108 protein-coding genes and 2 pseudogenes (1 of these 110 cut by a window edge) are annotated in these 115,343 nt (G+C 57.8%); 29 read left to right on the top strand and 81 right to left on the bottom strand.

Going from position 1 to position 115,343, the window contains the following annotated elements; all coding sequences use genetic code 11:
- Positions 1–499 carry the 5' portion of a Crp/Fnr family transcriptional regulator gene (locus tag DARO_RS06705; RefSeq protein WP_011287055.1) on the bottom strand. 164 nt of this gene lie to the left of the window's left edge, so only the first 499 of its 663 coding nucleotides appear in the window; the start codon lies at positions 497–499; its stop codon lies off the left edge, out of view.
- A 129-nt stretch (positions 500–628) separates the two neighbouring features.
- Between DARO_RS06705 and trxB the strand changes: the two genes are divergently transcribed.
- Complete coding sequence (gene trxB, locus DARO_RS06700) at positions 629–1,591, top strand: thioredoxin-disulfide reductase (RefSeq protein ID WP_011287054.1); 963 nt, start codon at positions 629–631, stop codon at positions 1,589–1,591.
- 6 nt (positions 1,592–1,597) lie between these two features.
- A complete protein-coding gene (locus tag DARO_RS06695) occupies positions 1,598–2,368 on the top strand; it encodes a Smr/MutS family protein (RefSeq protein ID WP_011287053.1) in 771 nt (256 codons plus the stop codon).
- 52 nt (positions 2,369–2,420) lie between these two features.
- Here the strand turns inward: DARO_RS06695 and DARO_RS06690 are convergent, their stop codons facing one another.
- The 23 genes from DARO_RS06690 to DARO_RS06580 form a co-directional block, all read right to left on the bottom strand.
- A complete protein-coding gene (locus tag DARO_RS06690) occupies positions 2,421–2,759 on the bottom strand; it encodes a P-II family nitrogen regulator (protein WP_011287052.1) in 339 nt (112 codons plus the stop codon).
- A gap of 24 nt (positions 2,760–2,783) precedes the next feature.
- The gene (locus DARO_RS06685; RefSeq protein ID WP_011287051.1) at positions 2,784–4,400 is read right to left on the bottom strand and encodes an NAD+ synthase; all 1,617 of its coding nucleotides are present in this window, start codon (positions 4,398–4,400) and stop codon (positions 2,784–2,786) included.
- 6 nt (positions 4,401–4,406) lie between these two features.
- On the bottom strand, positions 4,407–4,955 hold the full coding sequence (gene ppa / locus DARO_RS06680) for an inorganic diphosphatase (RefSeq protein WP_011287050.1): 549 nt from the start codon (positions 4,953–4,955) through the stop codon (positions 4,407–4,409).
- A gap of 60 nt (positions 4,956–5,015) precedes the next feature.
- The gene (locus DARO_RS06675; protein WP_011287049.1) at positions 5,016–5,801 is read right to left on the bottom strand and encodes a 3'-5' exonuclease; all 786 of its coding nucleotides are present in this window, start codon (positions 5,799–5,801) and stop codon (positions 5,016–5,018) included.
- A complete protein-coding gene (gene cysM / locus DARO_RS06670) occupies positions 5,798–6,697 on the bottom strand; it encodes a cysteine synthase CysM (protein WP_011287048.1) in 900 nt (299 codons plus the stop codon). Before cysM ends, DARO_RS06675 begins: the two co-directional genes overlap by 4 nt.
- Complete coding sequence (rfaD, locus tag DARO_RS06665; protein WP_011287047.1) at positions 6,690–7,688, bottom strand: ADP-glyceromanno-heptose 6-epimerase; 999 nt, start codon at positions 7,686–7,688, stop codon at positions 6,690–6,692. The genes cysM and rfaD overlap by 8 nt, the downstream gene beginning before the upstream one ends.
- A gap of 12 nt (positions 7,689–7,700) precedes the next feature.
- On the bottom strand, positions 7,701–8,639 hold the full coding sequence (gene rfaE1, locus DARO_RS06660; protein WP_011287046.1) for a D-glycero-beta-D-manno-heptose-7-phosphate kinase: 939 nt from the start codon (positions 8,637–8,639) through the stop codon (positions 7,701–7,703).
- Between the two features lie 3 nt (positions 8,640–8,642).
- On the bottom strand, positions 8,643–9,962 hold the full coding sequence (locus DARO_RS06655) for a UDP-glucose dehydrogenase family protein (protein ID WP_011287045.1): 1,320 nt from the start codon (positions 9,960–9,962) through the stop codon (positions 8,643–8,645).
- Positions 9,963–9,971: 9 nt separating this feature from the next.
- On the bottom strand, positions 9,972–11,144 hold the full coding sequence (lapB, locus tag DARO_RS06650) for a lipopolysaccharide assembly protein LapB (RefSeq protein WP_011287044.1): 1,173 nt from the start codon (positions 11,142–11,144) through the stop codon (positions 9,972–9,974).
- A complete protein-coding gene (locus DARO_RS06645; RefSeq protein ID WP_041224251.1) occupies positions 11,141–11,422 on the bottom strand; it encodes a LapA family protein in 282 nt (93 codons plus the stop codon). Before DARO_RS06645 ends, lapB begins: the two co-directional genes overlap by 4 nt.
- Before the next feature lie 70 nt (positions 11,423–11,492).
- The gene (locus tag DARO_RS06640) at positions 11,493–11,777 is read right to left on the bottom strand and encodes an integration host factor subunit beta (RefSeq protein WP_011287042.1); all 285 of its coding nucleotides are present in this window, start codon (positions 11,775–11,777) and stop codon (positions 11,493–11,495) included.
- 12 nt (positions 11,778–11,789) lie between these two features.
- Positions 11,790–13,469 (bottom strand): 30S ribosomal protein S1, encoded by a 1,680-nt coding sequence (gene rpsA, locus DARO_RS06635; protein ID WP_011287041.1) that lies wholly within the window; start codon positions 13,467–13,469, stop codon positions 11,790–11,792.
- A gap of 92 nt (positions 13,470–13,561) precedes the next feature.
- The gene (locus DARO_RS06630) at positions 13,562–15,493 is read right to left on the bottom strand and encodes a bifunctional 3-phosphoshikimate 1-carboxyvinyltransferase/cytidylate kinase (protein WP_011287040.1); all 1,932 of its coding nucleotides are present in this window, start codon (positions 15,491–15,493) and stop codon (positions 13,562–13,564) included.
- A 72-nt stretch (positions 15,494–15,565) separates the two neighbouring features.
- Positions 15,566–17,323, bottom strand: coding sequence for a nucleoside-diphosphate sugar epimerase/dehydratase (locus DARO_RS06625; RefSeq protein WP_198134111.1), 1,758 nt, complete (start codon positions 17,321–17,323; stop codon positions 15,566–15,568).
- Positions 17,324–17,425: 102 nt separating this feature from the next.
- Complete coding sequence (locus DARO_RS06620) at positions 17,426–17,986, bottom strand: sugar transferase (protein WP_011287038.1); 561 nt, start codon at positions 17,984–17,986, stop codon at positions 17,426–17,428.
- Positions 17,983–19,146, bottom strand: coding sequence for a glycosyltransferase family 4 protein (locus tag DARO_RS06615; protein ID WP_011287037.1), 1,164 nt, complete (start codon positions 19,144–19,146; stop codon positions 17,983–17,985). Before DARO_RS06615 ends, DARO_RS06620 begins: the two co-directional genes overlap by 4 nt.
- Complete coding sequence (gene asnB / locus DARO_RS06610) at positions 19,137–21,089, bottom strand: asparagine synthase (glutamine-hydrolyzing) (protein WP_011287036.1); 1,953 nt, start codon at positions 21,087–21,089, stop codon at positions 19,137–19,139. The genes DARO_RS06615 and asnB overlap by 10 nt, the downstream gene beginning before the upstream one ends.
- Positions 21,077–22,057, bottom strand: coding sequence for a glycosyltransferase family 4 protein (locus DARO_RS06605; RefSeq protein WP_198134110.1), 981 nt, complete (start codon positions 22,055–22,057; stop codon positions 21,077–21,079). Before DARO_RS06605 ends, asnB begins: the two co-directional genes overlap by 13 nt.
- A gap of 95 nt (positions 22,058–22,152) precedes the next feature.
- Positions 22,153–23,076: a glycosyltransferase family 2 protein gene (locus DARO_RS06600; RefSeq protein ID WP_011287034.1), complete on the bottom strand. Its 924-nt coding sequence runs from the start codon at positions 23,074–23,076 to the stop codon at positions 22,153–22,155.
- Positions 23,077–23,080: 4 nt separating this feature from the next.
- Complete coding sequence (locus DARO_RS06595; RefSeq protein WP_011287033.1) at positions 23,081–24,283, bottom strand: O-antigen polymerase; 1,203 nt, start codon at positions 24,281–24,283, stop codon at positions 23,081–23,083.
- Positions 24,284–24,285: 2 nt separating this feature from the next.
- Positions 24,286–25,575 (bottom strand): flippase, encoded by a 1,290-nt coding sequence (locus tag DARO_RS06590; protein ID WP_011287032.1) that lies wholly within the window; start codon positions 25,573–25,575, stop codon positions 24,286–24,288.
- 3 nt (positions 25,576–25,578) lie between these two features.
- Positions 25,579–26,673, bottom strand: a complete 1,095-nt coding sequence (locus DARO_RS06585; protein WP_041224789.1) for an MraY family glycosyltransferase — start codon at positions 26,671–26,673, stop codon at positions 25,579–25,581.
- Between the two features lie 98 nt (positions 26,674–26,771).
- The gene (locus DARO_RS06580) at positions 26,772–27,962 is read right to left on the bottom strand and encodes a glycosyltransferase family 4 protein (protein ID WP_011287030.1); all 1,191 of its coding nucleotides are present in this window, start codon (positions 27,960–27,962) and stop codon (positions 26,772–26,774) included.
- A 297-nt stretch (positions 27,963–28,259) separates the two neighbouring features.
- Here DARO_RS06580 and DARO_RS06575 point away from each other — a divergent pair.
- Positions 28,260–29,484, top strand: a pseudogene (locus DARO_RS06575) (IS256 family transposase).
- Positions 29,485–29,533: 49 nt separating this feature from the next.
- Positions 29,534–30,369: pseudogene (locus DARO_RS23275) on the top strand (IS1595 family transposase); the annotation flags it as partial.
- Positions 30,370–30,716: 347 nt separating this feature from the next.
- Here DARO_RS23275 and wecB read toward each other — a convergent pair.
- The 34 genes from wecB to gyrA form a co-directional block, all read right to left on the bottom strand.
- Complete coding sequence (gene wecB / locus DARO_RS06565; protein WP_011287029.1) at positions 30,717–31,835, bottom strand: non-hydrolyzing UDP-N-acetylglucosamine 2-epimerase; 1,119 nt, start codon at positions 31,833–31,835, stop codon at positions 30,717–30,719.
- Positions 31,828–32,838 carry a polysaccharide biosynthesis protein gene (locus DARO_RS06560; protein ID WP_011287028.1) on the bottom strand — a complete coding sequence of 337 codons (1,011 nt, stop codon included), beginning with the start codon at positions 32,836–32,838 and terminating at the stop codon, positions 31,828–31,830. Before DARO_RS06560 ends, wecB begins: the two co-directional genes overlap by 8 nt.
- Positions 32,839–32,848: 10 nt before the next feature.
- Entirely contained in the window at positions 32,849–33,703 is an 855-nt protein-coding gene (locus DARO_RS06555) for a dTDP-4-dehydrorhamnose reductase family protein (protein ID WP_011287027.1), read from the bottom strand.
- The gene (locus tag DARO_RS06550; RefSeq protein ID WP_011287026.1) at positions 33,700–34,917 is read right to left on the bottom strand and encodes a glycosyltransferase family 4 protein; all 1,218 of its coding nucleotides are present in this window, start codon (positions 34,915–34,917) and stop codon (positions 33,700–33,702) included. Before DARO_RS06550 ends, DARO_RS06555 begins: the two co-directional genes overlap by 4 nt.
- Positions 34,914–36,122: a glycosyltransferase family 4 protein gene (locus DARO_RS06545; protein ID WP_011287025.1), complete on the bottom strand. Its 1,209-nt coding sequence runs from the start codon at positions 36,120–36,122 to the stop codon at positions 34,914–34,916. The genes DARO_RS06550 and DARO_RS06545 overlap by 4 nt, the downstream gene beginning before the upstream one ends.
- Positions 36,119–37,048 carry a glycosyltransferase gene (locus DARO_RS06540; protein WP_011287024.1) on the bottom strand — a complete coding sequence of 310 codons (930 nt, stop codon included), beginning with the start codon at positions 37,046–37,048 and terminating at the stop codon, positions 36,119–36,121. Before DARO_RS06540 ends, DARO_RS06545 begins: the two co-directional genes overlap by 4 nt.
- Positions 37,045–37,977 carry an SDR family oxidoreductase gene (locus tag DARO_RS06535; RefSeq protein ID WP_011287023.1) on the bottom strand — a complete coding sequence of 311 codons (933 nt, stop codon included), beginning with the start codon at positions 37,975–37,977 and terminating at the stop codon, positions 37,045–37,047. Before DARO_RS06535 ends, DARO_RS06540 begins: the two co-directional genes overlap by 4 nt.
- The gene (locus tag DARO_RS06530; RefSeq protein ID WP_011287022.1) at positions 37,974–38,450 is read right to left on the bottom strand and encodes a dTDP-4-dehydrorhamnose 3,5-epimerase family protein; all 477 of its coding nucleotides are present in this window, start codon (positions 38,448–38,450) and stop codon (positions 37,974–37,976) included. The genes DARO_RS06535 and DARO_RS06530 overlap by 4 nt, the downstream gene beginning before the upstream one ends.
- Entirely contained in the window at positions 38,438–39,535 is a 1,098-nt protein-coding gene (gene rfbG, locus DARO_RS06525) for a CDP-glucose 4,6-dehydratase (RefSeq protein ID WP_011287021.1), read from the bottom strand. The genes DARO_RS06530 and rfbG overlap by 13 nt, the downstream gene beginning before the upstream one ends.
- Positions 39,532–40,305, bottom strand: coding sequence for a glucose-1-phosphate cytidylyltransferase (rfbF, locus tag DARO_RS06520; RefSeq protein ID WP_011287020.1), 774 nt, complete (start codon positions 40,303–40,305; stop codon positions 39,532–39,534). Before rfbF ends, rfbG begins: the two co-directional genes overlap by 4 nt.
- A gap of 39 nt (positions 40,306–40,344) precedes the next feature.
- Positions 40,345–41,322: an NAD-dependent epimerase/dehydratase family protein gene (locus DARO_RS06515; protein ID WP_011287019.1), complete on the bottom strand. Its 978-nt coding sequence runs from the start codon at positions 41,320–41,322 to the stop codon at positions 40,345–40,347.
- Entirely contained in the window at positions 41,312–42,508 is a 1,197-nt protein-coding gene (locus DARO_RS21600; protein WP_011287018.1) for a glycosyltransferase, read from the bottom strand. Before DARO_RS21600 ends, DARO_RS06515 begins: the two co-directional genes overlap by 11 nt.
- Complete coding sequence (locus DARO_RS06505) at positions 42,505–43,314, bottom strand: class I SAM-dependent methyltransferase (protein WP_198134109.1); 810 nt, start codon at positions 43,312–43,314, stop codon at positions 42,505–42,507. Before DARO_RS06505 ends, DARO_RS21600 begins: the two co-directional genes overlap by 4 nt.
- A 52-nt stretch (positions 43,315–43,366) precedes the next feature.
- Positions 43,367–44,551: a hypothetical protein gene (locus DARO_RS06500; RefSeq protein ID WP_011287016.1), complete on the bottom strand. Its 1,185-nt coding sequence runs from the start codon at positions 44,549–44,551 to the stop codon at positions 43,367–43,369.
- 336 nt (positions 44,552–44,887) lie between these two features.
- On the bottom strand, positions 44,888–46,426 hold the full coding sequence (locus DARO_RS06490; protein ID WP_011287015.1) for a lipopolysaccharide biosynthesis protein: 1,539 nt from the start codon (positions 46,424–46,426) through the stop codon (positions 44,888–44,890).
- The gene (locus tag DARO_RS06485) at positions 46,423–48,159 is read right to left on the bottom strand and encodes an LIC12162 family transferase (RefSeq protein WP_041224248.1); all 1,737 of its coding nucleotides are present in this window, start codon (positions 48,157–48,159) and stop codon (positions 46,423–46,425) included. The genes DARO_RS06490 and DARO_RS06485 overlap by 4 nt, the downstream gene beginning before the upstream one ends.
- Before the next feature lie 23 nt (positions 48,160–48,182).
- Entirely contained in the window at positions 48,183–48,854 is a 672-nt protein-coding gene (locus DARO_RS06480; RefSeq protein WP_011287013.1) for a PIG-L deacetylase family protein, read from the bottom strand.
- Positions 48,847–49,920 (bottom strand): pseudaminic acid synthase, encoded by a 1,074-nt coding sequence (gene pseI, locus DARO_RS06475; protein WP_497463034.1) that lies wholly within the window; start codon positions 49,918–49,920, stop codon positions 48,847–48,849. Before pseI ends, DARO_RS06480 begins: the two co-directional genes overlap by 8 nt.
- Positions 49,890–51,146, bottom strand: coding sequence for a UDP-4-amino-4,6-dideoxy-N-acetyl-beta-L-altrosamine N-acetyltransferase (pseH, locus tag DARO_RS22180; protein ID WP_011287011.1), 1,257 nt, complete (start codon positions 51,144–51,146; stop codon positions 49,890–49,892). The genes pseI and pseH overlap by 31 nt, the downstream gene beginning before the upstream one ends.
- A 2-nt stretch (positions 51,147–51,148) precedes the next feature.
- Positions 51,149–52,228 carry a UDP-2,4-diacetamido-2,4,6-trideoxy-beta-L-altropyranose hydrolase gene (pseG, locus tag DARO_RS06465; RefSeq protein ID WP_011287010.1) on the bottom strand — a complete coding sequence of 360 codons (1,080 nt, stop codon included), beginning with the start codon at positions 52,226–52,228 and terminating at the stop codon, positions 51,149–51,151.
- Positions 52,229–52,236: 8 nt separating this feature from the next.
- A complete protein-coding gene (locus tag DARO_RS06460; RefSeq protein WP_011287009.1) occupies positions 52,237–54,264 on the bottom strand; it encodes an aminotransferase class III-fold pyridoxal phosphate-dependent enzyme in 2,028 nt (675 codons plus the stop codon).
- Positions 54,261–55,193: an aldo/keto reductase gene (locus DARO_RS06455; protein ID WP_198134107.1), complete on the bottom strand. Its 933-nt coding sequence runs from the start codon at positions 55,191–55,193 to the stop codon at positions 54,261–54,263. Before DARO_RS06455 ends, DARO_RS06460 begins: the two co-directional genes overlap by 4 nt.
- A gap of 2 nt (positions 55,194–55,195) precedes the next feature.
- Positions 55,196–55,762, bottom strand: coding sequence for a hypothetical protein (locus tag DARO_RS06450; RefSeq protein ID WP_011287007.1), 567 nt, complete (start codon positions 55,760–55,762; stop codon positions 55,196–55,198).
- Positions 55,763–55,776: 14 nt separating this feature from the next.
- A complete protein-coding gene (gene pseC, locus DARO_RS06445) occupies positions 55,777–57,051 on the bottom strand; it encodes a UDP-4-amino-4,6-dideoxy-N-acetyl-beta-L-altrosamine transaminase (RefSeq protein WP_497463033.1) in 1,275 nt (424 codons plus the stop codon).
- A 1,320-nt stretch (positions 57,052–58,371) separates the two neighbouring features.
- Positions 58,372–58,905, bottom strand: coding sequence for a dTDP-4-dehydrorhamnose 3,5-epimerase (gene rfbC / locus DARO_RS06440; protein ID WP_011287004.1), 534 nt, complete (start codon positions 58,903–58,905; stop codon positions 58,372–58,374).
- A complete protein-coding gene (gene rfbA / locus DARO_RS06435) occupies positions 58,902–59,792 on the bottom strand; it encodes a glucose-1-phosphate thymidylyltransferase RfbA (protein ID WP_011287003.1) in 891 nt (296 codons plus the stop codon). Before rfbA ends, rfbC begins: the two co-directional genes overlap by 4 nt.
- On the bottom strand, positions 59,792–60,856 hold the full coding sequence (gene rfbB, locus DARO_RS06430) for a dTDP-glucose 4,6-dehydratase (RefSeq protein WP_011287002.1): 1,065 nt from the start codon (positions 60,854–60,856) through the stop codon (positions 59,792–59,794). The genes rfbA and rfbB overlap by 1 nt, the downstream gene beginning before the upstream one ends.
- A gap of 24 nt (positions 60,857–60,880) precedes the next feature.
- Complete coding sequence (gene galE / locus DARO_RS06425) at positions 60,881–61,885, bottom strand: UDP-glucose 4-epimerase GalE (protein ID WP_011287001.1); 1,005 nt, start codon at positions 61,883–61,885, stop codon at positions 60,881–60,883.
- Between the two features lie 93 nt (positions 61,886–61,978).
- The gene (locus tag DARO_RS06420; RefSeq protein ID WP_011287000.1) at positions 61,979–62,818 is read right to left on the bottom strand and encodes a DNA ligase; all 840 of its coding nucleotides are present in this window, start codon (positions 62,816–62,818) and stop codon (positions 61,979–61,981) included.
- Positions 62,818–63,687 carry a prephenate dehydrogenase/arogenate dehydrogenase family protein gene (locus tag DARO_RS06415; RefSeq protein WP_011286999.1) on the bottom strand — a complete coding sequence of 290 codons (870 nt, stop codon included), beginning with the start codon at positions 63,685–63,687 and terminating at the stop codon, positions 62,818–62,820. The genes DARO_RS06420 and DARO_RS06415 overlap by 1 nt, the downstream gene beginning before the upstream one ends.
- 4 nt (positions 63,688–63,691) lie before the next feature.
- Complete coding sequence (gene hisC / locus DARO_RS06410) at positions 63,692–64,780, bottom strand: histidinol-phosphate transaminase (RefSeq protein WP_011286998.1); 1,089 nt, start codon at positions 64,778–64,780, stop codon at positions 63,692–63,694.
- Positions 64,781–64,790: 10 nt separating this feature from the next.
- On the bottom strand, positions 64,791–65,882 hold the full coding sequence (gene pheA / locus DARO_RS06405) for a prephenate dehydratase (protein WP_011286997.1): 1,092 nt from the start codon (positions 65,880–65,882) through the stop codon (positions 64,791–64,793).
- 4 nt (positions 65,883–65,886) lie between these two features.
- Positions 65,887–66,972, bottom strand: coding sequence for a 3-phosphoserine/phosphohydroxythreonine transaminase (serC, locus tag DARO_RS06400; RefSeq protein ID WP_011286996.1), 1,086 nt, complete (start codon positions 66,970–66,972; stop codon positions 65,887–65,889).
- Positions 66,972–69,611, bottom strand: coding sequence for a DNA gyrase subunit A (gyrA, locus tag DARO_RS06395; RefSeq protein ID WP_011286995.1), 2,640 nt, complete (start codon positions 69,609–69,611; stop codon positions 66,972–66,974). The genes serC and gyrA overlap by 1 nt, the downstream gene beginning before the upstream one ends.
- A 98-nt stretch (positions 69,612–69,709) precedes the next feature.
- Here gyrA and DARO_RS06390 point away from each other — a divergent pair, with 98 nt between their 5' ends.
- The 4 genes from DARO_RS06390 to DARO_RS06375 all read left to right on the top strand — a co-directional run bounded on the left by DARO_RS06390 (position 69,710) and on the right by DARO_RS06375 (position 73,194).
- Complete coding sequence (locus tag DARO_RS06390; RefSeq protein ID WP_011286994.1) at positions 69,710–71,044, top strand: TRZ/ATZ family hydrolase; 1,335 nt, start codon at positions 69,710–69,712, stop codon at positions 71,042–71,044.
- A gap of 56 nt (positions 71,045–71,100) precedes the next feature.
- Positions 71,101–71,760 (top strand): OmpA family protein, encoded by a 660-nt coding sequence (locus DARO_RS06385; protein ID WP_011286993.1) that lies wholly within the window; start codon positions 71,101–71,103, stop codon positions 71,758–71,760.
- Positions 71,761–71,834: 74 nt separating this feature from the next.
- Positions 71,835–72,533, top strand: a complete 699-nt coding sequence (gene ubiG / locus DARO_RS06380) for a bifunctional 2-polyprenyl-6-hydroxyphenol methylase/3-demethylubiquinol 3-O-methyltransferase UbiG (protein ID WP_011286992.1) — start codon at positions 71,835–71,837, stop codon at positions 72,531–72,533.
- The gene (locus tag DARO_RS06375; protein WP_011286991.1) at positions 72,526–73,194 is read left to right on the top strand and encodes an HAD-IA family hydrolase; all 669 of its coding nucleotides are present in this window, start codon (positions 72,526–72,528) and stop codon (positions 73,192–73,194) included. The genes ubiG and DARO_RS06375 overlap by 8 nt, the downstream gene beginning before the upstream one ends.
- Here DARO_RS06375 and DARO_RS06370 read toward each other — a convergent pair.
- Positions 73,172–74,344, bottom strand: a complete 1,173-nt coding sequence (locus tag DARO_RS06370) for a methyltransferase (RefSeq protein ID WP_011286990.1) — start codon at positions 74,342–74,344, stop codon at positions 73,172–73,174. The genes DARO_RS06375 and DARO_RS06370 overlap by 23 nt on opposite strands.
- Entirely contained in the window at positions 74,341–76,485 is a 2,145-nt protein-coding gene (locus DARO_RS06365; RefSeq protein ID WP_085961222.1) for an ABC transporter substrate-binding protein, read from the bottom strand. The genes DARO_RS06370 and DARO_RS06365 overlap by 4 nt, the downstream gene beginning before the upstream one ends.
- Positions 76,486–76,579: 94 nt before the next feature.
- On the opposite strand from DARO_RS06365, the gene DARO_RS06360 reads away from it, so the two are divergent.
- The 3 genes from DARO_RS06360 to DARO_RS06350 all read left to right on the top strand — a co-directional run bounded on the left by DARO_RS06360 (position 76,580) and on the right by DARO_RS06350 (position 79,875).
- Positions 76,580–77,035, top strand: a complete 456-nt coding sequence (locus tag DARO_RS06360; protein WP_041224246.1) for a peroxiredoxin — start codon at positions 76,580–76,582, stop codon at positions 77,033–77,035.
- Positions 77,036–77,068: 33 nt separating this feature from the next.
- The gene (locus DARO_RS06355) at positions 77,069–78,496 is read left to right on the top strand and encodes a PhoH family protein (protein ID WP_011286987.1); all 1,428 of its coding nucleotides are present in this window, start codon (positions 77,069–77,071) and stop codon (positions 78,494–78,496) included.
- Positions 78,497–78,576: 80 nt separating this feature from the next.
- On the top strand, positions 78,577–79,875 hold the full coding sequence (locus DARO_RS06350; RefSeq protein WP_011286986.1) for a transglutaminase-like domain-containing protein: 1,299 nt from the start codon (positions 78,577–78,579) through the stop codon (positions 79,873–79,875).
- 5 nt (positions 79,876–79,880) lie between these two features.
- Here the strand turns inward: DARO_RS06350 and dnaB are convergent, their stop codons facing one another.
- The 10 genes from dnaB to DARO_RS06300 form a co-directional block, all read right to left on the bottom strand.
- Complete coding sequence (gene dnaB / locus DARO_RS06345) at positions 79,881–81,290, bottom strand: replicative DNA helicase (RefSeq protein WP_011286985.1); 1,410 nt, start codon at positions 81,288–81,290, stop codon at positions 79,881–79,883.
- Positions 81,291–81,356: 66 nt separating this feature from the next.
- Positions 81,357–81,803 (bottom strand): 50S ribosomal protein L9, encoded by a 447-nt coding sequence (gene rplI / locus DARO_RS06340; protein WP_011286984.1) that lies wholly within the window; start codon positions 81,801–81,803, stop codon positions 81,357–81,359.
- Between the two features lie 18 nt (positions 81,804–81,821).
- A complete protein-coding gene (rpsR, locus tag DARO_RS06335) occupies positions 81,822–82,097 on the bottom strand; it encodes a 30S ribosomal protein S18 (protein ID WP_011286983.1) in 276 nt (91 codons plus the stop codon).
- Positions 82,069–82,398 carry a primosomal replication protein N gene (gene priB, locus DARO_RS06330; RefSeq protein ID WP_041224245.1) on the bottom strand — a complete coding sequence of 110 codons (330 nt, stop codon included), beginning with the start codon at positions 82,396–82,398 and terminating at the stop codon, positions 82,069–82,071. The genes rpsR and priB overlap by 29 nt, the downstream gene beginning before the upstream one ends.
- Before the next feature lie 24 nt (positions 82,399–82,422).
- On the bottom strand, positions 82,423–82,806 hold the full coding sequence (gene rpsF, locus DARO_RS06325; protein ID WP_011286981.1) for a 30S ribosomal protein S6: 384 nt from the start codon (positions 82,804–82,806) through the stop codon (positions 82,423–82,425).
- A 113-nt stretch (positions 82,807–82,919) separates the two neighbouring features.
- A complete protein-coding gene (locus DARO_RS06320) occupies positions 82,920–84,701 on the bottom strand; it encodes an acyl-CoA dehydrogenase (protein WP_011286980.1) in 1,782 nt (593 codons plus the stop codon).
- A 5-nt stretch (positions 84,702–84,706) separates the two neighbouring features.
- On the bottom strand, positions 84,707–86,539 hold the full coding sequence (locus DARO_RS06315) for a hypothetical protein (RefSeq protein WP_011286979.1): 1,833 nt from the start codon (positions 86,537–86,539) through the stop codon (positions 84,707–84,709).
- Positions 86,511–87,176, bottom strand: coding sequence for an energy-coupling factor ABC transporter permease (locus DARO_RS06310; RefSeq protein WP_011286978.1), 666 nt, complete (start codon positions 87,174–87,176; stop codon positions 86,511–86,513). Before DARO_RS06310 ends, DARO_RS06315 begins: the two co-directional genes overlap by 29 nt.
- Before the next feature lie 9 nt (positions 87,177–87,185).
- Positions 87,186–88,118: an FAD-binding protein gene (locus tag DARO_RS06305; protein WP_011286977.1), complete on the bottom strand. Its 933-nt coding sequence runs from the start codon at positions 88,116–88,118 to the stop codon at positions 87,186–87,188.
- A 12-nt stretch (positions 88,119–88,130) separates the two neighbouring features.
- Positions 88,131–88,880, bottom strand: a complete 750-nt coding sequence (locus DARO_RS06300) for an electron transfer flavoprotein subunit beta/FixA family protein (protein WP_011286976.1) — start codon at positions 88,878–88,880, stop codon at positions 88,131–88,133.
- 115 nt (positions 88,881–88,995) lie between these two features.
- Here DARO_RS06300 and DARO_RS06295 point away from each other — a divergent pair, with 115 nt between their 5' ends.
- The gene (locus tag DARO_RS06295; protein WP_011286975.1) at positions 88,996–89,619 is read left to right on the top strand and encodes a TetR/AcrR family transcriptional regulator; all 624 of its coding nucleotides are present in this window, start codon (positions 88,996–88,998) and stop codon (positions 89,617–89,619) included.
- On the opposite strand, the gene DARO_RS06290 is transcribed toward DARO_RS06295, so the two are convergent.
- From DARO_RS06290 to DARO_RS06255, 8 genes are all read right to left on the bottom strand, one after another.
- Complete coding sequence (locus DARO_RS06290; protein ID WP_011286974.1) at positions 89,616–90,221, bottom strand: ABC-type transport auxiliary lipoprotein family protein; 606 nt, start codon at positions 90,219–90,221, stop codon at positions 89,616–89,618. The two genes, DARO_RS06295 and DARO_RS06290, sit on opposite strands and share 4 nt — an antisense overlap.
- A gap of 1 nt (position 90,222) precedes the next feature.
- Positions 90,223–91,149: an MlaD family protein gene (locus DARO_RS06285; RefSeq protein WP_011286973.1), complete on the bottom strand. Its 927-nt coding sequence runs from the start codon at positions 91,147–91,149 to the stop codon at positions 90,223–90,225.
- A gap of 9 nt (positions 91,150–91,158) precedes the next feature.
- Positions 91,159–91,914 carry an ATP-binding cassette domain-containing protein gene (locus DARO_RS06280; RefSeq protein ID WP_011286972.1) on the bottom strand — a complete coding sequence of 252 codons (756 nt, stop codon included), beginning with the start codon at positions 91,912–91,914 and terminating at the stop codon, positions 91,159–91,161.
- On the bottom strand, positions 91,911–93,017 hold the full coding sequence (locus tag DARO_RS06275; protein WP_011286971.1) for an ABC transporter permease: 1,107 nt from the start codon (positions 93,015–93,017) through the stop codon (positions 91,911–91,913). Before DARO_RS06275 ends, DARO_RS06280 begins: the two co-directional genes overlap by 4 nt.
- Positions 93,014–94,516 (bottom strand): exopolyphosphatase, encoded by a 1,503-nt coding sequence (gene ppx, locus DARO_RS06270; RefSeq protein WP_041224243.1) that lies wholly within the window; start codon positions 94,514–94,516, stop codon positions 93,014–93,016. Before ppx ends, DARO_RS06275 begins: the two co-directional genes overlap by 4 nt.
- A 131-nt stretch (positions 94,517–94,647) precedes the next feature.
- Positions 94,648–96,540 carry a propionate--CoA ligase gene (locus DARO_RS06265; protein ID WP_011286969.1) on the bottom strand — a complete coding sequence of 631 codons (1,893 nt, stop codon included), beginning with the start codon at positions 96,538–96,540 and terminating at the stop codon, positions 94,648–94,650.
- 49 nt (positions 96,541–96,589) lie between these two features.
- On the bottom strand, positions 96,590–97,741 hold the full coding sequence (locus tag DARO_RS06260; protein ID WP_198134106.1) for a diguanylate cyclase domain-containing protein: 1,152 nt from the start codon (positions 97,739–97,741) through the stop codon (positions 96,590–96,592).
- The gene (locus DARO_RS06255) at positions 97,713–98,708 is read right to left on the bottom strand and encodes an oxidoreductase (protein WP_011286967.1); all 996 of its coding nucleotides are present in this window, start codon (positions 98,706–98,708) and stop codon (positions 97,713–97,715) included. Before DARO_RS06255 ends, DARO_RS06260 begins: the two co-directional genes overlap by 29 nt.
- Before the next feature lie 121 nt (positions 98,709–98,829).
- On the opposite strand from DARO_RS06255, the gene DARO_RS06250 reads away from it, so the two are divergent.
- The 3 genes from DARO_RS06250 (at position 98,830) to DARO_RS21595 (ending at position 101,105) form a co-directional block, all read left to right on the top strand.
- Positions 98,830–99,339, top strand: a complete 510-nt coding sequence (locus DARO_RS06250; RefSeq protein ID WP_011286966.1) for a C40 family peptidase — start codon at positions 98,830–98,832, stop codon at positions 99,337–99,339.
- Between the two features lie 116 nt (positions 99,340–99,455).
- The gene (locus tag DARO_RS06245) at positions 99,456–100,469 is read left to right on the top strand and encodes a Fe(3+) ABC transporter substrate-binding protein (protein WP_011286965.1); all 1,014 of its coding nucleotides are present in this window, start codon (positions 99,456–99,458) and stop codon (positions 100,467–100,469) included.
- A gap of 63 nt (positions 100,470–100,532) precedes the next feature.
- Entirely contained in the window at positions 100,533–101,105 is a 573-nt protein-coding gene (locus DARO_RS21595) for an ankyrin repeat domain-containing protein (protein ID WP_011286964.1), read from the top strand.
- Between the two features lie 24 nt (positions 101,106–101,129).
- Here the strand turns inward: DARO_RS21595 and DARO_RS06235 are convergent, their stop codons facing one another.
- A complete protein-coding gene (locus DARO_RS06235; protein WP_011286963.1) occupies positions 101,130–102,767 on the bottom strand; it encodes an ABC transporter permease in 1,638 nt (545 codons plus the stop codon).
- Positions 102,768–102,797: 30 nt separating this feature from the next.
- Here DARO_RS06235 and DARO_RS06230 point away from each other — a divergent pair, with 30 nt between their 5' ends.
- The 11 genes from DARO_RS06230 to DARO_RS06180 all read left to right on the top strand — a co-directional run bounded on the left by DARO_RS06230 (position 102,798) and on the right by DARO_RS06180 (position 110,694).
- Complete coding sequence (locus tag DARO_RS06230) at positions 102,798–103,877, top strand: ABC transporter ATP-binding protein (RefSeq protein ID WP_011286962.1); 1,080 nt, start codon at positions 102,798–102,800, stop codon at positions 103,875–103,877.
- Positions 103,874–104,578 carry a leucyl/phenylalanyl-tRNA--protein transferase gene (aat, locus tag DARO_RS06225; RefSeq protein ID WP_011286961.1) on the top strand — a complete coding sequence of 235 codons (705 nt, stop codon included), beginning with the start codon at positions 103,874–103,876 and terminating at the stop codon, positions 104,576–104,578. The genes DARO_RS06230 and aat overlap by 4 nt, the downstream gene beginning before the upstream one ends.
- A gap of 2 nt (positions 104,579–104,580) precedes the next feature.
- Positions 104,581–105,324, top strand: a complete 744-nt coding sequence (locus DARO_RS06220; protein WP_011286960.1) for an arginyltransferase — start codon at positions 104,581–104,583, stop codon at positions 105,322–105,324.
- Positions 105,321–106,007 (top strand): YbaY family lipoprotein, encoded by a 687-nt coding sequence (locus DARO_RS21590; RefSeq protein ID WP_011286959.1) that lies wholly within the window; start codon positions 105,321–105,323, stop codon positions 106,005–106,007. Before DARO_RS06220 ends, DARO_RS21590 begins: the two co-directional genes overlap by 4 nt.
- A gap of 97 nt (positions 106,008–106,104) precedes the next feature.
- Complete coding sequence (locus tag DARO_RS06210) at positions 106,105–106,497, top strand: hypothetical protein (protein ID WP_011286958.1); 393 nt, start codon at positions 106,105–106,107, stop codon at positions 106,495–106,497.
- 59 nt (positions 106,498–106,556) lie between these two features.
- A complete protein-coding gene (locus DARO_RS06205; RefSeq protein ID WP_011286957.1) occupies positions 106,557–107,501 on the top strand; it encodes a CapA family protein in 945 nt (314 codons plus the stop codon).
- Positions 107,502–107,550: 49 nt separating this feature from the next.
- On the top strand, positions 107,551–108,000 hold the full coding sequence (locus DARO_RS06200) for a MaoC family dehydratase (protein ID WP_011286956.1): 450 nt from the start codon (positions 107,551–107,553) through the stop codon (positions 107,998–108,000).
- A gap of 138 nt (positions 108,001–108,138) precedes the next feature.
- The gene (locus DARO_RS06195; RefSeq protein ID WP_011286955.1) at positions 108,139–108,744 is read left to right on the top strand and encodes a LemA family protein; all 606 of its coding nucleotides are present in this window, start codon (positions 108,139–108,141) and stop codon (positions 108,742–108,744) included.
- A gap of 6 nt (positions 108,745–108,750) precedes the next feature.
- Positions 108,751–109,596: a TPM domain-containing protein gene (locus DARO_RS06190; protein WP_011286954.1), complete on the top strand. Its 846-nt coding sequence runs from the start codon at positions 108,751–108,753 to the stop codon at positions 109,594–109,596.
- Between the two features lie 4 nt (positions 109,597–109,600).
- A complete protein-coding gene (locus DARO_RS06185) occupies positions 109,601–110,095 on the top strand; it encodes a TPM domain-containing protein (protein ID WP_011286953.1) in 495 nt (164 codons plus the stop codon).
- Positions 110,096–110,151: 56 nt separating this feature from the next.
- Positions 110,152–110,694: a flavin reductase family protein gene (locus DARO_RS06180; protein ID WP_011286952.1), complete on the top strand. Its 543-nt coding sequence runs from the start codon at positions 110,152–110,154 to the stop codon at positions 110,692–110,694.
- Here the strand turns inward: DARO_RS06180 and DARO_RS06175 are convergent.
- Both DARO_RS06175 and DARO_RS06170 read right to left on the bottom strand, forming a co-directional pair.
- On the bottom strand, positions 110,691–111,491 hold the full coding sequence (locus DARO_RS06175; RefSeq protein WP_011286951.1) for a phytochelatin synthase family protein: 801 nt from the start codon (positions 111,489–111,491) through the stop codon (positions 110,691–110,693). The two genes, DARO_RS06180 and DARO_RS06175, sit on opposite strands and share 4 nt — an antisense overlap.
- Before the next feature lie 411 nt (positions 111,492–111,902).
- Positions 111,903–112,181, bottom strand: coding sequence for an acylphosphatase (locus tag DARO_RS06170; protein ID WP_011286950.1), 279 nt, complete (start codon positions 112,179–112,181; stop codon positions 111,903–111,905).
- 161 nt (positions 112,182–112,342) lie between these two features.
- On the opposite strand from DARO_RS06170, the gene DARO_RS06165 reads away from it, so the two are divergent.
- The 3 genes from DARO_RS06165 (at position 112,343) to DARO_RS06155 (ending at position 115,338) form a co-directional block, all read left to right on the top strand.
- Positions 112,343–114,208, top strand: coding sequence for a potassium transporter Kup (locus DARO_RS06165; protein ID WP_011286949.1), 1,866 nt, complete (start codon positions 112,343–112,345; stop codon positions 114,206–114,208).
- Positions 114,209–114,367: 159 nt separating this feature from the next.
- On the top strand, positions 114,368–114,841 hold the full coding sequence (locus tag DARO_RS06160) for an ankyrin repeat domain-containing protein (RefSeq protein WP_011286948.1): 474 nt from the start codon (positions 114,368–114,370) through the stop codon (positions 114,839–114,841).
- Positions 114,835–115,338, top strand: a complete 504-nt coding sequence (locus DARO_RS06155) for a DUF411 domain-containing protein (protein ID WP_011286947.1) — start codon at positions 114,835–114,837, stop codon at positions 115,336–115,338. The genes DARO_RS06160 and DARO_RS06155 overlap by 7 nt, the downstream gene beginning before the upstream one ends.
- Positions 115,339–115,343 lie beyond the last annotated feature (5 nt).

Raw genomic sequence — 115,343 nt, 5'->3', positions numbered from 1 at the left:
CCGACATATCTAGCAGAAGACGGGCAACCCGGCCATAAACATCCAGCAACGCCAGGCTCTCGATCTTGCGATCCGCCTCGCGCAAACGCAGCACCAGCGTCTTCATCAACTTCTGCGTCACCTGAAAATTGTCCTGCAGGCAGCGCTGCAAGGATTCCTTGCTAAGAAACAGCAACTCGCATGGCTCGGCCGCAACCACGTTGGCTGAGCGCGGACTGCCGTCAATCAGGCCCATCTCGCCAAAAAACTCGCTCGGGCCAAGCCAGGCGAGAATGATTTCGCGACCATCTTCATCGGTATTGGTGACCTTCGCCCGCCCGCTGAGCAGGATGTACAGGGAATCCGTGCTGTCGCCGGCCCTGACCACGGATGCGCCACGTTCGACACGCTTTCGTCCGGAGACCTTGGAGAGTTTCTCCAGTTCGACGTCGTCCAGCCCGGAAAACAACGGTACGTTGCGCAAAACCACCAGACTTAAACCGCAAGGGGTAGTTGCCATAAATCAGTTTCCGTTCATAGAGTTACGAAACAATTATAAACCGCTTTCCCAAATTACATAGGAACTTCGGAAAAATTGGAAGCTCAGACAACGCTATAATTTTCCGATCAGTCACCCAAGAGGATCGTCATGCCCCAGAATGTCCGCCACAATCCCCTCATCATCCTCGGTTCTGGCCCGGCCGGCTATACCGCTGCCGTCTATGCTGCCCGCGCCAACCTCAAGCCGGTGCTGATCACCGGCATGGCTCAGGGCGGCCAGTTGATGACCACGACCGAAGTCGATAACTGGCCAGCTGCCGCCGATGGCATTCAGGGTCCGGAATTGATGGCCAATTTCGAAGCCCATGCCCGTCGCTTCGAAACTGAAATCGTGTTCGACCATATCCACACCACCCAGCTGACCGAAAAGCCCTTCACGTTGATCGGCGATGCCGGCACCTACACCTGCGACGCGCTGATCATCGCGACCGGCGCTTCTGCCATGTACCTTGGCCTGCCTTCCGAAGAAACCTTCGCCGGCAAGGGCGTTTCGGCCTGTGCCACCTGCGACGGTTTCTTCTACCGCAACAAGCCGGTCGCCGTGGTCGGCGGTGGCAACACCGCTGTCGAGGAAGCACTATACCTCGCCAATATTGCCAGCCATGTGACAGTGATTCACCGCCGCGAGAAGTTCAAGGCCGAGAAAATCATGCAGGACAAGCTCTTCCAGCGCGAAAAGGAAGGCAAGGTCACCATCCTCTGGAACAGCACACTGGACGAAGTACTCGGCGACGACTCCGGCGTTACCGGCCTGTCGATCAAGAACGTGAAGAGCGGGGAAACCCAGAAGGTCGATGTGCACGGCGTCTTCATCGCCATCGGCCACAAGCCGAATACCGACATTTTTGCTGGCCAACTGGAAATGGACAACGGCTACCTGGTCACTCAGGCTGGCCGCAATGGCAACGCCACGCAAACCAGCATTCCCGGCATCTTCGCCGCTGGCGACGTGCAGGACCAGATCTACAAGCAGGCCTGCACCTCGGCCGGCTCGGGCTGCATGGCAGCGCTCGATGCTGAGCGTTACCTGGACAACCTCGGTCACGCCTGAACCAACTTGATCGATCCGGAAGACCTCGCTGCCTTCCAGGCGGCAGTGGCCGACATCAAGCCACTGCCGCCGGTTAACCGTGTTCATCTGACCAAACCGCCACGACCAGTCTCGGCCCGACCGTTGGCCAGCGAAAAAAGTCCGCCGGCGCAGAAAAAACGCCGTAATGAGACCTTGCCGGCGCACTGGAATTCCGCTGCCGAATCTCCTACCACCAACCCGGACAGCAAGCTGGAACCGGACCTGGCTGCATTTCGCGCTGCGATGGCTGGCGTCCAGCCACTGCCCTCACCCAATCTTGTCCAGCACGGCACCTGCCCGCCGCCGCCTCGCCCGCTGCAACATATCGCCGACGAACAGGCGGCGCTGCATGAAAGCTTGCATGGCCACATCGGCCTGCAAGACCGCCTGGAAGGTGGTGATGAACCGCACCACCTGCGCACAGGCTTGGCCCAGAATGTTCTCCGTGACCTGCGACGCGGGCGCTGGGTCGTTCAGAATGAAATCGACCTGCACGGCCTGAATCGTGACGAAGCCCGCCAATTGCTCGCCACTTTCCTGGCGATATGCCTGCATCGCGAACAGCGCTGCGTGCGGGTCGTGCACGGCAAGGGCCTGGGCTCACCACAGAAGCTCTCCATCCTGCGCCAACTGGTCCGCGGCTGGCTTGCCCAGCGCGAAGAAGTCCTGGCCTACTGCCAGGCCAAGCCACACGATGGCGGCGAAGGCGCCCTGCTCGTCCTGCTGCGCGCCCCGAAAAAACAAAGGGCGACCTGAGTCACCCTTTTCTGGCACTACCCTGCGGTCGATAGCGACCGCGGAGACGTCATCAGACAGCCGCTTCGTCGGTTTCGCCCGTACGGATGCGCACCACCTGCTCAACCGGCATCACGAAAATCTTGCCGTCGCCAATCTTGCCAGTGCGGGCCGCCTTGATGATGGCGTCGATCGCCGGCTCGACATTGTTCGAGTTCACAACAATCTCGATCTTGATCTTGGGCAGAAAATCGACGACATATTCCGCACCACGGTACAGTTCGGTATGACCTTTCTGACGGCCAAAGCCTTTGACTTCGGTCACCGTCAAGCCGCTGATGCCGATTTCCGACAAGGCTTCACGCACTTCGTCGAGCTTGAAAGGCTTGATGATGGCTTCGATTTTCTTCATGGGCTGATTCCTCTCTACAGTTTCTTAAAATTCGTCCGCATACCGATTGGTAATAGGATAACGCCAATCCTTGCCAAAGCCACGTGGTGTGATACGAATGCCGATTGGCGCCTGCCGGCGCTTGTATTCGGCAATGCGCAGCAGACGCACGACACGCCGCACATCGGCTTCCTGCAGACCAGCCGCAATAATCTCGCGCGGGCTGCGGTCCTCTTCCATGTAGGCACGAACGATCGCATCGAGTATTTCGTAGGGCGGCAGCGAGTCCTGATCGGTCTGATCGGGTTTCAGTTCGGCCGACGGTGGCCGGACGATGATGTTTTCCGGAATGACCGGATCACCTTGGCACAGGGTATTGCGGTAAACAGAGAGACGATAGACCAGGGTCTTGTAGACGTCCTTGATCACGGCAAAGCCACCGGCCATGTCGCCGTATAGCGTGCAGTACCCGACTGCCATTTCTGACTTGTTGCCTGTCGTCAGCACGAGCGCACCGGTCTTGTTCGACAACGCCATCAGGATATTGCCACGGATACGGGCCTGGATATTCTCTTCGGTCGTATCAGCCGGCAAGCCGGCGAACAATGGATCGAGCATGGCGCCATAGACTTCCATCGCTGGTGCGATGGCGATTTCGTCATATTGGACGCCGAGAACGCGGATCATCTCGCGCGAATCATCGAGGCTCATCTGCGCAGTATAGGGCGATGGCATCATCACGGCGCGGACCTTGTCAGCCCCCAGCGCGTCGACCGCCACACACAGCGTCAAAGCCGAATCGATACCGCCAGACAAGCCGATGATCGCGCCCTTGAAACCCGTCTTGCCAATATAGTCGCGCACACCGACAACCAGTGCCTTGTAGGCCTCGGCTTCGAGCGAAAGTTCGTCAGCCATGTCGTCCGAGTGCAAGCGACCGGCATCAAAATCGACGATCCCCAGCGCCTCTTCAAACTGTGGCAGGCGCATGCAGCAGTTCTTCCTGGCATCCAGCGCAAAAGAAGCGCCATCGAAGACCAGTTCATCCTGACCACCGACCAGGTTGCAGTAAACAGCGGGAATCCCCGTCGCATCGATGCGGTCACCAAGCACCTGAATACGCTGCTGGTGCTTTTCGAGATGGCATGGGGAAGCATTGAGAACGAGCAACAACTCGGCGCCAGCCTCGTGCGCCAGCTCGGCCGCGCCAGCTTCCCAGATGTCGGCACAGATGTTGATGCCGCAACGCACACCGGCCAGCGTTACAACGCAAGCTTCAGTCCCCGGCTCGAAATAACGCTTCTCGTCGAAAACTTCGTAATTGGGCAGGCGCATCTTGCGATAGACCGCCTTGCTCCGGCCATTTTCAATGACCGTGGCCGCGTTGTAGCAGCGACCTTCGTGCTCTTCCGGATGTCCGACAACGACCGCGATACCTTCAACACGGGAGACCAGATTGTCGAGGGCCCGCTGGCAGGCCCGGTAGAAATCCGGGCGTAGCAGCAGGTCTTCCGGCGGGTAGCCACACAACGCCAGTTCCGGTGTCAGCAGCACCTGCGCGCCGCGGACTTTAGCTTCGCTAGCGCATTTGATGATGCGTTCGACGTTGCCCGTCAAGTCACCGACGGTAGCGTTGAACTGGGCAACGGCGATACGCAACATGATGGCTTAGTAGTTCGGCTTGTCCTTGGCGTCGTTGTAACGCTGGACGCCTTCCATCACTTCCTTGCGGGCGGCATCGATATCTTCCCAGCCGTTGACCTTGACCCACTTGCCCGGCTCCAGATCCTTATAGTGCTCGAAGAAATGGGAAATCTGCTTGCGCAGCAGTTCCGGCATGTCTTCGATGGACTTGGCGTCCTTGTACAGAGGGGTCAGCTTGTCGACAGGCACAGCCAGCAACTTGGCATCGTTGCCACCTTCGTCGGTCATCGACAGTTGGCCCAGCGGGCGGCAGCGGACGACAACGCCCGGCGGCAGGGAGAACGGTGCAACAACCAACACGTCGACCGGATCACCGTCACCAGCGATGGTGTGCGGGATGTAGCCGTAGTTGCAGGGATAGTGCATGGACGTGGACATGAAGCGATCGACGAAGATCGCGCCGCTTTCCTTGTCAACTTCGTACTTGACCGGCTCGGAGTGAGCGGAAATCTCGATGATGACGTTGAAATCGTCGGGGAGGGACTTGCCGGAAGGAACGTTGTTAAGAGCCATGTTGTATCTCTCTGCGTTTAGGTTTGAGAACTTGTGATTATAACGCCGGACTGGCCTTTCTCATTGCCAGGCAGCAAGGAACTCCTGCCATTGCGGCGTGCCGATCTTGGCCAGTTGCGCCTTGACGAATTCGCCCTCGGCGACCTCTTCTTCGGCCGTCAGCTCACCGCGCAGGCGACGGAAGCGGTTATAGACGAGGTAGGTATTGATGACGTCGGTCTCGCAATAATCGCGAATCTCGGCAATCTTGCCGGCCTGCCAGGCTTCCCAGACCTTGCCACCATCCATGCCAAGCTTGCCGGGAAAGCCGAACAGCTTGGCCAGATCGTCGAGCGGCGCATTGGCCCGGCCGTTATAAAGCGCCAGCAGGTCCATCAGGTCGAGATGACGTGTGTGGTAGCGGCTGATGTAGTTGTTCCACTTGAAATCGCGACTGTCAGCGTAGTCACCATCGCCCATGTCCCAGTAACGCGGCGCAGCAACGCCGTGCAGCATGCCGCGATAGTGCAGTACCGGCAGGTCGAAACCACCGCCGTTCCAGGAGACGATCTGCGGCGTGAATTTCTCGATGCCATCGAAGAAGCGCTGAATGATTGCACCTTCATTCAGATCCGGCTCGGACAGCGACCAGACCTTCAGTCCCTCACTCGTCCGCAGCACGCAGGAGATGGTCACCACACGTTGCAGATGCAGTTGAAGGAAGTCGTTACCGGTCTTGGCCCGACGCTGCTGGAAGGCGAGCTCCGCGACTTCATCGTCGGAAAGCTCACCCGGCAGATCATTCAGGCGGCGCAGGCCGGCGACATCGGGAATCGTTTCGATGTCAAAAATCAGAACAGGCTTCATGCCGGGAAAACACCGGTCGAGAGATAACGGTCACCACGGTCGCAGATGATCGAGACGATCACCGCATTCTCCAGTTGCTGCGACAGGCGCAGGGCCACGGCGAGCGCACCACCCGAGGAAATGCCGGCAAAAATTCCCTCTTCCATCGCCAGGCGCCGGGTCATCGCCTCAGCATCAGCCTGACTGACGTATTCGACGCGATCGACATTGGTCTTGTCGAAAATTTTCGGCAGATAGGCTTCCGGCCACTTGCGGATGCCGGGGATCTGGCTGCCGTCTTCCGGCTGGCAGCCAACGATCTCGATGGCCGGGTTCGCCTCCTTCAAGAAACGACTGGTTCCCATGATGGTCCCGGTCGTTCCCATGCTGGATACGAAATGGGTAATTTTGCCATCAGTATCGCGCCAGATTTCCGGGCCGGTACCTTCGTAATGGGCCAGCGGATTATCAGGGTTGGCGAACTGGTCAAGGATGATGCCCTTGCCTTCGTCGCGCATCTTGTCGGCCACGTCGCGTGCCAGTTCCATACCGCCATCCTTGGGCGTCAGAACCAGTTCCGCGCCGTAGGCACGCATGCTCTGCCGACGCTCGACACTCTGGTTTTCCGGCATGACAAGGATCATCCGGTACCCCTTGATCGCCGCTGCCATGGCCAGCGCGATGCCGGTATTACCTGAGGTCGCCTCGATCAGCGTATCGCCTGGCTTGATGTCGCCACGCGCCTCGGCATGGACGATCATCGACAGCGCAGGTCTGTCCTTGACTGAACCAGCCGGATTATTCCCCTCCAGCTTGGCCAGGATGACATTGCCTCGCTTGTCGTTGTCAGCACCGGGAATACGCACCAGACGTACCAGTGGCGTGTTTCCGACAAAATCCTGCAGGGTTTTATACATTGCGCTGGAGCCACTCGATATATTGGGAAACGCCCTCCTCAACCGTGGCCATAGGGGCGTCGTAACCGGCTGCACGCAGTTTGCCCAGATCGGCCTGCGTGAATGCCTGATACTTGCCCTTCAGCGCCTCGGGGAAGGCGACATACTCCAGCAAGCCTTGTGCCCGCAACTCTTCCAGCGACAACGCACTTTCACTCCTGGCCTTGCGGCAGCCGTTGACCGCCGCCACGGCGACATCATTGAAGCTCTGCGCCCGGCCGGACCCCAGATTGAAAATGCCGGATTTTTCCGGATGATCCAAGAAGAACAGATTGACCTTGGCCACATCGCCAACGAAGACGAAATCTCGCTGCTGGTCACCATCCGGGTAACCGTGCGAGCCTTCGAACAGCTTCACCTTGCCGTCAGCGCGGAACTGGTTGAAGTTGTGGAAGGCCACCGAAGCCATCCTTCCCTTGTGCGTTTCACGCGGGCCGTAGACGTTGAAATAGCGGAAGCCAACGATTTGCGATGACGGATTCTGGGCCAGACGCTGGCGAACAATCTGGTCAAACAGAAATTTGGAATAGCCATAGACGTTGAGCGGGCCTTCGTACTGGCGCTCTTCCTTGAAGGTGCCACTGGAACCATAGGTCGCCGCGCTCGATGCATACAGGAACTGGACATCCTGATCCAGACACCAATCGAGCAGAATCATCGAGTAACGGTAGTTGTTCTCCATCATGTAACGGCCATCCGTCTCCATGGTATCGGAACAAGCCCCTTCATGCAGGATGGCGTCGATCTCGCCGTCGAAATGACCGGCCTGGATGCGCTCGATGAAATCGTTCTTGTCGAGATAGTCGACGATGTCGCAATCGATCAGATTCTTGAACTTGTCGGCCTTGGTCAGATTATCGACGGCAATGATGTTCGTGATACCACGCTCATTAAGTGCCTTGACGATGTTGGAACCGATAAAGCCGGCGGCGCCGGTGACGACGATGTACATGAATTTTTTCCCTTACAGTGCAGCGATGAGTTCTTCGCGGCTAACCACGGCAGTTCCGAGCTTGCCGACAACGATGCCAGCGGCGATATTGGCCACACGAATGGCTTCGTCCCAATCGGCGCCGGCGGCAATCATCACCGCCAACGTGGCAATGACGGTATCTCCGGCACCGGACACATCAAAAACCTCACGCGCCAGTGCTGGCTGATGATGTACAGCGTCGTCGGCGAACAGGGTCATCCCTTCTTCGCTACGGGTAACCAGCAAGGCCTCCAGACCAAGCTCGCCGCGCAACTTGCGCGCCTTGGCAGCCAACTCCTCCTCGGAAGACCAGCGACCGACCACTTCCCGCAACTCCGAGCGATTCGGGGTAATCACCGTCGCACCGGCATATTTCCCCCACTCATCACCCTTCGGATCGACCAATACAGGTTTGTCATGGGAACGGGCAATGCGGATCATCTCGGCAATATGCGTCAGCCCCCCCTTGCCATAATCCGAGAGAATGACGACATCGGCCTGGACAACGCGTTGCTCGAAATCGGCCAGCTTGGCCTGCAGAATTTCGTGCGACGGTGTCGTTTCAAAATCGATACGCAGTAGCTGCTGCTGTCGCCCAATGACGCGCAACTTGACCGTGGTATCGATCTGGCGATCCATATGCAAAGCCGCATCGATCTGCCCTTCGTCGAGCAGGCGACCAAGAGTACGCCCGGCTTCGTCATCACCGACGACCGACAACAAGGCAGAAACCGCACCCAGCGACGCCGCGTTACGCGCCACATTGGCAGCGCCACCAAGACGCTCTTCCATCCGCTCGACCTTGACCACCGGCACCGGCGCTTCCGGCGAGATCCGGTTCACCTCGCCAAACCAGTAGCGGTCCAGCATCACGTCGCCAACGACCAGCAGGCGAACCTGCGACAGCTTTTCCAGCAAGTTGCCACTCATCGCTTAACGCCCGATCGCGAAATACTCGATGCCCGAAGCTCGTACGAATTTCGGGTCATACAGGTTACGACCATCAAAGATTACCGGATTCTTCAGGGCCTTCTTGATCTCTTCGAAGTCCGGGCTGCGGAATTCTTTCCACTCGGTCACGATGACCAATGCATCGGCATCGGTAAGCGCACCCATCGGATTTTCGGCGTATTTCAGACGCGATTCGTCGCCGTAGATACGCTGCGTTTCGTGCATGGCGACCGGGTCGTAGGCGGTGACCGTGGCTCCAGCCTCAAACAGGTCGGCAATCAATTCACGGCTAGCTGCTTCGCGCATGTCGTCGGTGTTGGGCTTGAAGGCGAGCCCCCAGAGGGCGAAGTGCTTGCCTTTGAGATCGCCGAACCTGGCTTTGAGTTTCTTGGTCAGGATGTGCTTCTGGGCATCGTTGGCTTCTTCAACCGCGGTGAGCACCTTGAGGGTGATATCGGCGTCGTCCTGGGCGGTCTTGATCAGCGCCTTGACGTCCTTGGGGAAGCAGGAGCCGCCGTAGCCGCAACCGGGATAGAGGAAGTGATAGCCGATACGCGGGTCGGAGCCGATACCCTGGCGAACCATTTCGATGTCGGCACCCAGCACTTCGGCCAGGTTGGCCAGTTCGTTCATGAAGCTGATGCGGGTGGCGAGCATGGCATTGGCGGCGTACTTGGTGAGCTCGGCACTCTTGATATCAGTGACGATCAGACGCTCGTGGTTGCGCTGGAACGGGGCGTACAGAGCACGCATCAAATGGATGGCCTGTTCGTCTTCGGCCCCGACGACAATACGGTCGGGACGCATGAAGTCCTCGACCGCAGCACCCTCCTTCAGGAATTCCGGATTCGATACGACGCTGTAAGGCGTCTTGACTCCGCGCTTCTGCAACTCGTCAGCAATGGCAGCATGGACCTTGGCCCCGGTACCGACTGGCACGGTACTCTTGTCGACGACGACCTTGTAGTCGGTCATCAGGCGGCCGATGTTACGGGCGGCGCCGAGGACGTACTGAAGGTCGGCCGAGCCGTCTTCATCGGGCGGGGTACCGACCGCAATGAACTGGACCGTGCCGTGCTGTACAGCCTTTTCAACGTCGGTGGTGAAGTGCAGGCGGCCGGCCGCAACGTTGCGGCGGACCATGTCTTGCAGACCGGGTTCGAAGATGGGAATGCCACCTTCTTCGAGGATGCGAATCTTTTCCGGATCAACGTCCAGACAAAGAACATCGTTGCCTACTTCGGCCAGACAGGTGCCACTGACCAGTCCCACATAGCCGGTACCGACGACGGTAATTTTCATGAGAATTTCCTACAAGGATTGATCGAATTCTTCGCCACGGCGCGGCGGATAAGTCTCCCAACCGCCACAGGCCGGACAGCGCCAGTAGAACTGGCGGGCCTTGAAACCGCAATTATCGCACCGATAGCGGGACAGGCGCTTGGTGTAGCCTTGAATGATAGTCTTGGCCAGTTCCACATCCGGACGAACCTCCGGCGCAACCAAGGGCAGGCGCGCACTCATCAGTTTTTCCAGTCCGAGTAGCGTCGGATTGCGTTGCAACTCAGCTCGCACTAGGCGATAGGCCGCTTCCGTCCCCTCGTTCTCCAGCACAAGTTGATAGACCACCTCCAGCAGATCAAGCGAGGGATAACGTTCAAGATAACCACTGAGCAAGGCGATACCTTCGGCCGGCCGCTCCAGCTTGCGATAAGCCTCAAGCAGCCGCTGGGCAACCAGGGCCAGATACGCAGGATCCTGCTGCTCGATACGCTGCCAAGCCTCGATGGCTTCGGTCGTCGCCCCTTCCTGCAGCAATAAATCCCCCTGCAGCAGGCTGGCGCGGACACACTTCCGATTCTCCTGCATGGCCACGTCAAGATACTCGCGCGCCGTATCCGGACGGGATCTCATAATCTCATTAGCCGCCAGTTCGCAGTAATACTCAGCGATCTCGCGATGCGAGGCGACATCCGGCAACTCCCGGGCAATCCCGACCGCCTTCAACCACTCCTTCTCGACCTGGTAGATTTCCAGCAGGTTGCGCTTGGCCTCCTCCTCGAAGGAGCTCCCAAGAAGTTTGTTGAAAATCTCTTCGGCGCGATCCAGCAATCCAGCCTTCAGATAATCTTGGCCCAGCTCCGACAAAGCTTGCAGGCGGACACGCTCTTCAAGATCGGGCAAATCAATCAGGTTCTGGTGCATGCGAATGGCCCGTTCGGTTTCCCCCCTACGCCGGAAGAGATTTCCCAGCGCGAAATGGAGTTCGACGGTCTGTGAATCGACCTTCGCCACTTCGAGAAACGAATCGATGGCCTTATCCGGCTGCTCGTTGAGCAGGAAGTTCAAGCCTTGAAAATACGAACGCGGCAATGAGCGTGATTCATGCACCACCTGGCGCATATCAACACGAGCCGCTGCCCAACCTAAACCGAAGAAAACCGGAATGAGCAACAACTGCCAGTAATCGAAAAACTCATTCATACGGTGGGAGGCTCTTCCGCCTTGACCACTACAGGCGCTTGATTGGCGGCTCGTTTCAGACGAGAGATTTCACGCCGCTGGCGGAAAATCACGCCAAGCAGGGAAAGAGCGCCGAGAATCACGCCACCGACAAAAAAAGCCAGCAAGGCAATCACCAGTGGCGCTTGCCATGCCTGCCCAGGCAGGAGGCGAAGGCTGACCGGGTCGGTATTCTGGGCGGCAAAAACAACCAGAAAGGCGAAGATAACGAGCCGGATGGACCAGGTTAATACTGTCATGACATTCAATAAAAAAGGGCAGTGAAATCATTCACTGCCCTGAATCTACCACATTAGGCCAAGTCCGGCGTTAGATCGCCTGATCGACCCTTTCTCGCAATTCTTTTCCGGCCTTGAAGTGGGGAACCCACTTCGCCGGCACGCTGACCTTTTCCCCCGATTTGGGATTGCGTCCAACACGCGGGGGACGGTAGTTGAGCGCAAAGCTGCCGAATCCACGGATCTCGATACGATCTCCTCGCACAAGTGCTTCGGACATCGCATCGAGAATCATCTTGACCGCAAAATCAGCATCCTTCGCCACCAACTGCGGAAAACGCTCCGCCAGCTGGGCGATGAGCTCGGATTTGGTCATGCTTTTGCCTTATCAGCCTTGCTGGTTGAGCTTGGCCTTCAGCAGGGCACCCAGGTTGGTCGTACCAGAAGCAGCGGCGGAAGACTCTGCAGACAACTTCTGCATGGCTTCGTGCTGTTCGGCATTGTCCTTAGCCTTGATGGAAAGATTGATACCACGGGTCTTGCGATCCACATTGATGATCATGGCTTCAACGGTATCGCCCACCTTCAGGTGCTGCGACAGGTCGTCGATACGATCACGCGAGAATTCGGAAGCGCGCAGGTAACCTTCGTTCTCGCCGTCCAGGGTCAGCACGGCACCGCGAGCGTCAACCGACTTGACGGTGCAGTTCACAATGCTGTTCTTTTCATGGGTAGCGATGAAGTTGGTGTACGGATCGCCTTCGAGCTGCTTGATGCCAAGGGAGATACGCTCCTTCTCGACGTCGATACCGAGTACGACTGCCTCGACTTCGTCGCCCTTCTTGAAGTTGCGGATGGCTTCTTCGCCGGTCGCAGACCAGGACAGGTCGGACAGGTGAACCAGGCCATCGATGCCACCAGGCAGACCGATGAAGATGCCAAAGTCGGTGATCGACTTGATGGCGCCCTTAACCTTGTCACCCTTCTTGTGGTTCATCGCAAAGTCGTCCCAAGGATTGGCTTGGCACTGCTTCATACCCAGGGAAATACGACGACGCTCTTCGTCAATCTCAAGGATCATGACTTCGACTTCGTCGCCGAGCTGGACAACCTTGGACGGATGAACGTTCTTGTTCGTCCAGTCCATTTCGGAGACGTGAACCAGGCCTTCGATGCCTTGTTCGATTTCAACGAATGAACCGTAGTCGGTCAGGTTGGTGACCTTGCCGAACAGGCGGGTACCGGCCGGGTAACGGCGGGCAATACCAACCCACGGATCGTCGCCCAGTTGCTTCATCCCCAGGGAGACGCGGTTCTTCTCGGCGTCGAACTTGAGGATCTTGGCGGTAACTTCGTCACCAACATTGAGCACTTCGCTCGGGTGACGGACACGGCGCCAGGCCAGGTCGGTAATGTGCAGCAGGCCATCGATACCGCCGAGGTCGACGAATGCGCCGTAATCGGTGATGTTCTTGACGATACCCTTGACGGTGGTGCCTTCCTTGAGGTTCTCAAGCAGCTTTTCGCGATCTTTGTCGGCGGTAGCTTCGAGCACGGCACGGCGGGACATCACGACGTTGTTGCGCTTGCGATCCAGCTTGATGACCTTGAATTCAAGGGTCTTGCCTTCGTACGGGGTGGTGTCCTTGACCGGACGCATGTCGACCAGGGAACCCGGCAGGAATGCACGGACGCCGTTGGACATGACGGTCAGGCCGCCCTTGACCTTACCGGTGATGGTGCCGGTAACGAGGGAGTTGTTGTTGAGGGCTTCTTCCAGGAAGTTCCAGGCTGCGATGCGCTTGGCGCGATCGCGCGACAGGCGGGTAGCGCCGTAGCCGTCTTCCAGCATTTCGATAGCCACTTGGACGAAATCGCCCACCTTGACTTCGAGTTCGCCCTGATCATTCAGGAATTCTTCGAGCGGAACATAGGATTCCGATTTCAGGCCGGCATTGACCACAACGAAGTTGTGATCGATGAGCACCACTTCTGCAGTGATGACTTCGCCTTGACGCATTTCCTGGCGAGCCAGGGATTCTTCAAATAGTTGAGCAAAAGATTCCATTGACGGAGAGAACTTTCATGCTGCTGCGAACTGTGAAATCCACAGCGGGTTAGGGTTTGAAACAAATCACCGGCCACCTGGCCGGTAACACCTTACTGCAATGCTTCCCTGCTCCAGACCAGCACCTGATTCACCGCCTGTTCGATGGTGAGATGCGTGGTGTCGAGCAGCTTGGCATCTGCCTCTTGCCGGAGTGGAGCAACGCTGCGCTGCGAATCGCGCTCGTCACGCTGCCTGAGGTCCAACAGAAGGTCCGCGAGATTAGCAGATAATCCTTTTTCGATCAACTGCTTATACCGACGCTCAGCCCGCGCCTCGGCCGTCGCCGTGAGGAAGACCTTGAGCACCGCCAGCGGGAAGATTACGGAGCCCATGTCACGCCCGTCGCCAACCAGGCCGGGGGCCTTGTTAAAGGCCCGCTGCCGGAACAACAGAGCCTCGCGCACAGCAGGCAGGGCGGCAACTCTGGAAGCGCCGGCCGACATCTCTTCGGTACGGATGGCATCACCAACCAGCGCGCCGTTCAGACGAATATCGCTCTCGGAAAATTCAACATCCAGCCCGGCTGCAATTGCCGCCACACCAGCTTCGTCAGCCCAATCCACCCCAGCCTGCTTGGCAGCCAGTGCGGTCAGCCGGTACAGCGCCCCCGAATCCAGATAGTCGTAACCCAAGGCCAATGCGATACGCGCAGCCACTGTGCCCTTCCCGGAAGCCGAAGGACCATCGATGGCAATCACTGGCGCAGCCTTGGTCACCCCGGCGAAACGCTCGAAGTAATCAGGAAAGGTCTTCGCCACGCATTTCGGATCGTTGATACGCAAGGGCGTACCAAAAGCCGCCAGCGAAAAACACATCGCCATCCGATGGTCATCATAGGTATCGATCGCCGCAGGCTTCAAATCGGCTGGTGTGACGCGAATGTAGTCGTCCCCCTCATCAACTACCGCCCCCAGCTTGCGCAACTCCGTGGCCATCGCTGCAATACGATCGGTTTCCTTGACACGCCAACTAGCGATATTGCGCAGCGTGGTTGTTCCTTTGGCGAAGAGCGCGGTCGTCGCCAAGGTCATCGCCGCATCCGGAATATGGTTGCAATCGAGATCGACCGCTACCAAGCCAGCTTGAGGAGCCCGCGCCTCCATCCAGTTCGGCCCCATCTCAATTTGAGCACCCATTTTGACCAGTGCCTCGGCGAACTTGACGTCCCCCTGAATCGAGTCGCGCCCCACCCCCTCCACACGCACAGGACCACCACCAATCGCGCCCAGCGCCAGAAAATAAGAGGCCGACGAAGCATCGCCTTCGACAAAAATCGTCCCCGGCGAAACATAGCGGCTACCGGCGAGAACGGTAAACCGCTGCCAACCTTCACGTTCGACGATAACGCCAAAACGCGCCATCGTCGCCAGGGTGATTTCAATATAAGGCTTGGAAATCAGCTCACCAAGCACTTCAACGACAACCGTTTCTCCGGTCAGCGGCAGAGCCATCAGCAAGCCAGTCAGGAACTGACTGGAAACATCACCGCGCACAGTGACCACGCCGTTCGGCAGAATACTCGCCGGTTTCAGATGCAAGGGAGGAAAACCTTCGTTACCAAGATAGGTGATATCGGCACCTAGTTGACGCAGCCCATCGACCAGATCGCCAATTGGCCGCTCGTGCATCCGCGCAACGCCCTTGAGGACATAGTCGCCCCCAGCCAGGGCCAAAGCCGCCGTCAATGGACGAAAGGCGGTGCCGGCGTTACCAAGGAATAGCTCGATTTGCTTGACGGGAAAGTGACCGCCACACCCTTTAATTGACCAATTTTCGCCACCAAGGTGCTGAACGCCAACACCTAACGCCTTCAAGGCTTCCAGCATGCGTTCCGTATCGTCGGAGCCCAGAAGATCGCGGACCTCCGTTTCGCCACCCGACAGCGCCGCCAACAGGAGAACACGATTGGATATGCTTTTTGAGCCAGGCAGACGAACCGTGCCACTGGCGGAAAGCAATTGAGGGAGGTCGAGAAATTCCATGGGCGGGCCGCTACCGAAAAAAGACGTAGTCTACTCGCCTCAGGAAAAGACCGAAACCGCTGCTGTTATTCCCTAGGCAGCCAAATCGGCAACGTACTCAGGAACAAATCGCCGCAATCCGGCTTTTACGTCAGAGGTCGGACGAACAGGAAGCTGCAACCAGTTCAGCAATTCCTCGCACTCCGCGGCAGACAAATCATCCGAAAAACGAGCAATTCGCAACTTTGGATGCGGCGTCGTAAGCGTCGTTTCATCATCAGCAAGTAGTTCTTCATACAGCTTTTCACCGGGCCGCAAACCGGTGAATTCAATCCGAACATCATCATCGGAAAGGCCTGATAGTCGGATCATGTCCTTGGCGAGATCAATGATCCTGACTGGCTCCCCCATGTCGAGAACGAAGATTTCGCCCCCCTTCCCCATCAAACCAGCCTGCAAAACCAACTGCGCAGCCTCGGGTATCGTCATGAAATAGCGAACAATGTCCGGATGAGTTACGGTGATTGGTCCACCTTGAGCTATCTGCTCCCGGAACTTCGGTATGACACTTCCGTTGCTGCCTAGGACGTTCCCAAACCTGACTGTCACGAATTTTGTACTTTGGCCGGCATTGACAGCCAGACAAAGCAGCTCGGCAAGCCGCTTGGTCGCCCCCATCACGTTTGTCGGATTCACTGCCTTGTCAGTCGAAATCAGGACAAATTTCCTGACCTCAAAATCCTGCGCAATCCTCGCTACCGTGTGAGTTCCCAAGGCATTGGTCCGGACCGCCTGCCAGGCATTGACGCTTTCCATCAAAGGCACATGCTTGTAAGCAGCAGCATGGAACACGACAACCGGCCGCTCTTGAGCAAATATCTCCGTGACGCGATCCTTGTCACGAACATCAGCAGCCCATGACTGGCACTGCAACAACGGATGGCTGACACTCAACTCTTCGCCAATGCTGTAGAGCGCGAATTCGGAAGCGTCAACCAACACCAGTCGCGAAGGCTTGAAACGGGCAATCTGACGACAGAGTTCGGACCCGATGGAACCGCCGGCGCCAGTGACCAGTACAACATTTCCGCCCAGCAAATCGTGCACGCCGTTATCGTCCAGCGACACGGCTTCGCGGCCCAGCAAGTCCTCCAGTTCGACCTTCCGAATGCTGGACACCGAAAGCCGCCCTGACAGCAGATCGTCATACGAAGGCACGGTCAGGACGGTCAACCCAGCCGCCGAAGCCAGTTCCGTGACGCGTCGCCGCTGGGCGGGCCTATCATTCGGCATGGCGATGATGGCATGCTTTGCACCAAGGTTTTCCGCGATCGGACCAATGTTTTCGATCGGCGACATGATGGGCAAACCTCTCAGACGCCGCCCCGTTCTGCCTGGATTGTCATCGACAATCGCGACCGCGTACCACTGACCGCTACGATGAATTTCCCGCAGCAGGGAATCGGCCGCCTCGCCCGCACCGATGATCAGGACCGGCTGTCCGCGCAGCTTGGCCGGACCATAGACGCGGTGCTCCTTCCAGCTTCGATAGGCAAACCGCGTTCCGCCCATGATGATGGACAGAAGCAGCGGATGCAGGACGAGCACCGAGCGTGGAATCAGCGGCACCTTGAAAATCGCGACCACTGTCGAGGTCAGCAAGGCACCGACGAAGACTGCACTGAGCAAATGCTGCAGGTCGGTGATACTGGCAAAACGCCAAAGCCCTTGGTACAGCCCGAAAAAATAAAACAGGGCCGCGAACAACGGCAAGACCCAGAGCAGCGACCCGACGGCAACTCCCTGGAACTCAGCTGGCGTGTCAAAGTTGAAACGCAGCCAGAACGCCAACAACCAGGCGGCCCCGGCGGCACAGACGTCAAAGGCAAAGGCGGCCAGCGTCCGCGGGTTCAGGCTGAAGAGTGTCGGTTTTATTGTCTTATTCATAATGTGCTAATGTGAAACGCCGTCGCTTCTCACGACCTTGAGGGCGGTCAGCCAAATGATCCGGAGATCGAACCAGAAGCTCTGCCGGCGAAGATATTCGACATCGAGAGCGACCTTCTGTGGAATTGGCAACTCATCCCGGCCGTTGACCTGCGCCCACCCGGTCAGACCCGGTTGCAACTCGTGAACACCCGCCTCGGTGCGAAGGGCGACCAAGTCGTCCTGGTTGAACAAGGCCGGACGCGGGCCGACAAAGCTCATATCGCCGACCAATATACTCCAAACCTGCGGCAGTTCATCGAGGCTGGAACGGCGCAGGAACGAACCGATCGGCGTCAGGTGAGTGGCGGGGTTGTTCAGCAGATGGGTGGCGACGGCCGGCGTGCCGACCCGCATGCTGCGGAACTTCGGCATGCGGAATATCCGGTTGTGCCGCCCGACACGATCGGACCAATACAGGATCGGCCCCGGCGAAGTGGCCTTGACCAGCAAGGCAACCACCGCCAGTGGAATGGCAAATATGCAAACGGCGGCCAGCGCCAGAACCAGATCAAAAAGACGCTTCATGCCGTTACGTGTTCTTTATTCAGTAATTGCTCGATTCGCCGAATCTGCAAGGCAACCACCTGCGCCTCGTCGTATAGCGCCAAGGCGCGCTCGCGCCCCTTGAGCCCCATCGACACAACCTTTTGGCGATCACCCGCCAAGGCCAGAAACGCTTCGGCCAGGGCTTCCGGAGATCGAGTAGGAACCAGCAGCCCCGTTTCCCCAGGCACGACTTCCTCCCGGGAACCCCGGATATCGGTGGCAATGACGGCCTTGCCCATCATCATGGCCTCGATGATGGTGCGCGGCATTCCCTCCCGCCATGACGGCAGACAGAAGACGTCCATGGCCGCCAGCAGTTCCGGGATATCCTTGCGCGCACCGGTTGCTACCAGACGCTTGCCGAGCGCTGCACCAGCCCGCTCTAGTTCTGCCTCCACATCACCGGCGTGATCGCTTGCCAAGCGCTCACCAACCATCAGGATGTGAATCTCCTGGTTTTTCCCGGCCGCGGCAATGGCCGCCTCGAGAAATTCCATGATCCCTTTTTCAATCACCTGACGAGCGATGATGCCGATAACAAAAGCCTCTTCAGGGATGCCCAAGGCACGGCGCATCTCGCCCCCAGCGCCGATCACAGATGGATCGAAGCGCCCGGCATCGACGCCGTTGCCGATGGCCAGCGTATCCCCCGCCGGGGAAATGCCTTCCTGCACCGCCGTCTCCGCATCCTCGGCACTTTGGGTGAACAGCAGATTGGTGAAGCGACCGGCAAAACGCTCCAGTGAGACGAACAGGCGACGCTTCCAGGACGGCATTTCGTCGTGGAAGTAAAAGCCGTGCGCTGTATAGACAACGACCGGCACCCGCGCCAGAAATGCCGCCATCCGGGCGACCAGAGCGGCCACCGGCGTATGTACATGCAGGATGTCGAACCGCTGTTGTCGGAAATAGGCGGCCAACCGCACTACGGAAACAGCATGCCTGAAAACGTTGAGGCTGCGGGAAATCGGAATGGTATCTACCGTGTAACCCCTGGCGCGCAGCCCGGGAATCTCCGGCCCGTCAGAACAGACGGCCGTCACCTCCCAACCGTGGTTCTGCATGCCGTCGATCAGCGGCAACAGGAAATGCTTGAGTGTGAAATCGACCGCACAGAGTTGGCAAACCCTCAAGCCCATCGTCTTCTCCAAGCCTGGTACATCAGCACATTCCACAACGCATATTGCACATTTCGTCCCGACAGGTGTTTTTCCCACATCGCCCGAATCGGTGTCGGGTCGAGCAAACCATCCGAGGCCAACTGATCCGGCGACAACAGGTCTTCTGCCCAATCGCGCAGCGGCCCGCGCAGCCAATGCTCGATGGGAACGCCGAAGCCCTGCTTCGGACGATCGACCATGGCTTGCGGTACATAGCGGTACAGCAACTGCCTGAGCAACCACTTGCCTTGGCCATTGCGGACTTTCTGCTCGAAAGGCAGGCCCCACGCAAAGGAAATCACCCGTTCGTCCAGAAAGGGAACGCGGGTTTCAAGGCTGGCCGCCATCGCCGCCCGATCAACCTTGACCAGGATGTCGTCCGGCAAATAGGTCAGTGTATCGACCGCCATCATCCGCTCGGCATACGACGGCATACGAGGCCAGCGCGCCGGATCGGGCACCAAGGTTCTCGGCTCGTTTGGCGAGCGCATCGGCAGGGGACCCCGCCACTGGCTGACCAGTTCGCGATAGAGAGCCTCCTCCGACTCCGCGGCCATGACTTCAGCCAGCTTGTGCAGCTTGTCTCCGGGGTTGCTGACCCGGAGCCGCCCGGGCATCGCCCACGACAATGCGCCAAAGGCGCTGTTCCATGTCCCGGCAGAAACGGAGGAGAAAATCCCGGCCGCCCCTTTCCGCAGTCCGAGCGGCATTTTTCCGAAACGCCGCCACAGGGAAGTCGCCCAGAAATAGCGGTTGTAACCGCCAAACAACTCGTCGCCGGCATCGCCGGAGAGGCAAACCGTGACGTGCTGGCGGGTCAGCGCACAAACGAGGGCCGTCGGGATCTGCGACGAATCCGCAAACGGCTCGTCGTACATGTCAGGCAAACTCGGGATGATGGCGCGTGCCTGATCCGGCGACACGTAAAGCTCAGTGTGCTCCGTGCCCAGATGGGCGGCAACGACCTTGGCATGTGCCGCCTCGTCGTACGCGCCCTCGGCGAAACCGATCGTGAAAGTGCGAACCGGCTTGGTGCTTCTCGCCTGCATCAAGGCAACAACCATCGAGGAGTCGAGCCCGCCGGAGAGCAACGCCCCCAAAGGCACATCGGCCACCATCTGCTCGCCAATGGCTGCACCCAGCACCTCGTCGAGGGCATCCAGGGCCGCTGCGTCGGACATCGGCGAACGACCGGCGACACGCTGCTGTGCGGTCTCGGCGAAAGACCACCAGGCCTCGGGCTCGCCGAACTCACCCCGGGCATTGACGCGCAGCAGGGTGCCCGGTGGCAACTTGAAAATATTCCGGTAAATGCACAACGGCGCCGGCACGTAGCCATAGCGCAACATCAGGGCCAGCGAACCCGGGTCGGTCTGAAAATCCGCCCCCGGAATCGCCCTTAGCGATTTCAATTCCGAGGCAAAGACAAAAGTATCGCCGACCCGGCCGTAATACAAAGGCTTCTCGCCGATACGGTCGCGAGCGAGCGAAAGCACCCGCTGCTGACGATCCCAAACGGCGATGGCGAACATCCCGCGTGCACGTTTCAAGGTCGCTTCCAGCCCCCAGGCCACGAGTCCAGCCAACAGAACCTCGGTATCGGAATGGCCACGCCACACTGGGGCACGTCCAGACTGCTCCAGTTCCGTACGGATGCTCGCCCAGTTGTAAACCTCGCCGTTGAAAACGACGATATAGCGACCACAGGCAGAAGACATCGGCTGATGACCAGCAGGGGACAAATCAAGGATCGAAAGCCGCCGATGCCCCAACCATATGCCGTGGCTCTCATCCCCCCAATATCCGGCATCGTCGGGGCCACGGTGAACAACTGCATCAGCCATGAGTTCAAGCTGGCGCCTTGAATCCGCGGCGTAAGTCCTGGAAAAATCAGTGCGGATAAAACCGATCACGCCGCACATGCAGAGTCCTCTTGGTAAATAGCTCGGGAAAACACCTCCGCCAACTTAGGTGCGACGACTTGGACGCAATACTCTTTTTCCACAAGCCCCCGCCCAACTGCCCCCATATACCCGCGCTGGGTGCTATTAGCGATCAACTCGGATAACGCCTCAATCCACTCATCCGGCGTGCTGGCCAAATACCCATTTTCACCATGGCGCACGATTTCCCGATTAACCCCGATCGGCGAACCGACAACGGGGATACCACACGCCATATACTGAATGAGTTTGTAACCGCACTTTCCACGCTCCCAAGGGGAGTCCTCAAGGGGCATTATACCGATGTCAAAGGATTGAATATCCCTAACCTCAGAAAGCTCCGACCACTGCCTGGAAACAACCTCAACGCCTTCCATCTCAGGATTGGCGCCTACCACGCAGAGTTTCAACGGAAATTTCTCAGCCAGCAGCCTCAATGATGGCGCAACCAGGGGGAGATATTTCGCAGTCGCGGGTGATCCGATCCAGCCTATGGTGACAAAAACGGATGGCTCGATCGGCCGAACGGAATACCGATCCAGATCGACCACAGTTGGCAGTATTTCGACCGCTTTCGATCCCGCACGCAGCGCCCTCTCCGCGAGATAGTGGTTCCCGCAGACCACGACCGAGGCTGAACGCATGACCGAATCGATCTTTTCCGCGAGACAGCGACGAAGCGGATTACGGCTCAAATCATAATTGTGAAAAATCGCGTCATCGTAATCGACAACATAACGAATGCCGAGACGATTGAGCCATGTTTCCACCCACGATGGCAGATCGGGAAACAGCTCTTTTTCGATCCACAGCAGATCGTACTGCTTGATCTTGAAGAGTTGCGAAATGCGTCGAAGATAATCAATTGCAATCTCCATCATTGCGCGCCCACCACCCGCATACAGGCGTGTCAGGTAGGCATCGCGCAACAATGGGGCGATATCCATGAAAACTCCGTGCTGCTCCAGATGCGGCAGAAACTGCAGGAATCGGATTCGGCTACTGGCGCCCGCCCGACCATAACGAGTCAAGGCTAATACCTTCAACGGGTAACTCCGCGAAACCACCACTGCGGCAACCACCGAAGCAACATTCCCCACGCCGACCAGGTTTCCCTTAGCGCAGATCCCGATCCGCGCGCAGCAGCATGCACAGTCCTGACCGGCAATTCGAGCAGCAACGTGGCCAACAAGACCATCAATGCACCAATCAACGAGAAGTGCTTGAAGGCATATTGAAGTTTGCTACGGGTCGCATAGAACAATCGCCTAGCCTTTATCTGGCACGAGGTACCGCCGCCAGCATGAAACGCCTGAATGTTTGCAAGGAAAACAGTATCCCATCCTGCCTTCTTGGCTCGCAACGACAAATCTAGATCTTCAAGATATAGAAAGAAGCGCTCGTCAAAGCCGCCCAGCGCATTGAACACATCACGACGCACAAGGTAAAACGCTCCGATAACATGATCAACGATGCGTGACTCATCGTGTGGCCACTCCGACATGAAATGACCAAGTTTTGGAAATATTCGGTCGGCCCCCAGGGCTCCGGCAATAAAAGCCGCAGGCCCAGGAAAACGGGTACAGGATCGCGCGATGCGCCCTGTTTCATCCAGCAATTGGATACCGACGATACCGACTGATTGCGGCATACCCGACGACAGATACCTCCCCAGATCGTCAAAGGTACTTTCATAAACCTCGGCGTCCGGGTTCAAGAGCAAAATATATTCGCTGCTACAACGCGAAGCACCGAGATTGCAGGCACGACCAAACCCGAGGTTCTCTTCGGCCTTGATGATCTCGACGTTCTCGATTTGGCCAATCCCCGCCAAAGAGTCATCGGTCGACCCGTTATCCACAACCACAATTTTCTGAACGAAACCATTCGACGAATTGACCACCGACTGTATACAAGTCGCCAATTGTCGTCCCGCATTCCAATTCACAATAATGACTGAAATCATCGCATCAGCCCTTCTGGAAAGAAGCGCAGCGAATCGGCCTTATCCACAACAGGAGGGACATCCAGAAGATCATTTGCACCCATTGTGACAACAAGCTGAAATACTGATCCTGGAAAAATTGCATAACAAGCGCATAGAAAAAAATGGCATTTAAAAAAACTGCCAAGGGATTATCTAATGATGCTTGCCTAGAAATCCATGTATGCAACGCTCCGAAGAAAAACAAAAATAGGGCTACACCTGCCAAGCCGAAATCACGATAGTAGGGCATGAAGACAGTGTAAACATTTCCCGAAAGCTTCGTCCCTGCCCATGGCTGAATCAACTCCACAACCGGAACGTTGAAACCCAGCTTCGCAAGCACCGCAAAAATGGTTCGGAACGTCGTTTCGCCATGGGTACAACATGCGAAAACCCCATGCATACCCCAATCAAAATTAGCCAGCGGTGCGACAAAATACATCATGAAATAATTGAAACCACCACCAGAAACGCGACCAGCAATAATTGGTGAAACCCAAAACACAATTAAAAACAAGGGAACAAGGAGCGCTATCGATCGAGTCTTATTTAGCCAGCCCCTGTAAGCCACCACAACAAATAAAATAGTCACAAAAAGGAGAATAAACGTTCTTCCCGTCGCCAGAAAAACATAACCGAATGTAACCAATGAAGTGATGATCGCGTAATGCCTTGCCGACTTTTCTTTATCACATAACAGATACGCCACTGCTGCATAAGACAATGGAAGGAAATAGCTCCAAATGCCAAATGAGCCATGATGATCGGCTATCAATGTATTCCTCAACGATCCATACCAGGAATTCTGTCCGCCAAACAAGCTCATTCCATCAACAAAATGAACGTATTCCAGCGACCGCCCCAAATTCCCTGCTAGGCCAATCGTCAGCACACCAAGCAAGGCCGGAAGAAAGAAGCTCGGAGCCCCCCCGGAGCGGGAAGGCTGTGGCAAGGCAAAATGAATTCTTTCCGAACAAACTGCCCCAAAGCCAAAAGTGGCAATCCCCACAAGCACGACAGCTATCGCATCCCAACGCAACACGTCGAGGCTGTCTCCTTGAATTTGGTAAGTAAGGGATACAGCAAGCCAGATCACTGCATTTATCGAAGCAGGCGCCATGAGCTTCTTGGCGCGATACTGCAACAGTACGATTGCTACACACAGAAAGGAGACCACGATCATCATGGCTAACCGTTAATCTTCGAAAACCCGGAGCCACTTGAAACACGCCTGGCAACGAAGGTCAAAACCGAGAAATCGACAAAAACTCGGATTAACCAAGCCCATGCGGCACCGTCGATACCATAGTTCCGGAGCAGGGCCGAAAGCAGCACAAAATACAATGGCAATTCGAGACAGTGGATGCAGGCAATCAATTTGACGCGTCCCACAGCCTGAATCAATGAGAACGGAAATTGCGCCAAGCTATTAAACAGAACGCCAACACACATGATCTGCATTGGCACTGTCGCCATATCGGCAAATTGGGCGCCGAGCCACCAAGTCAGAATTGCATTAGCTCCAAAAACACCAATCGCCATACATGGAAACATAATGAGTGCCATGACCAGCATGCCACGCCGGTTGAGGGAGGCCAGACGTTCGAATTGGCGTTCACCTTGCAACTTGGCCATTTCAGGGAAAAGCACGGTCGTAATCGCGGCGGGAACGACGAGCAAGCGCGTAACAACCTCGAAGGGCGTCGTGTAGTAAGCCAAATTAGACGCAGATGGGCTCGCTGAAATTACAAATCGATCTGCAAAAACCATGAGCGGACTGACTAGATTAGACACCATCATCCAGCCCCCAAAGGTCAGCAGCCTCTTGAACTCTGAAGGTGATAATTTGCTATGTCGCGCAAGGCGAAGCAAAGGCACGCACGCCCAGGCTTGGGTCACCACGGTAACGATTCGACCGATCACCAGCCCAATCACCAGAACATCCAGAGAGGGCCAGAATGCCAGAAGCGGCAGTGGCAATCCGAATGTTGAAATACCCAATAGTATTCGCGCAATAGCGGGAGACCCGAAGATACCCAACCCTTCGAGGATTCCGCGCAACCCGTTTGATACAAGCAAAAACGGCATTCCCACAACCAACCAATTGATGCAACTCTCAATTTCAGGAGTGTCTTTGAAAACCCCCGCCCCGGTTGCCAGTGGAAAACTTGCATACAACATTACGCTGAGCAATATGCCAAAACCGAGCAGGAACGTTAGCCCTGCTCGTACGACGGCACCAGAACGTTCAGAATCATCTCTTGCCTCAGCCACCTGCTTGGTCAGGGCTTTACTGATACCAAAATCAAACAGACTGAAATAGCCGAAAACGGCCCAAATCAGCGTGAGAACGCCAAAACGACCAGTGCCAAGCTTTTCGATAATGTAAGGAATCGAAAAGGCGCCCATCAGCAAGGGTAACGCCAATCCCGCAAGCGTCAATACGACGTTCCGTCCCAATCGAAAATGCCCGACCACAAACTACCTTCGCTCTCTGTTTATCAACATCCTGGGGCTTTTGAAACGGACGATGCGTTGATATATCCAGATATAAAGAGTGGCAAATCCGATGACACAGACAACGAGCGCCATCGTGTTCCGCCAAAAAAACAGCGCGGGAAAAACTGACATCGAGCAGAGTATCCACAGGTAAGGTGATGTTGCTGCATTCTGTTTGAGCTGAGCTGTAGATCCCACGCCTACTGCCCAGCGCACCAGACGCCTGAATACCAAGGTATGCAAATGGAGAGCATCGGGCATTCCAGGCGATACTCCCTTGATAAATTTCCTGCGGTAGATGGAGAAAAGTGTTTCGAATACAGGGTAGATCACCAAAAGCAAGGGAAACCATGGGGAAACTTCCGGATGCCGCGATACCAACAAAACCGAAATCTCACCAATCAGGAACCCGATCAGGTAGGCACCACCATCACCAAGAAAGATCATGCCGCGCGGGTAATTCCAGACAAAGAAACCGAGGATGCTCCCCACGGCAGCCAAACTCAGCATCCACAACAAGCTATCCCCAAGGATAAATGCGACGTATCCGAGAGCGGCCAAAATCATCATAGCCACCATCCCGGCAAGACCGTTAAAACCATCAATGATGTTGATGGCGTTGGCTATTCCTCCAACAGCCACCGCAGTGAAAAGCAGGGCCACCACACCATACCTCAGGAGATCATCCAGCAAGGGGACATCAATACGTGTAAGCGTAGCGTTTAATAGCCAAAATCCTAGCAATGCGGCACACATCGTCAACGCCAGGCGAGCAAGTACACCGACTCTCTTAGTTAAATCCTCAACCAAACCACCGACAAACGCAGGCAACGATGCAAATAGCATAATCATGAATGGAACACCCAAATCACTTTGCCTGAAAAGCAACCATATCCCTTGAGCAAGCAACGCAATCATGATTCCCACACCGCCAATTCGCGGCACCGACTGGGCGTGGAATTTCTGGACCCCCCCTGTGTCATGATCACCTGAGACATGAGCATGCAGATGGTCGAAACGGATGATGAGCAAGGTCGCAACGAGCGAGACAAGAAAGGAAATGAGAACTGTATTCAAAGCTAGCCTAGTGAAAAAACGGTGCATTTTAAACTATCACGGTCTGCACTCGACCGTATGCGATTCGCAATCGGAAAATTACAATATCAATTCAGCAATTACCGCATTAGCGCAGTCACAATTTGCCGAACTGCTGCTTGCGGCGAAAACAGCTTTTCCGCCAGCCTCCTGCAGCGCTCACCTTTTTCACGATCATTTGAAACGTTGTCCACCAGGTCTCGCGCCAGTTGCGCTAGGGAAGCGACTGACGAATCTGTGCAAACCCCCCCCACCTTTTCCTGCAGAATCAGATCGACCAGATCATTGCCGGGATTTATCGAGGCCAGGACAGGCAAGCCGGAGAGCATGTATGAGAGGAATTTACCGGGGATGTTATGCGTTTTATGACGAGGATCCAGCGCAACCAGACCGATATGACATTGAGCATAAAGCCCAGGAATCTCGTCTGGATCGATTTCATCAAAGAAAACAACGTTATCAAGTCCGCGGTGTTCAGCACTGGCAATGAGGCACGGTACCTCACTACCTCGCCCGACAAACAAAAAGCCGATATCCGATCGATCTTTCAAATTTTCGGCGAGATCAAGCAAGATTCTCACGCCTTGGGCAACCCCCATGTTTCCGGCATATACAAAGACTGTTCGTCCGGCCAACCTGGTATTGGCGACTGAAATGCTGCACCCAGTGTCTGTGGTACGCGCTAACCAATTGTGCAGTACCTCGAGACGACCGCCGGATTTGACTAGCCAGTCGTCAAAATAAGTCAAATTCCCCGGAGTCTGAACGCCGATCACATCCGCTACAGAATATTGATAGCTCGCAATCGCTTTGAAAAACCGATAAGGCAAGCCTCTTCCCATCAAACCCATATCGGCAGCCCATTCGGGAAAGATATCCCGAATGATAAGGTAGCCGCGACAATCGCCCTCCCGTTTCAGGGCATTGACGATCGGCCCGAGAAATATCGTCGGGGAGTACCAGACAACACCATCCCATCGTTGTGAAGCCAATGGACTCTGCCGCAGATTCCGCAACATGACAAAAGGCATCAGGAATTCGCCAAGCGCGCGCCTCACATAGCCGATATCTTTGGTTCTTGGCGACTTGAGCCTGACAACCTGAACTTCCTCCCAGTCTTCAATGAGCCACGGCGAGCTTATTTCCGGAGAGGCAACCAGCATCGTGAGTTGGTGCCCCTGACGAACGAACTCGCGAGCAAGATCTCTTAGCTGAACGGCACCTGACGAACGGAGAGGAGGAAATACATCCGCAACTAATACGATGTGCATGGTGAGACTCTAACAAGCAACCCAAAGGTCCGACGGCCAAGCTCAGAAAGCATGATTTTCGATTTAATTCAGCGATAATTGTTGATTGGCGGCACAACTAAAATTCCTGCAACGTCTATGTGAGCGCACCAGGCAGGAAAAGACCGTTGGCTGGCAAGAGGGATTCCTGCCATTGATCTCTCAATCATATGGAAAACCTGTGCCCCTAATCAAGGATGGATAGGGTAGCATGGGCGTGTAAGAATTTTTGTGTAAGCGGTCATTTGGCAGGAAACTGCCGCGCCCCAAGGAGCGATGATGGCCGTAGCAAAGAAAGCGGTACCCAAGGAGTTGCTGGATAGCCTGTTGGCTGACTATCGGAAGCCGGAAGACCTGATTGGCGAGAACGGGTTGCTCAAGCAGCTCACCAAGTTGCTGGTCGATAAAGCGTCGGAAGCGGAGATGGCCGACCATCTCGGCCACGGCAAGAATGAGCCAGTGGAGAATCCGGCTGGCAATACGCGTAACGGAAAGAGCCGGAAGACGCTCAAAGGAGAGTTCGGCGAACTGCCGATAGAGATTCCCCGTGACCGCCACGGCACTTTCGAACCGCAGTTGATTCCCAAGCACCAGACCCGCTGGACGGGCTTCGATGACAAGATTCTGTCGCTGCACGCCCGAGGGATGACGGTCCGAGAAATCCAGTCACATCTTGAAGAGATGCACGGTACCGAGGTGTCGCCAACGCTGATTTCATCAGTCACCGATGCCGTGATTGATGAGGCCAAAGCCTGGCAGGCGGCCACTGGACAGCATCTACCCCATAGTCTATCTGGACTGCATTCACGTTAAAGTCAGGGATGGCAGCGTGCGCATCAAAGCCGTCTATCTGGCGATTGGACTCGACTTGGCCGGTGAGAAGGAAGTGCTGGGCCTGTGGATTGCCCAGACGGAAGGTGCCAAGTTCTGGTAGCAAGTCGTCACGGAACTTAAAAACCGGGGTGTGCAGGACATCTTCATTGCCTGCGTCGATGGCCTGAAGGGCTTTCCTGAGGCCATTGAAGCCGTCTATCCCCACGCCGCCGTTCAACTGTGAGTCGTTCATATGGTTCGGCACAGCCTGAACTACGTCTCATGGAAAATGCGCAAGGCGGTGACCTCTGACCTCCGGCGGATTTACACCTGCGCCACCACCGACGAAGCAGAGCAGATGCTCGGCGAGTTCGAAGACAAATGGAACGATGCCTACCTGCCCACCAGCCAGTCCTGGCGCCGGAATTGGTCGCGAATCACGCCGTTCTTTGACTACCCGCCAGAGATACGGAAGGTCATCTATACGACCAATGCGATTGAATCGGTGAACATGAGCTTGCGCAAAATCACCAAGAACCGTGGCTCGTTTCCGAGCGACGAGGCACTGCTGAAACTGTTCTACTTGGCGCTGCGCAACATCAGCCAGAAATGGACCATGCCTATTCGGGATTGGAAGGCAGCACTGACCCGATTTACTATCCAGTTCGAAGACCGGATGAACAACGTTTAACTCAAACCCCGTTTACACAAAATTCCGGACACGCCCCACTACGGCGCCGCTACAGGCGCCAACGGGTTACCCGCACTGCAGCGCTGCTGTTGATCGCCAGGGATCATGGGGTCATGAGTCACGGACTCAAGCGCTACCGTTGCAGGGACTGCGGTCGAACCTTCAACGCCCTGACGGGCACCGCATTAGCCCATTTGCGCAAGTGCGAACAATGGACACCCTACGTGGAACTCTTGATTGAGGGCGTCAGTCTGCTGCGAGGCAGCCCGGCATTGCCAGATCGACAAGAATACAGCGTTTCGGTGGCGGCATCGCTTCCTGCACGATGCGGCCTAGCATCGGGCTGAACATGAGGCCGGGATCCTCGAGGCGGACGAAACTTTCTTTCTCGAATCCTTCAAAGGCCAGCGAAACTTATCCCGGCCAGCCCGTCACCGGGGTGGCGTAACCGGCAAGCATGGCCTCAGCGCCGAACAGATTCCAGTGCTCGTGGTGCGCGACCGCAGCGGGCAAACCGCTGACTTCAAACTGGAGAAACTGGATGCGGCACACGTGATCGCAGCACTCCGACCGCTGCTTGATCCGGAAGCGATTCTTTGCTCAGACAGCGCCGGTGTTTATGCTGCCTTTGCCCGCGCCACCGAAATTGCCCGCCGACCTCTCAATATCCAGCATGGTCCACGCGTGATCGACGGCGTCTTCCACATACAGAACGTCAACGCTTGCGACAGCCGACTCAAAGGCTGGATGCGCCGCTTTCACGGCGTAGCCACCCAATACCTGGAGAACTATCTGGGCTGGCGGCGCATGCTCGAACGCTACAACACAGCAATCACGCCCAAGCTCTGCTTGGCCGAGGCCGTGGGACGTTGCATCGACAGCTAATCCCTACAGAGCCCAAAAATTTGCCAGAAATCTCTACTTCTCATCGCTACAGTTTTATGGGAAGATGACGCCCCTATTACGCTGGCGCCTCGTCCTCGGGCGGCTCTTCGAATTCGCCATCGGCTTCCACATCACATCCTGCATTACATGCACGCACGCGGCGGCATGCGCGATTACATCCACGCCCACCAGTGCTTGCGACCAGTCCGACGGCTGGTCAAGATTGATACACACGCGGCCGATGCTTGGCTGGCGTGTAGCGCGTACTACTTACAGACCATCGGCCTCGAGCTTGGCTGCCAACCGGGTTCCGACGAGGCCATCCGTTCCTGCGACCATGATGCGCATCAGGCGGGCTTACTCCATACGCGCTGGTTCACGTAATCCACATAGCTCATTACGATGCGCAGCACCTGTTGCGACACGGCTGGATTCTCGTAATCGCCGACCGGTGTATGGCTGGCGCCTTCATCGATTGCCATGCGCACCGCGTCCAGTACGCGCTCGCTTTTCAGGCCAGTCATGATGAGCGTGCCGGCATCCATGCCTTCCGGGCGCTCGTGGGCGGTGCGCAGCATCACCGCGCGCAGCTTGAGCAAGGATGTCTCTTCTGTAATGGTGCCGCTGTCGGACAGCACGCACAGGGCTTGCATCTGCAGGCGCACGTAATCTGTGAAACCGAAAGGCTTGAGGAAACGGATCTGCGGTTCCAGCACCTGTACGCCGTGTGCATCCAGCCGCTTGCGCGTGCGCGGATGGGTTGAGACGATGATGGGCAGGCGGTACTCCTTCGCCAGCGCGTTAAGCGTCTCAAGCAGGGATGACAGGGCGGCCGGGGAGTCGACGTTTTCTTCGCGGTGGAGGCTGACAATGAAGAATTTCTTTTCAGCAAGCTGCAAGCGGCCAAGGATGTCGGATTGTAATATGCGCGGCATGTAGTAATCCAGCACCTCGCGCATGTGCGAGCCGGTCTTGAAGATGGTCTCGGAGCGGATGCCTTCATCCAGCAGGTAGCGCCGCGCATGCTCGGTGAGCACGAGGTTGATGTCGCTCAGGTGGTCCAGTACCTTGCGGTTCAATTCCTCCGGCACGTTCTGATCGAAGCAGCGATTGCCTGCTTCCATGTGGAACACGGGAATCTTGCGCCGCTTGGCCGCAATCACCGCCAGGCAGGAGTTGGTATCGCCGTACAGCATCACCGCATCGGGCTTTTCCAGTTCCAGCACGGCGTCGGCCTTCTCGATAACGCGCGCAATCGTTTGCGCGGCGTTCTCTCCCACTGCTTCCAGGAAATGGTCGGGCTCGCGGATTCCGAGGTCTTCGAAGAAAACCTTGTTGAGCTCGTAATCGTAGTTCTGCCCAGTATGCACCAGCACATGGCAGGTATGGTGATCGAACTCCGCGATCACCCGCGACATCTTGATCAGCTCGGGGCGCGTGCCCACGATGGTCATGACCTTAAGCATGGAGTTCTTCCTGTATGTAGTCGAGCGTCAGGAGCAGCTTCTTCACTTGCTCCACATCCAGGCGCTCGGTGTTGTGCGAGGTGTAGTCATCAAAATGCGAAATCGTTGTCTCGCCTTCGCTGAAATACTTGGCGTAGTTGAGGTCGCGGTTGTCGGCGGGAATGCGGTAGTAACCGCCCATGTCCACCGCATGCGCCATCTCTTCGCGCGAAATCAGCGATTCATACAGCTTTTCGCCATGGCGCGTGCCGATGGTGCGGACCTCGCCGCGCTTGCCAAACAATTCATTGACGGCCTGCGCCAGTACGCCAACGGTAGAAGCCGGCGCCTTCTGTACGAAGATGTCTCCTTGCTGCCCGTGCGTAAACGCGTACAGCACAAGGTCCACCGAGTCTTCCAGCGACATCAGGAAGCGCGTCATGTTGGGATCGGTAACGGTGATCGGCCGGCCGCCCTTGAGCTGGGAAACGAACAGCGGAATCACCGAGCCGCGCGACGCCATCACATTCCCGTAGCGGGTGGCGCAGAACACAGTCTCGCCGGCCTGCTGCAGCCGTGCCTTGGCCACCATTAGCTTTTCCGCCATCGCCTTGGATATGCCCATAGCATTAATAGGGTAAACCGCTTTGTCGGTGGACAGCACCACCATCCGCGACACACCGGCCGCAGTGGCGGCGTTTAGCACGTTCTCCGTGCCCATCACATTGGTGCGCACCGCTTCCATCGGATAGAACTCGCAGGACGGCACTTGCTTCAGGGCGGCGGCGTGGAAGACGTAGTCGACGCCCTTCATCGCCTGCAGCACGCTGTCGTACTTGCGCACATCCCCGATATAAAAGCGCAGCTTGGGATTGTTCATCGCGATGCGCATGTCTTCCTGCTTCTTTTCATCGCGGCTGAAAATCCGAATCTCGCGCACTCCGGTATCGAGGAAGCGCTTCAGGACTGTGTTGCCGAAGGAGCCGGTGCCACCGGTGATCATCAGGGTTTTGTTGTCAAACATGTTCTTGGTCCTATCTGTATGCGTGCATCGTCTTTACCAGCTCGGGCCATTCAGGGGCGACATAGCCGGTCGCGGCCCGGAAGCGGCTTCCGTCCAGCGAGCGGTCGATCTGCACCTGATCATCCGGGATGATGTCGATCTGTTTTCCGTAAACTTGGGCTACTAGACGCAGCAAGTCGTACTTGGCAATTGGTTTGGCCGCCAGATGGTAGACCCCGTGCAGGTCTGGGCGCTGCGCTATCACATCGCGGACTACGGCCGCCAGCACGACAGTTGGCAGGCCGGAAAAAATTGCACGGGTGTAGCCCTGGCAACTGCCATACTGCGCGAGAAACCATTCGATCAGGCCATGCGAGGATTGGAGCTCATGGCCGATGATGGAGGTCCGCAGTGTCAACGCGTGAGGATAGTCCACTTCACCGAGCAGCTTGGTCCGTCCGTACAAATCCAATGCATCTGGAAAATCGCTCTCACGATAAGCTCCGCGACTGCCGGTGAATACGCAATCGGTGCTGATATGTACCAACCTGGACTGCGTCAGTCCGCAAAGCCGGGCCAGGCGATGCGGCAACAAGGCATTGATCGGTATGGCATGTAGCGGCTGGTCTGCCGTTTCCACTTGCTTGACGTGGCCGACGCAGTTCAACACCAGCTGCGGGCGAACCTTGTCAAAGATTTCCACCAGCGCGTCTTCGTGGTCGACATCGATGCCATCGTGCAGCCTGGCCGCAATTTGCGGCGCAAAAAAGCGCTTGGCCGAAGGCGAGCGCAAGGTGCCATGCACTTCCCACTCCTTTGCTTCAGCCAGCACGCGGACCATGGCATTGCCAAGCATCCCGCTTACACCGATAACGAGGGCTTTCATTCGCACTCCTCTTTATATTGGGCAGCACCGTTCAGGTAGCCCAGCAGGTTTTCCACCAGCATGTCCTCTCGATAGTGCGCCTGATACCAGGCGTGGCCCGCGTCGCCCATGGCCTGCCTTTCCACGGGATCCATGTCGCGAAGGCGCAATATCGCCGCAGCCAGGGCGTCGGTGTCTTCGGCCGGCACCGCCAGGCCGCAGCCCGATTCGCGCACAATACGCGCGCCTTCGCCATTGAGTGCCGCGATAACGGGGGGGCCGGCTGCTATGTAAGCCTGCACCTTGCTCGGCACCGTGTATTCAAAAATTTCCTGCGCCGCAAGTGTGACCAGCAAAGCAGACGCTCTGGCCATCATTTCTGGCATGTCGGACGGTGGAAATCGTCCCGGCAGCATTATATTGCCCAGTCGGCGGCGCGCCACTTCTTCCAGCAGCCAGGGCCGGCGACTGCCATCACCGACCAGCATTATGCAAATGTCCGAATGTTCGCGCAAGGCTTCGGCTGCAGCGAGTATGCATTCCACTGCCTGCGCTGTTCCGAGGTTGCCCGCGAACATGACCGTGAACTGGTTTGACATCTCGCCCTGCTGCGCCGGACGCACAGCAAAACTGTCATCGACTGAATTGGGCTGGTAGGCGATTTCCCGGCCCAGAGCCAGGCGGCGCATCGGCACATCGAAGGCCGGCGATTGCACCAGGATCAGGTCGGTCTTGCGATAGATGTAACGCACCAGGCGTTCCACGAGTCCAAGCACGATCCGGTTTTTTACATGTCCAGTGGCAGAAAGGCTTTCCGGCCAGATATCTTGCACCCAATGCACCAGCTTGCGGCGCTTCAACTTCGCGAGCCAGATGGCGGGCAATGCTTGAAGCAAAGGCGACGGAGCATAAACGAAAATCACGTCGGGCTGGTATCGACGAAGCATCCATGGGCCGAACAGCAAGCCCGAGACCACGAAAGACAAATAATTTACTGCCAAGCGCACAGCGCCAGTTTTGCGCGGAGCAAGTGGGATGCGATGGATCGTCGCACCGTGGTGCAGTTCCGTGCAGCAACCCCAAGCCCGATATCCGGGGTAAATGCGCCCTTGGGGATAATTGGGTTTGCCGGTCAGGACGTCTACTTGATGACCATTTCGCACCAGGCGGGCGACGATGGAGTTGATTTGGAAACTCTCATGCCAGAAGTACTGCGAGACATGCAGCATCTTCATCGTCTTGACTCCTTCACCACTTCCCGGATGAAGCCCAGGGTCTCGTCGGCGCAGCGGCACCAGGAATAATCATGGGCTCGAACGAAGGCCAGTCTTGCCAATCTGCTGCGCGCGTCGTGATCCTTGAGAAGGTGCTCTATGGCGTTTACATTCGAATCAGGGGAAAGCGGATCGAAATATTCACCGGCTTCTCCCAGAACTTCAGGCATCGGCCCCCGGTTGGAACACAACACCGGCAGGCCGGCTGCCATGGCTTCAATGAGGATGTTGGGCAAGTTCTCGCAACTGGACGCGAATATGAACGCGTCTGCCTGCTTGTATGCCTGATGCAGTTCGTCAAACGGCACCTCACCTCGCCAGCTCAGGAACTGTCCGGCGGGGTCTAATTGGCGCAGGTATCGCGCGAAGGCGGCACCATTGCCCATCACTTCAGGGCCCACGAAATCGATGGCCACAGGCAGCCCCTGCCTTCGCAACCGGGCAATGGCGTCGGCCACTTTCTCCTGGTGCTTGTAGGGCATCAGGTTAGAAACATAGAGAAGATTGAAGGGCGCCCCCTCACTGCATTCTTCCAGCGGGCGCGCCCGCCGCGGCTGCTCGAAAAAACGCTCTTCCACGCCATGCGGAATCACCGCAATGGGGCACTGCTTGACGCGAGCAGCCCGACAGACGATGTCACGAGCGTATCTGGTGAGGAAAACGATGCCTGAGGCCCGCCGAAAAGAGCGTGATTGCAACTGTTTGAGCAGCCACATCTTGAGGCGCATGAACGAGACTACACCAAACCGCGCCGCTTCCCCGGGTTCGAAAGGAGTCAGGTTCTGTGACATTGCTACCGTTGGCACGCCCACACGCAGGGGCAAGATTCCGCCGGGTGCAAAGAGAACGTCGCAGTTGGCATCGATCAATTCAATCGGAAGTACGAATTGTTGCCACAGTGCCCGTAGCAGGAGATTGGCTTCCAGCCATCGATGCGTCCTCTTTTCGAGCCACGGCGCATCAGGAAGCCGGTTCAACGTGCCGCGGGAAGCCCATACCGTTATCCGCACCATGCCATTGCTGCCGGCGACGGAATCAAGTAGTTGGGAAAGATGGGTGATGCCACCGCCCTGACGGATATTCGAAGCATCGATGCCGATGTGAATCGCGTTTTTCGGCACAGCCGAGGGGATTGCGCAGAAAGGCATTTGATTCAATTTGCTCATCGGCGATCGAAAATGTGCAGTGCACGCAATGCGAGTTTCTTCACCAGATACAGGGCCGGTGCATTCGACAGCCGGATCGCCTTCAATTCCCTGTATCCGGCTTCCCGTTCGCTCAATTGCAGATGCGCCTTGGCCAGCGCAAAAGCCATCCAGGGAGGTGTTCCCGCGATTGAAGCAGAGTTCAAAAGACGCTTCCGCAGCTCATTCAAAGTGGATATCGTGCGGCGCGGATTCGTGGTATTGCCACCGCCTATCCAGTAGTAGCCATGTGCGCCCTTGATACGCAGAAAGCGATCGCTGATGCGCGCGACCCGCAGCCAGCAGTCGAAATCTTCCATGGCAATCAGGGCCGGATCTTCGGAGAGCCCCCCCACGCGATCAATCAGGCTGCGGCGTACGACGACGCTTGAGTTCGGCAGCGCGTTGCCGTGGTTGACCAGGTCGTCCAACACTGGTTGGCGCAAAGCGCGGCTGGGTACGCGGCGCCTCAGTCTTCCCTTTGAACCCGGTCCGGCGGCGTACAGATCGTGGTACACCACATCCCAGCCTTGCCTCAATGAACGGACGGAGACCTCAAGCTTCTCTGGCGTCCACCAGTCATCAGCATCAAGGAAGGCAAGCCATTCGCCCTTGGCTTGCGAGATGGCAAGGTTGCGCGACGCGGCAATGACGCCGTTGTTTTGAATTTTGAAGTAGCGTATGCGCGAGTCACGATAGCCGCGCACCAGTTCTTCGGTACCGTCGTTTGAATGGTTGTCGACGACGAGCAACTCCCAGTCCTGATGTGTTTGTTTCAGAACGGAATCAATTGCACGCTGCAGAAGGGGAGCGCAGTTGAATGTCGGCGTGACGATGGAAACAGTATCCTGATGCATGTTCTGATTGACCGGCAAGCCAAGCGTTGATGGCGCGCTTTCCGTGGTCATGCCGCGAAGCGCTCTTTGCAGAACGCGAGAAGGCAGTCGATCTCAGCCAGCGGGTCCGCCGGCGGCAGGCCGAGGCGAGCTGCGTGCCGGGACATAAAGCGCATGGGTAAAGGACTCTCCTGCCGGCTGCCGGTTTCCACTGCGGGGGTGAAACCGAGCACGGCTTGGCAACGGGCCTGTATCAGCTGGGTCATCTGGAGAACGGTCAGGCTCTCGCCGCGACCAAGGTTCAGAATGGGCGGCAAGGATTCAGCCGGGAGTTCAATCAAGCTGACAAAACAGTCTGAAACAGCTGTTAGCGGCAAGAAGTCCCTTTGCTGTGCGCCCGATGACTGCAACACCAGCTTCCCGCTGGTGGCGGTCTGGCGACACAGGTCGTTGATCAACAGTGTCCAGCAGTCGGTGTCGGTCGCAAGCGGCACACCGAATCCATTGGACAGGCGCAGCACGCCGCCAGCGATGCGATTCGTCGAAAGTGCGTGGAGCAAGGCAAATTCTCCAGCCAAGTGGCTGCTGGCATAGGGATGCGTGTTTCGGGGACAGCTTTGCTCATTGATCTCGCCTTGCAACGGACTTGCGTACACATGCGCCGTCGAGCAATAGAAGAAGCGCGCCACGTTCATCGCGACGGCCGCCTTTACCAGCCTTGCAGTGGCCAATCCATTGAATTCGAGTGCAGCGACCGGGTCGGCCGCGCAAGCAGGGGCATTCATCCCGGCTGCATGGATCACTGTGTCGACCCCGGCACACGCTTTTTGCAGGCTTGCAATCGATCGCCAATCCATTATGCGAACGTTCGTATGCGGCAACCAGGCCGGCACGCTGCGAGCTGAGCGGGTACCGAGCAACACTTCGTGGCCGGCCAGACTCAAAGTCTGGGCCACGCGCGCGCCCACAAAACCAAAGCCGCCTGCCACCAATATTTTCATGCCAGCCTGCCCTCACTCCATCGAAAGGGAATGAGCGGGGTATCCAGGGGCAGGGTCTCGCTTTCATTCGGGTCGTGGGGAAGATCGGCGCAATTGGCCAGCAGGGCCGGCATATTTCCCAAGGCGGCGAAGGCGTACCAAAGCCCGGGCGCAATCGTCACCCGCACGTATTGGTCCGGCCGGCCGAGTTCAAGCACTTGGGTAGCGCCTCTGCTTTTCGAGTCGGGACGTTCGTCGAATACCACCAGACGGATGCGGCCGCTGGGCACGGCAAAGTTCTGCGTTTGCAGACGATGGCGCTTCCAGCCTTTGATCGCTCCAGCCGACACTTCTGAAAAATAGCATTCGCCGAAGCGGGTGAAGTCTGGCGCGTCACAACGCAACATGTGCAGTAGCGCACCCCGGTCGTCGCGAATTTCACGCAGGGGCGTGAGCGTGACGCCCTGGATTGGTCCGGTACTCACGTCAGCCATTTCGCTCCCCTGACTTTGGCCAGGTCGCAGTAGGCCTCAACCTGGCGCAGCGCATAGGCGAAAATGTCCTGCTTCCCTTCGTACCAGTTTCGATACCAGTCGACGGTGAGCTCCACCGTGTCGCTGAAATCGAGTACCGCGCGCCAGTCCAGGTAGGCCTGCGCCTTGTCGCAGGAGAGCTTCAGCAGCGTGGCTTCGGTTTGAGCGGGCCGGCCCGCATTGGCAGGCGAGTTCCATTGGGCGCCTGGCCAGCGCTGGGCCATGGCGTCAAGCAACTCCCCTACGCTCTGGTTGACGTGAGCCGCCGGACCGAAATTGAAGGCCTCGCCATTGATGCGCTCGTCACGCTGCAGCGAGGCTCCGAGCCAGAGGTAGGCTCCCAGAGGCTCGAGCACATGTTGCCAGGGGCGGGTGGCGGATGGACTGCGCACTTCTACTGAACCGCCCTCGGTCCAGGCGCGGATGCAGTCGGGCACGATGCGATCGCTGGCCCAGTCGCCGCCGCCGATCACGTTGCCGGCGCGAGTAATTGCCACCCGCTTGCCGGAACTGCGCAGATAGGAGTGGATGTAAGTTTGCGCCACTAGGTCGGCGCAGCTCTTGGAGCCGCTGTAGGGATCATGTCCGCCGAGGGCGTCCGTTTCGCGATAGCCCCAGCACCATTCGTCGTTTCGATAGGCCTTGTCGCTCGTGATCAGGACGGCTGTCCTGATGAAAGGTCGGCTACGGACCAGTTCCAGGACGTTGACCATGCCCATCACGTTGGTCTCGATAGTGCCGCGCGGATCCTGGTAAGAGCGCCGCACCAAGGCCTGGGCAGCTAGGTGAAAAATGATCTCCGGCTGGAATTCATCGATCGCCTGCTCGAGCTGGCCAAGCTGGCAGACGTCGCCGCTGTAGTGGCGCAAGCGCTCCTTCAAGCCCAGCAGTTCAAAATTGGAAGGATTGGAAGGCACGTCAATCGAAAAGCCTGCCACCTCGGCGCCCAGTTGCAGCAGCCATAGTGCGAGCCAGGATCCCTTGAAGCCGGTATGTCCCGTGATCAGGACCCGGCGCCCGCGGTAGAAGTCACCGAACTGCTTCATTGATCGCTTCTCCAGGGTGCATTGCCGCTGGCCCATAGCTGTTCCAGCGCATGCTTGTCGCGCAGCGTGTCCATGGACTGCCAATAGCCCGAATGGCGGTATGCCATCAACTGACCATCGGCGGCCAGTCTTTCCAGGGGCGATCTTTCCAGGATCGTCGAGTCGTCGCCAAGATAATCGAATACAGACGGCTCGAACACGAAGAATCCGCCATTGATCCAGCCTTCGCCGGCTTGGGGCTTTTCCTCGAACTGCATGACGCGTTCGTTTTCGATGCGCAAGTCGCCGAAGCGAGCCGGCGGACGCACGGCGGTCACCGTGGCGAGCCTGCCATGGGAGCGATGGAACGCCAGCAGGTCTTTGACATTGATGTTGGCCACACCGTCGCCATAGGTCAGCATGAAAGTGCCAGTCGGCTCTACCTGCGGGCGCAGACGCAGCAACCGACCGCCGGTCTGGGTGGCCTGCCCGGTGTCGACCAGGGTAACCATCCAGTCTTCCGCGGTGGGACGGGTGTATTCCACGTTGCCACTTTTGAGCTGGATAGTAAGGTCGCTTTGGCGGGCATGGTAATTGAGGAAATAGTCCTTGATCACCTCACCCTTGTAGCCCAGCGCGAGTACGAATTCATTGAAGCCGTGCCGGCTGTAGATCTGCATGATGTGCGACAGAATGGGGCGGTCGCCAACGTCGACCATGGGCTTGGGACGGACCTGGGTTTCTTCCGACAACCGGGTTCCAAGGCCGCCGCAGAGTATGACTACTTTCAATTGTTGCTCCTGTTAGATGATTGCTTCGGCGCCGCCAGCTCAGGCTTCGGTCAGGCTGCGCGTTCCCTGCTGCGTCAGCGGCAGGCCGTGGTGCGCCAGCGTCCGTGCCAGACCGCATTCCAGGGAGATCTTGGACGTCTTGCGCAGCACATATCGTTCACGGCTTACGTCCAGGACGCTTTTCGGAATGTCGACATAGCGGCTTTCCGTGTGGGACGCCTCTACTGGGATCGCGCACAAGGTGCGCAGGCGCGCGATGACTTCGTTGAGTGAGTAACCTATGCCGCTGCCGATGTTGAACAGCGCTTCCCGGCTCTCGCTGCTCGCCAGCACCATCAAGGCTTCGACGACGTCGTCGATGTACGCGAAGTCGCGGATGATTTCCCCATCGCCGCGCACCGGAATCGGCTGTCCGCGCAGGATGTGGCCAATAGCAATGGCGACGAAACCCTGCCTACCATCAATGCTCTGGCCGGGCCCATAGGGATTGGAGAGCCGGGCGATCTTGCAATCCAGCCCGTGATGATACTGGTACAGGCGCAGATATTTTTCGATCGCCAGCTTGTGGATGCCGTGCGAACTGATGGGATCCGTGGACGCAGTTTCCGGCACCGGGAGCTGTTCATGCACGCCGTAGACAGAGGACGAGGACGTGAAAACGATGCGCCCAACTTTTTCCTGGACGCAGAGCTTGAGAAGCTGCAGTGTCTGGAACACGTTCTGCTGCAATTCGAGGCTTTCGTCCACTTCATCCCCAGGCACCGTGCTGGAGACAAAATGGAAAACCGTGCCCGCGCCATCAAGCGCCGCATGCACGTCGGCACGGGAGCCCATGTCACCTTGTATCCAGTCGAGCCGGCCATTGAATTCCTGTGGGCACGGATTGTGGTCCAGCACACGGATTGACCATCCGTTACCGAGTGCCGCAGCGAGAAAATTTCGACCGATGAAACCCGCGCCCAGTACGGTCACGGGGCGCGGTTGGCTCGCGTCAGTGCGGGATGATTCAAGCTTCATGCGCCAGCTCCGGCTGCAGCAGGCCGCGGGTGCGGGCGTGCATGCGGCTCAGGGAAAAATGTCGATCAAAGGCAAGTCGTGCATTCTCGCCCAAGGCTTGGCGCAGCTCGGCATCTCGGGCCAGTTCAGCAATGGCCGCAGCCAGGGCTTGTGGCTCGCCCGGTGCAACCAGCAAGCCGTTGCTGCGGTCGCGGATCGCTTCGGGTATGCCCCCCACGCGGGTGGCCACGATTGGGCAGCCAGCGCGCATTGCCTCCAGGAGGCTATAGGGGAAGCCTTCCCACAGGGAGGGAAAGGCGTAGATATCGAAGCTTGCCAGCAATGTGGCAATGTCTCCCGTATAGTGGCCAAGGAAATGAATGCGGTCCTGCAATCCCAGTTCGCGCGTGCGTTGCCGCATCTGTTGGGAGACGTCCCCCTCACCTGCCAGCACCAGGTCAAGCTGGGGGAAAGTGCCGGCGAGGCTGGAATAGGCTTCCAAAAGATCCAGTACGCCCTTCAGGCGGTCAAGCCTGGCGACGCAGCCCACCTGCAAGCGGCCCACCCGGCGTGCCGGGGCGGCGGGAGGCGCATCTTCCAGTCCATTGTGCAGCACATCGGCGCGCCCAGGCGGCATGCCGCGCAGTGTTTGCAATGCCCGCGAAATCGCCTCGGCGTTGACAATAATGCGGCCTGCGTTGCGCCAGGAGAGGCGATCGAGCAGGGCATCCCAAGCCGCGACCGAACGACGGCGCGGGGACGGAGTGCTGACGATGCTCATCGCCGCATGCAGCCTCGCCATGCGGGCCGCAACCAGCATGGCCAGACAAGCTTGCGACGCCGGATAGCCACCGTTGCAAACCATGACCATGACCGGCCGTACACGCGCCAGCAGCGCACGCAACGAGAGGATGTTGAACAGGAACAGCAAGGGCTCGGCCGGCAGTAGGGCTGCCAACAACAGCTTTTGCAGTGTCCGGGGCCAGGCCCCGATCTTGTGTGCTACCAGAGAGCGCGTCAGGAATGAGGCCCGCAACACCTTTACGCTCGAGGAGGCGCGGGCCAAGTCTTCGGCAAAGACGCCGCCGGCGTTGGCGGCCATCAGCACTTCGTCAAAGTCCCTATGCAGGCCATTGAGGAGGTCGATCATGTAGCGATTGCCGCCACCGCGCGCATAGTTCTCGGTGAATACAAGGAGCCGCCTCACTCGCTTGCGTCCTTTACGTAAATCGCCAAGATGTAGGAGCTCAGCGCCGGATGGTTAACCCGGTCCAGCCAGCGCAATTGGCGCAGCAACACGCCGGCCTTCAGCAGCAGCTTGACCAGCAGTTGTCCAGCCGATTTGACGCCACGGTCGGCCACCGGCAAGGAGGGTTCAAAAGACCCCAGATAGCCGATATGAACTGGCTTCAGAGGAAACTGGTGCACCAACTGTTCAAACCAGCGTAGGTTCATGATGGACAAATTATGCTTATCCAGGATTTCAGGCTTCAAGGCTTTTTGCAAAGGCTTGTACACGCCATTGAAGTTGGGCACTCCCAGCACCAGCTTGCCGCCCGGTTTGAGCCACGCCAAGTGGCGTTTCACCACCTCCTCCGGACGGTCGAAATGCTCGATGAAGCCGAAGGAGATGACTACATCGAATTGCGCTTGAGGCTCGATGGCGAAGAAGTCGCCCGTCATGATGTTGCCGCCTTCAAGTCCAAGCAGCGCGAAATTGCGCTCCGTTGCTTGCATGCCCGCTTGAGAGTATTCAATGCCGGCAGGCTGCAGCCCGAATTCCTTTGCCATAAAGGCAAGCCATTTGCCAGGCGCGCAGCCGACTTCGAATGCCCGCCCCTGCACAGAGCCGAGGTGCTGCTTCAAGCCGCTGGCCAGGCAGCGGTCGAAGGAATCACGCTGGTTGACCACGCTGGGCAAGGGGCAATCCCGCCAGTAGTTGTCCCAAAATGTAACTTCGGTTAGCTCCACGGTAGTCCTGTTGTCAGCCGTCGGTTTGATGAAACCCAGCATTCTACCTGCGAACGGCTGCTGCCAGTGTGAGGATTTTCGAGTGGCGATAATGTCAAGAGCCCGTCCCGTAGACCGAAGGAATCATTGCGGGATTATTCTCGGCGGAGGGCGCTCTTGCCTTTGAAAGTCTGTAGCACCATCTGGTCCCGATTGAAAGTGGAAGCAAAGGGAAGATGACTTTGCGCTGTATCACTCCAATGTGAAGCATGCTGACAGATAGGACGAAAAGCACGCCGCCGGCGAAGATAGCCATCGAACTGGCGGCTTCATCTGCTACGGAAGGTGCGAGCAGAAGTGCGCAGCTCTTCCAGATCGACACTGCACAAATTGCTGCCAGGACTGTGAATCCCACCAAACCATATTGGAGCGGGAGAGCGAGAAAGAATAAATCGTCCGAAAAAAGCCGGCTGCCCGAGAGGGAGCCAGTGATGCCGTGACCAAAGAGCGCAATAGCCAGGTCTGACGCTTCACCGCGTAGCAGGTGCCACCACTCCGACTCGATTAGCAATCGCTTGGCCAGATCGAATAAAAAACCAGGCGGTACTTGAAAGTCAGCGTCAGTCACCGCGGGCTTGTAATACTGGGCGGACGCTCCCACAGGATCTATAAACAGAATGGCGCCAGCGGAAATGACGCTGGCAAACATGTCAAGCAGGGCTCGCTGCTTCAACTTTTTGTCGACTGATGACAGGTGAAGAAAAAATGCGATCAGCAGGAAGCTAAATATCAACGCAACGACCGGCATCCGTGTGCCATGGCTGCAAAGCGCCACAGTCTCTACAACTACAATCCCAATCCAAAGGCGCCGGCTCGAATAAGAGTAAAGAGAGATGGCGGCCAAGGCGCTGATGGCGACGAAGAAGGTAGAAGCATGCGCATGTTCGAGCAATCCTGTTGGGCGATATCCAGGCAGGTACAGTTGGGGCAACACCCACCCGGTTATCAGTTTTACGCATTCCATGTTGGAGATCTGGAACCAGGTACTTCTCTTGAATACCTGGGTTTCGGCGATTTCGTACAAAAGCTCGATGGAAACGATAAGCCCGCCTAATGCAATAACGGATACGATAGACAACAATGTCTTGACCCGAATGGCGGGCATTGCAAAAAATAAAAGTAGGAGTGCGCTGAATAGAATAAATGCGCGCAGCGCAATTGCCTGATCTCCGAACATGGCTTCATGCAGGCCAAATAGGAGGTGGTGCAAGGTCAGGCAGAGAAAAAGGGCAGGAAGCACGCCGAATTACTTGCTTAAATGCCACTTCCTGTAGGCAGATGGGGCGGTTAGCGCGATCGCAATGAATAAAAACACATACGGGACACCTCCGGGGATTGGACTCTTCCAGACGACCTGGGCAAGACATGCAGAAGGAAAAATCGCGAAAACCGAAATGAGCAACGCCTCCCCAGCGCTGTTAGCGAGTGACTCGATTTTTATGGGGAGCGGAAATCCTGTCATGCCCACTTTCTCCCCTCTTTTTGAGAGCGGAGAAAACAGGCCGGGGCGGAAATATTTTTAAATCTTGTTCCCAAAATGCGTGAAGACTAGGGTTAAATTAATTTAAGCGGCTTCTTAATTCAGCGAGCCTCTCTTCAGCTTGGTAGCGAATGCCGCCACTTCATTGCTTCGAAATTCGGCGAGCTGCGGTGCCACCATAAGTATAGCAGTCGCAATGGAGAGATGAATAACCAGGCTGACGACTGCGGCCGGCAGGCTGCTATGCAGATTGTGCAGATCAGCAGGAAATACGGCGCAGCCCAGAAACCAGGACAGATAGCCGGAGCCAAGCAAAATGGCGATGGCAAGTGGCTGGTAAAGCCATTCATAGCGCCAACCATGATGGCGTGCGAGTGCCCATCCCTGAACATTCGTACTGACAATACCCAGCACCACCATTTTGAACGCGAGCCCGATTGCTCCGAGTCCCAGTCCTTGAATTCCGCCATCGGTCGGAGCCAATAGGAGCAAGGTAATGGGAATTGAAAGCAGCATCATGACCGAACTGACCGAGAAATAAATATTTGTTTGCCCGGTCGCCAGCAAAGTGGTGCCGTTGATCTGCCCCAGCGCTTGATGGATGGGGTATAGCAGCATCAGGCCCAGTACAGGCCACGCGTCGGCGTAGGCCGGACCCACCAAGGCCCGGACGATAAGCTCGGCCCATGGAACGAGGAGGCCGCTGCACAGGGCGCCGAGGAATACCAGGCTCTTGCACGTCTTGCGATACATGGCCTGAGCACGAACGTTGTCCTTTTCTTCCCATGCGGCAGCGATCTCTTTCCAGAATATGGGGAGAACGGCTGTCGTGACGAGCAAGCTCACCGAGGCGAGCTGGTAGGCGACTTGAAAGTAGCCTTGCTCGGCGGCGCCCGCATAGCGTTGGAGCAGCCATTTGTCTGCAAACTCATACGCGCAGGAAACAACGGCCAAGGCAGCAAGCGGACGACAATAGTGGGCGAACTCCTTGATCACCTGGCCGAGCCGAGGCGCGGGCAACTGTTCCCCTTGAGCGCCGCCCCGAAAAAGCATGCCACCGGCGACCGCCGTGGACATGGCATAGGTCAGTGCGAGCGCTGCCAAAACGGATGACACATCCCTGTAGCCGCTGGCCATCATCACGATCATAACTGCCAGGTAAGCCAGGGACGAAAGCAGGCCGCTCGCCTGGGACAGCAGGGTGCGTCGCATCGAATCCGAGACCTGCCCTATGCTCGGCCAGAGTTGCTGCTGCACGAAGGCCGCTGCCGCCGCCCACATCACGACACCAAGCTCATGACCGACCCAGATTTTTTGAACCAGTGCGGACGGCAATACCAGGCCGACTACCAGGAGCGTCGTCAGGAACTGGAGCGCCAGCCAGCCGTAGTAGTAGAGAAAGAACAGCCAGTGCCGGCGTCGCTGGGAAATAAACGTATAGAAGGCACTTGAGGTCCCGAGGTCGAGCAGCGACCGCACTGCGGTGAAGCTCCCCAGCAAAAACATCAGGTCTCCGTAGGTTGCAGGGCTCAGCCCGCGCGCGACAGTGATGCTGGTGGCAAAACCGAAGAGCGCGCGCAACAGGTTCCCGCCCAAAGACAAGATCAGACGGGTCTTCAAAGGCAAAGCGTTCACCCGGCAACCCTTCTGCGGGCGCAGGCTCGATCCAGCTCTTCGCGCCAGACGGTCAGGGCATCTTGCTCGCTGCGCGCATAGCGCGCACAGAAGGAGTCGACCGCTGCCACGCGTTCAGGCTTGCTCCACCAGGCTTCCACGTCGTGCGCAGCCCGCTGGACAGCTTGTGCCGCAGCTTCGGGGTTATGGAACAGAATTCCGGCATCTCGAAGGCGCTGATAATAGGGCTGTGCTTCCGGGCGCAATAGGTTGCTCTTTTCATCCCAGAACAGCAGGGTCGGTTTGCGAGCTGAAAGCGCCTCCAGAAAAGTGGTCGAGAGGTGGTCGCAGATGTAAAGCCGGCATTGGGCGAGACTTTGGGGAAAAGGCCTTTCCCAATCCTCGAGCTGCAGGCCAGGTTCTTGGGCCTTGAGGCGCTGCACCAGTTGCCAGCCATTGTCTTCGTAGTGAGGGCGCAGGCGCAGCCGCGTTTTCCACTCTGGAGCCAGGGCGTATAGAAAACGGGACTGCCATTTCAGGTACCTCTCGAAATGCTCGGGTAGGTAGGGATATTGGACCAAGTATCGGGACGCCGAAGTTGTAACCCACAATAGTTCTTGCCCGGCGTTGTCCGCTTTTTGTGGATGGCGGCCAATCAGCTTTCCGGCGGGCATCGGGTGCACCATCGCGCGCGTTCCCTCGCGAGTCCATCCCCAGCTGAAAAAATCGTCTGCAATCGCAGTCTCATGATCCTCCGCTAGCATCAATGCCTGGGCACCGTAGTTTCCCCCATGCTGAATGGCCAGGAGTTTTGCCCCTTTGCGCAAATAGCCCACGGCCGCATGCTTGAAAGTTTCATCATAGTGCCAGGCATTGGCGCTGCAGAGGGCGGCCACCGATTCCGGATATTCCTTCTCTGCCGCGCGTCGGTAGCGATGGAAGTCTTCCAGAAGGCAAACAGGAAGCTCCTGCGGAAGCAGCCGGGTGATGAGCCGTCCGACCTCGTCATCGGGCCCAGGCATGTTGTCCAGACCTTGTCGCAGGGCTGCGTCAGGCGCAGATACAGTCAACGGTTTGAAGGGCGAAATCCATGGAAGAATGCGGCCCCGGGAATTTGTAGCCAGCTTCATTTCCAGGCGCCTGGGGAGATAGCTATCGCGCAAAAGCACGATGTCGGTGGCGGCGGCGACAGTTCGGACCAGGACCCGGGAAGCGAGATACAGGACCCTTTGCTTGATGGGAGCCGGCTGTACGTCGGGCGTCTTACCTGGCAATGGCAAGGATTTTTCCGGCAAACGCTTTCCCATTACACGCAGGAGTTCCGACATCAGTTGCAGGTTGTACCTGTCTGTCGAGAGGGCATAGGCCGCATCGATTGTGTTCCCCATGGGGCGACAGGAGCGTTCGTCCAGAACTGCGCACTGGAGCCCCGGAATGGAATTCCAGGCAAGCTTCAGCCGCAGATAGCGATCCAAGCTTGAGTTGATAAACATCTGGAGCCAAGGACCAGCCAGCACCTGCCATTCGCGCAATTCATAGGCCACGCTGAGGAGCGCATTCAAACGATCCGCGAGAGGCGGAAGCATGGTCCGATACAGTTGCTGAGCCTGCTTTCCTGCCGCGATCTCGTCTTCCAGGTCGAGGTAGGGTGAAGGCAGTACCCCGGCAGACGTCAGGCTCGGATGAGATCGGCACCAGCTCGCAAGGGAAAGTTGCTCCTCGTTCCCGACGAACTCGTTCACCGGCGCCAACACTAGGTGAAGTGACGAATCAGAACTCAACGCAACAACCTAATCACACCAAATGCTTCGGCCGCCATGAAGCCCGCCTCGTGCCCGCGGTGGACAGCCAGTGCTTGAAGGTGCTCGATGCTCCTTGAATGCGGCGCACAGCGCATCTCTTCAGCGTAGGCCTTGAGTGCCTCCAGTTTGCGCGGCAGTTGGGCTGAAATATCGACGCGCATTTGCGGCAGGAAGGGGTGTTTCCCTGGGGTGTTCCATTCGCTGCTCGACATGACTTCAAACGTATAAATTTCTCGCACACTGCAACCGGGTTGAGGGCGGCATGCTGTCAACACTGCTTCATGAACCAGGCGGTGATCCACATTGAGATCGCCGTGGTGATGGGTATAGATGACCTCGGGGGCAATTGATCTGATCAGAGGCTCAATCGACTGGACAATGTCCAGCAGTGCCAATGTGTCGAGCCGGTTATCCGGCATCTTGAGATGGTGGACTGCATGGATGCCGAGTATGGATTGCGCTCGCGCGGCGGCAGACTCGCGACGAGCGATGCCTCTATCGGACCCTTCCTTGCGCGAGCTGACACCATCTGCGACAAAGATCGCTTCGACCCGATCGTCCTCATCGACATGCCTGGCCAGCGTTCCACCGCACCCCAGCGCTTCATCGTCGGAATGGGCCGCAACGACGAGAATTCGCCTATTCATCGAAGTGCGTCCATTTCACTGGCGTGCCGCGCGAGACATCCTGATTCACGCGCCTGCCGATCAACTGATCAAAGTATTTTGGTTCAAGCCCCATCCCCGGGCGTATGCGACGGATGTGTTCCGCTCCTATCACGGTACCAGCGCTCACATCGCGCACGAAATACACCGACCGCCGGAAGACCTTGCTCGCCTCCTCAGCTTGCTGCCGTTCAAACCCGAGGCTTCCAAGTGCCGACCAGGCGTCGCGGGCATCCTGGCACAGCCGGCGCAATTCGTCCGGTTCAAGGGAGAACTCGCTGTCCGGCCCCTTGTCCGCGCGGCTCAGGGTGAAATGTTTTTCGATTACGCAAGCGCCGAGGGCTACACCAGCCACCGAGGCTACCGTGCCAAGCGTGTGATCGGACAGGCCCGGCGTGACGCCGAAGCGGCTTTCAAGGCCCGCGATCTGTCGCAGTTTGGCCTGATCCATCGGTGCGGGATAGCTGCTGATGCAATGGAGCAGGACAAGGTCGGTGCAACCCGCTTCACGGGCCGCGCTCACTGCTTCCTCGATTTCAGCCTCGCTGGCCATTCCGGTCGACATGATCATCGGCTTGCCGGTCGCGGCCACGTAGCGGATCAGGGGTAGGTCTGTCAGTTCGAACGAGGCGATTTTGTAAGCTGGCGTATCGAGGGCTTCCAGCAAGTCGACAGCGCTCTCATCGAAGGGTGTCGAAAAGACCGTGATGCCTATCTTTCGCGCATGTTCGAACATGGCCTTGTGCCAGTCGAAAGGTGTCTGTGCCCACTGATAGAGGTCGTACAGCTTGTATCCATCCCACAGGCCGCCGCGGATCATGAACTCAGGCTGATCGCAGTCGATTGTCATCGTGTCGGCCGTATAGGTCTGCAATTTGATTGCATCCGCCCCACAGGCTTTGGCTGCATCAATGGTTTGAAGCGCACGCTCCAGCGAGCCGTTGTGGTTGGCCGACAGCTCGGCAATGATGAACGGCGGAGCATCGTGGCCAATGCGACGGCCATCAATTGAAAAGCTCATGTGTCGGCTCCTTTTGTAGATTGGCATTTGCTGATTTGTGCGCGGGCTTCCAGTATCCCGTTTTTCAGCTCGGCGTTGGAGAAGCAGATGCGGAATGCCCCATGCTCAATGAAGGCCAGAGGATACCCTGGTGCATCCAGCATGCGGATATGGTCATAGAGTTTGTCCAGCGCACCTTGGCTTGGCAACACGCTTTGATCAGGGGTTCGCCGCTTGAAAGTAAGGGGGCCACCTTGTTGCTCGAGCGGTTCGGGCTTCTGGTCCACGATCCAAGAGATCAGCTCAAAGCTGAGCGCTCCGGCTCTGAGGTAAATATCTTCGGCTCGCCCGTTGAGGTGCAATGGCCGTTTGGCGTAGACCGGGCCGGCATCCATCTGCGCAAGCATGCGCAAGGCGCTGAGCTTTGTTTCAGTGTGCCCGGCAGCGATCAGATTCTGCAAGGGACTGCCGCCTCGGCCGTAAGGAACATCTGTCATGTGAAAGCAGACGCACTCATATCTGGACCACACATCTTTCGGCACCAACCAGCTCCAGTGCAGGAAAAAAATGTAGCTCGGGGATTGGTGTTCCAGTGCAGCCATCAGTTCGGACGGACAGGAGACCCAGGTCCAGTCCCCAGGGGTTTCGCGTTGGAGTGCCTCAAAGCCGGGGCGGTGCCAAGCCTTGCAACTAGCGACAATGTATTGCTGGAGGTCAGAGCGCTCCGGCAAGGTCCGGTGGGCTCTAGCCTCCAGGCAGGCAAGCACCCACGGACGCTGCTCGCGCCATTCGTTTTCAAGGATGCCATAGCGTATGACGTCAACCGGCCCGGAATCAGCAAGGTGGCCATCCCGGAATACGCCTTCCCTTTGAAAGCCTAGCCGTTCATGAAAAGCGATGCTGCGCTGGTTATTGGCAAGCACGTCGGCATTCAATTTGCGCAACTTGAGCTGATCGAATGCGTAGTCCAGACCATCCATGCCAAGCCGGGTGCTTGATCCGCCCGTAGCCTCGGGATCGCGATAAAAGCCCCAAAAGGCCATACCTTGGTGGGGCCGATATTCGGTAAAGTACACTGCGCCATCGGGCTTTCCCGTGTCGTCCTCATGCACTAACCAGCAGACCTCCGGATTCACGCTCACACGCTCGAACCATGCGAGATGTTCACTCTCCTCAATCAATTGGGTTGAGAACATGCTCAGACGTACGAAGGGATGGTTGCGCCAGTTACGAACCATTGCGAGATCGCGTTCGGCGAGTGGGCGTAGCGGCATGATCAGCAACTCCTCATCATCACATCTGTCATTGTTACTGCTCCGTTGCCGCCGACCAAGTCCCGCCCGATCCGGCTTCGCGTGCGCAGCAATTCAGGAGAGGTCAAGGCGTCCGATACAGCGTCTGCGATGTCGTCCACACTTACGCCATCTGCCGGCCCGAGGAAATCGATGTATCCGTCCACTGACAAGGCACGGTTGATTGCCACCTGATTGTCCGCGATGGAAATCACAATGGAGGGCAGGCCAAGGCACATGCGCTCCCAATTGGTCGCCCCGCCGGCGCCCAGCATGAGATCCGAGCGCAACATCAGACCGGCAAGGCTGGGAAGGTTTCGATGCACGACCGTGCCGCTCCTGGCCGTAGCCATCTGTGCGATACCAGATGGGTCTGGATGATTCTGGCCCACGACCACATCCAGCACCAGCGTCGAGAATTCTGGCGTGGAAAGCGCGGCTAGCGCCTTCGCCGTCAAGTTGTCAGGGTCGCTTCCACCGAAGAACAGCAGCACGCGTCGCACGAGCCCGTCATGCTCCGGGCGCCAGCGTTTCAGTTCGGCATACTCCGGTCCGAGCAAGGCGTACTGCGGACCGATCAGGTGTACGCAATAAGCAGGAGTCAATTCCTTGTAGCGAGACTGCGCCTCGGCGCCATGCCAGTTCTGGTCAAGCAGGAGTTCGCAGGAGTGGGGACGGTCGGCCAGGTCATCAATCACTGCCAGCCAGCGGCAACCTGCGCGCACCGCATCTTCCCAGCGACGGTCAATTGAGTAATGGTCGACGACCAACCAATCCACCATCTCGTCAATTTGCTCGAGCGTCTGCCGCGCGTCTTCTTCCCATGCAGCTCCCAGCCAGGACGCATGGCCTGACTCCTGGTCGGTGACCTCCGTTGAGCAGGGCAGCAGGCGCAGGGCATGGCCGCGGGCCTTGAGAAGTTCGCCCAGGTGGCCCGGATGAGCCCGACAGATGAAAGTGCAAGTTGCGCCTGCCCTGGCCAGGCTATCAGACAGCGTGAGGCAACGCATGATGTGGCCGCTTCCAATAAACCTGGAAGCATCCGTTCGGAAGGCAACCTTCATGGCAGCGTTCAATTCAGTCGCTTGAAGCCGCCATGGCACACTGGTCCCTTCAAGAGCGTACCAACGTCTCGCCCGTCCTCGCATTCCCGGATCGTCTGGAAAATGGGGTCAAGGGCCGCGAAATAGCCGTCTAGAATCTCTGGGGTATGTTCGGTGCAGACATAGACGCTATTGGCTGCCAGGTAGCCTTTTGCCAGCATTTCCTGGGTAATCAGTGTCTTGTAGGCCAAGGCTTGTGCCGAACGGAACGTGTACCCGGTCAGTGCAGGCAAGCCCCAGTGATCCACGCCAAGGCCGTATTTGTCGGCTAATTGCTGCCAACGCTGGCGGATGTTGTGGCCCGTGGCAGTGATGGTTTCCCAGGAGCGGGTCCGACGCATCACATCCAAAGTGGCCAGGGCCGCCGCAGGACCGATACGCTCCGTCCAGAAGGTACTGCTTATGAAGGTATTCTGCGCCGCCTGCATTACCTCCCGTCGACCGATGGTGGCAGTAATGGCATATCCATTTCCCATGGCCTTGCCGAACATAGCCATATCCGGCTCCACGCCGTAGAGGGTATGCAAACCGCCGTAAGTTTCGCGGAAGCCTGACGTGCATTCGTCAAAAATCAGAACAATGCCGTGTTCCGTGGCCAATTGGCGCACCTTATGCAGGAAGTTGTCCTGAGGGCCGTTGTTGCGCACCACTTCCATCTTAATCACGCCGATATCGTGCTGGTTCACCAGTGCTTCCAGTTCGGCGAAGTTGTTGTAGTTGAAGGGAAAGACAGTGCCCTTCAGATTGCGCGGCACACCTTTTGGCTCCAGACCGGGCAGGAGGTGGCCGTCCAGCCCCTTATCATCGCCCAGGTTAACTGAGAGATACCAATCATGCCACCCGTGGTAACCACAGATGGCGACCTTATCCCGGCCAGAAGCGGCCCGAGCAATACGAATGGCAATGGCGTTAGCCTCACCACCTGAACGGGCAAAGCGTACCATGCCAGCCCAGGGGTGCATTTCGATCAGTTTTTCTGCCAGATAGACTTCTTCCGGACAATTAAGAGAAGACATATTGCCTGCATCAATCACTCGACGCACAGCCTCATCCACTTCGGGATGACCATAGCCCAGCGTGTTAGTGCCAATACCCATGATGGACATGTCGGTGTACTCACGACCATCCAGATCCCAGACCTTACAGCCCTTGGCCTTACTGAAATAGGCGGGCCACAGATCGGGCAGGAACATTTCCGCCCGCTTGGAAAGCAGCATGTTGCCGCCAGGGATAATTTCTTTGGCGCGTTTCCACAGTTTCTGACCAGTGCCCATGATGGCCCCTTCGTTGCGAATTATTTGCTGGTTAGCTTCAAAAAGATGCGGGGCACTTTGCTGCAATGCCAAGACCTGCTTCCACCCAAAATAAATATCAGGACTAAATCGATTAAATACTGCCGTCACTACTTCAAAGTCATTAGCTTCGTCCACAGTCCAGCGCAAAGCCGAATAGTCTTGGTCACTTTGCATGCTGCCCTGGCTAAATAACCCTGGGCGTCGCATGTAGGGTGTTACGTGTTCACGATCAACGGGGTCGTCGGTTTCTGCCGCAGCACGGCTTAGGGCTGACATGCTAAAGACTTCAATATCCAGCCCATCTGGATAAGTCGGGGGACTTATGTTGCTGAAGTAATCGACATTGGATGCAAAATAGCGGCGGATTACCTCATCCACCAACTCGGGATCCACCAGTGGACAATCTCCGGTGATACGCACCACCACATCTGCTTTAGCTTGTGTTGCTGCCTGCAAGTAGCGTTCAAGTACATCGTTTTCGCTGCCCTGTGCGCAGTCGTATCCGAGGCTAGTTACATAACTGACCAAAGGCTGATTGCGTGGATCAACCGAAGTAGCGACCACAACACGGGTGATTTCGCTAGACCGAGACAAGCGTTTGAGTAACAGCCCAATCATGGGCTGTTCACTAATTTCTTTCATAACCTTGTTAGGCAGGCGGGTCGAGCCCATGCGTGCCTGGACGACAGCAACCACGTTCATAATTGACTCCATTTTGCTGGATTTACTAGGTCGGCATCAACCGACATGATCCATTCTGGCAAAGGCGGCAGAGGCCCCTGGGCAGCTGACAAGATTGTATTTAGCTGCGCAGAGTTATCAACGCCGACTAGCACTTTATCCACCTGCGCTACTGCCAGCGAATAACGCAGACAAGCTTGCAGTGGTGTGAGTCCATTTTTTTCCAGCCACAGCTCCCACTGCTGCCAAATTGAATGCCAACGGTGAAATTTGGCAGGGCGTTCCGAGGGCTTCATGAGTAGCAAGCCTTGCAAAAAGGTCGAACGCACATGAATCTCGACGCCTTTGGCCTTAAGTCGCTCGGCCCACCCAGAGTAAATCAGGCTTTGATCGAGAATATTCAAGGGGGCCTGTACTAAGTCGGGCTCAAAGGCATGGGCCAGCACATCGAGCTCTTGGGGGTGATAAATGGATATGCCTGTTTTAGCGGCCAGCCCTTGGTCTTTCAATCCTTGTAAAGCCCGGCTTAACGCTTGCCCTTGTTCACCCAACAATTGCTCGGGACGGTGGAGTAATACGCCGTGAACTCGCTCCAAGCCAAGCCTCATAAGAGAACCACGCACCTGCTCTTGTACCCATCGGTGAACCTGCGCGTCGGATTGACACTCAGAGGGTATGGCCGGAAGTTTAGTGACAACTTTCCAACTATCTACGCCTTGCGAACCTAATGCAGCCTCACTGTCGCCGTAAGCGATGGCTGTATCCAGTGTGTCCATTCCACTGAGTCGTGCAATTCGCAGGATGTTCGGTGCCTCTGCTGCGTCAATCTGTCCCGCAGTATTGGCAACGCCGTAATTGAGTCCGAACTGAACAGTACCAAGGGCCAGTCGCTGAGACACGTCACCTACGCGACTTACCTCTGAAAAAGATGCAGTATTGATATGCGTCATGCTCATCGCCCCTCAATGATCTCGGCATAGGTTCCAATGCGCCAAACTTTACCGCCTCCAAGCTCAACGACACGAGTGCAGCCCGCTAACGTTGATAATCTATGGGCAATTCCCGATATCAACTCACTACTGTTGCGGGAAATATGGACTGCAAATGGTTGGTAAAGCGTACGTCGGTGTACATCCATACTGAGATCTGCTCCTGTCGCAAAGGTAAGGCACGTATTGGCCCAGACCAAAAACAGGCGTATGCCGGTAGCTGCAAGCACTGCGATGATAAACAGCAGCGTGATGGGTAACAGGAATTCGTCTGCACTGTGGATATCGAGGGCACTAACAAAGACCTGCGCATAGGCATGTTGATAGACGTGATCAGGGGAAGTCAATACACCCAAAAAGGGAAGCAAAGCTCCCAAACTGAATATTTCCATGAATGAAGCTGAGACTATCAAAAGCGCCAAAAGTCCAAACTGCCCCTTGCGGTGTGGACTCACATGGTGCCAGACTCGCCGGAGCATCAGCCCAATCGATGGCGGCGATGGGGAAATAACGAAATCTGTTTTGGACAACGCAACGACTCCGTTTAGAAAATGGTCTGGTACCCAGCCAATTCTGTGAGCAGCCGAACGACCTCCTGCTGATCTTCGTGCCTTAGTCCGGGGAAAAGCGGTAGGCTGATCGCTTCTGAATAGTATTTCTCCGATTCCGGAAACGCGGCATGCTCAAACCCCATCGACTCATAGTAGGGCTGGCGGTATACGGGTATGTAGTGCAGATTGACTCCCACTCCGCCCGAGCGCAGATTTTCGAAGGCTTCGTTTCGGCTCGGCAACCCCGGCCGCGCAGGCAAGCGAACCACATAAAGATGAAAAGCCGAATAAGTGTTCGGATGCTGCCATGGGGTAACTACAGCAGTGCCAACCAAGAGTTCGTTGTAACGACCAACGAGAGCACGGCGTTCTGCGACAAAGGTGTCCAGTCGTTTCATTTGACTCAATCCCAGCGCCGCCTGTAACTCGGTCATACGGTAATTGAATCCGAGCTCGATTTGCTGATAATACCAGGGACCATCCGGCACGTGAGTCATTTCCTCAGGGTAGCGTGTAATTCCGTGACTGCGCAATCTGGCCATTTTCTTGACCAAATCGGCATCGTTCGTAACCGCCATTCCCCCCTCGCCAGTGGTAATGATTTTGACTGGATGAAAGCTGAATATCGTGATGTCACTGTACTTGCAATTGCCAACCTTACCATTTAGGTAGTCTGCACCTATGGCATGCGAAGCATCTTCAATAATTCGGAAGCCGTACTTCTGTGCCAAGTCATGAATCGCCTTCATGTCGCAAGATTGTCCCGCGAGATGCACAGGAATCAACACCTTCGGCAGACGTCCTAGCGACTCAGCCTCCTCCAATTTTTCAGCCAGGCGCTCGACACTTAGGTTATAAGTGCGTGGATCTATATCAACGAAATCAACACTTGCCCCACAGAAACGGGCGCAGTTCGCAGTCGCAACAAAGGTGATAGGGGTCGTCCATACGATGTCGCCCGGCCCAACATCAAGCGCAACGCAGGCAATATGTAGCGCACTCGTAGCGCTATTAACTGCTACGCCGAACGATACCCCACAGTAGGCCGCTACAGACTTTTCAAACTCTGGAACAACAGGGCCTTGCGTCAGAAAATCTGAGCGCAGTACATTTATCACAGCTTCTATATCGTCATCAGAAATATTTTGCCGCCCGTATGGAATTTTCCTCACGATTAACCCCAAGCTCAGATTAATAATTAATTCAGTTGAATTAAATTCATCACAATTGATTACAAGGCTATTAGAAATCGCTAAGCGCCCAGACACATATTTCCACTGTGCGCTTTGCCATCTATTTCAATAGTTCGCAAGCCACTCTTAGGAGTGGCGTAACATCTAGCCACATTACCAGCACGGCTGGCACCTCATACGGCACAGCACTCTATGCCAGCCATTTCAAAACCGCCCACCATCTTGACTACGCTTCAACCGATTTCTGATCAAACGATCGAGCATCGCCACTTTTTTCAGGAAGCAGACTGCAAGACAGAGCAGATCGTTGCACTAGGGCAGCATCACGCTAATGGGAAATTTTACGAAACCAATCCAACAATAGCGATTTTAATTGAGATCCCTTTTTCACGGAATTCATATCAGGTCTCAACGATTCAATCGCAGTTATAAGACTTTTACACAAGGCGGTTTTCCACTTCAGAAACTCTACTTCCAGCTTGGACTTCTCGGCCGGCCTGCCCGTGTGAGCAATTAGGTATGCGCACATTGCTCTTTTCTGGCTGAAGTTCTGCGTCTTTAGCGAGCCCTTTTCCACCGGAGCCAGGAAACAGTAATTAATACAATTATGCCCACCCGACCATGGCCTGCTGACTGACATCTGGCGCTTGATGAAAAGAGCACAAGACTTCGAACCAAATTTTCTTCTGCAACCAGCCAATTCCTAAACTATGGAGATGATACGTAAGGTGATTAGCCACGCTACCGCATGCCGTTTCACGATCAGCAAGCTGCTGATTGCAAGGTACGTTCGCAGGATAAAGGTCTTGCAAAGAAAACCTCCGCCCGCTCAACAAAACGGGCCATATTGTTTCACACCCTTGATGATTTAGAGAAAGGATTTTGTCAATTAGGGAAGAACGCTCCCACCTGCTTGCTCAAAATCTCGAAAACAATCATGACTCGATGGCAAGCATAGGCCATTTGATAGATATCTTCGATGTCGGCAAATGGCTCTTCAGAAAGACAAACATGTCTCCCCTAGCTTTAACAGCCGCCCTAGTCCTGTCTCACCAGATGCCTCTTACGTTCGCAACAGTTCGATCAAGTCATCATCAACCCGAGCGGGTTTGATCTCGGAGCTGACAAGACGAATAATGCCCTTTGTCTAGCGAATAGGCGCCCAACTCTTGGCAACCACCCCACGACCGAGCCGGTTGAGCAGGTAGCGCGTGAACAGCGCCTCATCCGAAACAGTTAGCTATCTTTAGCGAAGCTTTAAGAGGATTCGCACCCCTCAAACTGGTAGCCCTCCATTGGGAAGCCTCTAGTGTCAGATCGATTCTGAACCTCCACACTTTAAACAACCTGCCCGATATTCCTCCTGTCAAATCTGAATCGCCCCCCCCTACTAACCTACCAACAAAAATCGTCTGCCATACTGTCTTTGACAGATAGCAGCGCCCCCCCCTCAATGGGCCACTTTATGTTCAACTTAGAATCGTTCCACCGAATGCATCGCTCAGCTTCCGGCGCATAATACTCGGTAGTTTTATAGAGGAACTCCGCTGTTTCGCTCAATGTTAAGAAGCCGTGTGCCAGGCCTTGAGGTATCCAAATTTGCTTTTTATTTTCGGCGCTCAGGGTAACCCCCACCCATCGTCCGTAGGTGGGGGAATCTTTTCGGATGTCGACCGCCACATCAAATACCTCACCCTGCACCACACGCACGAGCTTCCCTTGCTCCTTTGGTGGCAACTGGTAGTGGAGCCCTCTCAGAACGTTCTTTGCAGATTTAGAATGATTATCTTGAACAAAGGTCACATCGCAACCCACCGCGTCGTTGAAAAGCTTTTGGTTGAAACTTTCGTAAAAAAATCCGCGATCATCCCCAAAAACTCTTGGCTCAATAATCAGGACATCAGGGATACAGGTCGGCGTAACGATCATCCAATCACCTTATCCTTGAGCATGGCCAACAAATATTGGCCATAACCATTCTTTGCGAGTGGTACTGCCAGCGCAGTTAGCTGTTCGGCATTAATCCAGCCTTGGCGATAAGCCAGTTCTTCCGGACAGGCGACCTTTAGACCCTGACGTTTTTCCAGGGTAGCTATGAACTGCCCTGCTTCGAGCAAACTGTCGTGCGTCCCAGTATCCAACCATGCATAACCACGCCCCATGATCTCTACATTGAGTTGACCTTGCTCAAGATATAAGCTGTTCAGGTCAGTAATCTCAAGTTCTCCGCGCGCTGACGGTTTGAGACTTCTTGCAAGTTCAACGACTTGGTTGTCGTAGAAGTAGAGGCCAGTCACTGCGTAGTTGGACTTCGGACACTTGGGCTTTTCTTCAAGACTTAGCACTTTACCCTGCGCATTAAACTCGGCCACACCGTAGCGCTCCGGATCATGGACATGATAAGCGAACACCGAAGCGCCACTTGTTCGCTGGCTAGCATTCGCAAGTAAATGATGAAAATCGTGGCCGTAGAATATGTTGTCACCGAGCACCAAGGCTGAGTCAGCATTTCCGACGAAATCAGAACCAATCAGGAAAGCCTGAGCCAAGCCATCCGGGCTAGGCTGGATGGCATACTGCAAATTGATGCCCCACTGACTTCCGTCCCCCAATAGCTGATGAAAACGCGGAGTGTCTTGTGGCGTTGAAATAACCAAAATATCACGAATACCCGCCAGCATCAGCGAACTGAGCGGGTAATAAATCATCGGCTTATCGTAAATCGGGAGCAGTTGCTTGGAAACTGCCAAGGTTGCCGGATGTAATCTGGTACCGGCCCCGCCGGCCAGTATTATGCCCTTGCGTGTACTGCTCATTATCGTGCTCCGTAGTTCTGGTTTACCCATTGGCGATAATTGCCACTCGTGACATTTTCAACCCAATCCTGATGATCCAGATACCATTGAACTGTCTTGCGTATGCCTGTTTCGAAGGTTTCGTCTGGCTTCCAGCCAAGTTCGCGCTCAATCTTGGTAGCATCAATAGCGTAACGACGGTCGTGGCCAGGGCGATCCGTAACGTAGGTGATCAGTTCCTTGTATGGCTTACCGTCAACACGCGGCCTTAATTCATCGAGAATTGCACACAGTGTATAAACGACTTCCAGATTCGACTTCTCGTTCCAGCCGCCAACATTATAAGTCTCGCCGAGACGGCCAGCTTCAAGCACACGGCGGATGGCACTGCAGTGATCCTTAACGTAGAGCCAGTCACGAATTTGCTGTCCATCCCCGTAGATGGGAAGCGGCTTGCCGGCCAAGGCGTTGTGGATGACGAGCGGGATCAGCTTTTCCGGGAAGTGGTAAGGTCCGTAATTGTTGGAGCAGTTGGTAGTCAGGACCGGCAAGCCGTAAGTATGGTGGTAGGCACGCACAAGGTGGTCGCTAGCAGCTTTACTGGCTGAGTAGGGGCTATTAGGCTCGTACTGGTGGGTTTCGGTAAAGGCAGGGTCGTCGGTAGCAAGCGAGCCGTAAACCTCGTCGGTAGATACGTGCAGAAACCGGAATTCGTTTTTGGCCGCTTTCTCCAGTTGACCGTAGAAGGCGCGTACAGCTTCGAGCAAGCGAAAGGTACCGACGATGTTCGTCTGGATGAAGTCTTCCGGGCCATGAATACTGCGATCAACGTGAGATTCGGCGGCAAAATTAACGACAGCACGTGGCCGATGCTCTGTCAGTAATTTAGAAACGAGTTCGAAATCACCAATATCGCCTTTAACGAAAAGGTGCCTAGAGTTTCCGTCAAGCGAAGCGAGGTTTTCCAGATTGCCAGCGTAGGTCAGCACATCAAGGTTGATGACTCGCTCGTTAGACTGGGCGAGCCAGTCGAGAGCGAAGTTGCTACCAATAAATCCGGCACCGCCAGTGACTAGGATGGTCATATGCTCTCCAAAACTGCGAATAATTTACCGAAAGCCATTTGGATTGTTACTTTGCCAACGCCAGGCATCGACACACATGACTTCCAGATTCCGCTCGGCGCGCCACTGCAGCAGTTCAGCCGCGAAAGCCGGGTCGGCATAACACGAGGCAACGTCACCGGCACGACGTGGCGCCAGTTCGTAAGGAATCGGGCGCCCGCTGGCACTCTCAAAAGCCTTGATGACATCGAGTACGCTGCAACCTGTACCGGTGCCAAGGTTCACCTCGAAGCACCGTGACTCGCTCAGACAGGCGAGTGCTTTCAGGTGTCCAATGGCCAGATCAACCACGTGAATATAGTCGCGAACGCCGGTTCCATCTGGCGTCGGGTAATCGTTACCCCAAACGCTGAGCCTCTCGCGCCGCCCAACTGCGACCTGCGCCACGAAAGGCATCAGGTTATTCGGGATACCTTGAGGGTCTTCGCCGATCAGTCCGCTCTCGTGCGCTCCAACCGGATTGAAGTAGCGCAAAATACCAATCCGCCAGGACGAGTCCGAACGATACAAATCTCGCAGCATATCCTCGATGACCAGTTTGGTTCGGCCATAGGGATTGGTTCCTGAAAGCGGATGCTGCTCAGTCAATGGCAGAAACTGCGGTTCGCCATAGACCGTTGCGGAAGAACTGAAAACCAGCGTTTTGATACCGCAATTGCTCATCGCCTGTAGCAGTTTATGCGTACCGATAACGTTGTTGTCGTAGTACGCAAGCGGCTTCTCGACCGACTCGCCCACCGCCTTCAAGCCGGCAAAATGAATAACCGACTGGCAATCGTATTGGCGCAACGCTGCTTCGACGGCCGCCTGATCGCGAATATCGCCTTTGACCACAGCGATTTTCTTGCCGGTGATCGCTTCAACCCGCTTGATGGATTCCGGATGGCTATTGCAGAAATTGTCGAATACGACAACGTCCTGGCCTGAATTGAGGAGCTCAACGCAGGTATGCGAACCAATATAGCCGGCCCCGCCTGTCACAAGAATCATTGTTGGCTGCCCTTGGAGTAAGTCTGGAATTTTACCTGTCCAAGTGATGCAGTGCAGCAAAACAATGCGATGACAATGGGGTAGGCCATCGCGTTACTCATCACGAACCCGCAAAAAACTGGCAAATCTTGGCATGCCCTTGTTGGTCAGATCGCGAAAACGGTAGGTAACTGTTGTGCCGATGGCTGGCGGCTGTTGCCGCTGCAGATCGGAGAAACCGCTGCCCAGCAGAAACTCTCGGCCTTCCGGCGTTCGCACCTTCAGGGCGCCGAGATGTCCGGCAAACCTCCCTTTACCCGGTTGATGAGCAACGACCACTGCTTCGGCATCCTGCCAGGGTTTTAGCTTGAGCAGCACATCGCTACGCCCCGTTTCGTAGGCCGCATCGGCCAGGTGCAGCATCAGACCCTCGCCACCGCCCCGAACAACCTCGTCGAGATGCTTTTTCAGGCTAGCCCGGTTGGCCACCGAAAATTGCCCGATTGCGCGCAGCCAAGGGACATTGGCCCTCTGGGCCAGGACACGAATCTGGTCGGCACGCTCACTGAATGGCCCGGGCGCCCCAGGCAACTCGAAAACCATGTAGCGCACTTCGCGCCACCCGGCATCATCCGGAACCTCGCGCCGAACAATGCCCGAAACACGCTCGAACTGGCCACGCGCAATCCACAACTCGCCATCCAGTGGCTGTTTCGGCAGGCCGGCGATAAACCAATCAGGGGCATGGATTGGCCTGCCACTCCGGAAACGCAGCGCCTGACCATCCCAGATCGCCCGCACGCCATCGAGTTTTTCACTGACCAGATAGCGTGCAACATCGACCTGATCGCGATAGACATTGGCCAGCAGAATGGGAGGCGCTTCTACGGCGCTTGAAACCATCGGCAGCGAAAGCGCCAATCCGAAGAGTAGCGCGCCAAGCAGGCGGGACATCAGCCCTCGCCAGCCCAGTTGCGTCGGGCACGCCGGGCGATGCCGAAAATTTCCTCAAGACGCTCGCCATCGTTCTGCGCAAGTGCCAAACGAAGCTCATCCAGTTGCGCCCGATAGCTATCCAGTTCGCCGAGCAAAGCCTCGCGATTGGCAAGGCAGATGTCACGCCACATTTCCGGATGGCTGGCGGCGATACGCGTGAAGTCACGAAAACCGGAGGCGGCAAAAGTAAAGAAAAGATCGGCATTCTCACGCACGGCCAAGTCGTGCACCAGCGCGTAAGACAGCAAATGCGGCAAGTGGCTGACGGCAGCGAAGACACGGTCGTGCATTTCCGGCGTCAATTCGTAGATGTCGGCGCCGCACAGCGACCAGGCGCGCTTGATGTGATCAAGCGCATCATCGCTGTTTTCCGGCAGCGGCGTAACGACGACCTTCCTGCCCTGGTAGAGATCCCAGCGCGCTGCTGAGGGGCCGCTATTTTCCGCGCCGGCAATCGGATGCGCCGGGACAAACTGGCTGATACGGTCGCCGAAAGCGGCCCGTGCCGCAGCCACGACGTCGCCCTTGGTCGATCCGCCATCAGTCACAATCGTATTCGGGCCGAGATAGGGAGCAATGCGCTCGAAGATTTCCGGCATCTGGGCCACTGGGGTAGCCACCAGAACGATGTCCGCATCCTCGATTTCGTGAAGCGGATTGATTCCGGCCCGGTCAATGACACCCAGTTCCTGCGCCGTACGCAAGGTCGATGGTGTCCGACCAAACCCGACCACCTCCTCGACGGCCTCAGCCTCTTTCAAGGCAAGCGAGAAGGAGCCACCAATCAGGCCAGTACCGAAAACAACGACCTTGCCGAATTCGGCCATCGAATTAAAGCGCCTTCTCCAGCGCTTCCAGGAAGCGGGCGTTCTCCGGCTCCGTGCCAATGGTGACGCGTAGCCACTCCGGCAGGCCATAGCCGCCAATCGGACGAACGATAACGCCCTGCTTCAGCAATTTCTGGTTCACTACCGCCGCATCGCCTGCCCGGAAGGTCACGAAGTTGCCGTGCGACGGAATATGCTCCAGCCCGAAGCGCTTCAGGCCGGCAATAATCTGTTCCATGCCCCGACGATTGAGTTCGTAGCTGTCAGCCACAAACAGATGGTCGTCGAGCGCGGCAACGGCGGCGGCAATTGCCAGGTTATTGACGTTGAACGGCTGACGGATACGGTTCATCAGGTCAGCCACCTCGGTCGAAGCCAGCGCATAGCCGACACGCAGACCGGCCAGCCCGAAAATCTTGGAGAAAGTACGGCAGACCACAAGGTTCGGAAAATCCTTGATCCAGGTGGCGGTATCGACCCGTTCGGCCGGCGGAATATATTCGTTGTAGGCCTCGTCGAGGACGACCACGACATCCTTGGGCACAACCTCCAGAAAGGCGCGAACTTCCGGATACGGCAGGAAGTTACCGGTCGGGTTGTTCGGATTGGCAATCCAGACAATGCGCGTATCCGGGCGGATGGCAGCACGCATGGCATTCAGGTCATGGCCGTAGTTCTTGGCTGGCGTCGAGATCAGCTCGGCACCAGTCGACAGCGTGGCCAATGGATAAACGGCGAAGGCGTGCTGGGCAAACACCGCCGATCGGCCTGGCGCCAGAAAAACGCGGGCGATCAGGTCGAGCACGTCATTCGAGCCATTGCCAAGCACAATCTGGTTGCTCGAAACGCCGCAACGCTCTGCCACCTTGGCGATCAGATCAAACTGATCCGGGTAGCGTTCGATGCCACTAATCGCTGCTTCAACAGCCTTTCTGGCCTTCGGGCTCATGCCCAGCGGGTTCTCATTGGAGGCCAGCTTGACGATTTTCTCGACCGGAATACCCATTTCACGGGCCAGCTCGGTGATCGGCTTGCCCGGCTGATAGGGCGAAATGGCGCGAACGTAAGACAGCGCTTGATCGGCAAGGCTCATGAAGCTTTCCTCAATAAACGGCAACCGGGTAGGACCCGAGGATTTTCAGATAGGCGGCATAGCCAGCCAGTTTTTCGAGCGCCGCCTTGATCGCTGGTTCGTCGCGATGGCCCTCGATATCAACGTAGAAGACGTATTCCCACAGCGCATTGCGGGCTGGACGGGATTCAAGACGACACATCGAAACCCCGGCGGTAGACAGCGGGAGCAGCAACTCATGCAAGGCGCCGGTCCGGTTGGGTGCCGACATGATCAGTGACGTCTTGTCACGCCCGGAAATACCGGAGTCATGCTTGCCAAGGACCAGGAAACGGGTCGTATTGTTCGGCTCATCCTCGATGTTCTCGACCAATTTCGGCAAGTTATAGCGCGCTGCGGCAGCTTCACCGGCAATCGCCGCCGTACCTGGCTCAGCGGCTGCGTTCTGGGCGGCCTGGGCATTGCTGCCAACGGAGATACGCTGCGCCTTGGGCAAGACTCGGTTCAGCCACTCGTGGCATTGAGCCAACGACTGGGCATGCGAATAGACCTTGGTAATCTTGCCCAGGTCGGTTTCGTTGGTCAGCAGGTTCTGGTGGATACGCAGCACGACTTCGCCGCAGATTTTCAGCGGTGTGGCCAGCAACAAATCCATGGTCCGACCGACCGCACCTTCAGTCGAATTCTCGACCGGGACGACGGCATAATGGGCGTGGCCGGACTCAACCTCGCGGAAGACGTCGTCGATCGACGATTGCGGCAGCAAGCGTGCGGCATGACCAAAATGCTTGGTGGCCGCAGATTCGGAGAAGGTGCCCAGCGGCCCGAGAAAGGCAATACCCAAGGGCTCTTCCAGCGACAAGCAGGCCGACATCACTTCACGGAAGAAGAAGGTGATGTTCTCGCCAGGGAGCGGCCCCGGGTTGGCCTCCTGCAAGCGGCGCAAAACCTGAGCTTCACGTTCCGGACGGTAGATATGCCCCGCTTCGCCGTGTTCAGCCTTGATCTCGCCAACCCGCTGCGCACAGCGAGCGCGTTCGTTCAGCAGCTTGAGCAGTTCCCCGTCAATGCGATCAATATCGGTACGAACGCCAGCCAAGGCCTTTTGCAGATCGTCGCTCATGGAATCAAGCCTTACGTTGGGCGAAATCGTTCATGAAATCGACCAGTGACTGAACGCCAGCCAGCGAAACCGCGTTGTAGATCGAGGCGCGCATGCCACCAACCGATTTGTGGCCCTTCAGCGAAACCAGCCCGGCCGCTTTGGACTCTGCCAGGAAGGCAGCGTCGAGTTCGGGATTGGCCAGCACGAAAGGTACGTTCATGGCCGAGCGGCAATCGGGATCGACCGGATTCGTATAAAACCCTTCGGAATCATCAATCGCTGCGTACAAAATCCGCGCCTTTTCGGCATTAACTGCAGCAATGCCCGGCAAACCGCCCTGCCGCTTCAGCCACTGGAAAACCAGGCCGGCAATATAGATCCCGTAGGTCGGCGGCGTGTTCAGCATCGAACCGTTTTCGGCCATCACTGCGTAGTCCATCACGGTCGGGATGGTCAGCGGCGCCATGCCGAGCAGGTCGCGATGGACGATGACCAGCGTCAGGCCGGAGGGACCGATGTTCTTCTGGGCACCGGCATAGATCAGGCCGAATTTCTCGACATTGACCGGACGCGACAGGATGTGCGACGACATGTCGGCCACCAGCGGCACGCCAGTATCGGCAATGCGCTCGGCCGGGATTTCGACACCGTGGATGGTTTCGTTGGTGCAGACATGCAGGTAGGCGGCGAAAGGGTCGAGCCTGATTTCGTCAGCTGCCGGCAAACGGGTAAAGCCGCTGCTCTCGGTAGTCGCCGCACAGCGCACGTTACCGAAACGCTGTGCTTCCTTGAAGGCTTTCTTCGACCACGAGCCGGTCACGATATAGTCGGCCGAGCGGCCGGCCAGCAGGTTCATCGGAATCTGCGCAAACTGCTGTGTCGCCCCGCCCTGCAGGAAAAGCACCTTGTACTGTTCGGGAATGCCCATCAGCTCGCGCAGGTCGGCTTCGGCCTGCTCGAGAATGGACATGAACTCCTTGCCGCGATGGCTCATCTCCATCACGCTGCAGCCCGCGCCATGCCAGTCGAGCAACTCTTCCTGCGCCTGCCTGAGGACTTCTTCGGGAAGAGCAGCCGGACCGGCGCTGAAATTCCAGATGCGGCTCATCAGACTTCTCCACCTTCGTTGCTGGCAACATCACCTTCGCTCGGTGCAGCATCGCCCGTTTCCGGAGCGACAACTTCGGACTCACCTTCTACCTCGGCTTCTGCCACCGACTCAGCGACCTTTTCCAGACCAGCCAGCTTCTCTCCATCATCCAGCGAGATCAGCGTCACGCCCTGAGTTGCCCGGCCCATGCCACGAATTTCCGAGACGCGGGTGCGGATCAGCACACCGCCGGTGGTGATCAACATCACTTCGTCGTTGTCGTCGACCAGCTTGGCACCAATCACCACGCCGTTGCGCTCGCTGTCGGCGATCGCCTTGACACCCTGCGTGCCGCGACCGGAATGGCGGAAGTCAGCCAATACCGTGCGCTTGCCGAAGCCGTTTTCGGTAGCGACCAGCACGGTCTGCTGATCGCTCTCGGCAACCAGCAGGGAAATCACCGCCTGACCGGCCTGCAGCTTCATGCCTCGGACGCCACGGGCACCACGACCCATCGGACGGACATCTTCCTCGTCGAACCAAACGGCCTTGCCGGCGTTGGAAACCAGCACAATGTCGCTCTGGCCGGTGGTCAGTTCGACGCCGATCAGATAATCGTCATCAAGCAAGTCGACCGCGATGATGCCGGCCTTGCGCGGATTGGAGAAGTCGGACAACGGGGTCTTCTTGACGGTACCGGCACGGGTTGCCATGAAGATGAACTTGTCGTCGGCGAATTCCTTGACCGGCAGCACGGCGTTGATCCGCTCGCCCTCTTCCAACGGGAAGAGATTGACGATCGGCTTGCCGCGGCTGACGCGGCTGCCCTGCGGCGCTTCGTAAACCTTCAGCCAGTAGCAACGGCCGCGGTTCGAGAAGCACAGGATGAAATCGTGGGTATTGGCCATGAACAGGTGATCGACGAAATCCTCGTCCTTGATCGCCGCTGCCTGCTTGCCACGACCACCACGCCGCTGGGCGCGGTAGTCGGCCAGCGGCTGGGCCTTGATGTAGCCGCCGTGCGACAGCGTAACCACCATATCCTGAGGCGTGATCAGGTCTTCCAGACTCAGTTCGTGCGTCTGCAGGATGATTTCCGAGCGCCGCTCGTCGCCAAACTGTTCGCGAATCGCCACCAGCTCGGTCACGATGATTTCAGTAATGCGTTCCGGCTTGGCCAGGATGTCGAGCAGATCGAGGATCTTGGCCATGACATCCTTGTACTCGCCGACGATCTTGTCCTGCTCCAACCCGGTCAGGCGCTGCAGTCGCAGTTCGAGAATCGCTTGCGCCTGAGCATCGGACAGGCGATAACCCTGTGCCGACAAACCGAATTCCGGCGCCAGCCCTTCCGGACGCGAGGCATCGGAAGCGGCACGGACCAGCATTTCCTCAACCACCGCGCTGCGCCAGGTACGCTCCATCAAGCCGCGCTTGGCATCGGCCGGCGTCGGCGCCGCCTTGATCAGGGTGATGATTTCGTCAACATTGGACAGCGCAACAGCCAGACCTTCGAGGATATGACCGCGTTCGCGCGCCTTGCGCAGTTCGTAGACGGTGCGCCGGGTAATGACTTCGCGACGATGCGACAGGAAGCATTCCAGCATCTGCTTCAGGTTGAGCAGGCGCGGCTGGCCATCGACCAGCGCGACCATGTTCATGCCGAAGGTATCCTGCAGCTGCGTTTGCTTGTACAGGTTATTGAGGATGACCTCGCCGACTTCGCCGCGCTTCAGTTCGATGACGATGCGCATGCCCGACTTGTCGGACTCGTCGCGGATATCGGAAATGCCTTCGATCTTCTTCTCGTTGACCAGTTCGGCGATCTTCTCGATCAGTGACTTCTTGTTAACCTGATAGGGAATCTCGTCAACGATCAGCGCTTGGCGACCGTTGCTCTTTTCCATGTCCTCGAAGTGAGTCCGAGCACGCATGATGACGCGGCCACGACCGGTCTGGTAACCCTCGCGGACCCCCGTCATGCCATAAATCAAGCCTGCGGTCGGGAAGTCCGGGGCGGGGATATAGGCAATCAGGTCTTCGATGCTCAGTGCCGGATTTTCCAGCAGCGCCAGGCAGCCGGCGATGACTTCATTGAGATTGTGCGGCGGGATATTGGTCGCCATGCCCACCGCGATACCGGACGAGCCGTTGATCAGCAGGTTGGGGATACGCGCCGGCATGACCAGCGGCTCGTTTTCGGAACCATCGTAGTTCGGCCCGAAATCGACCGTTTCCTTATCCAGATCTTCCAGCATCTGGTGGCCGATCTTAGCCATGCGGACTTCGGTGTAACGCATTGCCGCCGCGCTATCGCCGTCGACCGAACCGAAGTTACCCTGGCCATCAACCAGCATGTAGCGCAGCGAGAAATCCTGCGCCATACGGACGATCGTGTCATAGACCGCGGTATCACCGTGCGGGTGATACTTACCGATCACGTCACCGACGATACGCGCCGATTTCTTGTACGCCTTGTTCCAGTCGTTGTTCAGCTCGTGCATCGCAAACAGGACGCGGCGATGCACCGGCTTCAGGCCGTCGCGCGCATCCGGCAGCGCCCGGCCAACAATCACGCTCATCGCGTAATCGAGATAGGAACGCCGCATCTCGTCTTCGAGGCTGATCGGCAGAGTTTCTTTGGCGAATTGGTCCATGTCTCACATTCGCACCGCTTGCGCGATGCCTTATTAGTTGATTCAAGCGTAATTTGCTATTTTAACACGCGACCTTCACCGGATAGACCCCGTTTTTCATGACAACAACACCTGAAGTTATCGACCTTCTGATCGAAGCACGCTGGATTGCTGCGGTCGACCCCGACGTGGTACACAAAAACCACGCCGTCGCCGTCAACCAAGGTCGCATTCTGGCCATCCTGCCCGCCGGCGAAGCCCGTGCCCTGTATGCGCCGAAGAAGACCACGGTACTTCAGGACCACATCCTGATTCCCGGCCTGATCAACCTGCACACCCACGCCGCGATGAGCCTGATGCGTGGCCTGGCCGACGACCTGCCATTGATGGAGTGGCTACAGAAACATATCTGGCCGACAGAAGCCGCCCATCTCTCGTCGCAGTTCGTCTACGACGGCACCCGCCTCGCCTGCGCTGAAATGCTCAAAGGCGGGATTACCTGCTTCAACGACATGTACTTTTTCCCGGAAGCTGCTGCGACGGCCGCATCCGAATTCGGCATGCGTGCAATGCTCGGCATCACCACGCTGGAGTTCCCAACCCCCTATGCCAGTGATGCCACCGATTACATCAACAAGGGACTGGCCGTCCGCGAAGCGTGGCACAACAATCCACTGATTGACTTCTGCCTGGCACCCCACGCCCCTTACACCGTGTCTGACAGCACTTTTGAACGGATTCTGACGCTCTCCGAGCAACTGAATCTGCCGGTGCACTGCCACATTCACGAAACACAGCAGGAAATTGACGAAAATCTTAAGCAGCACAAACTGCGACCGCTGGCCCGCCTGCACAAACTCGGACTACTCGGCCCCAATTTCATCGGGGTCCACGCCGTCCACCTGAACGACGACGACCTGCAACTACTCGCCGATACCGGCTGCAATATCGCCCACTGCCCCACCTCTAACCTCAAACTGGCCAGCGGCTTTGCTCCAGTAGCGAAAATGAGACAATTTAGCATCAATGTCGGGCTAGGTACCGACGGCGCGGCAAGCAACAACCGCCTCGACCTGTTTGGCGAAATGCGCCTGGCCTCCCTATTAGCCAAAGGACTAACCGGTGATGCCAGCGCCCTGCCAGCCAGAGAAATCCTGCGCATGGCCACACTCTATGCCGCCCAAGCACTGGGACTCGGCAATGAAGTCGGCTCGATCACCCCGGGAAAATCAGCAGACCTTTGTGCCGTCAGCCTGGCGGCATTGGAAACACGCCCCTGTTTCGACCCAGTGTCACACCTGATCAATGTCTCAGGCCGAGAATCAGTTACTCACGTCTGGGTCGCCGGAAAGTGTTGCGTAGACGACAAATCTTTACTTCAGCACGACCAAAATGATTTGGAATCTGCGATAGCACTATGGCAGAATAGTTTGGAATTCCGCCAGCGGACCTGATCTATGGTCGTGGAGCGGGTTAAAGATTTCCAAATTTTCTTCAATGAGGGAAAACAATGATCAAAAATATCGTCAAGAAATCTCTGGTTCTGGCCCTGCTGGCTGGCATCGGCTTCTCTGCTGTTGCGCAAGAGCGCGTTTACCTGATCGACCAGCGTGACGTCGTCGCCAAGAGCGGCTTCGGTCTGTGCTGGCGCGATGGCTACTGGACCCCGGCCGCTGCCGCTGCCGACAAGGCCGGTTGCGAGTGCGACAAGGACCTGTTGCCGGCTTCCGCTTGCGGCGCTGCCCCCGCAGCCGCCCCGGCCGGTGCCGCTGCTGCTGGCGTGAAGCCGTCCGGTGAAAAGATCACCGTCGCTGCTGACGCCCTGTTCGACTTCAACAAGGCTGTCCTGCGTCCGGCTGGTAAAGCCAAGCTCGACGAGCTGGTCTCCAAGGCCAAGGCCATCAAGCTTGAAGTGATCCTGGCCGTTGGCCACACCGACCGCATCGGTTCCGATTCCTACAACCAGAAGCTGTCCGAGAAGCGCGCTGCCGCTGTCAAGGAATACCTGGTTGCCAAGGGTATCGAAGCCAACCGTGTTTACACCGAAGGCAAGGGCGAGAAGCAGCCGGTCACCGGCGACAAGTGCAAGGGCAATGCCAAGACCAAGGCCCTGATCGACTGCCTGCAGCCGGATCGTCGCGTCGACATCGAAGTCATCGGCACCAAGTAATCGGCCGTCGCTTCACCGAAAAGCCCTGCCTTGGCAGGGCTTTTTCTTTTCCGTCAATTGAACAGATAAAAGCCATGCTTAACGCCGACCAAGCCGAACTGGATAAATTTGGTGAACTTGCCCACCGCTGGTGGGATCCGAACAGCGAATTCAAGCCGCTGCACGATATCAACCCGCTCCGCATCGACTGGATCGATCAGGCGATCAGTCTGGCTGGCAAACGCGTTCTGGACGTTGGCTGTGGTGGAGGCCTGCTGTCTGAAGGCATGGCTGTTCGTGGCGCAAATGTGACTGGCATTGACCTCTCCGAGAAACCATTGGGCGTGGCCAAGCTCCACCTGCTGGAAACCGGCCAGAAGGTCGATTACCGCAAGATTTCCGTCGAGGAACTGGCCGAACAGATGCCCGGTGAATTTGATGCTGTCACCTGCCTGGAAATGCTCGAACACGTTCCCAATCCATCCAGCGTCATCACGGCCTGCGCCCGCCTGGTCAAGCCGGGTGGCCAGGTTTTCCTGTCCACGCTCAACCGTAACCCGAAATCCTACCTGTTTGCAGTCATCGGAGCCGAGTACGTGCTGCAGATGCTGCCCAAGGGAACGCACGATTACGCCAGGTTCATCAAGCCATCAGAGCTCGCCCGCTGGGCGAAGATGGCCAACCTTGAACCTGAAGAACTTGTCGGCATGAGCTACAACCCACTGACCAAGAAGTACTCACTCGGCAAAGACACCAGCGTCAATTACCTGATGCGCACCATCCGGCATGTTTGATGCTGTTCTGTTCGACCTGGATGGCACCTTGGCCGACACGGCGCCCGACCTGGGCGAGTCGGTCAACATTCTGCTGCTGGAGGAAGGACGACTGCAGATCCCGCTTGAAACCCTGCGCCCCTTCACGTCGCAGGGCGTTCGTGGCCTGCTAAAGACTGGCTTTGGCATCGACGTTGCGCATTCCGCCTACGAACGCCTGTCGCAACGCTTTCTCGCCATTTACGCAGAGCGCTTGTGCCATGCCACCCGGCTGTTCGATGAAATTCCGGAATTGCTGGATGCGCTGGAGCAGATGAGTCTGGCCTGGGGGATCGTCACCAACAAACGGATGCGCTTTACCGACCCTTTAGTCGAATTGCTGCAACTCACCCCTCGTACCACCTGCGTCGTCAGCGGCGACACGACGGCCGAAGTCAAGCCGTCGCCATTGCCCATCCTGCATGCCTGCCGCCTGCTGAACTGCCGGCCGGAGCGCACACTCTACGTTGGCGATGACCGGCGTGACATCGTCGCCGGCAACGCAGCCGGTTGCAAGACAGTGGCTGTTTCCTATGGCTACCTCGGCGATAGCGGTCCTCCACACACTTGGGGCGCCGATCTGATCATCGACCGGCCAAGCGAACTGGCGGAATACCTCGCTAGACACGCCGGGCCGAAATAAGCAGGTTGCGCGGCGTTAATTTTCGTTCGCAAAAACTGCCCAAAGCGACTGCGTAGCCTACCTTTTCGAGATATACCGACAAATCGAGAACCAGCCAGACCTCGATGGCTCGGCGAAAGGCGTGGCGAACGATCGACAGGCGCATCAGGTCATGGCGCCGTTCCCAGCCCTGAGCCTCAAACTCATCAGCGACACCGGCCGAGGGAAGAGCCAGCCCTTCTCGTTCTGCCATCTTGACCAGAAATTCGGCAAATTCCGCGCGCATCCAAATGTCGGGCACCGGCTTGAATGTCCGGTAAGCGTCACCGGACACCTGCCGACGCCAGGCGTCAAAACCAAGCTTCCAGGCCATTGCCCGATCCCGCTTGCGGGTCTCTCGAGGCGAGGCGGTGACCGTCTCGGTGACCGCTAGACGGGTATCGTCCCGACTCAGAGACAACTGCAGGTCACCGGAAAGCGGCTGGTAGCGCTCGGCAACCCCTCGGTAGTAGCAGCACGGTGCTACGTCAAAACAATCAACGGACCTTGCGGCCCCCTGTTGAATCAGGCGTCGATGCAGCTCCCCGCAGGCATGCAGCGCCACCGCGTGTTGCCCGGATTGCGGCCAGGTCGCCGTTTCCATCGCATCGGCAGCGACAAATTCCTGCATCACCCCAGCGCGATGCGCCAAGGAGGAACCGGAATCACACAGACCAGCATCGATTTCGAGTGTATGCACCGGCGTCTGCCAGGTCAGCGCCAGAAGACGGCCGAGATGCCCCTTGCCGCCACACCAATCAAGAACCGGCTGACCGCAATTGACAGTGGCCGCAGCAAAAGCCTCGATCTGCTCGCGCTTGCGGCCCGGAATCTCCCAAGCCCAATGCTTTGCTCGCTCAGCCAGCGCTTGCTGCGGCATGGCCGGCAACTCGCTCAGCGCGGCGATGGCAGCAACTCCAGGCACGTGTTTGGCCAAAAGATTCAGCGCGGCAGGCAAATCATCATTCAGACCGGCAACCAACGCTTCTGGCAGCGCCAGCAACTCATCGGTCAGCGCCGGCCATTGCTCGCACCAGTCCGGACGGATTTCACGAAAGGGCTGGGGATGCCAAAGATCACGGAAGTTCAGCAGCCCTGCATCAAGTTCCTGCTGACGCTCAGCCAGTCTCACTTGACGGCTGCCCGGCGCTCGCGCCGCCGATAGCCAATCACGGCAGGCACGATAGCCATGACCAGCACCAGCAAGCCCAGCCCAAGCGGCCAGAACACCGGACTGTTCCAGTCTCGCCGAGCCGTAGCCCGATCGACAACATCAATGCGCTGATATTTCAGGATATTGTTGCCGACATCATTCGGCTTGCGGTTTTTCAACCAGCGATGACCCAAGGTATAGCTCTTCGGATGCAGGCCGAACACCCACGGTGCATCGTGATGCAGGATGCGATTCATCTGGCGGACGATGCCGAGGCGCTCCGGGGTGTTGTCCATGTTTTTCATACGAACAAACAAACGGTCGAATTCCGGATTGGCATAGTTGGACGCATTTTCCCCTCCCTTGGCGACCTTACCTTCGTTGCCATCGAGCAGAAAGAAGAAGTTCTCCGGGTCCGGATAATCGGCATTCCAGCCCAGGTAATAAAGCTGGACGTTGCCTTTGCGAATCTTGTCCTGGAAACGGTTGAAGTCGGTCGAGCGGATGACCAGTTGCACGTCGATTTTGGCGAACTGCCGGGTCAGCCAGTCGAGGCGTGACTTTTCCCCCATCCCGCCACTGGTGGTATCAAGATTGACGACCAGTGGCTCACCCGTCTTTTCGTCGCGGCCATTCGGATAGCCGGCTTCGGCGACCAGCTTTTTCGCCACCTCGACCGCTTTGCGCTTCGGCTTGCCGTCGACCCAGTCGTAGACCGTGCTGTCGATACCCTGCTCGTCCGGCTCATAGCCGAAAATCCCCGGCGGCAGCGGACTCTGCGCCGCAATGCCGCGGCCGTTCTGGAAAATGGAAATATATTCTTCCTGATCGATGGCGATCGAAATGGCCTGCCGCAGCTTGGTCGACCTTGGCGATAAACCGCCAATGACCGGGTCGAGCATATTGAAACCCATGTAGAAGGTCGAAGACTTGACCGAAGTGAGCAGTCGGATGCCCTTGTCGCGCATCTCGTCAGTCAGCGCCACATCGCCGCCGACATTGACGCGCACGGCCTGGTCGAAGCTGTCCGAAGAAATCCCCGAGGCATCGTAGTAACCCTGCAGGAACTTGTTCCAGTACGGGATCGCCTCCTTCTCGCGGTTGAAGATGGCCTGATCGATGAAGGGCAGCGCTTTGCCGCAATCATTCAGCAGCCCGGCCTCTCGGTCACCGGGCTCCCCTTCACAGGGATAGGCCTGGCCATGGAAATTCGGATTGCGTGACAGCACCATGCGGCGATTCGGATCATTCTCACTGAGCAGGTAAGGCCCCGTACCGACCGGCCACCAGTCCAGCGTCAGGTTCTTCACTGCCATGCCCGGTTGGGCAAAGAAACGGTCAGCCTCGCGCGGCACCGGGGCGAAGAAGGGCATGGCCAACCAATAAAGGAACTGCGGGTACTTGCCCTTGATGCGAATACGCCAGGTGCGGCTATCCACCTTCTCGACACCGGCCAGCGGAAAGGTATCAAGATCGAGCCATTCGTCCGCCGGTTTGTCCTTGGCCGCTTTCTGAAGGTTTTCGCCGAGTTCTTTCAGGCCAACGATCTTGTCGGCCATCATGCCAAAAATCGGCGAATGCAGGCGCGGATGGGCCAGGCGCTTAATCTGGTAGATGTAGTCGTCGGCGGTCAGTTCACGGGTACCGGTCGACGGAAAATCACCTACCGTCTGCCGGCCATCCGCCTGATTTTTGCCCCCGAATACCGGTTGACCATTGGCATCGACAGCAAAGGCCGGGTGCGGTTGAAAACGGATACCCGGCTTCAGTTTCAGTTCGTAGACGCTCTCGGCAATGCGCTCGACAGGCGCATCGTGCGGCAACTCCCGGCCGGCCGCATCGAAAAAGCGAAGTACAGGCACCTGCTCGACCGTCGATGGGATCAGTTCGTACGGCCGCTTCAGGTAGTGGTATTGCAGTGGCGGTTCATAGATCTGCGCGGTAAAAGCGATCTCGTCCTCCGTGTAGGACTGCGCCGGATCCAGATGCTTCGGGCGATCGGTAAAAGCCGTGTAGAGGATGTTGCGGCCCGCGTCGGCAATCGGATATGGATCGTTCCACGCCTGCCCGCATCCGGACAGGGCGATGACAACAGTGAGACCGGCACAGATTTTTCGCATGGCACGCAGTTTAGCAAATGCCCGCGACAGCGCTTGACCAGCCCGATGAGAATTGCCCACAATGGCTCAAACACCACAACACAGAGGCATCCGCATGCTCGATACAAAAATCCCCGACTTCTCCCTGCCCGCCACCAGCGGCACAACCTTCAACCTGGCCGCACAGGCCGGCAAGATTGTGGTCATCTATTTCTATCCAAAGGACAGCACCCCTGGCTGCACCACGCAAGGGCAGAATTTTCGCGACCTCCACGATCAGTTTGCCGCAGCAAACGCGGTCGTTCTCGGTATCTCCCGGGACAGCCTGAAGTCACATGAAAACTTCAAGGCCAAGCAGGAATTCCCGTTTGAACTCGGTTCGGATGCCGATGAAGCCGTCTGTAACCTGTTCTCTGTCATGAAAATGAAAAACATGTATGGGAAACAAGTCCGTGGCATAGAACGGAGCACTTTCGTCATCGACCTCAACGGCGTGCTGCGCCGCGAATGGCGCGGTGTCAAAGTGCCCGGCCACGTCCAGGAAGTGCTCGATTTCGTCAAAACCCTTTAACCCCTTTTCCCACCCCGACCAAAGGCCCACTCCATGCCGCGCAAGCCCGCTGCCACAAAGAAGCCCGCCGTTACCAAGATTTTCGTTCTCGATACCAACGTGCTGATGCACGATCCCAGTTGCCTGTTCCGCTTCGAGGAACACGATATTTTCATCCCGATCATGACACTGGAGGAGCTCGACAACCACAAGAAGGGCATGACCGAAATTGCCCGCAACGCCCGCCAGGCCTCGCGCATGCTCGACGAAATGCTGGCCCACGATGAAGTCGACATCGACGAAGGCATCGACCTTTTCGGCCCTTCCAGCAAGCTGGCCAGCGGCCGCCTCTACCTGCAGACCGAGGCTATCAGCGCCGAACTACCGCAGGGCCTGCCGACCTCCAAGGTCGACAACCAGATTCTGTCAGTGGTCATTCACCTCCAGAAGAAATTTCCGAAACGCCCGGTCATCCTGGTGTCGAAAGACATCAACATGCGCATCAAATCGCGCGCCCTCAACCTATTGGCTGAGGATTACTTCAATGACAAGGTGCTCGAGGATACCGACATCCTCTACACCGGCACCCGCGCCCTGCCCGACAATTTCTGGGACAAGCACAGCAAGGGCATGGAGTCGTGGAAGAAGGACAGCAAGACCTATTACAAGGTGACCGGCCCGCTCGGTCCGCAACTGCTGGTCAATGAATTCGTCTGGCTGGAGAGCGATGGCTTCACCGCAATCGTCAAGGAGACAGCTGGCAAGACTGCGGTGCTGGAAACGCTGGTCGATTACACCCATCCGAAGAATGCCATCTGGGGCATCACCGCCCGCAACCGCGAACAGAATTTCGCGTTGAACCTGTTGATGAACCCGGATATCGACTTCGTCACCCTGCTCGGCCAGGCCGGTACCGGCAAGACCCTGCTGACGCTGGCCGCCGGACTGACGCAGGTACTCGAAAGCAAGCGCTTCGCTGAAATCATCATGACCCGCGTCACGGTCCCGGTCGGCGAAGATATCGGCTTCCTGCCCGGCACCGAGGAAGAAAAAATGGCGCCATGGATGGGGGCTCTTGAAGACAATCTGGATGTCCTGACCCATAGCGACGAAAACAGCGGCGGCCCCTATGGCGGCGATTGGGGCAAGGCAGCAACCAACGACATCATCCGCTCGCGGATCAAGGTCAAGTCGATGAATTTCATGCGCGGCCGGACCTTCCTGAAGAAGTACCTGATCATCGACGAGGCGCAGAACCTGACGCCAAAGCAGATGAAAACGCTGGTCACGCGCGCCGGCCCCGGCACCAAGGTGGTCTGTCTCGGGAATATCGCCCAGATTGACACGCCCTACCTGACGGAAGGCAGTTCCGGCCTGACCTATGTTGTCGACCGCTTCAAGGGCTGGCCGCACTCCGGTCACATTACGTTACAACGCGGGGAGCGTTCCCGTCTGGCCGACCACGCCGCCGAAGTGCTATAATCGACCCTTCAATTAAGGGGCCGTGTCAGTGACACGGCCTTTTCGTTTCAGCCACGGATTAATTCCGCCGGAGGAGTCACTTGAAACGTCGCGACTTTCTAGCATCAGCCGCCGCACTCTCGCTATTTGTTTCTGACGCCTGGGCTGCCAAGAAGCAGGCCAAGGCCAGCGCAGCCAAAAGTTCCACGGGGGGCGCCAAGAAAAAGGGCGCTGCCGGGAAGGCTTCGTCAGGAAAAGCATCAAGAAAATCGGGCGCGAAACCTGATCGCCACCACAAGGGCAAGATCACTTACCGGCCACAGGAACCGGTCACCCATACGGCTGACGACCCGGTCATCGAACGGCCGCCGCAAGGCACAACAGCCTCCAGACTCCCTCCGGTCAGAGCGCCGGAACCGCCGTCGGACTGGCGCACCTACGAAATCACCACAACGGTCAGCCTGAAAAACAAGAGCGGACCCAGCAAGCTGTGGCTGCCGTTGCCGCTCAATCAGGACACCCTCTTTCAACGCACGCTCGGCCACTCCTGGGCAGGAAATCCGGCCAATGCCGGCATGCGTCGACTGCCGGATGGCGACCTAGAGGTCTTCTATTGCGAATGGCCGGACGGCGGTGATGCCAAGTTGCAACTCACCACGCTGGTGACCACCGCAGACCGACATTTTGATGTCACCAAGCGCACGGTGGCGCCGGAACGCGAAGACATCCTGCGCCGCAACCTGCAGGCATCTCAATTGATTCCCAACGATGGCCTGGCCTTCCAGCTCGGCGAGCGCATCCTTGGCCGGATCAAGGATCCCGTCGCCCAAGCCAAGGCCATTTACGACTGGGTCGTCGACAACTCGATTTATGACCCCAGCCTGCCAGGCTGTGGCACCGGCGACGTTCGTCGTCAATTGATCCAGGGACAATACGGCGGGCGCTCGGCTGACATCAACGGGCTATTTGTCGCCATCTGCCGTGCCATCGGCATTCCAGCGCGTTGTGTCTACGGCCTGCGCACAGGCTCCTCCCGCCTGTTCCGCAGCCTAGGCCTGAGTAATGATGATGCGACCCACGGCCAACACGTCCGCGCCGAATTCTACGTCCCTGGTTACGGCTGGATTCCGGTCGACCCCAGCGATGTGCGACGCACGATTGCCACGGAAGGCCTATCCGACCGGGATAGCAAACTGATTTCTTTGAGAAAAATCCTGTTCGGCGTCTGGGAAATGAATTGGATTGCCTTCAATCTGGGAGCGGACGTCGTCCTTCCTGGGAAGAATTCCGCGATGCCCTTCCTGCTCTTTCCTCAGATGGAGCCTTCAGGCACCCGTTATGATGGAAGCAATCAGACCGCCATTCAATACAGCATCAAAACCCGTCAGGTCGCCCTCTAGTCAGACTAGTTCTGGGAATCGACAAAACCGCCGCTGGCCAGATTCTCGAAACGGGTGTATTCGCCAATGAAGGCCAAGCGTACGGTCCCGGTCGGGCCGTTACGCTGCTTGCCGATGATCACTTCGGCCAAGCCCTTGTTATCGTTGCTATCCTTGTTGTAGTACTCATCGCGGTACATCATCAGGATCACGTCGGCATCCTGCTCGATAGCGCCGGATTCGCGCAAGTCGGACATCATCGGACGCTTGTCGGTACGCTCCTCGACCTTCCGGGAAAGCTGTGACAACGCCACGATTGGAACCTGCAATTCCTTGGCCAGCGACTTGATCGAGCGCGAAATCTCGGACACTTCCGTCGCCCGGTTCTCGCCTTGGCGGTTACCCGACATCAGCTGGATGTAGTCGATGACCAGCAAGCCAAGCTTGCCGCCATACTGGCGCGCCAGGCGCCGTGCTCTGGCCCGCAGGTTAGCCGGACTCAAGCCGCCGGTTTCATCGATATAGATCGGCGCCTCGTGTAGCTTGCCCAGCGCAAACGACAACTTGGACCATTCTTCGTCGCTCATGCGCCCCGTTCTCAGGCTCTGTGAGTTCAGACGCCCGATCGAGGCCAGCATCCGCATGGCGAGCTGGGCGCCGCCCATTTCCATGGAGAAGACACCAACCGGTAAACCGGAGTCGACCGCCACATTCTCGGCAATATTCAAGGCAAAGGCGGTTTTACCCATTGACGGGCGCCCGGCAACGATAATCAGATCGCCCGGCTGAAAGCCGGAGGTCTTCGAATCCAGATCGATAAATCCGGTCGGCACCCCGGTGATATCGGAAGGGTTGTCGCGATCATGCAATTCCTGAATACGCTCGACCACCTGGGTGAGCAAGGGATTGATGTGCACGAAGCCTTCATTGTGACCAGCCCCGGCCTCGGCAATCTTGAAGATTTTTGACTCTGCCTCGTCGAGCAGAGTTTCAGCATCCCGCCCAAGCGGATTCAGGGCATCGGCTGCAATTTCGTCGGCGGTTGCCACCAACTGGCGCAATACGGAGCGCTCGCGAACGATTTCGGCATAGCGTTTGATATTGGCCGCCGATGGTGTATTCGCTGCCAGCTCACCGAGATAAGCCAAGCCACCGGTCTGCTCACCCTCCCCCGCCGCATCCAATGCCTCGGCCACCGTAACCACGTCAGCCGGTTTGGCCTTTTCGAGCAGATTACGAATTTGCCGGAAGATACGCCGATGTTCATCGCGATAGAAATCGGCATCGGTCAGCATATCGCCCATCCGATCCCAGGCCTGATTGTCGAGTAACAAGCCGCCAAGGATCGACTGTTCGGCCTCGATCGAATGCGGCGGCACGCGCAAGTGGTCCAGCGTGGAATCGGGAATACGGGGTTTCTGAGGACGTTGGTTCATGTTTTGAAGTTTAAAGTAAAAAGGCCTCGCTACTGCGAGGCCTTTTGTCGTGAGACGTTGCCGGAATTACTCGGCAACGATCGCCACGGTGATGTTTGCCAGCACGTCAGTGTGCAGGGCAACGTCGAGCGGGAACTCGCCAATTGCCTTGAGCGGGCCTTCCGGCATACGAACGGCAGACTTATCGACCACGTAGCCAGCAGCCTTCAGGGCGTCGGCGATGTCGGCGTTACCAACGGAACCGAACAAACGGCCGTCCATACCTGCCTTGCGAGCCACGGTAACGACGGTACCGTTCATCTTGTCAGCAACAGCCTGGGCAGCTGCCAGCTTTTCAGCAGCCAGCTTTTCCAGTTCGGCGCGACGAGCTTCGAACTCAGCCATGGCAGCCGGCGTAGCACGCTTGGCCATACGTTGCGGAATCAGGAAATTACGGGCGTAGCCGTCCTTGACCTTGACGATGTCGCCGAGGTTACCGAGGTTAACAACCTTTTCGAGCAGAATGATTTGCATGTTTCGTCTCCCCGAAAATTATTGGTGGTTGTCGGTGTACGGCAGCAGAGCCATGAAGCGGGCGCGCTTGATAGCGGTGCCCAGCTGGCGCTGGTAGCCGGCCTTGGTGCCGGTCAGACGAGCCGGCATGATCTTGGCGTTTTCCTGGATGAATTCCTTCAGGACATCCACATCCTTGTAGTCGATCTGTTCGACCTTTTCAGCCGTGAAGCGGCAGAACTTGCGACGCTTGAACAGGCCGCCACCGCGCTTCTTTTTCTTGTCGTCATCCTTCTTCTTGAAGAATCGAGCCATTTTCGTTTCCTTCCAAATATTCGAGTGTATTCACATGCAGCACGGGCGTTCGGCTGTTGAGGCTCTTGGCTGCCAGAAATCCGGTCACTTTGACTGCACCTCCGAGGGGAGCAGCCTGTAGCCAGCGGGCGTTTTCACCCAAGGCCAGGACAGCGATTTCAAGCTCCACCAAGCGCTCCGCCCCACTTTCGATCTGCGAGGAGCTGTGTTGCAGCCTCCCTTCACTGACCGGAACTCCGGCTGGCGTATAGCGCAAGGCTTTGCGCTCGACCAGATTGCCAGAGAGTGAAAGACAGTTCAGCCGTTAATTCCCGTGCAAATATGCTTAAGCAGCAGCCGTTTCAGCCGGGGCAGCCGGAGCGGCATCACCAGGCATCATGGACTTGGACTTCTCTTCCTTCATCATCGGGGAAGGAGTCGTCACAGCCGCCTTCATCTTGACGGTGAGGTGGCGCAGCACGGCGTCGTTGAACTTGAACGAATGTTCGAGTTCGTTCAGCGTGTCGCCGTCGCACTCGATGTTCATCAGAACGTAGTGGGCTTTGTGGATCTTCTGGATCGGGTAAGCCAGTTGACGGCGGCCCCAGTCTTCCAGACGGTGAATGCTACCGCCCTTGGCAGTAACAATGGCGCGATAGCGCTCGACCATGCCGGGCACTTGTTCGCTTTGGTCCGGATGGACGATAAAGCAGATTTCGTAATGGCGCATGCAATCTCCTTTTGGGATAAACCCCCCGCCATGCGGGTGCGGTAGGGCAAGGTGGAAAAGCCCAAGATTATAACAACAATCTCGGGCTTTAGGAGAAAGCTGATGAACGATGGCTAGAAAGAGTCGTCAGCAATTTCCAGTGCGCCGACTGCACCAGCCACCACAGACTCCGCCAGACCCGGCGCCTGGGTCAGAAAGTGGTCGGCGAAGAAGCGGGTCGTCGCCAGCTTGGCCGCCCAGAAGGGATCAGTTTCACCGGAAGCACTCTTTGCCCGGGCAATCACTGCCGCGCGGCCCATTTGCCAGCCACCAGCGACGATGCCAAATAGATACAGAAAAGGCACCGCACCGGCATGCGCCGCTTTTGGCTCGCTGGCGAAACTGGCGACAATCCAGTCCACTGCTGTTTCCAGCGCATCGACTGCCGCATTCTGGCGAGCCCCGATTGATGCAAGATCGCCATCCAATTGTGAAGCTGCAGCGCGCATTTCGGCAATCACACTCTTGATCGTCACGCCTTTTTCACGAGCAATCTTGCGACCGATCAGGTCATTGGCCTGAATGGCCGTTGTCCCCTCGTAGATCGCCGTGATTCGGGCATCACGCAGATGCTGGGCGGCGCCGGTTTCCTCGATATAGCCCATGCCGCCATGCACCTGCACGCCCAGCGAGGCGATATCGATGGCGCTCTCAGTACTCCAGCCCTTGACGACAGGAATCAACAGATCAGCAAAGGCTTGTGCCTTCGTGCGCTCGACCTCATCCGGATTGCCGTGTGCGTTGTCTTGCGCGGCGGCAGTGACATAAGCCAAGGCACGCATGGCTTCGATCCGCGAACGCATGGACATCAGCATGCGCCGAACATCAGGATGCTTGATGATCGGCACCTTTGGACCGCCCCTGACACCGACTTCCGTGCCCTGGACACGCTCCTTCGCATAGACCACGGCACGCTGATAGGCACGCTCGGCATCACCCAGACCTTCGAGTCCGACATTAAAGCGAGCAGCGTTCATCATGATGAACATGTATTCCAAGCCGCGATTTTCTTCACCGACCAGCGTACCGATCGCGCCACCATTGTCACCAAAAGCCAGCACTGCGGTCGGACTGCCATGAATGCCCAGCTTGTGCTCGATGGATACACAATAGACGTCGTTGCGTTCGCCCGGCGTACCGTCGGCCTTGAGCAAGAACTTGGGCACCACGAAAAGCGAGATACCCTTGACGCCTTCCGGTGCATTCGGCGTCCTGGCCAGCACGAGATGGACGATGTTGTCCGTCATGTCGTGCTCACCGTAGGTAATGAAGATCTTTTGGCCGAAGACCTTATATGTTCCGTCACCAACCGGCTCGGCGCGGCTGCGCACTGCTGCCAGATCAGAACCCGCTGAAGGCTCGGTCAGGTTCATCGTCCCGGTCCATTCACCGGAAACTAGGTTCGGCAGATAAGCCGCTTTCTGCTCATCGGTTCCGGCGATCATCAACGCTTCAATCGCCCCCTGCGTCAGCATCGGACACAGCGAGAAGGCATGGTTGGCGCTCTTCCACATTTCACTGACTGCCGTCGAGAGCAATTTGGGCAGGCCTTGGCCGCCAAATTCCGGGTCGCAACCGATACCATTCCAGCCATTATCGACAAACTGCCGATAGGCTTCCTTGAAGCCGGGCGACGTGCTTACCGCCTTGTCCTTCCACTTGGCGCCATCCCTGTCACCAACCCGATTGAGCGGGGACAGGATTTCACCGGAAAACTTTGCCGCCTCCTCAAGAATGGCATCGACGACGTCCGGTGATGCCTCTTCGCACCCCGGCAATGAGATGACCTGGTCCAGACCGGCCAGATCCTGCATGACAAAACGGATATCTTTCAGGGGGGCAATATATTCGCTCATCAGATCTATTCCATTCGGTTAGAAGTTTCTTTCAGCTCAATCAGGAACAAAACATCCTCAACCACCGGCAGGGCAAACCCCTGTCGCTGGCCGCCACGGTTATCACGCAGCAATTGGTACAAATACCCCACAACGTCGCCAGACTTCCAGAGTTCAACCACCGTTTGCATCAGGCGAGGCAAATCCTCAAGAGACTGCGGCCGCGGAGCAACAGGAACATCCCCATCGCCCTCAGCCGCGATTGCCAGCGCCGGTTTTCCGCCATCCCAACTCTGGACCTCGACGTTGAAATTCAGATTAAGGTTATGGGCGACATTTTCAAACTCTGTACGCATCCCCGCCATACGATACACATCCATCAGGCGAATCCACGGCTGCAACGCTTCCTGCGGATTATGGTCGATGAACTCCTGAAGTGCCTGAGCCGCCCCTTTCACCCGCCCGAAAGAGAGCATGATGTCAGCCAGCTCCATGACCGGATTGGCTTCAAAATGCTCATCCAGCGTCGTGGCATTAATCGACAGGATTGAGTCCTGCGCCCTCTCCGGCGATTTTTCCGGTTCTGGCAACGGTATCGGAGAAGGCGCATCCCTGCCATCCAGTTCGAGATCGACCTGGATAGGCATACCCATCGCCGCTGCCTCGAAAGGCAAATCTATGCCACCAAGCTCTTCGCGTTCTTCGGCCCGCTTAGGATCAACCTGCATTTCCGGCGCATCAATCGGGGACTCCACTTCGCCGGATACCGGCTGACGTTCCCGATACTTTCGCCAGCCAAACCAACCGGCCAAGCCAAGCACAGCCCCGAGCAGCGCACCATAAAAACCCCAATCAGAAGGACCAGAGAAGTCCTTGACCACGGGCGCCAGGGAACTCGGCTGCGGCCGAACCGGCACATTGGTAGCCGGACCAGGGACCGGAACGGGTTGCACGGCGACGAGCGGCACCGAGGCAATCGGCACCGTCCCTTCCTTTTCAACACGCTGGGCAAACTCGCCGGCTCGCTGCTGAAGCTCACCCAGCGTTCCCTCCATGTTGCGGAGTTTCTCGGCCGCTGCCATTTGGGAAGTAGCCTGTTCATGCATGGCCAGCAGCATCCGGAATTCAAGGCGCAGGATTTCTCGCTGCGCTTCCTTCACCCCCGCTCCGGCCTGTAGTTCGGTCGCTAAACGTAACGAAGGCTCACCGACATCACCCGCATCCGAAAGCACCAAGCGGTCCGGGATCAAAGTTTCAGCGAGGCGCCTCCCTGCCTTCCGAGGCGAAAGCGTGGGAGGAGGCTCAACAGCGACCGGCGTCACCGAGCGAGTTCGCACAGCTTTCCGAACAACGTCCGTGGAAACCTGTGCCTCGATATGATCCACGCGCGGCTCCACTGCGGGCGTGCCCCCTTCCCGGGCTGGCGATGCCATCACAACATAGTCGCGAGAAATTTCGTGCCCACAGCCTAGCTGTACCGCCAGTTGCATGATCGGCTCACGCAAGGGCGCTTCCGAGCGGATCTCCAATACAGGCGAAACCCCCTTACGGATAGTCAGGGTGGCTTTTTTCAACCATGGCAGATCACCGGAAGCCTCAGGCTGAACAAGGCGAAAACACGCAACATCGAGCTGCTGTTTTTCCATGCCCAGAAGTGTGATTTCGAGCCGGATACTGCTTCCAAGGACAGGCTGCCCGCGCAGATCTCCGAGACCGACGGCAAAAACGCTCCCGGACAAGACCAGCATCAGCAACGAAGCGGAGTAGCGAAAACCAAAGCGGCCCAAGGAAACTGCCTTTAATGACACAAAAGTGACAGAATTGTAGCTGTTATTTCCCCGCCAGATAACGGGAATCATCAAATGTAACAACCCAGTTCGGCCGGTAAACCACGAAAAGCGTCATCATCATTCCCGACAGCCAAGCTTCGGAAAAGCCCAGTAGCAGGTAATAGGGCAAATATTCGCTGACCAGGTAGTCCCACTCGTAGGCGCCAGCCAATGCCAGCAACACGGTGGCGCAGAATCCGACCCCAATAATTGTCAATGCGGCACAGAGAAAGCCATTGACGAAGATATATACAAAAAAATGCTTGGGCAACACGCCGGAAAAGACACGATAAAGTGCCTGACTTAACCCGACACTAGTTCCTGCCAATAACAATGCGTTCAGCGCATAGGCGAATGGCCCTGCCGCACCGTTCAGTGTTATCCCGGCAACCACGAGCGACAAGCCGATAAAGGCCAGATACGGGCCGAAACTCAAGGTAAATACCGTGGCCCCGAGCAAATGAAAACCCAACCCCGGCTTGACCCCTGCCTTCAAGCTCCAGACCACGGTGAGCAGCACGATCATGCCCAACCAGACGTTCAACTGATCGGAATCCCTGAGCCTTGCCCAAGGTGCCCTTAAAACACAGCGGGCGAAGAGCGGTAGCCAGACGGCCCAAGCCGTCCAGTACCACGCTTCGCCCAGCAGGGTATCAGTCAGATTCACATGGCTATTCTAGCCGACGGAAGCCACCAGTTGCGGCACCACTTCGAACAGGTCACCGACCAGGCCGTAATCCGCCACCTGGAAGATTGGCGCATCCGGGTCCTTGTTGATTGCAACGATCACCTTGGAGTCCTTCATGCCAGCGAGGTGCTGGATGGCACCAGAAATACCGACTGCAATATAGAGCTGTGGCGCAACGATCTTGCCGGTCTGGCCGACCTGATAGTCGTTCGGCACGAACCCGGCATCAACCGCGGCACGCGAGGCACCGAGGGCAGCGCCCAGCTTGTCGGCGAGCGGCTCGAGCAGCTTGTGATAGTTTTCACCGCTACCCAGACCGCGACCACCGGAAACGATGATCTTGGCCGCACCGAGTTCAGGACGCTCGGACTTGGTCAGTTCTCTGTTTTGGAGTTGGGATTGCGCGGTATCGGCAGCCGCAGCGAGAGCCTCAACGGCAGCTGAACCACCGGTGGCGACCGCATCGAAGGCAGTTGTCCGCACGGTGATGACCTTGACCGAATCGGCACTCTTGACGGTAGCCAGTGCGTTGCCGGCGTAGATCGGGCGAACAAAGGTATCAGCCGATTCAACAGCAGTAATTTCCGAAATCTGAGCCACATCGAGCAACGCGGCGACACGCGGCAACAGGTTCTTGCCGAAGGTCGTGGCCGGTGCCAGGATGTGGGTGTAGCCAGCAGCGTTGGCAACCACCAGCGCCGTCAAGTTTTCGGCGGTCTGCGCATCGTAGTGGGCGGCATCGGCCACCTTGACCTTGGCGACGCCCTGCAGGCCGGCAGCTTGCTGCGCAGCGGCAGCGCAGTTGGCACCGGCGACCAGCACGTGGACTTCGCCACCGATTTTCTGGGCAGCGGCAACGGTGTTCAGGGTGGCCGCCTTCAGGGTGGTGTTGTCGTGTTCGGCAATGACGAGAATGGTCATGGTTTGCTCTCCTTAGATCACTTTCGCTTCATTGCGAAGCTTGTTCACGAGTTCGGCCACATCGGCCACCTTGACGCCAGCGCTACGCTTGGCTGGTTCGGAAACCTTGAGCGTGGTCAGGCGTGGCGCAACATCGACGCCTAGATCGGCCGGCTTGACGGTATCGAGCGGCTTCTTCTTGGCCTTCATGATGTTCGGCAGCGTGGCATAGCGCGGTTCGTTCAGGCGCAGATCGGTAGAAACCACGGCCGGCAGGCTGATCGCCAGGGTCTCGAGGCCGCCGTCGATTTCGCGGGTCACTGTAGCCTTGCCATCAGCGACGACCACCTTGGAGGCAAACGTGGCTTGTGGCCAGTTTTGCAGGGCGGCAAGCATCTGGCCGGTCTGGTTGGCATCGTCGTCGATGGCCTGCTTACCGCAAATGACGAGTTGTGGCTGTTCCTTGTCGCAGAGTGCCTTGAGCAGCTTGGCGACGGCCAGCGGCTGGAGTTCGACGTCGGTTTCGACCAGGATGCCGCGGTCGGCACCGATCGCCATGGCCGTACGCAGCGTTTCCTGGCAGGCAGCAACGCCACAGGAGACGGCGATCACCTCGGTCGCCACACCGGCTTCCTTCAGACGTACCGCTTCTTCAATGGCAATTTCGTCAAACGGGTTCATGCTCATCTTGACGTTGGCCAGATCAACACCCGAACCATCCGCCTTGACGCGAACCTTGACGTTGTAATCGACTACCCGTTTCACCGGAACCAGAATCTTCACAAGCCTTCTCCTTTTACTCGGTTAGATTTTCTAAACTGCGACATCCGTTTGACAGACAACTACTCAATCAGCACAATGACCATACTGTGTCGTATGGAAAAGCATACGGTAGCGTATGGAAAACAAACCTGTCAAGTCCTCAATGAAAACCACATCGGTCAAACCTCGCAAGCGGGCGGCAGCAACACGCACCCAGCTCGATCCGGATCGCTGGGTGGAAGTGGCGATCGACCTTCTTGCCAAGGAAGGCGTCAGCGGCTTGCGCGTCGAAGTGCTGGCCAAGCGTTGCGGCGTCACCAAGGGCAGTTTCTACTGGCACTTCAAGGACCGGCAGGCACTGCTCGACGCCGTGCTGGAACAGTGGAAACTTGGCCGCATCCGCGACATTGAAAAGACGACGGCAGTGACCCCCGGCAATGAACGCGACCAGTTGCACTATGCCATCGAAGTATACGGCGCCAGCCGCAACCGCAAAGGAATGTCGATCGAACTGGCTGTTCGTGACTGGGCTCGGCACGACCCACAAGCTGCTGCCATTGTCGAAGCGGTGGATCTTTATCGGCTGGAATGCACCCGCAAGCTGTTTGTTGCGGCAGGAATGTCCGATGCCGAGGCCAAGAGCCGCAGCCTGCTGCTCTACGCCTGTGTTTTTGGCCTGTCGCTGATGCATTACACGCATTTCGACGACAATCTTGCCGATCTCAAGCAACGCATCGCCGAGCGCATCGTTTCCAACTAACTGAAACAGCCTCCGGCAACCGCGCCATCAGCCAGTGTTTTTTCCCAGGCAAACAGGTCGATTGCAAGTTGCTCAACCGTGAGCGTCAGGGCTTCCACACCACCGCGTGCATCCGCCGACGGTGCCGGTTTTTCAAGACTCAACGCCAGTTCCGCCACTTGGCGGCGCGAACGATCCAGCAACCAAGCCCGTCCTTGCAGAACCCCGCGACTGCTGTCCGCGGCGGCAAAGAGCTGACTGAACTCTGTAATTTCCAGACGAACCAGACAACGGGTCTGCCCCTGCCCCGCCATCACATAGCCGAGACGCTGCGATAGCCGCTGCTGGATCAGCTGTGCCGGAGGTCCGGCCCAGCGAGCTTGGGCATATTCGCGCAGGCGTGACGCCTCGACATAAGTCAAACGGTAATCAATCCCCAGCGAATCGAACCACAGCGGAGCCCTCACCTCCAGCGCAACCGGCTGTTTGCGGGGTGCAGGAAGCAGGCTTGATAACGGAGGGCCAAAGTCATAGATCGCCAGCGGAGTATCTCCACCCCGCTTGCCCGCAGTGAAACATGCCGAGAGGCAAAGGCCGAGCAATACCGCAACAAGCCAGCGCATCTTATTTACCTCCGTTCGGGTTGAATCCGCTCTCACCCGGACCAGGCGACTGAGCTGGTGCACCAAACACCAAGCCTTGCGGCGTGTCTTCGAGAATGCGCAGAACCCGACTCAACTGCCGCGAGGTCATTGAAAAATCCACCGCCAGCTCATTCAAGCGCGGCATCAACGCCGAGGTTCCGCCCGCCGAAGCATCGCCAATGGCGACATCCAGCTTGTCGGTGGCGACCTGCATCTTGCCGATCAGAATCCGGGTATCGCTGAGCAACGGCCCGACCTCACCGGCTGCTTGCGAAAGTTGTTTGACGTTGCGGTCATCCAGCAATTTCCTCATTTGAACCAGCGTCGCATTGAGGTTTTCCAGCGCCGGTTTCATGCTTCCCGATGCCGCTTCCAGATTCGCCAAGGTCGCCGTCAGATGAGTCCGATTTTCTTCGCTGAGCAGTGCATTGGCACTGGCCATCATCTGCCGGGCCTGCTTCAGCGTGGCTGCCCCAGTTTCACCGAGTTCATCCAGCAACGACGGAATCATCGTGATACGCGGCAATTTATCGCCATCAGGCTCCAGGGGTGCCATGTCCTTGCCTGTCTCCAGCAGCAGGATATGCGCCAATCCGGTGACGCCCTGGTAATTCAGTTTGGCAACGGTCCCTGTGGTCAGTGGCACGTCTTCATTGACCGAAATGGTGACCAGGATATTGCTGTAGTCATCTGGATCAAGGCGGATGTCGCTGACCTTGCCAACCCGGATACCACGATAGCGAACCTGCGCCTGTGGATTCAAGCCACCAATATTTTGCTTGGTCACGACGATGTAATCACGTGAGGCATCGCGACTACCGCTTAGCCAATAGGTTGCCAGCAAGGCCGCCAGGCCAAGGAGAAGTGCAAAGAGTCCGGCGGCAAAGGCGTGAGACTTATTTTCCATGATTAGCGATTAAAGCAGTTTCCGGCGATCAGCGCCAAAAAAGCCGGTGACGAAGGGATGATCGACCGTCATGATTTCGGCCCTTGTGCCAAAGGCAACGATCTGTTGATCAGCCAGGACGGCCACATGGGTGGCGAGTCCGGCCAGGGTATTGAGGTCATGGGTGACCATGACCACCGTCAGGCCAAGTTCGCGCTGCAAATTGCCGACCAGCTCGACAAAATTCTGGCTGCGATCCGGGTCGAGGCCGGCCGTCGGTTCATCGAGCAGCAAGAGTTCAGGCTCCAGTGCCAGCGCCCGGGCCAGCGCAACGCGCTTGACCATCCCGCCTGACAACTCGGCAGGCATCTGCTTGCCATGCACTTCCTCCAGACCGACCATCGCCAGCTTGAGATGGACCAGCCGTCGTATCCAATCCTCATCAAGACAACGAAGTTCGCGCAAGGGGAAAGCAATGTTGTCGAACACTGACAAGGCGGAAAATAATGCGCCGTGCTGAAACAACATCCCTAGACGCCGCCGCACATCCCGTTGCAGAACGACATCCGGATCGTTGAGGTCGACGCCGAATAGACGGACGATGCCTGTATCCGGCCGCAACAAGCCAAGGATTTCGCGCAGCAGCGTCGTTTTGCCGCTCCCGGAACCGCCAAGCAGTCCAACGATCTGGCCCTCCTCCACCCGCAAGGCCAGATCGCGATGCACCATTTGTCCGCGAAAACTGGCCGTCACGCCGCTCAGTTCGATGACCGGCGGCTGGCTCATAGCTGTGGCACCCCGATCTGCCGAGTGAAGATCGCAAAAATTGCATCAACCAAAATGACAGAGGTGATCGCCGTCACCACCGCGCTGGTCGTATTAGCCGACAGGCTTTCGGTATTCGGTTTGACGTGCAAGCCAAAATGGCAGGCCACCACAGCGGTGACAAAGCCAAACACCAGCCCTTTGCCCAGACCAATGAACAGGTTGGCGACCGGCACTGCCCTGGGCAGGTTCTCGAGAAAGTAGATCAGCGACAGGTCAAGCTGCATTAGCGCAGCCAGCATTCCACCAAACAAGGCAACGGCCGAAGTCCACAGCACCAGAAGCGGCATGGCTACGGTTAATCCGAACACCTTGGGCAAAACGACACGAATGCTGCGCGAGATCCCCATTGTCGACAAGGCATCGATTTCTTCGGTCACCCGCATCACGCCAATCTGCGCCGTCATCGCCGAGCCGGAACGCCCGGCCACCAGTACCGCGACAAGCACCGGACCCAGTTCACGAATGATTGAGATCCCGAGAATATTGACGATGAACAAATCAGCGCCAAAGCTCTTCAACTGGAGCGCCGAGAGATAGCTGATCGTCACGCCAATCAGGAAACCAACCAGCGCGGTAACCGGCAATGCCAACGCACCGGCCTTGTAAACATTGGAGGTAAATTCCCGCCACGGCACGTCCTTCGGGTGACGAAACAGATAGGCACAGTCGAGCAGCAATTGGCCAAACAGGGCAACCATGCCGCGCACATTGGCCAGCGCCTTGAACAAAAGGACCCCGATAAACTCCGGCAGGTGTACGCGAGGCAAGACTTGCTCCGGCATTTCGCGTGGCAGCTCAGCAACGCGCACCAGGACCGCCCGATGCATCTCATCGACATCCAGACTGGCTGGCCACTGCCCACCCCAAGTCCGCCACAGCAGTACCGCGGCCGCACTATCCAGGCGCGTCACCGCGGACAAATCCCAATGCCTGGTGTGGTGTGACTGATTGGTGAGTTCCGCCTGCAAAAATGACAACATCGGCAGCATTTCCGCAAGCGTCCATGCGCCGGAGAGCACCACCTTCCCCGGCTCGACTCGCAAGCGGGGAATTTCGCTCATGCAGGCTTCCTTACCGGTTTGGACTTGAAGACATAATCCCGCCCTATCTGCTTCCAGACACTGGACTCTTCGCCAAAAGCCGCCGCAGTCCAGGGATTGGCCGCTAACCAGTCAGCCGGTAATTCAAGCAGAAAACCATTGCCGCTGCGCACGACACGCCATGCAGGAAGCGCTCGATCATCGCGGGTCCGGTGCAGCAAGACCGCCAGGCGCAGACAAAAAATCAGGTTCCATGCACTATCGTCCGCCGGGACCGCCCCCAGCTTTTCAAGCTTGCCTCGGTGCCCAAGGACCAGCATGGCCAGCCGCGCCTGATCCTTCTTGGAAAAACCCGGCATATCGGCGTAAGTCAGAACGTAGGCACCATGCTTGTGATAGGCATTGTGAGCGACGGAGATACCGATTTCGTGCAAGCGGCAAGCCCATGACAGGAACTGGACATCCGATTCCGATGGCGTGCCTTCTGACAACTGGGTCAACGCCGATAACGCTGTCGCCTCGACCCGCTCGACCTGATCGCCTTCGACTTGATAACGGCGCCGAAATTGCGACACGGTTGAATCCCGCATGTCATGATGATGAAAGCGACCGAGCAAATCATAGAGTACGCCAAGGCGCAAAGCGCCGTCGGCATAAGACATGCGCTCGATATTGAGTTCCTCGAAAATCGCCGACATGATGGCCACGCCACCAGGAAACACCGGCAGACGATCGCCCTTGATGCCGGGCAAATCAAGCGCCTCGGCAGAACCCGCCTTGATCAGCAGGGCACAAAGCTTGTCGAGCCCCACCCGGGTAATGCCGCTTTCGCCGTTCGGATTCATGCCGTTCAGTTCCAGCACATCGGCAATCGCCCGCGCCGAACCTGAGGAGCCAACTGCCTCCTTCCAGCCAAGGCGCTGGTAGTCGTGGGCAATCAGTTCAATTTCCTTGGCGGCGGCCACCTGTGCCTCACGCAGCCGCTTCTTGTCGATCCGGCGATCCGGAAAGAAACGCTGCGTGTAGCTGACGCAGCCCATGTACAGCGACTCCATCAGCTGCGGCTCATGGCGCTTGCCGATGATGAATTCAGTCGAACCACCACCAATATCGACAACCAATCGCTTGTGCGAAACCATGGGCAACGAATGCGATGCACCGATATAAATCAGACGGGCTTCTTCGCGACCAGCGATGATTTCAATCGGGAAGCCCAGCGCCTCCTCGGCCAACGGCAGAAACTCGACCGCATTCTTGGCCACTCGCAAGGTATTGGTTGCCACGGCGCGAACGGCGCCCTTGTCGAGTCCGCGCAGTCGTTCGCCAAAACGACGCAGCGCATCGATCGCCCGTACCTGAGCCGCCGTATCCAGCCGCTTGTCGGCAGTCAGGCCGGAAGCCAGGCGAACCGGCTCCTTCATGGAATCCAGAATATAGATTTGATCATCCACCACACGCCCAACCTGCAGGCGGAAGCTATTGGAACCCAGATCGACAGCAGCGACGGTTTCGTAAATCATCAACGTAAACGACAGAGTGGTAGGACTGGCGGGCATTCTAACACCCGCCCCCGAGCCGGATTCTTAAAGTGGCGCAATAAAAAGGCCCGCCGATTTTCATCGGCGGGCCTTAGTTCAAGCACAAGACGCGATTAGCTGGCCAGCGCGCTCTTGATCTGCTCCAAGGTCGACGGATCGTCGATGGTCGTCAGATCGCCCGGATCGCGGCCTTCGGCCAGCGCCTGCAACGAACGGCGCAGCATCTTGCCGGAGCGAGTCTTGGGTAGACCGGTCACGAAATGGACGCGAGCCGGACGGCCAATAGCACCGAGAATGCTGTCGACCGTGCCGAACACTTCCTTCTCCAGGGCCTTGATCAGCTCTGGGGTAGCAAGCTTGGAGGCATCCTTGACAACGGCAAACGCCATCGGTACCTGCCCCTTGAGCTTGTCCTCGACGCCAACCACGGCCACTTCGGCAATTGCCGGATGGTTCTGGATGGCTTCCTCAATTTCACGGGTGCCCAGACGGTGACCGGCAACGTTGATCACGTCGTCGGTGCGGCCGAGGATGGTGAAGTAACCGTCGTCGTCCTTGATCGCCCAGTCGTAGGAGGAATAAACCAGCGGATCCTTGAACAGCGTGAAGTAGGTCGAGACGAAACGATCGTCCTGACCCCAGACGGTGGACAGGCAGCCGGGCGGCAGCGGCGGGATGACGGCAGCGATGCCCTTCTCGTTGGCGCCGCAAACCGAGCCGTCTTCGCGGAAGATCTGCAGGTTGTAGCCGTAAACCGGGAAGGACGGAGAACCGAACTTGATCGGGGTCTTTTCGACACCCGGCAGCGAAGCCAGCATCGGCCAGCCGGTTTCGGTCTGCCAGTAATTGTCGATAACCGGCTTCTGCAGTTCGTTCTGGAACCACTCGTGGGTCGGCTGGTCGAGCGGCTCACCAGCCATGAAGACGTGCTTCAGGGACGACAGGTCGTACTTGTGCATGAAGGCCGGGTCCTGCTTCTTCAGCACGCGGGCGGCGGTCGGCGCCGAGAACATGACCGTCACCTTGTACTTCTCGACGATCTGCCACCAGATGCCAGCATCCGGACGCAGCGGCGTGCCTTCGTACATCACGGTGGCCATACCGGCGATCAGCGGGCCATAGATGATGTAGGAGTGACCGACCACCCAGCCGATGTCCGAGGTGGAGAAGAAGGTTTCGCCCTCGCCACCGCAGTAGATGTGCTTCATCGACGAAGCCAGTGCCACGGCGTAACCACCGGTGTCGCGCTGCACGCCCTTCGGCTTGCCGGTCGTGCCCGAGGTGTAGAGGATGTAGGACGGCTCGGACGACTCCAGCCACTCGCACGGCACCTTGGCATCCATGAACTTGGCGCGCTCGGTGGCGTAGTCGACATCACGACCGGCCACCTTGTTGAAAGCCTTGTCCAGACCACGATCAACCATCAGCACCTTGGCCGGCTTGTGTTCAGCCAGGTCGATGGCTTCGTCGAGCAGATGCTTGTACGGCACAGCCTTGCCACCGCGCATGCCGGCGTCGGAAGAAACGATCAGCGTCGGCTTGGCATCGTCGATACGGGTGGCCAGCGAACCGGAAGCAAAGCCGCCGAACACCACCGAGTGGATGGCGCCAATACGCGTTGCAGCGAGAATGGCAAAGGTCGCCTGGGCAATCATCGGCATGTAGATCAGGACGCGGTCGCCCTTCTTGACACCGAGGCTCTGGTAAATCGCCGCCATGCGCTCAATTTCGCGCTGCAACTCGGCAAAGCTGTAAACAGTTTCTTCGTCGGTTTCGGTCGAAATGAAGATCAGCGCACGGTCGTTCGGGCGCTTGGCCGCATGGCGGTCAACCGCGTTATGGCACAGATTGGTCTTGCCACCGACAAACCATTTGGCAAACGGCGGGCGAGAATAATCGCAGACTTGGGTGAACGGTTCTTTCCAGTCGATAAGTTGAGCCTGTTCGGTCCAGAACTCATTCGGTTTTTCGATGGAATACTGGTGAAACTCCTTGTACGTCGCCATAAAGCTCCCTCTAGCTAAGTTTTCCTGCACAACAAAAACACAGAACGGATTAATTTTTTTGAGACTTCCGTTCACTCAAACGGTATTCGATCTCCGCCAGTGGCAGAGCCAAATCCAACTCCAACTCCTGATCCATCAGTTTCAGCAAGGGCAGAAGCTGCTCGGCCAAAGCCGGAAGGTGCGGAATTACCGGCCCCGGACGATTTGCCGCCAACAGCTCTACGGCGTGATGCAGGGAAATCGGCCGCGTCGCCGGCAGAATACCGCCTGACCCAGTTCGATTTCCGCCAGCCCGCATGGCCTTCTGCATGCGCTCTCCGGCCAGATCCAGCAAGGTCGCCGCTGAATCGACCTTATCGGAGGGAAAGCTAGCCAACCCAATACTGACCGTCAACGCGACGGTCTGCCCTTGCACCGACAGACGTGCCGCCTCGATCGCTTCGCGTACTCGCTCGGCAAACGTCGCGCAAAAAGCCGGCGCCGTCCCCGGCGAAACGACGGCAAACTGCCCGTGTCCGAAATGCCCCAGGCTATCTTCCTGACGCATCTTCCCAGCCAGCATCTTGGCGAAACGGTTGCCAATCTCGTCGGCCACCTGCTCACCCAGCCGTTCGCGCAGGCCGGCAAAACCATCAAAACCAAGCACCATCACGCTGACATCAACACCATGCCGTGCCGAATGCGACAAGGCTTGCGCCGTCTGAAGTTCCAGATATTTTCTTGTGAATAAACCGCTCACCGGATCCTGCACCAGGCGTTCGCGATCAGCCTCGCGGTTTTCCTGCACGCTGGTCAAGACCAGCAAATTATTCAGACGGGTCAGCACTTCCGTGCCCCCCGCGCCCTTGGTCACAAAATCCGAAACCCCCAACTCCTTTGCCCTGACTCGCTCTTCCTCAGTTTCTTCACCGGAAACCAGAATGAACGGCAATTGCTGCAAGCGACGAAGTTTGGAGGAACGTACCCGCTCCAGCAGCTCATAGCCATTCAACTTGGGCATTTGCAGATCGGAAATCACCGCCTTGATCGAGTGATCGACAACCAGCGTCTGCCATGCCGCCTCGCCGTCGCTCTCTTCCCGGACATCATACTGCCCCTGCAAATGCTGGATGAGGGACCTCCGCACCACTCTGGAATCATCGACGATCAGGATGTGCGGCAACTCGGCCACATCAACCTCCGGCAATTTCCACGACCACACGCCCCTTGGCGCGCCCGGCAATGTATTCACCAAAGGTTGCCGGCAAGTCGTCAAAAGGAATACGACGCGACATGGAGGCCAGATGCGGTGGGCGCAAATCGGTGGCCAAACGCTGCCAGACACCGCTGCGATAGGGCTCCCGGATATAGCCGGAGTCAATGCCGAGCAAGGAAACGCCACGCAGGATAAAAGGCGCTACTGTGGTATTCAGCGACATGCTGGCCGCCAAGCCGATGCTGGCAATCGTGCCACCCTGCTCCATGGTGCTGGCAATCCAGGCCAGCACGTCACCGCCCAGATTGTCGACGGCTCCCGCCCAGCGCGCGCGGTCAAGCGGACGAATCTTGGTCAGATCGAGACTCTGGCGCAGTAATACTTCAGCCGCCCCAAGGCTACGCAGGTAATCAGCTTCGGACTCCTTGCCGGTCAGCGCCACCACGTGATAGCCAGTTCTCGCGAGCATATCGATTGCTAGGCTACCGACACCGCCGGTTGCCCCGGTCACGATGACAGGCCCCTTTTCCGGGCGCAGGCCATTCTCTTCCATGCGCACAACACCCAGCGCCGCGGTAAAACCAGCAGTACCCAGCGCCATTGCCTCATAAAGCGACAACCCGGCCGGCAACGGAACAACCCAGTCGCCGGGAACCCGGGCAATTTCGGCATAGCCGCCATGGTGCGCGACACCGATATCAAAACTGGTCGCAATCACCTGGTCACCGGGCTTGAAGCGTGGATCACCGCTTTCAATGACCGTGCCGGACAGATCGATGCCGCCGACACAAGGGAAACGTCGAATGATCTTGCCTGCACCGGTTGCCGCCAGTGCATCCTTGTAATTGATGCTTGAGTAAGCGACGCGGATCGTGACATTACCGGCATCAAGCCGGCCCTCATCCAGTTGGACGAAGCCACTGCTTACCTTACCGTCGTGCTCTTCAATCAGCAGTGCCTTGAAGGAACCCATAGATCACCTCGCTCATAGGGGGAGAAATTGTATTCATAATTACGAATGATGAACATAGTTGCAGTACCCGAATTTTTCAGCTTCTTTACAGTCAGCGGTTTTTCAAATACATTTCGCGGCTATGCAAAAAGTAACGGCCTCCCTTCTGCTTGCCTTCTCGCTGCTCGTCGGCGGGATCAGCGCGTCCTCCGCGGCTGAACTGGCACGCAAACCGGAAGAGCAGCAGTCGTTTCTGGAACGTTACACCAACGTCGCTCAGGATGTAATCCTGCAAGGTCTGAAGCTGGTCGGCGTCCGCTACCGATTTGGTGGCAACGACGAAAGCAGCGGTCTTGACTGCAGTGGTTTTGTTCGTCTGGTCTTCAAGGACAGCATCGGCGCCTCCTTGCCGCGTACCGCTCGCGAAATGAGTGAAGTTGGCCAGCAGATCGACTCCAGCCAACTCAAACCGGGCGATCTGGTCTTCTTTAATACGATGCGCCGCACCTTCTCGCACGTCGGCATTTATCTCGGCGACAACCACTTCCTGCACGCGCCACGCACTGGCGCTGAAGTTCGCGTCGAGAACATGGAAAGCAGTTACTGGATGCAGCGCTACAACGGCGCGCGACGAATTCTCGAAGTCAACTGAACCAAGCGGCTAAACAGCCGCTTTTTTTACGTCCAATCAAGGCAATCACTCTCGTCCACAACAGCCGTGTCAGCAAGTAAACTGGGGCGATTCTCAAAGACATCCGGAGTTGCCGCATGAAGCTTAGACCAGTCCTGATCGCCGCCGTTATCACTTTGGCCCAATCAGCCACGGCCGAAGACAAGATTCTGAATCTTTACTCCGCCCGCCACTACCAGACGGACGAAGCACTTTACGCCAACTTCACGCAGCAAACAGGCATCAGGATCAACCGCATTGAAGGCAAGGAAGATGAATTGCTTGAGCGGATCAGGAACGAAGGATTGAACAGCCCGGCTGATGTATTCCTGACCGTTGATGCCGCCCGCCTGGCCAAGGCACATGAACTTGGCCTGTTCGCTCCGCTGGCCTCAAAACTTCTCGAAACCAGGATTCCGGCCCACCTGCGTACCGAAGACTGGTTCTCGTTTTCAACCCGCGCCCGCGTCATCGTATACAACAAGGCCTCAGTCAAACGGGAAGACGTGCAGAACTACGCCGACCTGGCGAATCCTAAGCTGAAGGGCAAGCTCTGCTCCCGTTCGGGCTCCCATCCCTACAATTTGTCGCTGATGGCATCGATCATCGCCCACCAAGGTGAGAGCAAGGCCGAAGAACTGGCCCGCGGCATGGTCGCCAACTTTGCCCGCGCCCCCAAAGGTGGCGATACGGACCAGATCAAGTCGGTGGCTGTCGGCGAGTGTGGGGTAACGATTTCCAATACCTACTACGTGGCCCGATTGCTCCGTTCGACCAAACCCGAAGAGATCAAGCTGATGGAAAAAGTCGGCGTCATCTGGCCGGAGCAGAGCGGCAACGGCGCTCACATCAACGTCTCCGGCGGCGGCATGCTCAGGACGGCGCCACACAAGGAAGCCGCCGTCAAATTCCTGGAATACCTGGCCTCCGATCAGGCACAACGCTATTTCGCCGATGGCAACAACGAATGGCCGGCCGTCGATAGCGTCAAGGTAGCCAATCCGGCCCTGGAGTCACTCGGCAAATTCAAGGCTGACCAGTTGCCGGTCAAAAACCTGGCCATGTACCAGAGCAAGGCGCAGATCATTTTCGACCGCGTCGGATTCAAATAAGCTGACTCGCCAAAGTATGGGTGATTGCCTACAATCCAAAAACTGTCGAGATAGCCTGGAAACATGACCAAAAAGGGACCCACCGCAAGCAAGCTGATCGCAGCCATCCGTGCCGGACGACTCAGTGGGGTCATCAACGCGCTCGAAGAAGGTGCAGACATTGAAGAGCCCGACATGCACGGTAGCCGAGGCCTGCCGTTGCGGGCTGCCTGTTTCGAAGGCAATCTGGCGATCGTGCGCGAACTTCTGACCCACGGCGCCAACCCGAACGCTGCCGCCAGCGATGGCCCGGGTGCGCCGCTTCGCCTGGCATTGAGACATGAACACAACGAAATCGTCGCCCTGCTGCTTCAGCAAGGGGCGGCGATTCCCGAAGGCCTCGCGATTGATCCTGGTATTTTCGATATCACCAGCGAACCTTTGCCGGTTGAGGCCATAGCCCCTTCCCTCCCGGAACCGGTGCCGGACAACAGCATCGAGTTTACGCGAACCGAAATCCCGCCCGCCCCAAGCATCAACAACGATGCTGCAGAAGTCTATGGCACGGAAACCAACGCGCTATCCATGGACCTGATGTTCCTTGAGGAACATGACGCGATTGATTTTCCCCTAACTCCACCCAAAAGCGGCAGCTAAACAAGTCGGCGGAGCGTCTTGCGCTTACTGGCGTCGTACGGCCGAAATCTGGCGTGACAAGGCAATCAGGGGCAGCAAGCCCACCGCCACAATCGCCAGGGCCGCCGTCGACGCTTCGGCCAGACGCTCATCCGAGGCCAGGGTGTAGGCCTGCGTTGCCAGCGTGTCGAAATTGAATGGGCGCATGACCAATGTGGCCGGCAACTCCTTCATCACATCGACAAATACCAGCAAACCGGCCGTAAACAGACTGCCCCGCAGCATGGGCACGTGCACCCGACGCAAGGTTTCAGCCTGCCCCAATCCCAGGCTGCGGGCGGCATCATCCATGCTGGGCGTAACTTTTGCCAGACTGGATTCGACCGTATGCAGGGCCACCGCCAGGAAACGGACGAGGTAAGCGTAGATCAGTGCCGCGATGCCCCCGGTCAGCAGCAGGCCGGGGTTATGGCCGAACCATTGTTCCCATTGTCCGGCCAGCCAGTTATCGAGCCGGGTCACCGGAATCAGCACGCCGACAGCGATGACCGCCCCGGGCACCGCATAACCGAGCCCAACCAGGCGGTTGAGCGCATTGGCAAAAGTTGTTTTCGACAGCCGGGCACCATAAGCCAGCAGCAGCGCCAGCAGCACACCGATGGCGGCCGTTGCGCCGGCCAGCACGAAGCTGTTGCGGGAGAGGGTCAGGAAACGCTCCCCGAACTGGGCATCTCCGTCAGTCAAGGCCATTTTCAGCAGCAAGGTGGCCGGTACGATGAAGCCCAATAGCAAGGGCACGGCGCAAGCCAGCGTGGCCAAAACGGCCGCCGGGCCGCGCAACCGGGCACCGGCCATCGGCCGGCTACGGTTCGTGGTGTTGTGATAGCGCGCCCGCCCCCGCGAAACGCGCTCAGCCATCAACAGGAAGAGCACGAAGGCGAGCAGCATGGCGGCCAGTTGAGCCGCAGCCACCCGGTCACCAAGCGAAAACCAGGCGCGGTAGATGCCAGTGGTAAAGGTATTAACCGCAAAATAAGCAACCGTGCCGTAGTCGGCCAGTGTTTCCATCAGCGCCAGCGCCACCCCGGCGACAATGGCTGGTCGAGCCAGCGGCAGGGACACCGAAAAAAATGCCCGCCACGGCCCCATGCCCAGCGTGCGTGCCGCTTCCAGCATGCCGCTGGCGCGTTCGAGAAACGCGGTGCGAGCCAGCAAATACACATAGGGATAAAGCACGCTGACGAACATCAGAATGGCGCCGGGCAGCGTCCTGATGTCCGGAAACCAGTAGTCGCCAAACTGCCAGCCGAAAGTCTCGCGCAACACGGTCTGCACCGGCCCGACGAACTGCAGAAAGTCGGTATAAACGTAGGCCATGACATAGGCCGGCACGGCCAGCGGCAGGACCAGCGCCCACTCGAAAATGCGGCGCCCGGGAAAGTCATGCATCGCCGTCAGCCAGGCGGTGGCCACACCAACGACTCCGACCCCGCAACCGACCCCGAGGCAGAGCCACAGTGAATTGCTGATGTATTCCGGCAATACCGTCGCTGCCAGATGCGCCCAGGTCTCGCTCGTTCCGCCAACGAACAGGTTCAGTCCGACACTGGCCACCGGCAAACCGGCGAGCAGGGCGACAATGAGTCCGACAGCAAGCAGCGGGGAAAAGTAGGCGATGCGCATGATTGTGAATGCGAATTATAATCGACCGCTATGGCTCAACTTGAACTCAGTGGCGTCGTTCAGCGTTACGGCAAGCACACCGTTGTCGATGGCGTGAATTTCCGGCTCGAAGGTGGCAGCATTGCCTGCCTGCTCGGCCCGTCGGGGTGTGGCAAGACCACGCTGCTGCGGTGCATCGCCGGCTTTGAAGACATTTCCGGGGGCGAGATCAGCCTGCGCGGCGAAGTCGTCAGCCGCGCCGGGCAACGCGTTGCCCCGGAAAAACGGCGGATCGGCATGGTTTTTCAGGACTACGCGCTCTTCCCTCACCTCTCCGTCGAGGAAAACGTGGCTTTCGGCCTGGGGCGCAAGCCGGCCGAGGATGCCCATCTACGCGTCAGGCAATTGCTGGCCACCGTCGGCCTGCATGGCCAGGGCAACAAGTACCCGCATGAACTCTCCGGCGGCCAGCAGCAACGCGTGGCACTGGCCCGTGCATTGGCACCACGGCCGGAACTGATCCTGCTCGACGAGCCTTTCTCCAACCTTGACGTCGGTTTGCGTGAACGACTTTCGGTTGAAGTCCGCGAAATTCTCAAGCGCGAGGGTTCGACCGCCATCATGGTCACCCATGATCAAAACGAGGCTTTCGCCATGGCCGACGAAATCGGCATCATGCACGAAGGCCGCATCCAGCAGTGGGATGTGCCCTACAACCTTTACCACCGGCCAGCCAACCGTTTCGTTGCCGACTTCATCGGCCAGGGCGTACTACTACCCGGCGTGGTTGCTGGCGGCACCAATGTCGAGATGGAACTCGGCCAGCTGGTTTCCGACATTGCGGTTGAATGCAGTGAAACCTGCGCCAATTGCGGCGACGGTTGCGAGGTCGATGTCCTGCTGCGCCCCGATGACATCGTGCACGACGATCGCAGCCCCTTGCAGGCTGAAGTGCTGCACAAGGCTTTCCGCGGAGCCGACATTCTCTATTCGCTACGCCTGAAGAGTGGCGCCGAAGTGCTCTCGCTGGTTCCTTCGCACCACAATCATGCGATTGGCGAAAAAATCGGCATCCGGCTCGACGCCGATCATGTCATTGCCTTCAAGAAGCTGAACGACCAACACGCATGATTCCCTACCTCGGCCCGCTCGACCTCTTTCCGCCGGTCGAAATGGCTCGCGAAGACATGGGAGGACTCCTCGCCGTCGGCGGAGATCTGCAGCCGGACCGCCTGCTCGACGCCTACCGGCGCGGTATTTTCCCTTGGGGCACGGTGGAAGGACAGCCCTTGTGGTATAGCCCGAACCCGCGCATGGTTCTCTTTCCTGAAGAATTTCGGCTGACCCGCTCGCTGAAGAAAACCCTGCGCTCGGGTAAATTCGAAGTCCGTTTCGACAGCAACTTCCGTGGCGTGATGGCCAATTGCGCCAGCACCCCCCGCCCCGGCCAGGATGGCACCTGGATCTCGCCGGAAATGAAACACGCCTATACCCGCCTGCATGAACTCGGCTGGGCGCACTCGGTCGAAACCTACGAAGAAGGTGTGATGGTCGGGGGGCTGTATGGCTTGGCGATCGGACACATGTTTTACGGCGAATCGATGTTCTCGCATCGCACCGATGCCTCCAAGGTCGCCTTCGCCCATCTGGTGGATTATCTTGTGAACAACCAATTCGGCATGATCGACTGTCAGATGTACACCGACCACCTGGCCTCGCTCGGCGGCAGAGAGATTCCGCGAGATGCGTTTCAGGCCCGCTTGTCAGCCTTGACCGCATCCGGCAGTCCACGCACAGTCTGGTCGACCGACCCGCTTGACCCGGCGAGATAGACATGGCCCAACCCGACGACGCCGCCCTCCCCTTTTCGCTGCTGCAGTTCTACGCCACTTCGCCCTATCCGTGCAGCTATCTGCCCGACCGCGAGGCCCGTTCGCAAGTGGCAACCCCGGCTCACCTGATCGACAGCGAAATCTACAGTTCGCTGATCCGTACTGGTTTTCGGCGCAGCGGCATCTTTACCTATCGCCCTCACTGTGACGGCTGCAAGGCCTGCGTTCCGGTTCGCCTGCCGGTGACCGAGTTGCGCCCCAATCGCAGCCAGCGCCGCGCCATGAAGCACCATGCCAAGCTGCGCGTCCGCGAATTGCCCTTGGTCTATATCGACGAGCATTACGCGCTGTACAACCGCTACCAGCAAGCTCGGCATCCCGGTGGCGGCATGGACGAAGACAGTCATGAGCAATATGCCCAGTTCCTGCTGCAAAGTCGTGTAGACACCCGGCTGATCGAGTTCTCCGACGATGAAGGCATCCGTATGGTCAGCCTGATCGATGTCCTCGACGACGGTCTCTCCTCGGTCTATACCTTCTACGACCCGGACATTCCAGACGCCAGCTTTGGCACCTACAACATCCTGTGGCAAGCTGCCCAATGTCAGGCCCTCGGCCTGCCCTACCTTTACCTCGGCTACTGGATCGCCAATAGTCGCAAGATGGCCTACAAGGCGATGTTTCAGCCCATTGAAGGCCTGATCGATGGCCACTGGCTCGCGCTACCCAAACTCGAAAAAACATGAAACTCAGTTACCTCTTGGCACTACTCCTCCCGCTGTGCGCAATAGCCAGCGAAGAACGCACTCCCTACGCCTGCGACAACGGCAGCCGCCTCGACATTTCCTTTTCGGTCGATGCCGATGGGCGCCCCCAGGCCACACTGCATTTTGCTGACGAAGCACTGACCCTGCCGCAAGTTCCTTCCACCTCCGGTACGCTTTACCGCAGCGGCAATATTCGCCTGCACACCAAGGACGACAATGCCGTGATCGAAGATGGCAAGAGCAACCTCCGCCGCTGCACGCGCGGCACGCTTCCCCCGGCCACCCCGCAGACAGTGGCACAACCGACCGCCAGCAGTTTCATCGACATCACCGGCAGCGTCACCTACCTCGCCCGCATCGCCTTGCCACCCGGCGCCACCCTGACCATCCGCATCCAGGACACCGCTCGCCCCGGAGCACCAGCCAGAACCCTGGTCGAGCAACGCTATGAACTGAACGGTGCCCAAGTGCCGATCCCCTTCTCGGCCACGGTAGACAAGGCGCTGCTCGGCAAGAAGGCCCACCTTGCCATCGCTGCCCGCATCGAGGACAAGGGACGCCTGCTCTTCGTTAACAGCCAGACCTACCCGACGCTTCACGAGGGGCAGGCATTACCCGTCGAAATCGTTCTCAAATCCGCCAGCCGCGCCAAGGCACGCTGAGGTGGCCAGCATTAATCCCTCCCGCCGGAACGAGCCGGCGGCCCGGCTTTCAAGCATTCCGGATTCCGGCATTCGCCCAAAAGAGGAAGCCTGCAGAATGCCGTGGCACCTTAAGCTGCTGCTCGGCCTTCTGCTCACCACCGCCTCGGCTAGCCAGGCCAACACGGTCGCCTGTCACCTCACCTACGGCGGCGAAACCCGGACCATCGAAGCTGCGCCTACCGCCTCGCCCTACAGCGAAGTACCGATTGCCATCGGGTCCCGCCTGCTCTTTCGTCTCGTCAACCAAGCGCAAGCCGCCGACCTCGCTGCCATCAAGCTCTACACCTACGTTGATCGTGACGAAGGCCCGGTCCTGATCCATCAAACCAGCTACCCGCTCCCACCCCGCACCAACGACCGTTATGGATTCACCGGACTGCATTTTGTCTATGAACCCGTGCGCGATGGCGAACTGCAATACTGGTGCGAACTGAAAGACCGGCCATGAAAATCACCGGACCTTTCCGTTTGGCCAGCCCGCGCAGAAATTCGCTCCGTGGAGCAGCCATGGCCGCGCTCTGCCTGCTCGCCAGCATTGCCCAAGCCGCCCCGCTGACCCTGATCTTCGCCGGCGACATCATGCTCGATGACGGCCCCGGCCAGACCATCGCAGCCGGCGGCGACCCGCTCGCCCCCTTCGCTGCTCTGCTCAGCGCCGCCGACTACCGCATTGGCAACCTCGAATGTCCGGTTGCCGTTGGCGGCCAGCCCCATGCACGCAAGGTCGCCATCTTCCGCGCCAAGCCAAACACGCTGGACGTGCTGCGCGGCCGCTTTGATGCCGTGTCGCTGGCCAACAATCACTCCGGCGACTACGGTCACGCCGCCTTCCTCGAAACCATGCAGCATCTCGATGCACAGGGCATTGCCTATTTCGGCGGCGGGAAAAACCTGACCGCTGCGCACAAGCCGCTGTGGATCGAAAAAAATGGCCTCAGTATTGCCGTCCTCGGCTACAACGAATTCAAGCCCAGGTCCTTCGAGGCTGGCGCCCACTGGCCGGGTGTTGCCTGGAGCGAAGACGAGCACGTAATCGCCGACATTGGTGCAGCGAAAGCCGCTGGCGCCGATCTGGTCATCCCGTTCATGCACTGGGGCTGGGAAAAGGAAAGCCGCCCCGACGAGCGGCAAAGAACCCTGGCCCGCAAAATGATCGACGCCGGCGCCGCCCTCGTTGTCGGCGGCCACCCCCACGTCACTCAAGGCGCCGAAATCTACAACGGCAAACCGATCGTCTACAGCCTGGGCAACTTCGTCTTCGATGGTTTCGACTATCCTGGTGCCCAGCGCGGCTGGCTCCTGCGCCTCAAGCTCGACAAAACCGGGGTGCTGGAATGGGACACCCTGGCCGCGCAGATGGACGACAACGGCACCCCGCACCTGGTGCCCGGCGCCCTCACCCCCTGCGGCAAGGCCGGCGATACGCAGCTTGCGCAGTGCCGGAACCCGTAAAGCAAGCACGACATCAGAAGCAGCCTCCACAAGGAAAGGACTGAACGCCATGGACACCCGTTTTCTCGACGACCTTACTCCCGGCCAGCGCTTCACTTCGCCGGGCCTGACGCTGAGCGAAGCCGAGATCATCGACTTCGCGTGGCGCTACGACCCGCAGCCCTTCCATCTTGACGCCAACGCAGCAGCCAACTCGCCGTATGGCGGGCTGATCGCCAGCGGTTTCCAGAGCCTGGCCATCTGTTTCCGGCTGTTCATCCAGTCCGGCGTGCTGGCCGAGTCGAGCATGGGGTCGCCGGGCATCGACGAGTTGCGCTGGCTGGCGCCGGTACGACCCGGTGATACGCTGCATAGCGAGATCGAAGTGCTGGAAGTCCGTCCTTCGAGTTCGAAACCGGATCGTGGCATTGCGCGATTGAAATATCAGGCGGTGAACCAGCGTGGCGAGGCGGTGCTGAGCTTCATCGTCATTCACCTGCTGCGCCGGAAAAAGCCCTGAGACGGCCGGGTGCCGGTTTCAATGTTGACCATTTTTTCTGGTGGGCTGTAGAAGTCGTCAGGCCCGACCAAACTTTATCCGACCGGAAATATCACGATGGTATGCTTGGCAGCGAACCATTTTTCGGGAGCCACTTTCATGCGCATTCGTCTCTACTCCGTCCTTCTCGTCGTCGCCAGCCTGCTTTCCGGCTGCGGTTACAACCAGATCCAGATCAACGACGAAGGTGTCAACGCCGCGTGGTCCGAGGTGCTCAACCAATACAAACGCCGGGCAGATCTGATCCCCAACCTGGTTTCCGTCGTTCAGGGCTATGCCGCCCATGAAAAGGAAGTGCTGACCCGCGTCACCGAGGCCCGCGCCAACGTCGCCGGCATGAAGATCACGCCGGAACTGGTCAATGACGAAGCGGCTTTCGCCAAGTTCCAGAAGGCGCAAGGCGAACTCTCCGGCGCGCTGTCCCGCCTGCTGGTCGTTGCAGAGAACTACCCGAACCTCAAGGCCGACGCCAATTTCCGCGACCTGCAGGCCCAGCTCGAAGGCACCGAGAACCGCATCACCGTGGCCCGCAACCGCTACATCGATACGGTGCGCGTCTATAACATTTCGGTGCGCACCTTCCCGAACAACCTGACAGCGATGGTCATGGGCTACAAGCCCAAGGCCAATTTCACGGTCGAGGACGAGAAGGCCATTTCGACGCCGCCGGTTGTCAAGTTCGACACCCCGGCTACCGCCAAGTAAGTCTTGATGCTCCACTGGCTCGCCGCTCTCTGGCTCGCGCTGCTGCCACTGTCCGGCTGGAGCGCCAACGAGGTGGCGCTGCCGGTGCTGACCGAGCGCGTCACCGACCTGACCGACACGCTGTCGGCCGAGGATAAAGCGGGGTTAACAGCCAGTCTGGCAGCGCTGGAAAAGGACAAGGGCGCGCAGATCGCCATCGTGCTGCTGCCGACGACGCAACCGGAAACCATTGAGCAATTCGGCATCCGCCTCGCCGAGGCGTGGAAAATCGGGCGCAAGGGCGTCGATGATGGCGTGATTGTCATCGTCGCCAAGAACGACCGGCGCATGCGCATCGAGGTCGGCTACGGCCTGGAAGGTGCCATTCCCGACGCCATTGCCAAGCGCATCGTGGCCGAACAGATGGCGCCGCGCTTCCGCGAGGGCGATTTTGCCGGCGGCCTGCGGGCGACCGTGGCGACACTGGACAAGGTCATCCGCGGCGAACCGTTGCCCGTCCCCGTTGTGCAAACGGCCCCGAGCGGCGCCGACCCCGGTGACAGCCTGACTTTTCTGCTCATTGTTTTCTTCATGGCCGGCGTCATCCGCTCGATGTTCGGCCTGCTCGGTTCGCTGGCCGTGTCCGGCGTCGCCGGCTGGCTGGCGTGGACGCTTTTCGCCTCGCTCGGCCTGGCCGGTGGTGCGGCCCTGCTCGCTTTCGTGCTCTCCTTCATCCGCCTCGGCCGTAGCGGCTGGTCTTCTGGCGGAGGCGGCGGATTCCCCGGCGGCTTTGGCGGTGGCTCATCGGGCGGCGGCGGATTTTCAGGCGGCGGAGGCGGCTTTGGTGGCGGCGGCGCCTCGGGGAACTGGTGAAACGATGCTGACACGCTTGCTCAAACACCTCTCATCGCCCGGCTGGTGGGCCAGACGTGCCTTCCGGGCCGACGATCTGGCGGCCATCGGCGCTGCCGTCAAGGCTTCCGAAACGAAGCAGCGCGGCGAAATCCGCATCGCCATCGAAGGCCCGCTACCGCTCCGCGCCCTGCTCCGCGAAGAGTCCTGCCGCGACCGCGCGGCAAGCCTGTTCCAGTCGCTCGGCGTGGCTGCGACACGCGAGGCCAACGGCATCCTCGTTTATGTTCAATTGGTCGATCGCCGGGTCGAAATCCTTGCCGACCACGGTATTTCCGCCCTGATCCCACCAAGTGAATGGGAAGCCATCTGCCGCCGTATGGAAGCAGCGTTTGCTGCCGGGAATTACCGACACGGCATGGTGGACGCCATCGAGCGGATCACGGCACTGCTCACCCGGCACTTTCCGGCCAGCGGCGACAACCCGAACGAACTCGACGACGCGCCAACGCTGCTCTGAATTTCACGGGTAATATTGAAGGCACTAGCCAGGCATCACTATCAAGAGGTGCTCTCATGCAAGCATTGAACCTGAGCAAGGCGTTTACCCTGATCGAATCGGGGCCGGTGGTCCTCATCACCACCCATGACGTGAAGAAAAACAACATCATGACCATCTCGTGGACCATGGTGATGGATTTCACGCCGGTATTCGCCATCACCACGGGGGAATGGAATTACTCCTTCTCAGCGTTGCGCAAGCATCGTGAGTGCGTCATCGCCATTCCTACCGTCGACCTGCTGGATACGGTCGTTGGCATCGGGACCTGCTCCGGGGCTGATACCGACAAGTTCGCCAAGTTCCAGCTAACGCCGGTGCAGGCTAGCCTCGTCAGGCCACCCCTGATCAAGGAATGCCTCGCCAACATCGAATGCAAGGTCATCGACATCGTCGAAAAGCACAACATCATCGTGCTGGAGGGGGTCGCCGCCTACATCGACAGCGAGCGCAAGGAAAAACGCACGGTTCACGCAGTGGGTGACGGAACCTTCATCGTCGACGGGCGCAAGATCGATCGAAAAAAGATGATGGCCGCCAAGCTTCCGCCCGGCGTTTAGCGGGACCGAACCAGGATGTAGCCCCGGTTTTCCGCCACATCCCTGGTCCGCATCCCCTGGATGAGGGTCGCCAAGGGCATCCAGACCCAGGGGTGATAACTCGGATTGACATCGAGGACCAGCACCGAATCCGATTCGGCATCATAGGCACCGAGCGGCGAGATATGCCCCCCGCCGGTCTGGCCAACGGCCCGGCGCTGGTAATTGACGATCACGAAGTCCCCGGCGCGACCGAGATTGTCGATCAGGTCCCGGCGAATCTCGGCCTCGGACATCTGCTCGTCCGCGATAACTAGGCGAGTGTCCATGTTGTGTGCTTTGAGCAGTTCGTCGAGTTGGCGCAACTGGTAGCCACCATCACGGAGAACTTTGCCCTTGATCTCGGACGGCTCGCCAAAGACCTGTGCCCTTGTTTTCCTGCCGGTGGCGATGACGCTTTCCTGGGTGTGCCGGCGCACCGTCAATTCCAGGTTCTCAGGCAGATAACGGGCATCTGCCGGCAGCAAGCGGCTGCGATCGCGGGGCGCCCCCGCCCCCTGCGGGTCCAGTGCGTTGAGGACAATGGCCGCAGAAGTCGGGCCACAGAAGGCAATCGTCACCTGGGCTTCAAACTGATTGGCCAAAGGCGCGAAGTCGCTGCGGGCGGTAGCCCGTGCCAATCGATCTAGGCCTTCCGCTGAAGCAAAGGGAAGGAGAGCACGAATCCTTACTGGCGCCGTTGCGTCGTCGGCCAGCGCCAAGGGGAGCTGCGTACCCGCGATCAGCAGCGCGGATAGGATACGGACAAGCAAGGACATTCATCTCTCCACGGAAGCAGGGACATTATTCTAGCCTCCCTATCGGCATCAATCGCCGCCGTTAATGACACTGACCTGCCCACTTTGATTTAATTACCCAAAGCCATTTAACTGCTAAAAACCCTATGCTAAACGCCATAGGCAGCTAACAATTCGCGCGTTTAGCACGTAAATCGGGGAGCGCATGGTGGACCACATCACCAAACCCATTGATTTCGATGCGCTGGCCAGACTCCTGCAACAGCATGCTCGCCCGAGAAAAAGTGCTCATTCAATGGCGAGTTCGCGCTAGGCAGCCGCTCATTCGATACCCCCCCGCAAGCCCCTTCTTCGCCGGCCTTTCCCTTATAACACCACCGATTCCGGATTTCGGTTTTGGCCGATTCTTCCGGTTGGCCGTGGGAATCAAACTCAGCCGTTCGCCCGTTGCTCGAAGCTCGGGAAATCCCCGTCGCCCAGCGCGACACTGACCTGCCGCACGATGGCATGGCTCGGCCCGCGGCGGGCCCAGGCAATCAATTCGAGCACGGCCATTTCTTCGCCGACGGCCATCGCCTCGACCCGGCCGTCAGCCAGGTTGCGCACCCAGCCGACGACGCCCAGCTTTCTCGCCTGTTCGGCCATGGACCAGCGATAGCCGACCCCCTGGACCCTGCCCTCGATAATCAGCTGCCGTCTGATTCTTGCCATATTTGCCTCCCTGCCAGAACGCTGTTCACACCCGCCTCTATACCAAAGCGCCCTGCTAAGTGCTAGATTGGCGATCTTGCCAGATTGCGCTGCCGGTTCCCGAAACCGGCTTTGCATTGGTAAAAATAAAATATAGCGCCACCGGCGCAACAGGGGAATACATGTCGTCACATTCCAAGCAAGCCTTGCCGGCCATTACGGTTGCAGCCATCGGCGTCGTCTTCGGCGACATCGGAACCAGCCCGCTCTATGCCCTGAAGGAAATCTTCAACGGCCATCATCCGATCCCGGTCACGCCGGAAAATATTCTCGGTGTTCTGTCGCTGGTTTTCTGGGCAATCATCGTGCTGGTCACGATCAAGTACGTCGCCATCATCATGCGCGCCGACAACCGCGGCGAAGGTGGCTCTCTGGCACTGCTCGCGCTGGTCACCGAACGCGCCAAGAATCCCCGCCTGTCCTGGATCATCACCCTGCTCGGCATTTTCGCAGCGGCGCTGTTCTACGGTGACAGCATGATCACCCCAGCCATTTCGGTGCTTTCCGCGGTCGAGGGACTGGAAATCATCACCCCCGACCTCAAGTCTTACGTCATCCCGATCACGCTCGGCATCCTGACCGGACTGTTCTTCATCCAGAAGCACGGAACCGGCGCAGTCGGCAAGCTGTTCGGCCCGGTCATGGTGGCGTGGTTCGGCATTCTGGCCATTCTGGGTCTGAAGGAAATTGCCTATAACCCGGCCGTTCTGCTCGCCCTCAATCCACTGTTTGCCATCGTTTTCGTGGCCGAACACACCGGTCTCGCCTTTCTGGCACTCGGTTCAGTCGTGCTTGCCGTAACCGGCGGCGAGGCACTCTATACCGACATGGGCCACTTCGGGCGCTTCCCGATTCGCCTCGCCTGGTTCGGTTTCGTCATGCCGGCGCTGGTCCTCAATTATTTCGGCCAGGGCGCCCTGCTGCTGATCGAACCGGAAGCCATCGCCAGCCCCTTCTTCCACCTCGCTCCCGACTGGGCCCTGATCCCGATGGTCGGCCTGGCCACCGCCGCCACCGTCATTGCCTCGCAGGCAGTGATTTCCGGCGCCTTCTCGGTCGCCCGCCAGTCGATCCAGATGGGCCTGCTGCCGCGCATGCAGATCATCCACACCTCAGGCATGGAAGAAGGCCAGATCTACGTGCCCTTCACCAACTGGTCGCTCTACCTGGCCGTCATCGCCCTGGTCATCGGCTTCAAGAATTCCTCCAACCTCGCCGCCGCCTACGGCATCGCCGTCACCGGCACCATGTTGATCGACACCATTCTGGTCGCTTTCGTCATGGTTCTGATGTGGAAATGGAACAAGTTGCTCGTGGCGCTCGTTGCCGGCACGCTGCTGCTGGTCGACATCGCCTTCTTTGCCGCCAACGCGATCAAGATCCCGGAGGGCGGCTGGTTCCCGCTGGCCATGGGCCTTGTTTCCTTCACCGTGCTGACCACCTGGCGGCGCGGTCGGCGCATGGTTTCGGAAGAAATGGCCAAGCAAAGCATTCCGATGTCCGACTTCCTGCAATCGATCGACGACGTCCACCGCATCTACGGCACGGCCATCTTCATGACCAGCGCCAAGGACGGCGTGCCACCAGCCCTGCTGCACAACCTCAAACACAATCAGGTGCTGCATGAACGGGTCGTGCTGGTCACCGTGCAGACGACCGACACGCCCACCGTCAATGATATGGAGCGCATCTACCTCCATCGCATGCAGAAAGGTTTCATGCGCCTGATCGTTCGCTACGGCTTCATGGAAAGTCCGGATATTCCCGGCGCACTGGAACTGTGCAAGGGTCACGGCGAGCGTTTCGACATGATGGAAACGACCTTCTACCTATCCCGTGAAACCATCGTTCCATCAATGGCACGTGGCATGCTCCCCTGGCGCGCCCGCCTGTTTGCCGTCATGTCGAAAAACGCCACCAGCGCCAGCGACTTCTTCCATATCCCGACCAACCGCGTGGTCGAACTGGGGACTCAACTGGTCATCTGACCCCCGGAACCGAGACTCGACGCCCCGCCCATCCTGCCTGCGGGGCGTTTTCTTTGGTACCCGCTGCCTAATTAGCAAAAACTGAAACTAGCGCAGATCAATGCGGTCAGATTTCTTTACCGCAACAATCGCCATCAACTCTTTTTGGGATACCCACTGATGAAACGCCTGATCCCTTTCCTGTTTCTTGCCTGTCTTGCGGCCTCCTCCTTCGCCGAGAACACAAGCCACGATCAGCCGATCCATGATGCAGCCCGAGAAGGCAGCGGCGACGACGTTCGCCGGCTGCTCAAGGCTGATCCCAAACAACGCGATGTCCGGACAGCGCTTGGTTCCACTCCGCTGCACCTGGCCGCGACCAACCCCGACACCTCGGCGATGCAGGCCCTGATTGCTGCCGGCGCCGATGTGAACGCCCGCGACAATGACGGCGCGACCCCTTTGCACATGGCGGCTTATTCCAGCCGCCCGAAGAATACCCAGTTGATGCTCGAAGCCGGCGCCGACCCGCAAGCCAAGACGGACAACGGCCGCGACCCCGGGTCGATGGCACGCAAGGTCAAGGCGGACGAAACAGCCGGGGTCATTTCGCTGTGGGTCCTCAAAGGCTGCAAGGCCGGCAAGCCATGCTGAAAGCTGCAGCCCTGCTCTGCGCCGCGCTACTTTCCGGCAGCGCCCTGGCCGCCCAACCAACGCCACTGCCGACCATCGAAGTCTATATGCCAACCGTCTGCCTGGCCTGCATCGACTGGGCCGATCATCTGCGCCAGAACGGCTTCCCGGTAAAGGTGACCCAAACCGACGACATGGAAGCCATCAAGCGTCGCCTGAAAGTGCCCAAGGATCTGGAAGCCGTCCCCAGCGCCCAAGTAGCCGGTTACTTCATCGAAGGCCATGTCCATGCCGACCAGATCAAGGAATTGCTGGCCGAGAAGCCAAAGGCATTGGGCCTGGCCGTTCCCGGCCTGCCGCTCGGCGCCCCCGGCCGTGAATTCTCCAGCCCAACCTGCGAAACGGCCTGCACCATGCTCGACAAGGACAGCACTGCCGCCCCGCGAGTCCGCCGCGAGTTCTATGAAACGCTGCTGGTGAAGAAGGACGGCAAGACCTCCACCTACGCCCGGCACTGAACAGC

This window comes from Dechloromonas aromatica RCB (assembly GCF_000012425.1).
This window is presented reverse-complemented; position numbering and strand designations above follow the sequence as displayed.

Coding starts and splice junctions, on each gene's coding strand:
- trxB (WP_011287054.1), top strand. CDS start 629: ATGCCCCAGAATGTCCGCCACAATCCCCTCATCATCCTCGGTTCTGGC.
- DARO_RS06690 (WP_011287052.1), bottom strand. CDS start 2,759: ATGAAGAAAATCGAAGCCATCATCAAGCCTTTCAAGCTCGACGAAGTG.
- DARO_RS06685 (WP_011287051.1), bottom strand. CDS start 4,400: ATGTTGCGTATCGCCGTTGCCCAGTTCAACGCTACCGTCGGTGACTTG.
- ppa (WP_011287050.1), bottom strand. CDS start 4,955: ATGGCTCTTAACAACGTTCCTTCCGGCAAGTCCCTCCCCGACGATTTC.
- DARO_RS06675 (WP_011287049.1), bottom strand. CDS start 5,801: ATGAAGCCTGTTCTGATTTTTGACATCGAAACGATTCCCGATGTCGCC.
- cysM (WP_011287048.1), bottom strand. CDS start 6,697: ATGTATAAAACCCTGCAGGATTTTGTCGGAAACACGCCACTGGTACGT.
- rfaD (WP_011287047.1), bottom strand. CDS start 7,688: ATGTACATCGTCGTCACCGGCGCCGCCGGCTTTATCGGTTCCAACATC.
- rfaE1 (WP_011287046.1), bottom strand. CDS start 8,639: ATGAGTGGCAACTTGCTGGAAAAGCTGTCGCAGGTTCGCCTGCTGGTC.
- DARO_RS06655 (WP_011287045.1), bottom strand. CDS start 9,962: ATGAAAATTACCGTCGTCGGTACCGGCTATGTGGGACTGGTCAGTGGC.
- lapB (WP_011287044.1), bottom strand. CDS start 11,144: ATGAATGAGTTTTTCGATTACTGGCAGTTGTTGCTCATTCCGGTTTTC.
- DARO_RS06645 (WP_041224251.1), bottom strand. CDS start 11,422: ATGACAGTATTAACCTGGTCCATCCGGCTCGTTATCTTCGCCTTTCTG.
- DARO_RS06640 (WP_011287042.1), bottom strand. CDS start 11,777: ATGACCAAATCCGAGCTCATCGCCCAGCTGGCGGAGCGTTTTCCGCAG.
- rpsA (WP_011287041.1), bottom strand. CDS start 13,469: ATGGAATCTTTTGCTCAACTATTTGAAGAATCCCTGGCTCGCCAGGAA.
- DARO_RS06630 (WP_011287040.1), bottom strand. CDS start 15,493: ATGGAATTTCTCGACCTCCCTCAATTGCTTTCCGCCAGTGGCACGGTT.
- DARO_RS06620 (WP_011287038.1), bottom strand. CDS start 17,986: ATGAAGCGTCTTTTTGATCTGGTTCTGGCGCTGGCCGCCGTTTGCATA.
- DARO_RS06615 (WP_011287037.1), bottom strand. CDS start 19,146: ATGGGCTTGAGGGTTTGCCAACTCTGTGCGGTCGATTTCACACTCAAG.
- asnB (WP_011287036.1), bottom strand. CDS start 21,089: ATGTGCGGCGTGATCGGTTTTATCCGCACTGATTTTTCCAGGACTTAC.
- DARO_RS06605 (WP_198134110.1), bottom strand. CDS start 22,057: ATGGATATCGCCCCATTGTTGCGCGATGCCTACCTGACACGCCTGTAT.
- DARO_RS06600 (WP_011287034.1), bottom strand. CDS start 23,076: ATGATTTCAGTCATTATTGTGAATTGGAATGCGGGACGACAATTGGCG.
- DARO_RS06595 (WP_011287033.1), bottom strand. CDS start 24,283: ATGATGATCGTGGTCTCCTTTCTGTGTGTAGCAATCGTACTGTTGCAG.
- DARO_RS06580 (WP_011287030.1), bottom strand. CDS start 27,962: ATGCACATCGTATTAGTTGCGGATGTATTTCCTCCTCTCCGTTCGTCA.
- wecB (WP_011287029.1), bottom strand. CDS start 31,835: ATGCTTAAGGTCATGACCATCGTGGGCACGCGCCCCGAGCTGATCAAG.
- DARO_RS06560 (WP_011287028.1), bottom strand. CDS start 32,838: ATGTTTGACAACAAAACCCTGATGATCACCGGTGGCACCGGCTCCTTC.
- DARO_RS06555 (WP_011287027.1), bottom strand. CDS start 33,703: ATGAAAGCCCTCGTTATCGGTGTAAGCGGGATGCTTGGCAATGCCATG.
- DARO_RS06550 (WP_011287026.1), bottom strand. CDS start 34,917: ATGAAGATGCTGCATGTCTCGCAGTACTTCTGGCATGAGAGTTTCCAA.
- DARO_RS06545 (WP_011287025.1), bottom strand. CDS start 36,122: ATGAGCAAATTGAATCAAATGCCTTTCTGCGCAATCCCCTCGGCTGTG.
- DARO_RS06540 (WP_011287024.1), bottom strand. CDS start 37,048: ATGACCACGGAAAGCGCGCCATCAACGCTTGGCTTGCCGGTCAATCAG.
- DARO_RS06535 (WP_011287023.1), bottom strand. CDS start 37,977: ATGAAAATATTGGTGGCAGGCGGCTTTGGTTTTGTGGGCGCGCGCGTG.
- DARO_RS06530 (WP_011287022.1), bottom strand. CDS start 38,450: ATGGCTGACGTGAGTACCGGACCAATCCAGGGCGTCACGCTCACGCCC.
- rfbG (WP_011287021.1), bottom strand. CDS start 39,535: ATGAAGCAGTTCGGTGACTTCTACCGCGGGCGCCGGGTCCTGATCACG.
- DARO_RS06515 (WP_011287019.1), bottom strand. CDS start 41,322: ATGAAGCTTGAATCATCCCGCACTGACGCGAGCCAACCGCGCCCCGTG.
- DARO_RS06505 (WP_198134109.1), bottom strand. CDS start 43,314: ATGCTGGGTTTCATCAAACCGACGGCTGACAACAGGACTACCGTGGAG.
- DARO_RS06480 (WP_011287013.1), bottom strand. CDS start 48,854: ATGAATAGGCGAATTCTCGTCGTTGCGGCCCATTCCGACGATGAAGCG.
- pseI (WP_497463034.1), bottom strand. CDS start 49,920: ATGCCAATCTACAAAAGGAGCCGACACATGAGCTTTTCAATTGATGGC.
- pseH (WP_011287011.1), bottom strand. CDS start 51,146: ATGCCGCTACGCCCACTCGCCGAACGCGATCTCGCAATGGTTCGTAAC.
- pseG (WP_011287010.1), bottom strand. CDS start 52,228: ATGAAGGTTGCCTTCCGAACGGATGCTTCCAGGTTTATTGGAAGCGGC.
- DARO_RS06460 (WP_011287009.1), bottom strand. CDS start 54,264: ATGAACGTGGTTGCTGTCGTCCAGGCACGCATGGGCTCGACCCGCCTG.
- DARO_RS06455 (WP_198134107.1), bottom strand. CDS start 55,193: ATGACGCATATCAATACTGCATCTTTTTCAGAGGTAAGTCGCGTAGGT.
- rfbC (WP_011287004.1), bottom strand. CDS start 58,905: ATGATCGTTACGCCGACCTGTATCCCTGATGTCCTGATTATTGAGCCA.
- rfbA (WP_011287003.1), bottom strand. CDS start 59,792: ATGAGCAGTACACGCAAGGGCATAATACTGGCCGGCGGGGCCGGTACC.
- rfbB (WP_011287002.1), bottom strand. CDS start 60,856: ATGACCATCCTAGTCACTGGCGGTGCCGGATTTATTGGTAGCAACTTC.
- galE (WP_011287001.1), bottom strand. CDS start 61,885: ATGATTCTTGTGACAGGCGGGGCCGGCTATATTGGTTCGCATACCTGC.
- DARO_RS06420 (WP_011287000.1), bottom strand. CDS start 62,818: ATGTCCCGCCTGCTTGGCGCGCTACTCTTCGGATTGGCGCTTTCGCTG.
- DARO_RS06415 (WP_011286999.1), bottom strand. CDS start 63,687: ATGGCCGAATTCGGCAAGGTCGTTGTTTTCGGTACTGGCCTGATTGGT.
- hisC (WP_011286998.1), bottom strand. CDS start 64,780: ATGAGCCTTGCCGATCAAGCGCTGTCTTACGTTCGCGCCATTTCGCCC.
- pheA (WP_011286997.1), bottom strand. CDS start 65,882: ATGAGCGACGATCTGCAAAAGGCCTTGGCTGGCGTTCGTACCGATATT.
- serC (WP_011286996.1), bottom strand. CDS start 66,972: ATGAGCCGCATCTGGAATTTCAGCGCCGGTCCGGCTGCTCTTCCCGAA.
- gyrA (WP_011286995.1), bottom strand. CDS start 69,611: ATGGACCAATTCGCCAAAGAAACTCTGCCGATCAGCCTCGAAGACGAG.
- DARO_RS06390 (WP_011286994.1), top strand. CDS start 69,710: ATGACAACAACACCTGAAGTTATCGACCTTCTGATCGAAGCACGCTGG.
- DARO_RS06385 (WP_011286993.1), top strand. CDS start 71,101: ATGATCAAAAATATCGTCAAGAAATCTCTGGTTCTGGCCCTGCTGGCT.
- ubiG (WP_011286992.1), top strand. CDS start 71,835: ATGCTTAACGCCGACCAAGCCGAACTGGATAAATTTGGTGAACTTGCC.
- DARO_RS06375 (WP_011286991.1), top strand. CDS start 72,526: ATGTTTGATGCTGTTCTGTTCGACCTGGATGGCACCTTGGCCGACACG.
- DARO_RS06365 (WP_085961222.1), bottom strand. CDS start 76,485: ATGCGAAAAATCTGTGCCGGTCTCACTGTTGTCATCGCCCTGTCCGGA.
- DARO_RS06360 (WP_041224246.1), top strand. CDS start 76,580: ATGCTCGATACAAAAATCCCCGACTTCTCCCTGCCCGCCACCAGCGGC.
- DARO_RS06355 (WP_011286987.1), top strand. CDS start 77,069: ATGCCGCGCAAGCCCGCTGCCACAAAGAAGCCCGCCGTTACCAAGATT.
- dnaB (WP_011286985.1), bottom strand. CDS start 81,290: ATGAACCAACGTCCTCAGAAACCCCGTATTCCCGATTCCACGCTGGAC.
- rplI (WP_011286984.1), bottom strand. CDS start 81,803: ATGCAAATCATTCTGCTCGAAAAGGTTGTTAACCTCGGTAACCTCGGC.
- rpsR (WP_011286983.1), bottom strand. CDS start 82,097: ATGGCTCGATTCTTCAAGAAGAAGGATGACGACAAGAAAAAGAAGCGC.
- rpsF (WP_011286981.1), bottom strand. CDS start 82,806: ATGCGCCATTACGAAATCTGCTTTATCGTCCATCCGGACCAAAGCGAA.
- DARO_RS06320 (WP_011286980.1), bottom strand. CDS start 84,701: ATGAGCGAATATATTGCCCCCCTGAAAGATATCCGTTTTGTCATGCAG.
- DARO_RS06315 (WP_011286979.1), bottom strand. CDS start 86,539: ATGATTCCCGTTATCTGGCGGGGAAATAACAGCTACAATTCTGTCACT.
- DARO_RS06305 (WP_011286977.1), bottom strand. CDS start 88,118: ATGACCATTCTCGTCATTGCCGAACACGACAACACCACCCTGAAGGCG.
- DARO_RS06295 (WP_011286975.1), top strand. CDS start 88,996: ATGGAAAACAAACCTGTCAAGTCCTCAATGAAAACCACATCGGTCAAA.
- DARO_RS06290 (WP_011286974.1), bottom strand. CDS start 90,221: ATGCGCTGGCTTGTTGCGGTATTGCTCGGCCTTTGCCTCTCGGCATGT.
- DARO_RS06285 (WP_011286973.1), bottom strand. CDS start 91,149: ATGGAAAATAAGTCTCACGCCTTTGCCGCCGGACTCTTTGCACTTCTC.
- DARO_RS06280 (WP_011286972.1), bottom strand. CDS start 91,914: ATGAGCCAGCCGCCGGTCATCGAACTGAGCGGCGTGACGGCCAGTTTT.
- DARO_RS06275 (WP_011286971.1), bottom strand. CDS start 93,017: ATGAGCGAAATTCCCCGCTTGCGAGTCGAGCCGGGGAAGGTGGTGCTC.
- ppx (WP_041224243.1), bottom strand. CDS start 94,516: ATGATTTACGAAACCGTCGCTGCTGTCGATCTGGGTTCCAATAGCTTC.
- DARO_RS06265 (WP_011286969.1), bottom strand. CDS start 96,540: ATGGCGACGTACAAGGAGTTTCACCAGTATTCCATCGAAAAACCGAAT.
- DARO_RS06255 (WP_011286967.1), bottom strand. CDS start 98,708: ATGGGTTCCTTCAAGGCACTGCTGATTGAAGAGCACGACGGTAAGGTA.
- DARO_RS06250 (WP_011286966.1), top strand. CDS start 98,830: ATGCAAAAAGTAACGGCCTCCCTTCTGCTTGCCTTCTCGCTGCTCGTC.
- DARO_RS06245 (WP_011286965.1), top strand. CDS start 99,456: ATGAAGCTTAGACCAGTCCTGATCGCCGCCGTTATCACTTTGGCCCAA.
- DARO_RS21595 (WP_011286964.1), top strand. CDS start 100,533: ATGACCAAAAAGGGACCCACCGCAAGCAAGCTGATCGCAGCCATCCGT.
- DARO_RS06235 (WP_011286963.1), bottom strand. CDS start 102,767: ATGCGCATCGCCTACTTTTCCCCGCTGCTTGCTGTCGGACTCATTGTC.
- DARO_RS06230 (WP_011286962.1), top strand. CDS start 102,798: ATGGCTCAACTTGAACTCAGTGGCGTCGTTCAGCGTTACGGCAAGCAC.
- aat (WP_011286961.1), top strand. CDS start 103,874: ATGATTCCCTACCTCGGCCCGCTCGACCTCTTTCCGCCGGTCGAAATG.
- DARO_RS06220 (WP_011286960.1), top strand. CDS start 104,581: ATGGCCCAACCCGACGACGCCGCCCTCCCCTTTTCGCTGCTGCAGTTC.
- DARO_RS21590 (WP_011286959.1), top strand. CDS start 105,321: ATGAAACTCAGTTACCTCTTGGCACTACTCCTCCCGCTGTGCGCAATA.
- DARO_RS06210 (WP_011286958.1), top strand. CDS start 106,105: ATGCCGTGGCACCTTAAGCTGCTGCTCGGCCTTCTGCTCACCACCGCC.
- DARO_RS06205 (WP_011286957.1), top strand. CDS start 106,557: ATGGCCGCGCTCTGCCTGCTCGCCAGCATTGCCCAAGCCGCCCCGCTG.
- DARO_RS06200 (WP_011286956.1), top strand. CDS start 107,551: ATGGACACCCGTTTTCTCGACGACCTTACTCCCGGCCAGCGCTTCACT.
- DARO_RS06195 (WP_011286955.1), top strand. CDS start 108,139: ATGCGCATTCGTCTCTACTCCGTCCTTCTCGTCGTCGCCAGCCTGCTT.
- DARO_RS06190 (WP_011286954.1), top strand. CDS start 108,751: ATGCTCCACTGGCTCGCCGCTCTCTGGCTCGCGCTGCTGCCACTGTCC.
- DARO_RS06185 (WP_011286953.1), top strand. CDS start 109,601: ATGCTGACACGCTTGCTCAAACACCTCTCATCGCCCGGCTGGTGGGCC.
- DARO_RS06180 (WP_011286952.1), top strand. CDS start 110,152: ATGCAAGCATTGAACCTGAGCAAGGCGTTTACCCTGATCGAATCGGGG.
- DARO_RS06175 (WP_011286951.1), bottom strand. CDS start 111,491: ATGTCCTTGCTTGTCCGTATCCTATCCGCGCTGCTGATCGCGGGTACG.
- DARO_RS06170 (WP_011286950.1), bottom strand. CDS start 112,181: ATGGCAAGAATCAGACGGCAGCTGATTATCGAGGGCAGGGTCCAGGGG.
- DARO_RS06165 (WP_011286949.1), top strand. CDS start 112,343: ATGTCGTCACATTCCAAGCAAGCCTTGCCGGCCATTACGGTTGCAGCC.
- DARO_RS06160 (WP_011286948.1), top strand. CDS start 114,368: ATGAAACGCCTGATCCCTTTCCTGTTTCTTGCCTGTCTTGCGGCCTCC.
- DARO_RS06155 (WP_011286947.1), top strand. CDS start 114,835: ATGCTGAAAGCTGCAGCCCTGCTCTGCGCCGCGCTACTTTCCGGCAGC.